Source organism: Streptomyces sp. NPDC048584 (assembly GCF_043199595.1).
Taxonomy (GTDB): Bacteria; Actinomycetota; Actinomycetes; order Streptomycetales; family Streptomycetaceae; genus Streptomyces; species Streptomyces edwardsiae.
This window is the reverse complement of sequence record NZ_JBICWF010000016.1, coordinates 3,388-118,730: the sequence shown is the minus strand read 5'-3', so window position 1 is coordinate 118,730 and position 115,343 is coordinate 3,388. Positions and strand designations below refer to the sequence as shown.

The 115,343-nt window shown below is 71.4% G+C and carries 94 protein-coding genes and 1 pseudogene (1 of these 95 running past the window's edge); 56 read left to right on the top strand and 39 right to left on the bottom strand.

Annotated features, from left to right (window positions below):
* Positions 1–1,395: the 3' portion of an ABC transporter ATP-binding protein gene (locus ACGFR9_RS29935; RefSeq protein ID WP_393214702.1), read on the top strand. 483 nt of this gene lie to the left of the window's left edge; 1,395 of the gene's 1,878 nt are visible here — the last part of the coding sequence; the start codon falls outside the window, past its left edge; it ends in the stop codon at positions 1,393–1,395.
* A 69-nt stretch (positions 1,396–1,464) separates the two neighbouring features.
* Here ACGFR9_RS29935 and secD read toward each other — a convergent pair whose 3' ends face one another.
* The 4 genes from secD to ACGFR9_RS29915 are packed head-to-tail and all read right to left on the bottom strand — an operon-like array spanning position 1,465 to position 5,884.
* Positions 1,465–3,777, bottom strand: a complete 2,313-nt coding sequence (gene secD / locus ACGFR9_RS29930; protein ID WP_393214528.1) for a protein translocase subunit SecD — start codon at positions 3,775–3,777, stop codon at positions 1,465–1,467.
* 42 nt (positions 3,778–3,819) lie between these two features.
* The gene (locus ACGFR9_RS29925; RefSeq protein ID WP_393214525.1) at positions 3,820–4,215 is read right to left on the bottom strand and encodes a hypothetical protein; all 396 of its coding nucleotides are present in this window, start codon (positions 4,213–4,215) and stop codon (positions 3,820–3,822) included.
* Positions 4,212–4,898, bottom strand: coding sequence for a response regulator (locus ACGFR9_RS29920; RefSeq protein WP_393214522.1), 687 nt, complete (start codon positions 4,896–4,898; stop codon positions 4,212–4,214). Before ACGFR9_RS29920 ends, ACGFR9_RS29925 begins: the two co-directional genes overlap by 4 nt.
* On the bottom strand, positions 4,895–5,884 hold the full coding sequence (locus ACGFR9_RS29915; protein WP_393214519.1) for a HAMP domain-containing sensor histidine kinase: 990 nt from the start codon (positions 5,882–5,884) through the stop codon (positions 4,895–4,897). The genes ACGFR9_RS29920 and ACGFR9_RS29915 overlap by 4 nt, the downstream gene beginning before the upstream one ends.
* 273 nt (positions 5,885–6,157) lie before the next feature.
* Here ACGFR9_RS29915 and ACGFR9_RS29910 point away from each other — a divergent pair, with 273 nt between their 5' ends.
* The 6 genes from ACGFR9_RS29910 to ACGFR9_RS29885 all read left to right on the top strand — a co-directional run bounded on the left by ACGFR9_RS29910 (position 6,158) and on the right by ACGFR9_RS29885 (position 10,689).
* Entirely contained in the window at positions 6,158–6,481 is a 324-nt protein-coding gene (locus ACGFR9_RS29910) for a TraR/DksA family transcriptional regulator (RefSeq protein WP_393214517.1), read from the top strand.
* A gap of 51 nt (positions 6,482–6,532) precedes the next feature.
* On the top strand, positions 6,533–6,904 hold the full coding sequence (locus ACGFR9_RS29905) for a TraR/DksA C4-type zinc finger protein (protein WP_030226045.1): 372 nt from the start codon (positions 6,533–6,535) through the stop codon (positions 6,902–6,904).
* Entirely contained in the window at positions 6,901–7,704 is an 804-nt protein-coding gene (locus tag ACGFR9_RS29900; RefSeq protein ID WP_393214514.1) for a hypothetical protein, read from the top strand. Before ACGFR9_RS29905 ends, ACGFR9_RS29900 begins: the two co-directional genes overlap by 4 nt.
* 87 nt (positions 7,705–7,791) lie before the next feature.
* Complete coding sequence (locus tag ACGFR9_RS29895; protein ID WP_393214511.1) at positions 7,792–8,415, top strand: hypothetical protein; 624 nt, start codon at positions 7,792–7,794, stop codon at positions 8,413–8,415.
* A gap of 248 nt (positions 8,416–8,663) precedes the next feature.
* Complete coding sequence (locus tag ACGFR9_RS29890; protein WP_393214508.1) at positions 8,664–9,668, top strand: glycoside hydrolase family 11 protein; 1,005 nt, start codon at positions 8,664–8,666, stop codon at positions 9,666–9,668.
* A 25-nt stretch (positions 9,669–9,693) separates the two neighbouring features.
* Positions 9,694–10,689 carry a polysaccharide deacetylase family protein gene (locus ACGFR9_RS29885; RefSeq protein ID WP_393214505.1) on the top strand — a complete coding sequence of 332 codons (996 nt, stop codon included), beginning with the start codon at positions 9,694–9,696 and terminating at the stop codon, positions 10,687–10,689.
* Positions 10,690–10,729: 40 nt separating this feature from the next.
* Here the strand turns inward: ACGFR9_RS29885 and ACGFR9_RS29880 are convergent, their stop codons facing one another.
* The 3 genes from ACGFR9_RS29880 to ACGFR9_RS29870 form a co-directional block, all read right to left on the bottom strand.
* Entirely contained in the window at positions 10,730–11,371 is a 642-nt protein-coding gene (locus ACGFR9_RS29880; RefSeq protein ID WP_393214502.1) for a dienelactone hydrolase family protein, read from the bottom strand.
* A complete protein-coding gene (locus ACGFR9_RS29875) occupies positions 11,353–11,772 on the bottom strand; it encodes a DUF2267 domain-containing protein (RefSeq protein ID WP_393214499.1) in 420 nt (139 codons plus the stop codon). The genes ACGFR9_RS29880 and ACGFR9_RS29875 overlap by 19 nt, the downstream gene beginning before the upstream one ends.
* A 306-nt stretch (positions 11,773–12,078) precedes the next feature.
* The gene (locus tag ACGFR9_RS29870) at positions 12,079–13,092 is read right to left on the bottom strand and encodes a LacI family DNA-binding transcriptional regulator (protein WP_311640502.1); all 1,014 of its coding nucleotides are present in this window, start codon (positions 13,090–13,092) and stop codon (positions 12,079–12,081) included.
* Between the two features lie 302 nt (positions 13,093–13,394).
* Here ACGFR9_RS29870 and ACGFR9_RS29865 point away from each other — a divergent pair, with 302 nt between their 5' ends.
* The 4 genes from ACGFR9_RS29865 (at position 13,395) to ACGFR9_RS29850 (ending at position 18,263) form a co-directional block, all read left to right on the top strand.
* A complete protein-coding gene (locus ACGFR9_RS29865) occupies positions 13,395–14,702 on the top strand; it encodes an ABC transporter substrate-binding protein (RefSeq protein ID WP_393214496.1) in 1,308 nt (435 codons plus the stop codon).
* A gap of 143 nt (positions 14,703–14,845) precedes the next feature.
* Positions 14,846–15,832 carry a carbohydrate ABC transporter permease gene (locus tag ACGFR9_RS29860; protein WP_393214493.1) on the top strand — a complete coding sequence of 329 codons (987 nt, stop codon included), beginning with the start codon at positions 14,846–14,848 and terminating at the stop codon, positions 15,830–15,832.
* Between the two features lie 12 nt (positions 15,833–15,844).
* A complete protein-coding gene (locus tag ACGFR9_RS29855; RefSeq protein WP_393214490.1) occupies positions 15,845–16,765 on the top strand; it encodes a carbohydrate ABC transporter permease in 921 nt (306 codons plus the stop codon).
* Positions 16,766–16,826: 61 nt separating this feature from the next.
* Entirely contained in the window at positions 16,827–18,263 is a 1,437-nt protein-coding gene (locus tag ACGFR9_RS29850) for a GH1 family beta-glucosidase (protein WP_393214487.1), read from the top strand.
* 187 nt (positions 18,264–18,450) lie between these two features.
* Here ACGFR9_RS29850 and ACGFR9_RS29845 read toward each other — a convergent pair whose 3' ends face one another.
* The gene (locus ACGFR9_RS29845) at positions 18,451–19,473 is read right to left on the bottom strand and encodes a LacI family DNA-binding transcriptional regulator (RefSeq protein ID WP_393214484.1); all 1,023 of its coding nucleotides are present in this window, start codon (positions 19,471–19,473) and stop codon (positions 18,451–18,453) included.
* Between the two features lie 138 nt (positions 19,474–19,611).
* Here ACGFR9_RS29845 and ACGFR9_RS29840 point away from each other — a divergent pair, with 138 nt between their 5' ends.
* The 4 genes from ACGFR9_RS29840 to ACGFR9_RS29825 are packed head-to-tail and all read left to right on the top strand — an operon-like array spanning position 19,612 to position 25,076.
* Complete coding sequence (locus ACGFR9_RS29840; RefSeq protein ID WP_393214481.1) at positions 19,612–20,916, top strand: ABC transporter substrate-binding protein; 1,305 nt, start codon at positions 19,612–19,614, stop codon at positions 20,914–20,916.
* A 10-nt stretch (positions 20,917–20,926) separates the two neighbouring features.
* Positions 20,927–21,883, top strand: coding sequence for a carbohydrate ABC transporter permease (locus tag ACGFR9_RS29835; RefSeq protein ID WP_393214478.1), 957 nt, complete (start codon positions 20,927–20,929; stop codon positions 21,881–21,883).
* Entirely contained in the window at positions 21,880–22,698 is an 819-nt protein-coding gene (locus ACGFR9_RS29830; protein WP_030226087.1) for a carbohydrate ABC transporter permease, read from the top strand. Before ACGFR9_RS29835 ends, ACGFR9_RS29830 begins: the two co-directional genes overlap by 4 nt.
* Positions 22,695–25,076 carry a glycoside hydrolase family 3 N-terminal domain-containing protein gene (locus ACGFR9_RS29825; RefSeq protein ID WP_393214474.1) on the top strand — a complete coding sequence of 794 codons (2,382 nt, stop codon included), beginning with the start codon at positions 22,695–22,697 and terminating at the stop codon, positions 25,074–25,076. The genes ACGFR9_RS29830 and ACGFR9_RS29825 overlap by 4 nt, the downstream gene beginning before the upstream one ends.
* 63 nt (positions 25,077–25,139) lie before the next feature.
* On the opposite strand, the gene ACGFR9_RS29820 is transcribed toward ACGFR9_RS29825, so the two are convergent.
* Complete coding sequence (locus ACGFR9_RS29820) at positions 25,140–28,121, bottom strand: carbohydrate binding domain-containing protein (RefSeq protein WP_393214471.1); 2,982 nt, start codon at positions 28,119–28,121, stop codon at positions 25,140–25,142.
* A gap of 385 nt (positions 28,122–28,506) precedes the next feature.
* On the opposite strand from ACGFR9_RS29820, the gene ACGFR9_RS29815 reads away from it, so the two are divergent.
* Positions 28,507–29,856 carry an erythromycin esterase family protein gene (locus ACGFR9_RS29815; RefSeq protein ID WP_393214468.1) on the top strand — a complete coding sequence of 450 codons (1,350 nt, stop codon included), beginning with the start codon at positions 28,507–28,509 and terminating at the stop codon, positions 29,854–29,856.
* 2 nt (positions 29,857–29,858) lie between these two features.
* Here the strand turns inward: ACGFR9_RS29815 and ACGFR9_RS29810 are convergent, their stop codons facing one another.
* From ACGFR9_RS29810 to ACGFR9_RS29795, 4 genes are all read right to left on the bottom strand, one after another.
* Positions 29,859–30,524: a maleylpyruvate isomerase family mycothiol-dependent enzyme gene (locus tag ACGFR9_RS29810; RefSeq protein ID WP_393214465.1), complete on the bottom strand. Its 666-nt coding sequence runs from the start codon at positions 30,522–30,524 to the stop codon at positions 29,859–29,861.
* 197 nt (positions 30,525–30,721) lie between these two features.
* Positions 30,722–32,719: an N-6 DNA methylase gene (locus tag ACGFR9_RS29805; protein WP_393214462.1), complete on the bottom strand. Its 1,998-nt coding sequence runs from the start codon at positions 32,717–32,719 to the stop codon at positions 30,722–30,724.
* Positions 32,720–33,021: 302 nt separating this feature from the next.
* On the bottom strand, positions 33,022–33,549 hold the full coding sequence (locus ACGFR9_RS29800; protein ID WP_393214459.1) for a hypothetical protein: 528 nt from the start codon (positions 33,547–33,549) through the stop codon (positions 33,022–33,024).
* Positions 33,550–33,659: 110 nt separating this feature from the next.
* The gene (locus ACGFR9_RS29795; protein ID WP_393214456.1) at positions 33,660–34,493 is read right to left on the bottom strand and encodes an SDR family oxidoreductase; all 834 of its coding nucleotides are present in this window, start codon (positions 34,491–34,493) and stop codon (positions 33,660–33,662) included.
* Between the two features lie 202 nt (positions 34,494–34,695).
* Between ACGFR9_RS29795 and ACGFR9_RS29790 the strand changes: the two genes are divergently transcribed.
* Entirely contained in the window at positions 34,696–35,022 is a 327-nt protein-coding gene (locus tag ACGFR9_RS29790) for a hypothetical protein (RefSeq protein WP_393214454.1), read from the top strand.
* A 210-nt stretch (positions 35,023–35,232) separates the two neighbouring features.
* Here ACGFR9_RS29790 and ACGFR9_RS29785 read toward each other — a convergent pair whose 3' ends face one another.
* Positions 35,233–37,782, bottom strand: coding sequence for a DUF262 domain-containing protein (locus ACGFR9_RS29785; RefSeq protein WP_393214451.1), 2,550 nt, complete (start codon positions 37,780–37,782; stop codon positions 35,233–35,235).
* A gap of 703 nt (positions 37,783–38,485) precedes the next feature.
* On the opposite strand from ACGFR9_RS29785, the gene ACGFR9_RS29780 reads away from it, so the two are divergent.
* Positions 38,486–44,305, top strand: coding sequence for an AAA domain-containing protein (locus ACGFR9_RS29780; protein WP_393214449.1), 5,820 nt, complete (start codon positions 38,486–38,488; stop codon positions 44,303–44,305).
* A gap of 85 nt (positions 44,306–44,390) precedes the next feature.
* Here the strand turns inward: ACGFR9_RS29780 and ACGFR9_RS29775 are convergent, their stop codons facing one another.
* Both ACGFR9_RS29775 and ACGFR9_RS29770 read right to left on the bottom strand, forming a co-directional pair.
* Positions 44,391–46,562 (bottom strand): UvrD-helicase domain-containing protein, encoded by a 2,172-nt coding sequence (locus ACGFR9_RS29775; protein ID WP_393214446.1) that lies wholly within the window; start codon positions 46,560–46,562, stop codon positions 44,391–44,393.
* 81 nt (positions 46,563–46,643) lie between these two features.
* A complete protein-coding gene (locus ACGFR9_RS29770) occupies positions 46,644–48,332 on the bottom strand; it encodes an IclR family transcriptional regulator C-terminal domain-containing protein (RefSeq protein WP_393214444.1) in 1,689 nt (562 codons plus the stop codon).
* A 203-nt stretch (positions 48,333–48,535) separates the two neighbouring features.
* On the opposite strand from ACGFR9_RS29770, the gene ACGFR9_RS29765 reads away from it, so the two are divergent.
* From ACGFR9_RS29765 to ACGFR9_RS29750, 4 genes are all read left to right on the top strand, one after another.
* The gene (locus ACGFR9_RS29765) at positions 48,536–48,799 is read left to right on the top strand and encodes a hypothetical protein (RefSeq protein WP_393214442.1); all 264 of its coding nucleotides are present in this window, start codon (positions 48,536–48,538) and stop codon (positions 48,797–48,799) included.
* A gap of 35 nt (positions 48,800–48,834) precedes the next feature.
* Entirely contained in the window at positions 48,835–50,304 is a 1,470-nt protein-coding gene (locus ACGFR9_RS29760; RefSeq protein ID WP_393214439.1) for an aldehyde dehydrogenase family protein, read from the top strand.
* Between the two features lie 166 nt (positions 50,305–50,470).
* Positions 50,471–50,803 carry a deoxyxylulose-5-phosphate synthase gene (locus ACGFR9_RS29755; RefSeq protein ID WP_393214436.1) on the top strand — a complete coding sequence of 111 codons (333 nt, stop codon included), beginning with the start codon at positions 50,471–50,473 and terminating at the stop codon, positions 50,801–50,803.
* Positions 50,804–50,911: 108 nt separating this feature from the next.
* Positions 50,912–51,379, top strand: coding sequence for a hypothetical protein (locus tag ACGFR9_RS29750; protein WP_393214433.1), 468 nt, complete (start codon positions 50,912–50,914; stop codon positions 51,377–51,379).
* Positions 51,380–51,422: 43 nt separating this feature from the next.
* Here the strand turns inward: ACGFR9_RS29750 and ACGFR9_RS29745 are convergent, their stop codons facing one another.
* Entirely contained in the window at positions 51,423–51,911 is a 489-nt protein-coding gene (locus tag ACGFR9_RS29745; protein ID WP_393214430.1) for a carboxymuconolactone decarboxylase family protein, read from the bottom strand.
* A gap of 175 nt (positions 51,912–52,086) precedes the next feature.
* Here ACGFR9_RS29745 and ACGFR9_RS29740 point away from each other — a divergent pair, with 175 nt between their 5' ends.
* The 3 genes from ACGFR9_RS29740 to ACGFR9_RS29730 all read left to right on the top strand — a co-directional run bounded on the left by ACGFR9_RS29740 (position 52,087) and on the right by ACGFR9_RS29730 (position 55,856).
* Entirely contained in the window at positions 52,087–52,989 is a 903-nt protein-coding gene (locus tag ACGFR9_RS29740) for an RNA polymerase sigma-70 factor (RefSeq protein WP_393214427.1), read from the top strand.
* A 265-nt stretch (positions 52,990–53,254) separates the two neighbouring features.
* On the top strand, positions 53,255–54,625 hold the full coding sequence (locus ACGFR9_RS29735; protein WP_393214425.1) for a cellulase family glycosylhydrolase: 1,371 nt from the start codon (positions 53,255–53,257) through the stop codon (positions 54,623–54,625).
* A gap of 73 nt (positions 54,626–54,698) precedes the next feature.
* Positions 54,699–55,856 carry a cellulose-binding domain-containing protein gene (locus ACGFR9_RS29730; RefSeq protein WP_393214422.1) on the top strand — a complete coding sequence of 386 codons (1,158 nt, stop codon included), beginning with the start codon at positions 54,699–54,701 and terminating at the stop codon, positions 55,854–55,856.
* 100 nt (positions 55,857–55,956) lie between these two features.
* Here the strand turns inward: ACGFR9_RS29730 and nhaA are convergent, their stop codons facing one another.
* From nhaA to ACGFR9_RS29715, 3 genes and pseudogenes are all read right to left on the bottom strand, one after another.
* Entirely contained in the window at positions 55,957–57,834 is a 1,878-nt protein-coding gene (nhaA, locus tag ACGFR9_RS29725; protein ID WP_393214419.1) for a Na+/H+ antiporter NhaA, read from the bottom strand.
* Positions 57,835–58,118: 284 nt separating this feature from the next.
* Positions 58,119–58,373: pseudogene (locus tag ACGFR9_RS29720) on the bottom strand (amidohydrolase); the annotation flags it as partial.
* Positions 58,374–58,463: 90 nt separating this feature from the next.
* Positions 58,464–58,958 (bottom strand): VOC family protein, encoded by a 495-nt coding sequence (locus ACGFR9_RS29715; RefSeq protein WP_393214416.1) that lies wholly within the window; start codon positions 58,956–58,958, stop codon positions 58,464–58,466.
* 285 nt (positions 58,959–59,243) lie between these two features.
* On the opposite strand from ACGFR9_RS29715, the gene ACGFR9_RS29710 reads away from it, so the two are divergent.
* Positions 59,244–61,055 (top strand): ABC transporter ATP-binding protein, encoded by a 1,812-nt coding sequence (locus tag ACGFR9_RS29710; RefSeq protein WP_393214413.1) that lies wholly within the window; start codon positions 59,244–59,246, stop codon positions 61,053–61,055.
* 293 nt (positions 61,056–61,348) lie between these two features.
* On the top strand, positions 61,349–61,612 hold the full coding sequence (locus ACGFR9_RS29705; RefSeq protein ID WP_393214410.1) for a GNAT family N-acetyltransferase: 264 nt from the start codon (positions 61,349–61,351) through the stop codon (positions 61,610–61,612).
* A gap of 263 nt (positions 61,613–61,875) precedes the next feature.
* On the opposite strand, the gene ACGFR9_RS29700 is transcribed toward ACGFR9_RS29705, so the two are convergent.
* The 3 genes from ACGFR9_RS29700 to ACGFR9_RS29690 all read right to left on the bottom strand — a co-directional run bounded on the left by ACGFR9_RS29700 (position 61,876) and on the right by ACGFR9_RS29690 (position 64,632).
* Positions 61,876–63,339, bottom strand: coding sequence for an endo-1,4-beta-xylanase (locus tag ACGFR9_RS29700; protein ID WP_393214409.1), 1,464 nt, complete (start codon positions 63,337–63,339; stop codon positions 61,876–61,878).
* Positions 63,340–63,895: 556 nt separating this feature from the next.
* Complete coding sequence (locus tag ACGFR9_RS29695) at positions 63,896–64,165, bottom strand: hypothetical protein (protein ID WP_393214406.1); 270 nt, start codon at positions 64,163–64,165, stop codon at positions 63,896–63,898.
* A 56-nt stretch (positions 64,166–64,221) separates the two neighbouring features.
* A complete protein-coding gene (locus tag ACGFR9_RS29690; protein WP_393214403.1) occupies positions 64,222–64,632 on the bottom strand; it encodes an FKBP-type peptidyl-prolyl cis-trans isomerase in 411 nt (136 codons plus the stop codon).
* A 480-nt stretch (positions 64,633–65,112) separates the two neighbouring features.
* Between ACGFR9_RS29690 and panD the strand changes: the two genes are divergently transcribed.
* Genes panD through ACGFR9_RS29675 form a run of 3 tightly spaced genes read left to right on the top strand, consistent with a single transcriptional unit; the run spans position 65,113 to position 66,571 of the window.
* Positions 65,113–65,535 (top strand): aspartate 1-decarboxylase, encoded by a 423-nt coding sequence (panD, locus tag ACGFR9_RS29685; RefSeq protein ID WP_393214401.1) that lies wholly within the window; start codon positions 65,113–65,115, stop codon positions 65,533–65,535.
* Between the two features lie 34 nt (positions 65,536–65,569).
* Complete coding sequence (locus ACGFR9_RS29680; protein ID WP_393214699.1) at positions 65,570–65,914, top strand: GNAT family N-acetyltransferase; 345 nt, start codon at positions 65,570–65,572, stop codon at positions 65,912–65,914.
* Positions 65,915–65,920: 6 nt separating this feature from the next.
* Positions 65,921–66,571, top strand: coding sequence for an aspartate/glutamate racemase family protein (locus ACGFR9_RS29675; RefSeq protein ID WP_393214398.1), 651 nt, complete (start codon positions 65,921–65,923; stop codon positions 66,569–66,571).
* Positions 66,572–67,244: 673 nt separating this feature from the next.
* Here ACGFR9_RS29675 and gndA read toward each other — a convergent pair.
* On the bottom strand, positions 67,245–68,684 hold the full coding sequence (gndA, locus tag ACGFR9_RS29670) for an NADP-dependent phosphogluconate dehydrogenase (protein ID WP_393214395.1): 1,440 nt from the start codon (positions 68,682–68,684) through the stop codon (positions 67,245–67,247).
* Between the two features lie 366 nt (positions 68,685–69,050).
* Between gndA and ACGFR9_RS29665 the strand changes: the two genes are divergently transcribed.
* A complete protein-coding gene (locus ACGFR9_RS29665) occupies positions 69,051–70,247 on the top strand; it encodes a transglycosylase family protein (protein ID WP_393214392.1) in 1,197 nt (398 codons plus the stop codon).
* Here the strand turns inward: ACGFR9_RS29665 and ACGFR9_RS29660 are convergent.
* On the bottom strand, positions 70,237–71,379 hold the full coding sequence (locus tag ACGFR9_RS29660) for a DMT family transporter (RefSeq protein WP_393214389.1): 1,143 nt from the start codon (positions 71,377–71,379) through the stop codon (positions 70,237–70,239). The genes ACGFR9_RS29665 and ACGFR9_RS29660 overlap by 11 nt on opposite strands.
* Positions 71,380–71,607: 228 nt before the next feature.
* On the opposite strand from ACGFR9_RS29660, the gene ACGFR9_RS29655 reads away from it, so the two are divergent.
* From ACGFR9_RS29655 to ACGFR9_RS29630, 6 genes are all read left to right on the top strand, one after another.
* The gene (locus ACGFR9_RS29655) at positions 71,608–72,345 is read left to right on the top strand and encodes a (2Fe-2S)-binding protein (RefSeq protein ID WP_393214386.1); all 738 of its coding nucleotides are present in this window, start codon (positions 71,608–71,610) and stop codon (positions 72,343–72,345) included.
* A 38-nt stretch (positions 72,346–72,383) separates the two neighbouring features.
* Complete coding sequence (gene glgA / locus ACGFR9_RS29650; RefSeq protein WP_393214383.1) at positions 72,384–73,535, top strand: glycogen synthase; 1,152 nt, start codon at positions 72,384–72,386, stop codon at positions 73,533–73,535.
* Positions 73,536–73,586: 51 nt separating this feature from the next.
* Complete coding sequence (gene glgC / locus ACGFR9_RS29645; RefSeq protein WP_393214380.1) at positions 73,587–74,807, top strand: glucose-1-phosphate adenylyltransferase; 1,221 nt, start codon at positions 73,587–73,589, stop codon at positions 74,805–74,807.
* Between the two features lie 205 nt (positions 74,808–75,012).
* A complete protein-coding gene (locus tag ACGFR9_RS29640) occupies positions 75,013–77,643 on the top strand; it encodes a PA14 domain-containing protein (RefSeq protein ID WP_393214377.1) in 2,631 nt (876 codons plus the stop codon).
* Positions 77,644–77,854: 211 nt separating this feature from the next.
* Positions 77,855–79,264: a wax ester/triacylglycerol synthase family O-acyltransferase gene (locus ACGFR9_RS29635; RefSeq protein ID WP_393214374.1), complete on the top strand. Its 1,410-nt coding sequence runs from the start codon at positions 77,855–77,857 to the stop codon at positions 79,262–79,264.
* A 105-nt stretch (positions 79,265–79,369) separates the two neighbouring features.
* Entirely contained in the window at positions 79,370–80,863 is a 1,494-nt protein-coding gene (locus tag ACGFR9_RS29630; protein WP_393214372.1) for an SDR family NAD(P)-dependent oxidoreductase, read from the top strand.
* 7 nt (positions 80,864–80,870) lie between these two features.
* Here ACGFR9_RS29630 and ACGFR9_RS29625 read toward each other — a convergent pair whose 3' ends face one another.
* A complete protein-coding gene (locus ACGFR9_RS29625; RefSeq protein WP_393214697.1) occupies positions 80,871–81,320 on the bottom strand; it encodes a hypothetical protein in 450 nt (149 codons plus the stop codon).
* Between the two features lie 471 nt (positions 81,321–81,791).
* Here ACGFR9_RS29625 and ACGFR9_RS29620 point away from each other — a divergent pair, with 471 nt between their 5' ends.
* Entirely contained in the window at positions 81,792–81,965 is a 174-nt protein-coding gene (locus ACGFR9_RS29620; RefSeq protein WP_106982162.1) for a hypothetical protein, read from the top strand.
* A 121-nt stretch (positions 81,966–82,086) separates the two neighbouring features.
* Here ACGFR9_RS29620 and ACGFR9_RS29615 read toward each other — a convergent pair whose 3' ends face one another.
* Together ACGFR9_RS29615 and ACGFR9_RS29610 are read right to left on the bottom strand one after the other, a co-directional pair.
* Complete coding sequence (locus tag ACGFR9_RS29615) at positions 82,087–82,482, bottom strand: VOC family protein (protein WP_393214369.1); 396 nt, start codon at positions 82,480–82,482, stop codon at positions 82,087–82,089.
* Between the two features lie 170 nt (positions 82,483–82,652).
* Positions 82,653–83,201: a transcriptional regulator gene (locus ACGFR9_RS29610; protein ID WP_393214366.1), complete on the bottom strand. Its 549-nt coding sequence runs from the start codon at positions 83,199–83,201 to the stop codon at positions 82,653–82,655.
* 9 nt (positions 83,202–83,210) lie between these two features.
* Between ACGFR9_RS29610 and ACGFR9_RS29605 the strand changes: the two genes are divergently transcribed.
* Positions 83,211–83,363, top strand: coding sequence for a hypothetical protein (locus tag ACGFR9_RS29605; RefSeq protein ID WP_393214363.1), 153 nt, complete (start codon positions 83,211–83,213; stop codon positions 83,361–83,363).
* An 82-nt stretch (positions 83,364–83,445) separates the two neighbouring features.
* Entirely contained in the window at positions 83,446–86,466 is a 3,021-nt protein-coding gene (locus tag ACGFR9_RS29600; protein ID WP_393214360.1) for an alpha-mannosidase, read from the top strand.
* A gap of 54 nt (positions 86,467–86,520) precedes the next feature.
* Here ACGFR9_RS29600 and ACGFR9_RS29595 read toward each other — a convergent pair whose 3' ends face one another.
* On the bottom strand, positions 86,521–87,219 hold the full coding sequence (locus ACGFR9_RS29595; protein WP_393214357.1) for a FadR/GntR family transcriptional regulator: 699 nt from the start codon (positions 87,217–87,219) through the stop codon (positions 86,521–86,523).
* A 171-nt stretch (positions 87,220–87,390) separates the two neighbouring features.
* Between ACGFR9_RS29595 and ACGFR9_RS29590 the strand changes: the two genes are divergently transcribed.
* From ACGFR9_RS29590 to ACGFR9_RS29580, 3 genes are read left to right on the top strand one after another with little or no spacing between them, the layout of a single operon-like run.
* The gene (locus tag ACGFR9_RS29590) at positions 87,391–88,737 is read left to right on the top strand and encodes an enolase C-terminal domain-like protein (protein ID WP_393214354.1); all 1,347 of its coding nucleotides are present in this window, start codon (positions 87,391–87,393) and stop codon (positions 88,735–88,737) included.
* Positions 88,734–89,489, top strand: coding sequence for an SDR family NAD(P)-dependent oxidoreductase (locus ACGFR9_RS29585; protein WP_393214351.1), 756 nt, complete (start codon positions 88,734–88,736; stop codon positions 89,487–89,489). The genes ACGFR9_RS29590 and ACGFR9_RS29585 overlap by 4 nt, the downstream gene beginning before the upstream one ends.
* Positions 89,486–90,463, top strand: a complete 978-nt coding sequence (locus tag ACGFR9_RS29580; protein WP_393214348.1) for an aldo/keto reductase — start codon at positions 89,486–89,488, stop codon at positions 90,461–90,463. Before ACGFR9_RS29585 ends, ACGFR9_RS29580 begins: the two co-directional genes overlap by 4 nt.
* A 27-nt stretch (positions 90,464–90,490) precedes the next feature.
* On the opposite strand, the gene ACGFR9_RS29575 is transcribed toward ACGFR9_RS29580, so the two are convergent.
* Entirely contained in the window at positions 90,491–91,894 is a 1,404-nt protein-coding gene (locus ACGFR9_RS29575; protein WP_393214345.1) for a lipase maturation factor family protein, read from the bottom strand.
* Positions 91,895–92,019: 125 nt separating this feature from the next.
* On the opposite strand from ACGFR9_RS29575, the gene ACGFR9_RS29570 reads away from it, so the two are divergent.
* Positions 92,020–94,110, top strand: coding sequence for a SpoIIE family protein phosphatase (locus ACGFR9_RS29570; protein WP_393214342.1), 2,091 nt, complete (start codon positions 92,020–92,022; stop codon positions 94,108–94,110).
* A 116-nt stretch (positions 94,111–94,226) separates the two neighbouring features.
* Positions 94,227–95,090 (top strand): Fpg/Nei family DNA glycosylase, encoded by an 864-nt coding sequence (locus ACGFR9_RS29565; RefSeq protein WP_393214340.1) that lies wholly within the window; start codon positions 94,227–94,229, stop codon positions 95,088–95,090.
* A gap of 1 nt (position 95,091) precedes the next feature.
* Here the strand turns inward: ACGFR9_RS29565 and ACGFR9_RS29560 are convergent, their stop codons facing one another.
* From ACGFR9_RS29560 to ACGFR9_RS29550, 3 genes are all read right to left on the bottom strand, one after another.
* Positions 95,092–95,748, bottom strand: coding sequence for a zf-HC2 domain-containing protein (locus ACGFR9_RS29560; protein WP_393214337.1), 657 nt, complete (start codon positions 95,746–95,748; stop codon positions 95,092–95,094).
* Between the two features lie 169 nt (positions 95,749–95,917).
* On the bottom strand, positions 95,918–96,427 hold the full coding sequence (locus tag ACGFR9_RS29555; RefSeq protein WP_393214334.1) for a hypothetical protein: 510 nt from the start codon (positions 96,425–96,427) through the stop codon (positions 95,918–95,920).
* Positions 96,428–96,563: 136 nt separating this feature from the next.
* The gene (locus tag ACGFR9_RS29550) at positions 96,564–97,109 is read right to left on the bottom strand and encodes a sigma-70 family RNA polymerase sigma factor (RefSeq protein WP_030226361.1); all 546 of its coding nucleotides are present in this window, start codon (positions 97,107–97,109) and stop codon (positions 96,564–96,566) included.
* Between the two features lie 211 nt (positions 97,110–97,320).
* Here ACGFR9_RS29550 and ACGFR9_RS29545 point away from each other — a divergent pair, with 211 nt between their 5' ends.
* Positions 97,321–98,475: a CapA family protein gene (locus ACGFR9_RS29545; protein ID WP_393214331.1), complete on the top strand. Its 1,155-nt coding sequence runs from the start codon at positions 97,321–97,323 to the stop codon at positions 98,473–98,475.
* A gap of 209 nt (positions 98,476–98,684) precedes the next feature.
* On the opposite strand, the gene ACGFR9_RS29540 is transcribed toward ACGFR9_RS29545, so the two are convergent.
* From ACGFR9_RS29540 to ACGFR9_RS29530, 3 genes are all read right to left on the bottom strand, one after another.
* Complete coding sequence (locus ACGFR9_RS29540; RefSeq protein WP_393214328.1) at positions 98,685–100,823, bottom strand: putative bifunctional diguanylate cyclase/phosphodiesterase; 2,139 nt, start codon at positions 100,821–100,823, stop codon at positions 98,685–98,687.
* Positions 100,820–101,632 (bottom strand): SAM-dependent methyltransferase, encoded by an 813-nt coding sequence (locus tag ACGFR9_RS29535; protein WP_393214325.1) that lies wholly within the window; start codon positions 101,630–101,632, stop codon positions 100,820–100,822. Before ACGFR9_RS29535 ends, ACGFR9_RS29540 begins: the two co-directional genes overlap by 4 nt.
* Before the next feature lie 324 nt (positions 101,633–101,956).
* Positions 101,957–102,886 (bottom strand): SCO0930 family lipoprotein, encoded by a 930-nt coding sequence (locus tag ACGFR9_RS29530; protein ID WP_393214694.1) that lies wholly within the window; start codon positions 102,884–102,886, stop codon positions 101,957–101,959.
* A 181-nt stretch (positions 102,887–103,067) separates the two neighbouring features.
* On the opposite strand from ACGFR9_RS29530, the gene ACGFR9_RS29525 reads away from it, so the two are divergent.
* Entirely contained in the window at positions 103,068–103,670 is a 603-nt protein-coding gene (locus tag ACGFR9_RS29525) for a hypothetical protein (RefSeq protein ID WP_393214323.1), read from the top strand.
* A gap of 35 nt (positions 103,671–103,705) precedes the next feature.
* A complete protein-coding gene (locus ACGFR9_RS29520; protein WP_393214321.1) occupies positions 103,706–104,470 on the top strand; it encodes a hypothetical protein in 765 nt (254 codons plus the stop codon).
* Positions 104,471–104,571: 101 nt separating this feature from the next.
* Here ACGFR9_RS29520 and ACGFR9_RS29515 read toward each other — a convergent pair whose 3' ends face one another.
* Positions 104,572–105,069 carry a hypothetical protein gene (locus tag ACGFR9_RS29515; protein WP_393214318.1) on the bottom strand — a complete coding sequence of 166 codons (498 nt, stop codon included), beginning with the start codon at positions 105,067–105,069 and terminating at the stop codon, positions 104,572–104,574.
* Positions 105,070–105,402: 333 nt separating this feature from the next.
* On the opposite strand from ACGFR9_RS29515, the gene ACGFR9_RS29510 reads away from it, so the two are divergent.
* Positions 105,403–106,074: a class F sortase gene (locus tag ACGFR9_RS29510; RefSeq protein WP_311649173.1), complete on the top strand. Its 672-nt coding sequence runs from the start codon at positions 105,403–105,405 to the stop codon at positions 106,072–106,074.
* Positions 106,075–106,107: 33 nt separating this feature from the next.
* On the opposite strand, the gene ACGFR9_RS29505 is transcribed toward ACGFR9_RS29510, so the two are convergent.
* Positions 106,108–106,953, bottom strand: a complete 846-nt coding sequence (locus ACGFR9_RS29505; RefSeq protein ID WP_393214315.1) for a polysaccharide deacetylase family protein — start codon at positions 106,951–106,953, stop codon at positions 106,108–106,110.
* Positions 106,954–107,097: 144 nt separating this feature from the next.
* On the opposite strand from ACGFR9_RS29505, the gene ACGFR9_RS29500 reads away from it, so the two are divergent.
* The gene (locus ACGFR9_RS29500; protein WP_311649176.1) at positions 107,098–107,559 is read left to right on the top strand and encodes a universal stress protein; all 462 of its coding nucleotides are present in this window, start codon (positions 107,098–107,100) and stop codon (positions 107,557–107,559) included.
* Positions 107,560–107,853: 294 nt separating this feature from the next.
* On the opposite strand, the gene ACGFR9_RS29495 is transcribed toward ACGFR9_RS29500, so the two are convergent.
* The gene (locus ACGFR9_RS29495) at positions 107,854–108,738 is read right to left on the bottom strand and encodes a LysR family transcriptional regulator (protein WP_030226405.1); all 885 of its coding nucleotides are present in this window, start codon (positions 108,736–108,738) and stop codon (positions 107,854–107,856) included.
* Positions 108,739–108,858: 120 nt separating this feature from the next.
* Between ACGFR9_RS29495 and ACGFR9_RS29490 the strand changes: the two genes are divergently transcribed.
* From ACGFR9_RS29490 to ACGFR9_RS29465, 6 genes are all read left to right on the top strand, one after another.
* Positions 108,859–109,530, top strand: coding sequence for a succinate dehydrogenase (locus ACGFR9_RS29490; protein WP_393214691.1), 672 nt, complete (start codon positions 108,859–108,861; stop codon positions 109,528–109,530).
* A gap of 2 nt (positions 109,531–109,532) precedes the next feature.
* Complete coding sequence (locus tag ACGFR9_RS29485; protein WP_393214311.1) at positions 109,533–111,482, top strand: fumarate reductase/succinate dehydrogenase flavoprotein subunit; 1,950 nt, start codon at positions 109,533–109,535, stop codon at positions 111,480–111,482.
* Positions 111,479–112,228, top strand: coding sequence for a succinate dehydrogenase/fumarate reductase iron-sulfur subunit (locus ACGFR9_RS29480; protein WP_393214308.1), 750 nt, complete (start codon positions 111,479–111,481; stop codon positions 112,226–112,228). The genes ACGFR9_RS29485 and ACGFR9_RS29480 overlap by 4 nt, the downstream gene beginning before the upstream one ends.
* A gap of 293 nt (positions 112,229–112,521) precedes the next feature.
* Complete coding sequence (locus ACGFR9_RS29475) at positions 112,522–113,295, top strand: GNAT family N-acetyltransferase (protein WP_393214305.1); 774 nt, start codon at positions 112,522–112,524, stop codon at positions 113,293–113,295.
* Entirely contained in the window at positions 113,295–114,080 is a 786-nt protein-coding gene (locus ACGFR9_RS29470; RefSeq protein WP_393214302.1) for a lysophospholipid acyltransferase family protein, read from the top strand. The genes ACGFR9_RS29475 and ACGFR9_RS29470 overlap by 1 nt, the downstream gene beginning before the upstream one ends.
* A 118-nt stretch (positions 114,081–114,198) precedes the next feature.
* Positions 114,199–115,215, top strand: a complete 1,017-nt coding sequence (locus ACGFR9_RS29465) for a DUF2382 domain-containing protein (RefSeq protein ID WP_393214300.1) — start codon at positions 114,199–114,201, stop codon at positions 115,213–115,215.
* The last annotated feature ends 128 nt before the right edge of the window (positions 115,216–115,343 follow it).

Genomic DNA, 115,343 nt, shown 5'->3' with positions numbered 1-115,343 from the left:
GGCAACCTCGTCACCCTCGTGCTCACCCTCGCCGTCATGCTCACCCTCTCCTGGCAGATCACCCTGCTCGCGCTGGCCCTGCTGCCGGTGTTCGTGATCCCGGCCCGCCGCATGGGCCGGCGGATGGCCGGGATGCAGCGTGAGGCCGCCGCCCTGAACGCCGCCATGGGCACCCGGATGACCGAGCGGTTCTCCGCCCCCGGCGCCACCCTGGTCAAACTGTTCGGACGCCCCGAGGAGGAGTCGGAGCAGTTCGCCGTCCGCGCCCGCCGCGTACGGGACATCGGCGTCCGTACGGCCACGGCGCAGACGGTGTTCATCACCGCCCTGACCCTCGTCTCCGCCCTCGCGCTCGCCCTCGTCTACGGCGTCGGCGGCCGGCTCGCCCTCGACGGCACCCTGGAACCCGGCGCCGTGGTGGCCCTTGCCCTGCTGCTCACCCGGCTCTACGCCCCGCTCACCTCCCTCGCCGGGGCACGGGTCGAGGTGATGAGCGCGCTGGTCAGCTTCGAGCGGGTCTTCGAGGTCCTCGACCTGGAGCCCCTCATCCAGGAGAAGCCGGACGCCCGCGAACTGCCCGAGGGCCCGGTCTCCGTCGAGTTCGACGACGTCCGCTTCGGCTACCCGTCCGCCGACAAGGTCTCCCTGGCCTCCCTGGAGGAGGTGGCCACCCTCGACACACGCGGCGGTGACGTGGTTCTGCACGGCATCTCCTTCCGCGCCGAACCCGGGCAGACCGTCGCCCTGGTCGGCTCCTCCGGCGCGGGCAAGTCGACCATCGCCGGGCTCCTGCCGCGGCTGTACGACGTCGACTCGGGCGCCGTACGCGTAGGCGGCGTCGACGTCCGCGAGCTGACCGCCGCCTCGCTGCGTGCCACTCTCGGGATGGTTACCCAGGACGGTCATCTCTTCCACGACACCGTGCGCGCCAACCTGCTCCTGGCCCGTCCGGAGGCGGCCGAGTCCGAACTGTGGGACGCCCTTCGCCGCGCCCGCCTCGACACCCTCGTACGCGCCCTGCCCGACGGTCTGGACACGGTCGTGGGGGAGCGGGGCTACCGGCTCTCGGGCGGTGAACGCCAGCGCATGACCATCGCCCGGCTGCTGCTGGCCCGTCAGCGGGTCGTCATCCTCGACGAGGCCACCGCACACCTGGACAACACCTCCGAGGCGGCCGTGCAGGAGGCGCTCACGGAGGCACTGGAGGGCAGGACGGCGGTCGTCATCGCCCACCGGCTGTCCACCGTCCGGGCCGCCGACCTGATCCTGGTGGTCGAGGCCGGCCGGATCGTGGAACGCGGCACGCACGAGGAACTGCTGGCCGCCGGCGGACGCTACGCCGAGCTGTACCGCACCCAGTTCGAACGGCAGCCGGGGGAGACGGTGGTGGTCTAGGCCGGACATGCGGAAGGGGAGGGACACCTGTGGGCGTCCCTCCCCTTCCGCATGGTGTTCCGGCTGCCGCTACCGGGTCCGCGCGGCGGTCCTCGTCCGCTCCGGGCGGTCCTCGGCGCCGGACTTCACCCGCCCGGAGCCGCCCCGGCCCCGGCCGCGGCCGCCCTTGCGGCCACTGCCGTACGCGTCGAGCCGGATGGCGAGCGGCGACGCGGTCAGGACCGACGAGTACGTGCCCACCAGCATGCCGATCAGCAGGGCGAGCGCGAAGTCGGTCAGCGAGTCGCCGCCCAGCAGGGCCAGCGCGGCCAGGATGAAGATCACGCCGATACCGGTGTTGACGGTACGCGGCACCGTCTGCAGGATCGCCCGGTTGGTGACCTGCGCCAACGGTGCCTTGCTGTCCTTCCGCCACAGCTCGCGGATGCGGTCGAAGACCACGACGGAGTCGTTCACCGAGTAACCGATGACGGTGAGCAGCGCCGCCAGGAACACCCCGTCGATCGGCTTGCCCAGCCACGCGAAGATTCCGGTCAGGATGACCACGTCGTGGGCGAGCGCGCTGACCGCGCCGGTGCCGAACATCCAGCGGAACCGGAAGGCGAGGTACAGCAGCTGGGCGCCGAGGGCCAGCCCGAGCGCGATCAGCGCGTTGCGGCGCAGCTCGTCACCGAGGCTCGGGCCGATCAGCTCGTCGCGGACCTTCTCCGCCCCGCCGCCGGCCCCGTCGATCGCCTCGGCCACCGCGACGGCCTGCGCGTTGGTCAGCTCCTCGGTGCGCACCGTCAGCCGGTTGTCGCCGGAGGACTGCACGACGGCCTGCGGGAAACCGGCGTCGGAGAGCGCCTCACGGGCGTGGTCCGGGTCGACGGTGTTCGTGGTGGAGTACTCGATCAGCCGGCCGCCGGTGAACTCCACACCGAAGTTCAGCCCGCGCACCGCGATGCCCGAGCCGGCGACGACCAGCACCACGGCGGAGACCGCCAGCCAGCGGCGCGGGTGCCGCATCAGCTGGGGGTCGCGCCGAGTGAGGTAGGTACGGACCCGGCCGATGGACGCCAGACCGGTCATCTTCGGACGGCGGTGCACCCAGCGGCGGGCCACGGCGAACTCGGCCAGCACCCGGGTGATCACCAGGGCGCTGATCATGGACGCGAGGACACCGATCCCCAGCGTCACACCGAAGCCCTTCACCGGCCCGGAGGCGAGCACGAACAGCAGCGCGGCCGCGATCAGGGTGGTGACGTTGGAGTCCGCGATGGCGCTGAACGCGCCCTTGAAGCCGGCGGTCAGAGCCGAGCGGCTGCTCGGCCGGTTACGGGCGCCGTACTCCTCCCGGGCCCGTTCGAAGACCAGCACGTTGGCGTCCACGGCCATGCCGATGGCCAGCACGAAACCGGCCAGACCGGGCAGCGTCAGGGTCGCGCCGAGGGCCGCCAGACCGGCGTAGGAGATCAGGCCGTAGCAGAGCAGCGCCAGGGTGGCGAGGACACCCATGAGGCGGTAGACGACGATGATGAAGAGCGCGGTCAGCGCGGTGCCGACGACGGCCGCCCAGGCGCTGGCCTCGATGGCCTCGGCGCCCAGCGTCGGGCCGACCGTCCGCTGCTCCACCGTCTCGACCGGCACCGGCAGCGCGCCGCCCTTGACCAGCAGGGCGAGCTCCTTGGCCTCGTCGCTGGTGAACGAACCGGTGATCTGGGTGGACCCGCCGGTGATGCCCGCGCCGCAGGCGACGGACGGGTCGACCTGGGGCGAGGAGATGATCTTGTTGTCGAGGACGATCGCGACCCTGCGCTGTGGATCGCCCGCCGGGTGGCAGGCGGCCTCGCCGGTCAGCTTCGCCCAGCCCTTGTCGTCCTCGAAGTCCACGGTGACATGCCAGCCGGCGCCGCTCTGCTGGTCGAAGAGGGCCTCGGCGTCCTTCACGTCCTGGCCGGTCAGCGCCGCGTCGGCCAGCCGGAGCTGTTCACCGGTCTGCTCGTCGGGCAGGAGACGCTCGCCCTCCTTCGCCTTGTCGGTCGCGGCGGCGGCGCCGAGCACCGAGTGCACGGACAGCTGCGCGGTGCGTCCGAGGACGTCCGCGGCCTTGCGCGGATCCTGGACGCCGGGCAGCTCGACGATGATGCGGTTGTCCCCGGAGCGGACGATGCTCGGTTCGGCGACGCCGAGCGCGTCGACCCGGCCGCGCAGCACCTCCAGGGTGCGGTCGGTGGCCGCCCCGTCGGCCTTCACGGTCTCGGTGGAACGGGTCTCCAGCACGATCTGGGTGCCGCCCCGCAGATCCAGGCCCAGACGGACCGGGACGGTGACGGCGATGAACACGGATACGGCGATCACGGCGAGCGCGAACAACGCCCTGACGCGGGCGGGACGTTTCACAGATGCCTCCAGCAGGCACGCGGAAAAGGGAAGGAGGAAGTCTCAGGTGCTGGAGGCGGCGGGCGGCGCGCGCCCGAGGTCGGAGGGCATGTGCGCGGCGGCGGGCGCCGCGTGACCGGCCGCCGGCGCGGGCCGGGCCGGGCGGGGCGGGATCCGCGGCGTGTCCGCCGCGGTGAAGAGCGGATGACCGGCGGGCACCGCCCGCTCACCGGCGTCCCGCTCCGGCCTGGTGTGCGGGGTGCGGGAGCCGACATAGGCGTCGTCGCCGTACGGACGGGTGTCCGACTCGTGGGCCGAGGGGCCGTACGGTGCCGGGACGAGTTCCGTGCCGCCGCCGCTGAACCCGAGGGTCAGCAGTACGGCCGCGAACGCGGCGAGGACCGCCGCGGCGGCCCGGAACGGAAGGCGGGTGCGCTGTCCCCGCGGGGCGGCGGTCAAGGTTCGACGAGCCCGGCGCGGATGGCGTAACGGGTCAGTTCGAGGCGGTCCCGCAGACCCAGCTTGTGCAGCAGGTTCTCGCGGTGCCGCTGCACCGTCTTGATGCTGATGAACAGCATCTCGGCGATCTCCTTCGACGAGTGCCCCTCGGCGACGAGCTTCAGCACCTCCTCCTCGCGCGGGGTCAGCAGCTGCTCGGGCGCCTCCTCGCCGTGCCGCACCCGGTCGAGGTAATTACGGATCAGGGCGGTCACCGCCCCCGGGTACAGGAACGGCTCGTCCCGCATCGCCGCCCGGCAGGCCGCGACCAGATCGCGGTCCGCGACGGACTTCAGGACGTAACCCCCGGCGCCGGCCTTCAACGCCTGGAACAGGTACTGCTCGTTGTCGTGCATCGTCAGCATCAGGATGCGCAGCCCCGGCTTGAGCGCCGTCAGCTCACGGGCGGCCTGCAGGCCGGTCAGCCGCGGCATGGCGATGTCCAGGACGGCCAGGTCGACGTCGTGGGTACGGGCCATGGCGATGGCCTCCGCGCCGTCACCGGCCTCGGCGACCACCCGCAGATCCGGCTCCCGGTCGAGGATGAGCCGGACACCGCGCCGCACCAGCGCGTGGTCGTCGGCGAGCAGGATCCGGATCGGGGCGTCCGTCCGGGGGACCTCGTGGGTGTCCTCGTGGTTCATGACTGCTTCCTGACAACGGGCACGGTGAGCCGGATCCGGGTACCGGCGGGCGGAGCGGAGGGGGCGACGGGATGGTCGTCGAGGCTGGAGATGCCCAGGTCGGCCCCGATCAGCAGGGCCCGTTCCCGCATTCCGCGGAGCCCGGCGCCCTCGCGTGCGGCACCGATGCCCCGGCCGTCGTCGCTCACCTCGAGGACGACGCAGCCGTCGACGGTGCGCAGGCTCACCTCCACACTCCGCGCCTCGGCGTGCCGGGCGGCGTTGGTCAGACCCTCCTGCGCCACACGGTAGATGACCAGCTCCTGCTCGTGGTCGAGAGCGGGCAGATCGGAGTCGAACCGGCGCAGCACACGCAGCCCGGTGTGCGTGGCGAACTCGGTGGCCAACGAGGTGACGGCGCTGACCAGACCGAGATCGTCCAGCACGCCCGGACGCAGCCGGCGCACCAGCCTGCGCACCTCGTCCAGGCTCTCCCGGGTGATCTCCTGTGCCTGCTGGAGCTCCCCGCGCAGCGGCTCCTCCGCCTCGTCGGCCGCCCGCTTCAGCGCCAGCAGCACGGCCGTCATGCTCTGCCCGACCTCGTCGTGCAGCTCCTGGGCGATACGGCGGCGCTCGCCCTCCTGGGCGAGGATCGCGCGGGCGCTGCTCGCGACGCGTTCCCCCTCCAGCCGCTCCAGCATCGAATTGAACGTGCTGACCAGCTCGGACACCTCACCGCCGCCGCGTACGGGCAGACGCTGGCCGGGGCGCAGCAGGTCGACCGTGGTCATCAGCCGGGTCACCCGGTCCAGCGGGGCGAGACCGATGCGCAACAGCGCCGCGTTGGCGACGAGCATGACGGCGAGGCCGCCGACGAGGATCACCGCCTCGGTGAGCAGCACCGGGACGGACACGGTCACCGGAGCCCACAGCAGCAGCGCGGTGGCGCTGCCCAGCACCACCGCGTTCAGCCCGAAGATCCGCCAGTACAGGGACACGGAGGTCACGCCTTCCTCTTTCTCGTCTGCCTCTACTGTCGGTCACCGCGCCCGCGAACGCGGCAGCGGCCTCATGGTCCCGGCGGACAACACCGGCCAGCATGCACCAGGGACCGGCCCCGGTCGATGGGCCCCGCGACCCATTTCCGCCCGTCCACCGGGCCCATCCCGGACGGGGTGGGTCCTCGGACCCCGCACAGATGGGTACCGCGCCCAATGGGCGCCGGCCCGGAAACGGGCCAGGGTTGAGTCATCACCCGTACGTCATGAGGAGGACCGTCCATGTCGCTCGACCTGCCCCGCACCGAACCCCGTACCGCCCATCCCGCCCCCGACGAGGTCCGGCAGCGCCTCGAGCACGCCCGCTCGACCCGCCTGGCACAGCTCAAGGCGCTCGACGAAACGGGGCAGAGTCCCGGCGACCACCTGATGTCCAACCAGCGGGAGGCCATCCAGCGCGTCCTCACGGAGATCGACGAGGCCTTCGCACGCGTCGAGGACGGCACCTACGGCACCTGCCTGGGCTGCTCCAAGGCCGTACCGCCGGAGCGCCTGGAGATCCTCCCCCACACCCGGTACTGCGTCGCCTGCCAGCGCGGCGCCTAGGCGCGACCGGGCCCCGTCCGTCCTTCTCTCCCGCTCTGCCCAAGGGGTGCAGTGGTGACCCACCAGACCATCGGCGAGCGCGACACGGTCCTCGACGCCGAGGACCTCGCCGCGCTGCGCGAGAACCTGCACGAGCAGCGGCTGTTCCGGCAGGAGCAGCTCCGGCAGTTCGCGACCCACTCCTCGAACCGTGCCGAGGAACGCCGTCAGTCGGACGCCGCCCAGGTAGAGGTCGGCGTCCGGCTCGCGGCGTCCGCGCGCATGGTGCTCGCCGACGTCGAGGCGGCGCTCGCCCGGATGGACTCCGGGCAGTACGGCACGTGCCATCTGTGCCGTCGCGCCGTCGAACGCCACCGCCTGCTGATCGTCCCCCAGGCCCGCTACTGCGGGCGCTGCCAGCAGGTGAGGGAGGCCGGCCGGTGACCGTGATCCGGCGCGTCCTTCCGGCTCCGGTACGGCACCGGCACTGGCCGCTGTGCCGGCGCTGCTCAGGTATCGCTCTCGACCTGGGCAGCGCCCGCACGCGCGCGTGGATCGCCGGACGGGGCATGGTCCTCGACGTGCCCACCGTCACCTTCCCGGGCACGGGCGCCATCCACCCCATCCAGCGCGGCACCATCGTCGACACCCCGGGTACGGCCCGGATGCTGGAACGGCTGCTCGGGCACCGGCTGCCCAGGATCGGCCGCCCGCTCGTCGTCGTCACTGCGCCGGTCCTGGACGGCCTCGCCTTCCGGACCGAGGCCCGCACCGCCGTCGAGATCCTCCGCCCGCGCGCCGTCATGACCGTCCCGGGCGCCCGCGCGGTGGCCCTGGCGGCGGGCGCCGACCACATCCGGCCGCTGCTGGTGGTGGACATAGGGGCCCACCTCACCGAGGTGGTGCTGCTCGTGGACGGCGCGGTCACCGACGCCCGCCGCACCGCGCTCGGCACCGCCGACCTGACCGACGGCACACCGCCCGGCGACATCACCGCGGCGGTGACCGACATGGTGACCGCGATGCTGCGGCAGGACCGCACCTCGCTCACCCGTACCGCCCTGCGCCGGGGAATCCTCCTGGCCGGCGGGGGCGCGCTGCGCCCCGACATCACCCGCGACCTGCCCGGCAGCCTCGGCTGCCCGGTCACGCAGGTCCCGTCGCCGCACACCGCCGCCGTGCGGGGGGCCGCCGGCCTGCTCGCGTCGGCCCACCACCACCCGTCGGACAGCGGCACCCTCTGACCGGCGCCGCGGGTCCGCGGCCACCGGCACCCTCCCACCAGCCCGTTTCACGTACCCAGAAGTCATGTACCCGGAAGGAGCTTTGACGTGGCCGGCGAAATACCTCCGGCACAGCCACCCCCCGGCCCGCCCGCGCGCCCCCTGCTGTGGCGCTGGCGGCACAACCCCCTGCGCCGGCGCACCGACAGCTTCCACGCCTGGCTGGGTCTCGGGGTGCTGATCGCCGTACTTGCCCTGGCACCCGTGGCCGCACTCGTCGCGGCCAAGACCGCCCGCGCCCACTACGAGGACACCGCCCGTCACCAGAAGCTGACCCGGCATGTGACGACCGCGACCCTCACCCACGACGCGCCCCGCCACCCGGAGCCGGGCTCGGACGAGGAGAAGCACACCCGCTATCCGGCCGAGGTCCGCGTCGTCACCCGGGACGGGCTGGAACGCCGTACCCGCGCGGAGGTGGAGCCCGGACTGGCCGCCGGCAGCACCGTCCGTATCTGGATCACGGCCGAGGGCGAGACGACGGATCCGCCGCTGACTCCGAAGGAGATCCGCAGCCGCACCATGGGCTGGGCGCTCCTCGCGGCCATGGGCGTCGCCCTCGCCGGCGCCGCCGCCCACGCCGCGACCGGCCTCGCCGTGCGCCGCCGCAACCTCGACGACTGGGACACGGCCTGGGCGAGGACGGCTCCGCGCTGGACGACACCAACCTGATCCGATAGGGCATCCGAAAGTTTCGGAGACCTCTCATTGGACTTCGGCAACTGCCAGCACATCGGTGGAGTCTTCTGCAGCTCAACCGGTTCAGTACTCACTTTGAACTGCGAAGACTCCACTTCCACCCACTCCTTCGATCGAGCGAAGATTTCGAAACATTCACCGAAACTGTTGACGGTTGACGCGTGCAGGCCAACACTGTCCCGCATCGAACCCCCCACCGAGCCGTCACAGGAGGCACACCCATGCATGTGCTCGCGCGACCGAAGGACCGCAGACGCGGCCGCCTGCTGCCGAGTGTCAGAAGCGTCTGGACCATCGCACTGGCCGCCGTCAGCGCGCTGCTCCTGACCGCCACCACCGCCACGGCCGCCGTCACCACCAACCAGACCGGCACCAACAACGGCTGGTGGTACTCGTTCTGGACCGACTCCCAGGGCACCGTCTCCATGGACCTGGGCTCCGGCGGCAACTACTCCACCCGTTGGAGCAACACGGGCAACTTCGTGGCCGGCAAGGGCTGGAGCACCGGCGGGCGCAAGACCGTCAGCTACTCGGGCAGCTTCAACCCGTCCGGCAACGCGTACCTGACGCTCTACGGCTGGACCACCGGCCCGCTCATCGAGTACTACATCGTCGACAACTGGGGCACCTTCCGGCCCACCGGCGAGTACAAGGGCACCGTCACCAGTGACGGCGGCACATACGACATCTACAAGACGACCCGGTACAACGCCCCCTCCATCGAGGGCACCAGGACCTTCGACCAGTACTGGAGCGTCCGGCAGTCCAAGCGCACGGGCGGCACCATCACCAGCGGCAACCACTTCGACGCCTGGGCGAGCAAGGGTATGAACCTGGGCAGCCACAACTACATGATCATGGCCACCGAGGGCTACCAGAGCAGCGGCAGCTCCAACATCACGGTGAGCGAAGGAAGTTCCGGTGGCGGCGGTGGTGGCGGCGGTGGCGGTGGCGGCAACGGCGGCTGCAACGCGACCCTGTCCGCCGGCGAGAAGTGGGGCGACCGCTACAACCTCAACGTCTCGGTGAGCGGCTCCAGCAACTGGACGGTGACCATGAACGTGCCGTCCCCGGCGAAGGTCTCCTCGACCTGGAACGTCAGCACGTCCTACCCCGACAGCCAGACCCTCGTCGCCAAGTCCAACGGCAACGGCAACAACTTCGGCGCGACGATCATGGCGAACGGCAACTGGAACTGGCCGACGGTCTCCTGCAGCGCAGGCTGACCCCCCACGAGGAGGACCACCGCAGATGAGCACCGGAAGAGTCCCCCGGTCCCTGCTGTCGGGACTGGCCGTCGCCGCGCTGACCCTGGCCGGTACGGCCACCGCCACCCTGGACGCCGCACCGGCACAGGCGGCCGCCTGCAACGGCTACGTCGGACTCACCTTCGACGACGGCCCGTCCACCGGCACCACCATGAGCCTGCTCAACGCGCTGAAGCAGAACGGGCTGCGGGCCACGATGTTCAACCAGGGCCAGTACGCCGCCGCCAACCCCTCCCTGGTCAGGGCCCAGGTCGACGCGGGCATGTGGGTCGCCAACCACAGCTACACCCACCCCCACATGACCCAGCTGAGCCAGTCCCAGATGGACTCCGAGATCGCCCGCACCCAGCAGGCGATCGCCAACGCCGGCGGCGGCACACCGAAGTTGTTCCGTCCGCCGTACGGCGAGACCAACTCGACGCTGCGCGCGGTCGAGGCGAAGTACGGCCTGACCGAGATCATCTGGGACGTCGACTCGCAGGACTGGAACAACGCGAGCACCGACGCCATCGTGCAGGCCGCCTCCCGGCTCACAAGCGGCCAGGTGATCCTGATGCACGACTGGCCGGCCAACACCATCGCCGCGATCCCGCGCATCGCGCAGAACCTGGCCTCCCGGGGCCTGTGCGCGGGCATGATCTCCCCGCAGACCGGCCGCGCCGTCGCCCCCGACGGCTCCGGCGGCGGGGGAGGGGGCGGGGGCGGCGACACCGGAAGCTGCACCGCGACGCTGTCCGCCGGCAACCGCTGGGGCGACCGTTACAACCTCAACGTCTCCGTCAGCGGGGACGCCGACTGGACGGTGACCATGAACGTGCCGTCCCCGGCGAAGGTCTCCTCGACCTGGAACGTCAGCACCTCGTACCCCAACAGCCAGACCCTCGTCGCCAAGCCCAACGGCAGCGGCGACAACTGGGGGGTGACGATCATGGCCAACGGCAACTGGAACTGGCCGACCGTCTCCTGCGGTACCGGCTGAACCCGTGGCGGGCCGCGGCGCGTTGTGCGCCGCGGCCCGTTCACAGATGCTCGCGGAACCAGTCGGCGGCGAGCTCGGCGACCTGCTCCAGCGCACCGGGCTCGGAGAAGAGATGGGTCGCGCCGGGCACCACACGGACCTCGTGCGCCGTGGACAGCCGGCCGGCGGCCTCCCGGTTGAGGCCGAGCACCGTCTCGTCGGCACCGCCCACGACGAGCAGCACCGGACAGGACACCAGGGCGAGCGCGTCGCCCGCCAGGTCGGGGCGTCCGCCCCGCGACACGACCGCCGACACCCGCTCCGGCCGCTCGGTGGCCGCCACCAGCGCCGCCGCCGCACCCGTACTGGCCCCGAACAGTCCCACCGGCAGACCCACACCGTCCGGCTGCCGCTCCAGCCAGTCGACGGCATGCGCCAGCCGCCGGGCGAGCAGCCCGATGTCGAAGCGATGCCGTCCCGTCGCGTCGTCCTCCCGCTCCTCCTCCGCCGTCAGCAGATCCAGCAGCAGCGTGCCGAACCCCGCGTCCCGCAACGCGGCGGCGACCGCCCGGTTACGGGGGCTGAGCCGTGAGCTGCCGCTGCCGTGCGCGAACAGCACGGTTCCGCGCGCCCCGGCCGGGATGACGAGATCGCCCGACAGCCCCGCCGCATCCGAGGGGACCGTCACGGATGCGGAGACCACGCGGTGTCCTCGACGGCACGGGCGGCGGGCAGCAGACCGCCGATGTCCTTGGGAAGCGCCGCCACCACCTTCTCCGTCAGCTCCGGAGCGAGCGCCGCGTCGAGCACCTCCAGTACGGCGGCGGCCTCGCGTACGGCACCATCCTCGTCCGTCCGCGCGCGCCCGGCGATCCGTCCTGCGAACGTGGTCAGGCCGAAGCGCTCGCCCGAGGAGGAGTCCTTGGCCTCCCGCATGGGCGCGGCCAGCGTGGGCGGCAACTGGGCCGCCACATGCTCCGCCAGTCCGCCCGGCAGCCGCTCGGCCAGCGTGCTCAGCACCGCCCGGGTCGCCTGCTCGGACGTCCCGCGATCCGGAAGCCGCGTAAGAGCCTGCACTTTCCCGATGAACTCGTCATGATGCATGAGGCCCCGTCCTCCCTCACGATGCGATCACGTCCCCACCGAGTACCCCACCGAACCCACCTTCAGCCCACCCACCGCTCCAGTCCGAGGCCCGAAGGGCGGACAGGGGCCGGAGGGGAAGCCCCTGGGGCGCCGCGGGCCGAGAGGGGCCCGGCGGTACAGCCCCGGGACGGGGCGGGTCGGCGGGGGTTCGGGGGCGGAGCCCCCGAGGACGGGAACGGGAAGGGGCGGCGGGGGCGAAAACCGACAGTGCCCCCGACGTACCGGCACCGCCCACAGCGGACGACCCGACCGTCCCACCTCCCGCTACGAGGACTCCCGCACCACCAACTCCGTAGGCAACGTCCGCTGCTGCCGCGGCCCACCTTCCTGGGTGATCCCGGTGAGGATCCGGGCCATGGTCCGCCCGATCTCCTCCACCGGCTGCCGCACGGTCGTCAGCGGCGGCGCCGTATGCCGCGCGAGGATGGAATCCTCGTACCCCACGACGGCGACATCCTCCGGCACCCGCAACCGCCGCCGACGCAATTCGGCCAGCGCCCCCACCGCCATGAGGTCGGACGCGGCGAACACCGCGTCCAGATCCGGCGCGCGTTCAAGTAGCGAACGCATCGCCCGACACGCACCCTCCTCCGTGAAGTCCCCCTCTTCGACCAGCAGTTCGTCCGCCGCCACCCCCGCTTCCCGGTGCGCGGTGCGCCACCCGGCGAGCCGGCTGCGGCCGACGTCCATGTCCAGCGGACCGGTGATCGTGGCGATCCGGGTCCGGCCGCGGTGCAGCAGGTGCCGTACCGCGGCGGTGGCACCGCCCGCGTTGTCGGAGTTCACGTAGCTCAGCCGCTCGCCCGCGTCGCGGCGGCCGGCCAGCACGGTCGGCAGGCCCATCTCCTCCAGCATGCCCGGCAGCCGGTCGTCGGCGTGCACGGAGACCAGCAGCACACCGTCCACCCGGTGCGTCGCCACCGTCTCCGTGAGCTGGTCCCGTTCCGCCTGGTCACGGACGAGCATCAGCTGCAACTGGGTCCGGCTCTCCGCGAGCGCGCCGGAGACACCGCGGATCAGCGCGGCGAAGAACGGTTCAGAACCGAGCCGGCTCTCCGACTCCGGGATCACCAGGGCCACCGCGTTGGTGCGGTTGGTCACCAGACCGCGGGCGACCGAGTTGGGAACGTAGTTCAACTCCTTGATCGCGGCCAGCACCCGCTCACGGGCGTCGTCGCTGACGAGATCCGAGCCGTTGACGACGCGGGAGACCGTGGTGCGGCCCACGCCGGCGCGGGCGGCGACCGTTTTGATGGTCGGACGGCGGTTGCCGCTCATGTGCTCCCCCCTGTGCGGCCGCGGCGACGATGTCCACCGCGGAGTTGACCTGCGGCAATTCTTGCAGACGCGGCCGCGGGCACAGCACCCCCCGGGGGCGGGACGAGGCACACGGAGCCGGATTCGAGGCGACGAGTTGGTTTCAAGTTATTGACAGACCTATCCGCTAGCCATGAGTCTTCGTTGCGCGGTGGGAACGTGCCCACCCCAAATTGGGCACGTTCCCATCCCTATCAGAGCCGCTGTAGTCATCGCAGAACTCGTCACTCCGGTGTGTCAGCGCCGTCGCTAGGAGGAGATCCATGGGCACTTACGGTTCGTTGCGCAGGAAGGCGGTCGCGACAGTCGCGACCGCCGGCGCGCTGGCACTGGTCGTCGGTTGTAGTGGCGGTGACGACTCGGCCACCGGCGGTGGCAAGAAGGACGGCAAGGTCACCATCACCATGGGCCTGTACGGCGTCATGGGCCTCAAGGAGACGGGCCTTCTGGAGCAGTACGAGAAGGAGAACCCGAATGTCGAGATCAAGGCCGACATCGCCGGTGACGAGCAGACGTACTACACCGCGCTGCAGACCCACCTCGCCGCCGGCAACGGTCTGAAGGACATCCAGGGCATAGAGATCGGCCGGGCCAAGGAGATCACCGAGACCCAGGCGGACAAGTTCGCCGACTTCTCCGGCATGGCCGGCACCGACCACTTCCTGCCCTGGAAGGAGTCCCAGATCAGCACCGCCGACGGCAAGGTGCTCGGCCTGGGCACCGACATCGGCCCCATGGCGGTCTGTTACCGCAAGGACTACTTCGAGCAGGCAGGCCTGCCCACCGACCGTGAGGAGGTGGGCAAGCTCTGGGAGGGCGACTGGAGCAAGTACGTCGAGGTCGGCCGCACCTTCAAGAAGGACTTCAAGGGCGACAAGGTCGCGTTCACCGACTCGGCCAGCGGTCTGTTCAACGCCATGGTCTACGGCTACCCCGAGCAGTACTACGACGAGAAGGGGGAGCTGATCTACGACAAGAACCCGGCCGTGAAGGAGGCCTGGGGCCTTGCCTCGGACGCCGCCGAGGACGGGCTGACCGCCAAGCTCCGCCAGTTCCAGCCGGGTTGGGACCCCGGTCTGGCCAACGGCACGTTCGCGACCGCCGTCTGCCCGGCCTGGATGCTCAGCCACATCAGCGAGAAGGCCGGTGACGCCAACAAGGGCAAGTGGGACGTGGCCCGGGCCCCCAAGGGCGCCAACTGGGGCGGCTCCTTCCTCGGTGTCGTCGAGCAGAGCCCGGTGAAGGAGGAGGCCAAGAAGCTCGTCGCCTGGCTGACCGCGCCGGAGCAGCAGGCCCACATCTTCAAGGAGATCGGCAACATCCCGTCCTCCAAGGAGGCGTTGGAGAACCCGGATGTGAAGAACGCCAAGTCGGAGTACTTCGACAACGCCCCGATCGGCCAGATCTTCGGTGCCGCCGCGCAGGAGATCCCGGACAAGCAGGTCCTCGGCCGCAAGGACGGCACGATCAAGGACACCTTCTCCCAGGGCCTGGCCCTGGTCGAGCAGGGCACCGCGCGTGACAAGGCGTGGAAGACCACCACGGAGCGCATCGAGAAGGCCGTCGGCTGACCCGACGCCTCTCCCGCGGCCACCCCGGCCCGCCGGGCCCTGTCACCGGACTCCCGCCTGCCACGTGAGTCCGGTGACGGGGCAGCACGCCGACGGGCCCCGGGGCCCGGCTCACACATCCGTATCCAGGAAGGAAAAGTCCGGTGGCCACCTCCACCACCAAGGCCCTGACCGGCGAGGAGCCGCCGGGCACCACGGGCGACGGGAACACCCCCCGCCGGCGCGGCGCCCTGCTGCACCGGCTGGACGTCAAGGGCGCCCCGTACGCGTTCGTCGCGCCATTCTTCGTCGTCTTCGCCGCGTTCAGCTTCTACCCCCTCGTCTACACGTCGTGGATCTCCCTGCACGACGTGGAACTGGCCACCCTCGACGTCATGGAGTGGGTGGCGTTCGACAACTACGTCGAACTCTGGGGCGATTCACAGTTCTGGAACGCGCTGCAGAACACCATCACCATCGGCGTCATCTCCACGGTGCCGCAGCTGATGATGGCGCTCGGTCTGGCACACCTGCTCAACTACCGCATGCGCGCCTCGCTGTTCTTCCGCGTGGCCTCGCTGGTCCCCTACGCCACCTCGGTCGCCGCCGCCGCGCTCGTCTTCACCATGATCTTCGAGCGTGACTTCGGCATGATCAACTGGGCGCTCGGCTCGGTCGGCATCGACCCGGTGGACTGGGAGGCCGACAAGTGGCCCGCCCAGGCGGCCATCTCCACCATCGTCATCTGGCGCTGGACCGGCTACAACGCGCTGCTCTACCTGGCCGCCATGCAGGCCATTCCCGCCGAGCGGTACGAGGCCGCCTCCCTCGACGGGGCGTCCCGGTGGAAGCAGTTCACCCACGTCACCGTGCCCGGTATCCGCTCCACCATCGTCTTCACCATCGTGCTCTCCACGATCGGCGCCACCCAGCTGTTCGGCGAGCCGCTGATCTTCGGCCAGGGCCCCAACGGTGTCACCGGCGGCGCCGACAACCAGTACCAGACGCTGGGCCTGCTGCTGTACGAGGAGGGCTGGAAGAACTACCAGATGGGCCGCTCGGCCACCGTCGCCTGGGCGATGTTCATGCTGCTCGTCGTCGCCTTCGCGGCGCATCACCTGATCAAGCGCCTGCGTTCCCGTACGTCCTGACCTGGAGCCATCATGACCACTCACAGCCTCCCGGTCCGGACGGAGACACCGGCCCGGACCCCTGTCGAGAAGCCGGCCCGCGGCGGCCGGCGGCTGCTGCGCCAGGGCGCCGGCCGTCAGCACCACGCCGGCCCGCTCGCCTACGTCCTGCTCGTCGTCATGGCGGTGCTGTCGATCTTCCCGCTGTACTGGACGATGGTCGCCGCCTCCACCGACAACACCCGGGTCAGCCAGACCCCGCCGCCGTTCCTGCCGGGACCGAACCTGTTCAGCAACCTCGCCCGCGCCTGGGACGAGGCCGCGATGGGCAAGGCCATGGTCAACAGCCTGATCGTGGCCGGCGTGATCGCCCTGTCCACGGTGATGTTCGCGACGCTGGCCGGTTTCGCCTTCGCCAAACTGCGGTTCAAGGGACGCAACGTCCTGCTGATGCTGGTGATCGGCACCATGATGGTGCCGCCGCAGCTCGGCGTCGTACCGCTGTTCATGATGATGTCCGAGCTCGGCTGGTCGCAGCAGTTGCCGGCCGTCATCTTCCCCACCCTGGTGAGCGCCGTCGGCGTGTTCTTCATGCGGCAGTACCTGTCCGAGGCGCTGCCCGACGAACTGGTCGAGGCCGGCCGCGTGGACGGGGCGCACTCGCTGCGGATCTTCTGGAGCATCGTGCTGCCCATCGCACGGCCCGCGATGGCCGTGCTGTTCATGATCACGTTCGTGCACGCGTGGAACGACTTCTTCTGGCCGTTCGTGGTGCTCGACATGACCAACCCGACGGTCCCCGTCGCCCTCACCCAGCTCAGCGCGGGCTATGTCCGCGACCAGTCGCTGATCATGGCGGGCGCGCTGCTCGGCACGCTGCCGCTGCTGGCGATGTTCATCGTCTTCGGCCGCCAGATCGTCAGCGGCATCATGGCGGGCGCCGTCAAGGGCTGACCCGCACCCCCTCCGCCAGGCCCCGCCGCCTGCGAACTCCCCTCACCCCGAAAGGATCTACGTGGTCACCGCACAGCAGACCGCGTCCGCCCCGGACGCCGCCCGCCCCTTCCCCAAGGGCTTCCTCTGGGGCTCCGCGACCGCCTCCTACCAGATCGAGGGGGCCGCCGCCGAGGACGGCCGTACACCGTCCATCTGGGACACCTACGCCCGCACGCCGGGCCGCGTACGCAACGGCGACACGGGCGACATCGCCACCGACCACTACCACCGCTGGCGCGAGGACGTCGCCCTGATGGCCGAACTCGGCCTGGGCGCCTACCGGTTCTCCCTCGCCTGGCCCCGGATCCAGCCCACCGGCCGCGGCCCCGCCGTGCAGAAGGGCCTGGACTTCTACCGCCGTCTCGTCGACGACCTGCTGGAGAAGGGCATCCAGCCCGTCGCCACCCTCTACCACTGGGACCTGCCGCAGGAACTGGAGGACGCCGGCGGCTGGCCCGAGCGCGCCACGGCCGAGCGGTTCGCCGAGTACGCCGCCCTCGCCGCGGACGCCCTCGGTGACCGGGTGAAGACCTGGACCACCCTGAACGAGCCCTGGTGCAGCGCCTTCCTCGGGTACGGCTCCGGTGTGCACGCCCCCGGCCGTACCGACCCGGTCGCCGCGCTGCGTGCCGCCCACCACCTCAACCTGGGTCACGGCCTCGCGGTCCAGGCGCTGCGGGACCGTATCCGCGCCGACGCCCAGTGCTCGGTGACGCTCAACATCCACCATGTCCGCCCGCTCACCGGCAGCGACGCCGACGCCGACGCGGTCCGCCGGATCGACGCGCTCGCCAACCGGGTCTACACCGGCCCGATGCTGCAGGGCGCCTATCCGGAGGACCTGTTCAAGGACACCGCCGGGCTGACCGACTGGTCCTTCGTGCGCGACGGCGACCTCGCGCGGATCCACCAGCCGCTGGACTTCCTCGGCGTCAACTACTACTCGCCCACCGTCGTCTCCGAGGCCGACGGCAGCGGCACGCACAACTCGGACGGCCACGGCAACAGCACCCACAGCCCCTGGCCGGGCGCCGACAAGGTCGCCTTCCACCAGCCGCCCGGCGAGACCACCGCCATGGGCTGGGCCGTCGACCCCACCGGCCTGTACGACCTGCTGCGCCGGCTGTCGTCGGACTTCCCGAAGCTGCCGCTGGTCATCACCGAGAACGGCGCGGCCTTCGACGACTACGCCGACCCGTCGGGGAACGTCAACGACACCGCCCGGATCGCCTATGTGCGCGGTCACCTGGCCGCCGTGCACCGGGCCATCGTCGACGGCTCGGACGTGCGCGGCTACTTCCTGTGGTCGCTGCTGGACAACTTCGAGTGGGCCCACGGCTACGGCAAGCGCTTCGGCGCCGTCTACGTGGACTACCCGACCGGCACCCGCATCCCCAAGGCCAGTGCCCGCTGGTACTCCGAGGTGGCCCGCACCGGAATCCTTCCCGGCGCCTGACGGGACGCGCGCGGTGACGCACCCCGGGTGAGCCACCGCGCACAGGACGGCATGAAGCACGGCCGATACGGCGACGCGACGCGATGTCGTGGTCGCCCGAAACATTCGGGTACCGCGCGCGCCCGGCCTCCCCGCCGACGCGGTGCCGTACGCCGGGCCGGCCGCACTCGCGCGGCCGGCCCGGCGTTCACGTATTCCGGGGAGCGGCCGTGCTCTGCCGTACCACCAGTCGGGTCGCCAGTTCGATGCGCTGGGCCGCAGTACCGGGATCGTCCGGGCGCAGCAGCATCCGGGCGGCCTCCTCGGCCATGCTGCGCAGCGGCTGGTGGACCGTGGTGAGCGGCGGACTCGACCACTGCGCCAGCGGTACGTCGTCGTAGCCCACCACCGACAGGTCCTCCGGCACCCGCAGCCCCTTGACGCGGGCCGCCTCCAGTACGCCGAGCGCCTGGAGGTCGCTGCCGGCGAAGACCGCGGTGGGCCGGTCCGGCCCGTCCAGCAGGTCCATGGCGTGCTCGAAGCCGCCCTGTACATGGAAGTCGCCGTAGCGTGTCAGCCGCGGGTCGGCCTCCAGCCCCGCCATCGCCATGGCCGAGCGGTAGCCGTCGAGGCGCGCCAGCGAGCACAGCATGTCCTCGGGCCCGGTGATGATGGCGACCCGCTCGTGCCCCTGGTCGGTGAGATGGCGGGTGGCGGCCAGACCGCCGGCCCAGTTCGCGGAGCCGACCGAGGGGACGTCCGGGTCGGGGTCCCCCGCCGGGTCGATGACGACGAACGGGATGGCCGCCGCCCGCAGTCGGCGCTTGACGTCCTCCGGCAGCGTGGAGAAGACCAGCACGACACCCAGCGGGCGGCGCTGCAGCACGCCCGGGAGCCAGTCCGCCGCGGGCGCGTGCCGGGTGCCGCTCTCGGTGAGCACCACCGTCGCACGGTTCTCCTTCGCGACGTTCTCCACGCCCCTGATCAGCTCCATCGCCCAGATGCTCTCCAGTTCGTGGAACACGAGCTCGATGAGCGGGGAGCGGGACGCCGGCTGGCTGCGCCGGCGATAGCCGTGGACCTCAAGGAGCCGCTCCACCTTGGCCCGGGTCGCGCGGGAGACATCCGAACGGCCGTTGAGGACCTTCGAAACTGTCGGCATCGAAACACCGGCCTCTTTCGCGACCGCGGCCAGGGTCACTCTGCCGCTCGCCTCGTTGTCTTCGTGCATACCCGCAGGATAGGGCACCGCGCATCGATAACAGTTTGGGCGAGTACCGCTCCGACCGTTGACCGAAACACGGGTCTGACCTACTGTCCCACGGCATGGACTTTCGGTGATGATGCCGAAACTTTCGAAAGGCGAACGATGAAGACACGTGCGCGCTTGCCCAGACTGGTCGCCACCGGTGCGACGCTCGCCCTGGCACTGAGCCTCTCGGCCTGCGGTGACGGAAACGGCGGGGCGTCGGGGGACGACGGCAAGATCCATGTCCTGGTCTACGGGGACGCCACCAACAAGGTGGAGAAGAAGATCGTCGACACGTTCAACAAGACGTCCGACGTCAAGGTCGTCCTCGACACCATTCCCGGTGCCGACTACCAGCAGAAGCTGCAGACGATCATCAACACCCCGCAGGCCCCGGACGTCTTCTTCAACTGGGGCGGCGGCAGCATCAAGCCGTTCGTCAAGGCCGACCTGCTGCTGCCGCTCGACGACCTCATCAAGAAGAACCCGGAGCTGGAGAACAAGTTCCTGCCGTCCGTCTTCAACAACGCCGTGGTCGACGGCAAGCCGTACGGCATACCGATGCGCGGCACCCAGCCGGTCCTGCTCTTCCACAACAAGAAGGTCCTCAAGGACGCCGGCGTGCAGCCGCCGAAGACCTGGGACGAACTGCTCGACGCGGTCGGCAAGCTGAAGGACAAGGGTGTCACGCCGATCGCGCTCGGCGGCGGCGACGTCTGGCCGACGCAGATGTGGTTCCAGTACCTCTACGACCGTATCGCGGGACCGGGCCTGTTCGAGAAGGCCGTCGGCGGCGACAAGAGCGCCTGGGAGAGCGCCGACAGCAAGAAGGCCCTCGGCATGATCAGGGACCTCGTCGACAGCGGTGCCTTCGGCAAGAACTACGACTCCGTCAAGTACACCAACGGCGGCTCGGTCCAGCTGGTGGCCGCGGGCAAGGCCGGCTTCGAGCTGATGGGCTCCTGGTACTACTCCCAGCAGCTCACGGACCACCCGGAGTTCGCCGAGACGGGCCTCGGCTACACCGCCTTCCCCGCCGTCGAGGGCGGCAAGGGGGACGCGGCGAACGTCGCGGGCAACACCAACAACTACTACTCGGTGATGAAGAAGACCAAGCACCCCGAGGCCGTCGCCGAGTTCCTGAAGCTCATGTACTCGGACGACTTCGTCAAGTCGCAGCTGGACATCGGCAACCTGACGACCACGACCAACACCGACCAGTTCATCGACGGCTCGGCCACCCCCGAGTACTCGCGCTTCCAGTACGACCTCGTCGCCGACGCCCCCTCGTTCCAGCTGTCGTGGGACCAGGCGTACCCGCAGAAGGCGAGCTCGGACATGCACAAGGCCATCCAGCAGTTCTTCAACGGACAGCTCGACACGGACGGCTTCATCAAGGCCATGCAGGCCCTCCCCACCGAGTGACGAACGGCTCATGACCACACAGATCACGAGCGCCCGGCCCGCCGCCGGCCCCCGCAAGGGGTCCCGGCGGCGGCCGGCCGCCCCGTCCGCAACGACGGTCGGCCGCCCCGGCTTCGCCTGGGCGCTGCCCGCCGCAGTGTTCTTCGCCCTGTTCGCGATCGTGCCGCTGATCATGGTGGCGGTGCTGTCCTTCATGACCTGGGACGGGCTCAGCTCGCCGCAGTTCGTCGGCATGGACAACTGGTCGCGCCTGGCGGACGACCCGGTGATGCTCAAGAGCATCTGGCTGACCCTGCTCCTGACCGTGCTCGGCGTGGTCATCCAGACCCCGCTGAGCATCCTGCTCGGCGTCTGGGCGGCCGGCCACCAGCGCAACCGGGCCGTCCTCTCCGTCATCTACTTCATCCCGCTGCTGCTGTCCGCCACGGCCGTCTCCGTGCTCTGGCGGGCGCTGCTCGACCCGAACTTCGGCATCCCGGCCGAGGCCACCTGGCTCTTCGGTGACGGCAACCTGTTCGGCGAACAGGCCACCGCCATCGGCGTCCTGGCGTTCGTCAGCACCTGGCAGTTCACCCCGTTCCACACCCTGATCTACCAGGGCGCCGCCCGCGCGGTCCCCCAAGTGCTCTACCAAGCCGCGGAGATCGACGGGGCGGGCCGCTACCGCCAGTTCTTCCACATCACCCTGCCGCAGCTGCGCAACGCGATGATCACCTCGATGATCCTGATGATCGTCGGCGGTCTGACCACCTTCGAGACGGTCCTCATCCTGACCCAGGGCGGCCCCGGCACCGACACCACCATCAGCGCCTACTACATGTACGACAAGGCGTTCAAGGGCTTCGACTACGGCACCGGCTCCGCGATCGCCCTGGCCCTGGTGGTCGCGTCCACGATCATCTCGCTGATCGTCGTCCGGGTCTCCGGCTACGACAAGATGCGCAGCTCCATGGAGGGTGTGTCATGAGGCGCCGACCGAACTACGTGGCCGGCGCCGGCTCGCTCGTCTGGCTCTTCCTCGTCGGCCTGCCGCTGTACGTGATGCTCGCCGCGACGCTGCGCACCCGCCAGGACTACGCCGAGAACGGCCCGGTCTCCCTACCGGACACCTTCACCCTGGACAACTACAGCCGCGCCTTCGACTCCGGCTTCGGCCAGTACTTCTTCAACACCCTCGTCGTCACCGCCTGCGTGATCGGCATCGTGCTGCTGCTGGTCCCGCCGCTCGCCTACGCGATCGTCCGCAGCCGCGGCCGCACCACCTCGGCGATCTTCCGGCTGTTCCTGCTCGGACTCGCCATCCCCGCCCAGGCCGTCATCGTGCCGATGTTCTACCTGATCAGCGAGGCCGGCCTGTACGACAACCTGCTGGGCGTCATCCTGCCCACGGCCGCGTTCTGCCTGCCCATGTCGGCGCTGATCCTCAGCGGCGCCATGCGCGACATCTCCCCGGAGCTGTACGAGGCCATGGCCATGGACGGCGCGTCCCCGCGCCGGATGTTCTTCCAGCTCGTACTGCCGCTGTCCCGCGGCGGAGTGTCCACCATCGTGGTCTTCTCCGCGCTCCAGGCGTGGAACGGCTTCCTGTTCCCGCTGGTCCTGACCCAGTCCGACTCCACCAAGGTGGTCACCCTGGGTCTGTACAACTTCCAGACCGCGCACGGCATCGACATTCCCGGTCTGCTGGGAGCCGTGGTGCTGTCCATGGTGCCCATCCTGCTCGTCTACCTGTTCGCCCGTCGCGCCCTGGTCCAGGGTCTGATGGGCGTCGGAGGAAAGTGACTGCCGACGTGGCCGTAGAGACCACCCCCGAAATCCCCCTCTGGAACGATCCCGCCCACCCCGTCTCCGCCCGGGTCGACGCGCTCATCGGCGCGATGACCCTCCAGGAGAAGATCGCCCAGCTGTACGGCGTATGGGTCGGCGCCTCCGACAAGGGCGGCGAAGTCGCCCCGCACCAGCACGACATGGAGGAGGCCGTCGACCTCGACGCGCTGCTGCCCAGCGGACTGGGCCAACTCACCCGCCCCTTCGGCACCGTTCCCGTCGACCCCGCCCTCGGCGCGCTCTCCCTCATGCGCACCCAGGCCCGCATCACCTCCGCGAACCGCTTCGGCATCCCCGCCGTCGCCCACGAGGAGTGCCTGGCCGGCTTCGCCGCCTGGGGCGCCACCGCCTATCCCGTCCCGCTGTCCTGGGGCGCCACCTTCGATCCCGACACGGTGCGGCGCATGGCCGCCGCCATCGGCCGCGACATGCGCTCCGTCGGCGTCCACCAGGGCCTCGCACCCGTCCTCGACGTGGTCCGCGACGCCCGCTGGGGCCGGGTCGAGGAGACCATCGGCGAGGACCCGTACCTCGTCGGCACCATCGGCACCGCCTACGTCCAGGGCCTGGAGTCCGCCGGGATCGTCGCCACGCTCAAGCACTTCGCCGGCTACTCCGCCTCCCGGGCAGGACGCAACCTCGCCCCCTCCTCCATGGGGCCCCGCGAGCGCGCCGACGTCCTGCTGCCCCCCTTCGAGATGGCGATCCGCGAGGGCGGCGCCCGCTCGGTGATGCACGCCTACACCGACACCGACGGCATGCCCTCCGCGGCCGACGAGACCCTGCTCACCGAACTCCTGCGGGACACCTGGGACTTCGACGGCACCGTCGTCGCCGACTACTTCGGCATCGCCTTCCTCAAGACGCTGCACGGCGTCGCCGCCGACTGGGCCGACGCCGCCGGCGCGGCGCTCCGGGCGGGCGTCGACGTCGAACTGCCCACCGTCAAGACCTTCGGCGCACCCCTCGTCGACGCCGTCACCGACGGCCGGGTGGCGGAAGGGCTCATCGACCGCGCTCTGCGCCGCGTCCTCGGCCAGAAGGCGCAGCTCGGCCTCCTCGACCCGGACTGGAGCCCGGTCCCGCCCGCACTCGACGGCGTCGACCTCGACGACCCCGAGGCACTGCGCGGCCGCGTCGACCTGGACCGGCCCGAGAACCGTGCACTCGCCCGCGAGATCGCCGAGAAGGCGGTCGTCCTGCTCACCAACGACGGCACCCTGCCGCTCGCCGCGCCGCGCCGCATCGCCCTGGTCGGCCCCAACGCCGCCGAGGCGACGGCCGTACTGGGCTGCTACTCCTTCCCGCTGCACGTCGGCGTGCAGCACCCGGAGGTCCCGGTCGGTATCGACCTGCCCACCCTGCGCGACACCCTGACCGCCGAGTTCCCCGACGCGGACATCACGGTCGCCCGCGGGACCGGCGTCGACGACGGCGACCTCACCGGCCTCGGCGAGGCCGTCGACGCCGCCCGCGAGTCGGACATCGTTATCGCCGTACTCGGCGACCGCGCGGGCCTGTTCGGTCGCGGCACCAGCGGCGAGGGCTGCGACGCCGACTCCCTGGCCCTGCCCGGTGCCCAGCAGCAGCTCCTCGACGCGCTGCTCGACTCCGGGACACCCGTGGTCACCGTCCTGCTCGCCGGACGGCCGTACGCGCTCGGCCGCGCCGTCTCCGAGTCGGCCGCGATCGTGCAGTCCTTCTTCCCCGGCACCGAGGGCACCCACGCCATCGCGGGCGTCCTCAGCGGTCGCACGAACCCCTCCGGACGGCTCCCGGTCAGCGTGCCGCGCGCTCCGGGCTCCCAGCCGACCACCTACCTCGGCGCCCGCCTCGCCCAGCTCAGCGACGTGTCCAACATCGACCCCACCCCGGCGTTCGGCTTCGGCCACGGCCTGACGTACACGAGCTTCGCGTGGAGCGACCTCGCGGTGGACGCCCAGGAAGCGGGCACGGACGGCGAGTTCACGCTCGCCCTGACCGTCCGCAACACCGGAGAACGGTCCGGCGCCGAAGTCGTCCAGCTGTACCTCCACGACCCGGTCGCCTCCGTCGTCCAGCCGGTGCAGCGGCTCGTCGGCTACACCCGGGTGGAGCTGGAGCCGGGCGAGTCCCGCCGCGTCCGGGTCACCGTCCCGGCCGACGTGGCCTCCTTCACCGGCCGCGACGGCCGCCGGGTCGTCGAACCCGGTGAACTGGAACTCCGCCTCGCCGCGTCCAGCACCGACGCCCGACTGACGGCGACGGTCACCCTGACCGGCCCCGAGCGCCATGTCGACCACACCCGCCGCCTGCACGCGGACTTCACCCAGGAGCCCGCCACGCGGGACTGAGCCGGACCCACGAGGCAGCCCCCGGCCGGTACGCACCGGCCGGGGGCTGCCTCGTGGGCGGGGCTACTTGAGATAGGGGCCGTCCGTCCCGATCTTCCCGGGTCCGTCGAGGACGTACACCCGGAGATTGCCCTTGCCCGGCGCGGCGACGGCCAGCGTCCCGCCGGACACCGTCCGTACGTCCCCGGTGACCGCGTCCCGGTACGTGCCGTCGGGTACGCCGGTGAAGGTGGCACCGCCCGAGACGGTCACCAGGGCGAAGCTGTCCGTACCCCCGCCGGTGTAGCGCCGTTTGAAGGCCATGTCACCGGAGATCCCGGCGGTCGAGTACTGCCCCAGCTGCAGCGCGGGGACCGCCCGCCGGATCTGATTGAGCCGCTGGACGTGCTTGACCAGGGGCTTGCCCAACGTCGTCGCCACCGCACCGGAGGCGGAGTCGACCCGGGAGAAGTCCGACACGCTGAGACTTCCGGCGAGATGGTCGCCGTAGTACGCGCGCCCGGTCGTGGCCAGCGGACAACTCGGGCCGCAGTCGATCTTCTTGCCCTTCTGGAACTCGATCTCCGAGCCGTAGTAGAGGGTGGGGATGCCGCGGAACGTCCACATCAGGGACATGTTCTCGGCCCAGGCGTCGGTGCCGCCCGTGTAGCGCTCACTGCTCTTGTTGGGCCCGTAGTCGTGACTGTCGACGTAGACGACGTTGTAGGTGGCGTCGTTGTAACTGTCGTCGCTGTCCTTGCCGTTGTGGAAGGCGTTGCTCGCGTCACCGAAGTTCATGTGCATCCGCATGTCGATGACGTTCATGCCGGAGAAGCGGCTGTGATCCGGGACGTGGTAGGCGTTGCCGTCGAGGAACGCGTTGGTGGCGACCGGCTGGCTGCCGGTGCCCTGCTGCTGCTCGTAGTCGTACATCTCCAGGGCCGCCGTCGCGTCGTCGGCGCTGTACTCCCTGCGCTCCTTCCAGGTGTAGAACTGCGCGGAGTGGTTGACGGATCCCCGGTTCCACTTGTCGTTGACGAAGGCGGCGACCTCGCCGAAGACGAAGAAGTTCTTCGCCGCCCCGGCACCGTGCCGCTGGGTGACGCGCTCCTGGATCGCGGGCAGGAAGCGGCGGTTCCAGGTGGTGCGCGGGATGTGGACGGCCGTGTCGACACGGAAGCCGTCGACGCCCATGTCGATGTACTTGTCGTAGGCGCCGATCAGATAGTTCTGCACCTGCGCGTTCTCGGTGTTGAAGTCGGCGAGGTCCTCGTGCAGCCAGCAGGAACGGGAGTCCTCGCCCTCCCAGTTACCGATCCAGCAGTTGTGGTAGAGCGCCTTGGGGAACATGCCGGACGTCGGGTTCGGCCACTGGCAGTTGTAGATGGTGTAGCCCTCGGGGCTCCTGGCGCCGGTGGGCGCCCCCCAGTTGACACAGGTGTTGCCGGACGGTTCGGCGGTGGACCAGAGGTCGCCGTTGTAGAAGGACTTGCCGCTCTTCGGTTCGACGGTCAGGCCGTCGTACTCGAAACCGGGCTGCCTCTCGTCGTAGTACCAGCTCCACTGGGAGTCGCGTACCCCGTACACGGTCGGGGTGAACAGGCCCTTGGCGCCCCAGCGGGAGGAGTGGTTGTAGACGACGTCCTGGTAGATCTTCATGCCCTTGGCGTGGGCGGCGTCGATGAGGTCCTGGTAGGAGGCGCCGGCCGATTCGAGCCGTGGGTCGACCGTGTAGAAGTCGTAGCCGTGGTACCCGTGGTAGTCGTAGTCGGAGCGGTTGAGCACGACCGGGGTGATCCAGACGGCGGAGAAGCCCAGGCCCTTGATGTAGTCGAGCTTGTCGACCAGTCCCTTGAAGTCGCCCTGGAACATGGGGTCGTCGTTGGCCGCGTTGCCGGACTTGACGTGCTGGCTGCCGCCGCGGTTGTTCGAGCTGTCGCCGTCGTTGAAGCGGGCGGTGAGCACGAAGTAGATGGGGTCCTTGCGCGGGTCGGTGCCCAGGGGAGTGCCGGTGGCGGGACCGCCCGGCGCACTGCCGGTGGTGGCCTTCGCCTGTGCCGAGGCGGTGGAGAGGTTCCCGGCGGCGTCCACGGCGCGCACCGTGTAGGTGTACTGGGTCTCCTCCTCCAGCCCGGTGTCGGAGAACACGGTGGAGGAGACGTCGGTGACCATCGCCCCCTTGGTGCCACCGGTCCGGGTGACCTGGTAGCCCGTCACACCGGTGTCGTCGGAGGCGGGTTCCCACGACAGCACGACGGAGGTGCCGCTGACGGCGGCCCGCACACCCTCGGGACTGCTGGGCGCCTGTGTGTCGGGATCCTGCGCGGCGCAGGGGTCGTCGGCGTCCGCGGTCACGGTGTTGTTCTCCACCGTGCTGGTACCGGCCGGGATCGTGTAGTCGGCGCCGTTGTTGTTGTCCCAGACGCCGTTGCCGTTGTTGAAGGCGGCCTTGAGGGAGGTGGCGGATCCGAGGTCGACGGTCCGGCTCCACCAGCCGGCGCAGGCCTCGGCCATGCCGACCCCGGGGACCGTGGTCCAGGAGCCGCCGGCCGGCTGGTAGTGGAGGTTCACGGTGGTCCAGCCGAGCGACCGGGCCGAGTAGTAGACGGTGGCGGAGTGCGGGGTCTCCGGCTCGGACCCGGCACAGGGATCGCTGTGGGCCACGACACCGTCCTTGACGGTGATGCTGCCCGTGCCCAGGTCGTAGTCGCTGCCCGCGTTGTTGTCCCAGGTGCCCGAGCCGTTGTTGAAGGTGGCCTGCAGCCCCGCGGCGGAACCCAGATCGACGGTGGCCTTCACCCAGTCCGTGCAGGCCGACTCCATACGGGTGCCGGGCACGGTCGTCCAGGAGCCGCCGTCCGGGGCGTAATGGAGGTACGTGGAGGACCAGTTGCGGGTCTTGGTGTAGTAGAAGACGGTCGCTTCGTTCGCCGCTGCCGCCGTCGCCGCTGCCGGTTCCGTCTCGGGGGCCGGGGGCCCGGTGACGGCGGCGACGGCGACGAGCCCGGCCAAGAGGGCTCCCGCGGTCCAGCCGCGGCCGGGAGGCCGTCGATGAGGTCGTCTCATGTGCGTCTCCAGTGGGGTGAGGGGAGCCTGACGACTCCTCGTGGACGCACACCGCGGATCCGACGCGCCTCGGGATCCCGATGCAATCCGCTGCCGGACTTTCTGGAAGTTCCAGAAAACCTTTGCAGGCGCTGGGAGATTACCTGTGCATGACACCCTCGTAAAGGGTTCGGCGTCGGTAACGGACAACCGGCCCGGCAGGCCGAGCGCGTGAGAGTGGGGAGGTGTCCCGCCCTCCGGCCCGCCGGGCCGGAAGCAGGCCTGAACGTAACACCGTTGCAAGAGTTGCGAAAGAACTTGCACGCCCCCGGTAGTGCCTGTGCTACCGGAAACCGGGCAGCGTGGGGGTTGGTGCGACCCTCCGCGCACGCGAAAACCTGAAGACATGACACGACGCAAGGCAGCGGTACTCGCCTCGGCCCTCCTGCTCTCCCTGGGGGCGGGCGCGCAGGCCGCCCCGGCCACCGCCGACACGCCCAGGTACTCCACCGGGCATCGGACGTCGGACGTGATCGACGCGATCGAGCACAGCGCCCACACCCTGAGAAGCACCGAACCCGAGGGCAGCCTGCGGGACTTGCGCGCACTCGGCCGCATGGTGGGGGACGCCGACATCGTGGGCCTGGGCGAGGCCACCCACGGCTCCCGGGACTTCTTCCGTATGAAGCACCGGGTCTTCCGCTACCTGGTCGAGGAGAAGGGCTTTCGCACCTTCTCCCTGGAACTGCCCTGGAGCAGCGGCCTCCGCGTCAACGAGTACGTGCTGTACGGCAGGGGCGACCTCGACCGCATCGCACGCGAGGAATTCCAGGGCTCGTACCGCATCTGGAACAACGCGGACTACCTGAACCTCATCCGGTGGATGCGCACGTACAACCGCCACCACCCCGCCGACCCGGTGCACTTCGCGGGCAACGACATGGGCTACGCCGGACCGGAGCTGTACCGACGGGTGACGGACGACGTCGCCCGCACCCACCCGCACCTCATGTCCCGCATCACCGCCCTCTACGCCGGCCTGGCCCCGGCCACCGACGCCGCCACGTACATGGAGCGGTACCTCGAACTCCCACTGGCGGAACGCAAGGAGCGCGCGCAGCGCACCCGAGAGGCGTACGAACTCCTACGCGACGCGAGCGGCCGGGAACACCCCTGGACGGTCCAGCACGCGAAGGCCATCCACCAGATGGCCCAGGGCTACGCGTACGACATTACCGACGACGCCCAGGTCACGGAGATGATGAGACACCGCGACCAGGTGATGGCCGAGAACGTCGCCTGGTGGCACCAGCACACCGCCGACCGGATCCTTCTCTCGGCGCACAACACCCACGTCTCCTACGACTCCTTCGACGTCCGCTACCCGAAGACGCAAGGAGCCTTCCTGCACGACACGCTGGGCGACGACTACGTCAGCATCGGCTTCAGCTTCCACAGCGGCGCCTTCAAGGCGTTCGGCACCGACGACAACGTGATGCGCACCTACCGTGTCGGCGCCGCACCCCCGGACTCCAACGAGCACACCCTGGACCAGCCCCGCCGACGCGACTACATCCTGGACCTGCGCACGGCTCCCCGGGCGGTACGCGCATGGCTGTCCGACCCCCGCTCCACCTGGAACATCGGCGCGGGCTGGCCGGACCCCACGGAGTACCGGATCGCCCTCGGCAAGGCCCACGACATCCTGATCCACCTCAACGAGGTGGAGGCGACGAGGTACTTGGGCAAGCCCTGAGATCATCCCACCCCGCAGCGACTGCGGAGCACCTCCGCCCCCGCCCCGTCGAGCTCGTCACAGAACGCCGCTCGCCCGGTCATCGCCATGATCAGTGCCAAGGTGGGACCGGACACGAGTGGCCCCGTACCGGTCGTGAAAGGACCGTCGTCCGCGACGAGCTTCAGCCCGCCGATGCGCCCCTTGGCGACGACCACGAGGTCCGTGCCCCGGTAGTACTCGGCCACCTGGGTGACGACCTCGTTCGGGTAGTCGCGGCGAAAGCCCAGCGGACGGCGGATGTCCTCGCCGTGCACGATCGTCTCGCCCAGCATGGCGATGACGGGCAAGGGCGGCTTGGTGGTGCTCGGGACGACGCTCCGGAACCGCTCCAGAGTCTCGACCGGTGTCGTGCCCAACTGCTCGGCCAGCCGCATGGCCACCTGCTTGTCGAAGTCGAACCGGCAACGGATCACCCCCGCCAGCCAGCGCACGGTGTCGAGACTCGCGCCCGCCGTGAGATGCGCCAGCACCTCACGCACCGTCAGGCCATCGCACAACGAGGACGTCTGCCACTGCTCGTCGGTCATGTCCGCCAGATCGGCCGCCAACGCGGCCCGCTCGGCGTGGACCAGGGGCCAGACCCCGGTCCCACGGCCACAGGCCGTTGCCACTGCGGGATCATTCATACGGGAGGTCTCCTGTCAGGGGTCGGGCACCCACGACGGGTGCACGTGGGGAGACCGGAACCGCGCGGGAAACTCATCGCGACGACCACCCTTTTGACGGCGCCGGACGCCACGGGAACCAGGCGCATCACCAGGAACCGGGCCCATCAAGAAGGGAGGCGGCGTTTGAACCTGCCGCCGGGGAACCTCGGCCGGGGTCAGACGCCGAGTCCGCCCGCCGCGAGCAGGTCCGAGACATCACTGACCAGTCTCCTGCTCAGGCCCTCGGCGGTAGCGATTCCTGCCTCGAAGCCCCGGAGGCTTCGGAAGACCTCGGCATACGCCTCCTGCTCCGGCAGGGGAAGGTGGAGGACCTGCAGGCGCCGTATGTCGACCCGTGACGAACTGGAGGCGTGGGTGCCCGCCTGACGTCCGTTGGAGGGCGCGCGCAGACAGCCGGCGAGGAAATGCGCGTTCAGTTTGGCCGAGTCCACCCGAAGGGCGTACAGCTGCGACCCCAGAGCCGTCGGAGGTCCTTCGTGCACCCACGCCCGGTACGCGCGGACGACACCGGCGACCACGACGTCGCCCTCCTCGACGACCACGGGCGCCGATCCGGCGGCGACGAGCCCGCCGGGAGTGCCGCCCGCCAGCAGGTCGGCGACAGTGAGCAGAGGCATGGAGTCCCTGCCGGTCGCCGTCGTGCCGTCGGACGGCTGCTGTCCGGAACGCAGCGACAGCGCACCGGCTTTGACGAGGTCGCCCACGCTGGTCGTGGTCTGCGGCAGACCGGTCGACAACCTGAGTTCGGACAGCCGTTCGGCCTGACGGGCCAGGTCGGTCAGTACCGTCCCCGCCTCCCGCCAGGCCGTCGCGAGTTCGAGGCCGGACGGTTCGGCGGTGACCGACGCGTAGCGTCCCGGGGTGACGTCCACCTCGTCGTCCAGGAGTTCGATGAGGGGAACGCGGACGGCTCCGTCCGGCAGGCCGGCCTCCGGCCGGTCGAGGGTTTCCAGCGCGGAGAGTGTGAAGGCCCGCAACTGCCCCCAGTGGGGACCGGATTCACGTGTGCCGGTTCTGACGAAGCGTGTCGCGTCGATCAGGAGCACGTCCTGCCCAGGCGGGACCGCGGCGGTGCTGTCAGGCGCCGCTCTGAGAACCCACAGCTGGAGCGAGACGCTGTGCGGCTGGGCACTGCCCGGCGGGAGGGCCACCACGGCACGGAGCACGCCGGTCCGCAGCAGGGAGCCCCGGATGCGTCGGCCCGCCTTGCGCGAGGCGACCGCCGGAGGCAGGACGACGACGGCCGCTCCGCCCGGCTTGAGGTGGGCGAGCAGATGCTGCACCCAGGCCAGTTCCGGCTCGGTCCGCGGTGGCAGGCCGTGCGTCCAGCGTTGATCGGTGGCGAGTTCCGCGTAGCCCCAATCGCGTTCGTTGAACGGCGGGTTGCAGAGCGCGATGTCCACCCGGGCCCGGTTGAACGGATCCTCGCGCAGGGCGTCCGCCGTGGCGATCTCCGTACGGATGTCATGGTCGTCCGTGAGGAACGCCAGCCGTGCGGACGCCAGCGCGGCGAGGGCGGGATCCCGCTCACACGCCAGCACCGACAGACTCGAACCCGCGCCCTCCTGCACGGCCGCGGCCGCCAAGTGCCCCGTACCGCACGCCGGATCGAGGACGGTGAGCTTCTCGCCGGCCTCTTGGCCGCTCCCGTCGACGCGGACGTCGAGCGCGATCCGTGCCATCAGTGCGGCGAGCGGCGGAGGTGTCGTGCTCAGCTGACGTACATGCGTCTCGAGCCACCGCTGCAGCAGGAACTCGAACGTCTCGCGTGCGCCCTCCTTCCGCCCCAGCTTCGCCGCCTCGGCCACCAACTCCTCGGCCTCCGAGGTGAGTTCCGCGTGCGAAGTACGTGACCGGGGGGAGTGTGTACGGCGGGCCGCCTCGGCGATGGCCAGACCCGACTCGTCCCTGCTGCCCAGCGCCTCGAATCGGGGCCACAGCAGCTCGCGCCCCCCGATGGAGTCGAGCTTCCCGTTGTCCCTCAGCCACTGCTCGACCTCGGCCAGGGAGAACTGGGGGCTGACGTCCGTACCACCGATGCGGGTGGGGAAGGAGTCGTGGCGCCGCCGCCAGTTGCTCACCGCGGCGCGCCCCACGCCGGCGATCCGGGCGATCTCGGCGAGGCTGACGGGCACGGAGTCGGTTGTACTCATCGTCGGTCTCCGAGGTGCTGGGGCGCTGGTGTGCGGACCGGCGGCGGACGGGTCTCCGGATGGCTCTCTACGAGAGGCTACTACGCTCATTGACTTTGTTCACAGTGCATATGTCCGGTTCGCTGTGCGGGAAGTGTGGAGGGCGGGAGGAATGCGGGAATTCACGCGGGGAACGGTGTTCCTGGACCGTCACCAGCTCACCTCGGTCCTCGGACGGATCGCAGCCGAAGAGCGATCGCCGCGTCGTGTGCCAGTGGTGGGGACCTTCCGCGGAGCGTCGCCGCCGTCGGGGTCCGGGTGGTTCACACGTCGATGGTGTTCCGAGCGTGCTCGACGAACTGGCGTCGCTTCGCGACCGCATGGTTCAGGAAACGGTTGACCCGTCGGGCCTCGGCCTCCGGCACGGCGGCGTGTGCGCCGGGGCCCTGGCCGAGGGTGATCACATGGACGGTGGTGGCACAGGCCGCGAGTGATCGGGAAAGCTCTCCCGCCATGCGCGCCAGTTTCTCGGGGCCTTCGATCTCCACCGTCGCCTGAGCGTCGGCGAGCTCGCTGCGGAGCGCCGCGCGCGCTTGGGCGACACGGTCGCGCACCAGGTCGAAGTCCACAGTTGATTTGATCAGCTCGGTGTGGGTCTCCTTCAGGAGTCTGGACACCTCGTCCGCCTTGGCGGTGAACGCCGAATAGGCGTCACGACGGAGCTGTCTGCGCCAGTGCCGGTGTTCTGCCCTGACGTGCCGTTGCGCCGACATACCGGCGACCGCGGCCGCAAGTGTCGTACCCACAACACCCACGGCTGCGCCCACGATTCCTGCGATGCCCGCGTCCACACAGGGATTCTGAGGGACGAGATACGCGCGTGACAGCCGTCTTTCCTGTCACTGTCGACCAATGAGGGACGGATGTGGGGCCGCCGCCCCTCGCCTCGTTCCGAGGGCAGTCAGCGGAACGCGGCGACGTTCTCCGCGGCCCACCGCGGGAAGGGCCTGGCAGGGGAGCCGGTGACCCGCGCAACCGTGTCGTGCACCGTGAGCAATTCCGCATTGACGTCCCCACCCATCAGATCGAGCACCGCGTGAGCGGTCTGCTCTCCCATGGAGGGGGCCAGTTGCCGGTGCGCCTCTTCCCTGTCGATCTCCACGACGGACACGTCGTCGGCCAGGACCGCCCCGATCGCTCGCGCCTGTTGTCGGGGTGTGATCCGTGCCGGCCCGGTCAGCGGGTACGTCCGCCCGCGGTGATCCGACTCGGTCAGTGCCACCCGCGCCACCGCCGCGATGTCGGCGGGGTGGACGGAGGGAAGCCCGATGTCCGCATAGGGCACCCGGATCGACCGGTGCTCACGGATCGACTGCGCCCACCACAGGGTGTTGGACGCGAACTGCGTCGGCCGCAGAATCGTCCAGCTCATCCCGCTGTCCTGCAGCAGCCGCTCGACGGCCGCGTTCCCGGCGGCGGCGGGCAGATGCGGATGGGTCCGCACCGTGATGGAGGACACCAGCACCACGTGTTCCACACCCGCCCGCCGGGCGGCCGTGAGGACCGCCGCGTCCGCGCCCATGCCCGGCACGAGGAACAGGGAACGCACGCCGTCCAGCGCCGGCTTCAGCGAGGCGGGCCGGGCGAGGTCGCCCTCGAAGGCCTCGACTCCGGCGGGTAGCGGGGCGCGGGCGGCGTCACGGGTCAGGCCCCGCACGGGCGAGGCGTCGGAGCCGTGCAACTGCCGTACCAGAGCGCTTCCGATGTTTCCGGTGGCACCCGTCACGAGGATCATCGTCGTCCACTTCCTGCCGTCGCTCGGTGATCACGTCTGCCGCACGCTAGAACCTCGACCGAAGTTGAGGTCAAGTGGAGACCGGTCGGCGGCGCCGGCAGGGTGTGGCTCTTCGGGCGGCGTAGGCCCCCGGAGTCCCAGAGGTGACCGTTCCTGATGAGACGTCAGCGGCTGAGCGCGCACTCCGACATCGCGGCACGCGGTGGGGCTGGTCTGGTACACCCACAGCCGGTCGGGCACCTTCCTGACCCGCGTCACCCCGTCCACCGGCGAAGTGACCAGCCACCCCAGCCCCGTTCACCAACCGGACGGCTTCGCCGTCCGCGGCAACCGGGCCGTGCCGACCCGCCGCGACCACAACCGGCGGACCGTCGAACTCACCCGCGCCGAGTTCGACGGCACCACCTGGACGGCGACCGACCGCCGCACGCTCCACGTACCCGGCCGGGTCGTCGGGCGGTGCGGCCAGGGCCGCGACGGAGTCCTCTGGCTCCGCGCGGGCGATACGTGGCTGTGCATCGAGGCATGAGCCACCGGCTCGGGTAGGCCCGCCCGAGGATCCGGTGGGCCTACCCGGTTGCGAACGTTACGAAGACGGCCCACGAGAAGAGCGCGAGCGTACGCCTCCGTGAGGCGAAGTCCTGGGAGAACGAAGGGACTTCACTCGCCCCACGCGTGCCGAAGCACTCGCGGTGCCCCAGACCGGGGTGTCGACCAGCAGATGTCGGACATCCTCACCTCACACCCTCCGCGCCAGATCCAGCGCCGCCGTGTGCACGAACCAGTCCAGCACCCCGCAGATCTCCTCCGCGTGCTCCGCGAACACCCGCACAGGGAAGGACGGACGCAGTTCCAGCTTCGCCTCGGACAGGTCGACTCCCTCGATCTTGTTGAGGCGGTTCAGCAGCTCACGGCGCTGTTCCGTGTCGTCGAAGGGACTGCGGTCCTTGAGGTACTGGAAGACGACTTCGACCGTTCCGCTCACCGGGTAGATCGCCATGGGCCAGATCAGATGGGGGCGGCGAGTGGTGCCGGCGTCGAGAATCGGGAAGCAGCTGGTCTCCTCGTGGCGGCCGTAGTCGACGTAACCACCCTGGAGGCGCCAGAAGTCGAGTGTGCTCAGGACGCCGGCGGACGCGTCCGGCCAGTGTTCCCGCAACTGTGCGCGGAAGCGCTCGGCTGCCGTGGTGTCTTCTCCGTCCGGAAGCGGGTCGTGCGAGGCGGGTTGTACGACGTCCTTGCCGAGCAGGGTGGCCAGCTCGGCCGCGGTCAGGCGCTGCGAGCCGTGGGCACGGGCCGACGGGTCGAACCTCACGCCTTCGCTCATCAGCAGTTCCTGCGGTGGCTGCCGGTCAATGCCATCCGTCCAGCGGAACGCAGGGGAGACCTTCCCGTCCGCGGTCAGGACACGGTAGGCCCCGATCACGGTGGGGTTGGAGCCCAGGTAGGTGCCGACCGGCACCGGGTGGCTGCCGATCAGCTCGGCGACATCACCGTATGTCGTCCACGTTCCGCTCGGCATCGCCACCAGGACCGCCCGCAGTTCCGCCCATCCGGGCCATTCCTCGCCGGTCGGTTTGACGCCGCCGATGGGGCCGGGCCACAGCTCCACCGCCCGTTCTGTCAGACGGTCGGCACGGGCCAGGATCTCGTTCCTGCCCCAGCGTCGCTCCGCGGCGATCTCCTGATTCATGCGCAGGGCGCTCGAGTCGAGGATCTGCTGCTTGCGCTCGAACGGGCTGTTGGACAACTTCGCGTTGTCCCCGGTGAGGGTCAGATTGCCCAGGGTGTGCACCAGCAGGTCGTGCAGCTCCTGGGGGGTCTGGTCCGGCTCGGTATCGTCGGCGAGCAGGTCGAACCAGGCGGGGGCCGGGCGCTGTGGAAGCACGTGCTCGACGCTGAGGGCCGCTTTGACGAAGTCGACGGGCTCGCTGGAACCGTAGCTCTCCTCAAGCCTGCGCAGGATGTAACTCCGTTGCGGGGGCCGGCCGCTCCAGTAGAACGGCTTGCCGCGGATCGCCTGGTGCAGTTCCTCGTCGCTCGGCCACCGGCGGCGTCGCCCGGACAGGAACCGCCGGACCGCCTCGGCGGCGGGACGGTCGGTCTCCAGTTCCTTCGGAGCCTCCATGAAGATGCGGTTGAGATTGGTGGTCGGTGTCTGGCAGATGAGTCGCCGCACCAGATAGGCCTCGACGTATCTCAGGGCCTCCGCCGCGTCCTCGGATGTGGTGGTTCCGCCGTCGACGAGGTCCAGCAAGTGGAGGGCCAGCGGGTAGTGGGTCTGGCCACCCCAGGCGGCCAGACGCTCCAGCACGGTGCGCAGGGCGGGGGACTGCTCACGCCGGGGTTCGATGATGCGGAGGAACCGTTCTCCCCGCTCGGCCAGTTGCGCGATCTCACGCTGCAGCGAGTCCTCGTCGCCGGCCAGCGGCTGAAGCCGCTTCTGCTGCTCCCGGTAGATCTCGCTCTGCTTGGTCTTGTGGTGGCCCCGTACGACCAGGTCCAGCCAGACGAGGAGTTCGAGGTTCTTGGGACCGAGGCTCTGTTGCATGGGCAGCCACAGCTCGTGGTAGACACGCTCGCCCTTTTTGGGCAGGAGCATGAACACGTAGTTGCGCAGCAGGTCGCTCTGGCTGAGCCCGACGCCCGTGTTGTTGATCGACTCGAAGATCCGGTACACGTTGTCACCGGACTCCGCGGTGATCTCCACGATCGACAGCAGATCCTTGAGGACGGTCCCGACCGTCGCGACCCACCGATCGTGTCCGGCGGCTTCCTGCCCCTCGGCGAGCGCGCCGAGGAAGAAGCGGTAGGCGGCGCCGATGTTGTCGCTTCCGCCGGCCTCCGCCCGGGACTGGACGCAGGCCGTGTACGCCTCGCGGTCGGCCTGCGTCGGCAGCAACCGGTAGTGGTCGAGGCCCTCGTGGTATTCGTTCACCAGGAGCTGATGGTGGATCCTGGTGACATCGCGTGCATCACCCGCCTTCTTGAGGTGGTCGCGCAGCGCGGCGAACGCCAGCATCAGGGTGGTCAACCGCTGCTGGCCGTCCACGACCAGCCATCGCTGTACGCCGCCGGCCTGGAACTGGCCGGGCGCGAGGACCACAGAGCCGAGGAAGTGCGGAGCGGCGGTTTCGCCCGACATCTGCTGGTCGACGAGTTCGCTGACATCTTCCCAGAGGCGCGTCAGCTGCTCCCGTCCCCAGCTGTACGTCCGCTGGTAGAGGGGGACTTGGAACTGCTTCTCCCCCTGGATCAGTTTGAGGAAGGTGATTTCCTGCGCGCGCATACGCTTCCTTTCCCGGCCAGGCAGGCACGCCTGACGCTCATCCAACAGGCCCAGGCCCGCGGCGGTCACTCAACCTAGGGTGTACTCAGTCAACAGCGAGGAGTTTCAGGCCATCCGCGGTTGAGCAGCACCCTTGTGAGCCGGAATGGTGGCCGTCTGCTCGGAGATCCGGGGCATCGTCTCGTTGGGTGTTGCGCAAGGTCAGGCGGGGGTCACCCGGCTCCAGACGTGCGCCTGTCACGATTCTCTCCTTCACCGGCAACCCGTTGCTCCATCACGAGTTGGGGCGCGCTCAGTCAGAGGCGCAGGGCGCGCAGGGCCGCCGCCAGGTGGGTCGAGTACGTCCTCCGCGTCGAAGGTGATGCCCTCCGATCCGCCGCGAGCTCTGGACTGACGTGGAGCACTTCCATACGCATGGCGCGTGGCCCTTCCGCGGCGTCGGCCTGGAGCTGTGCGAGTGATGCCGGGCCATAGTGACGCACGACTGTGAACAGAGTCAACGCGTGCACAGGGTTGCTTCGATGTCTGGAGTGCTCTTCCATGACTCAAAGTGAGGCTCGGCGGTCTGCTGCTACGCTCGCAGCGTGTGCTCAGTTCACACTTGAGGGCGGCGCGCTGGAGGCGTAAGCGTGTTCGGGTGGGTCGGGCCGGGATCGCATCAAGCGGCCACGTGGGTGGCTCGGAACAGCAGTGGGGGTGGCGCATGAGCCGGCGTGAGTACGGTCCGGGCGACGAGATGCAGCCGGTCGGATTCGACTACCAGTACGGCGACGGGCTGCACGTACGTGTGGACGACGTGCTGCCGTACGAGCTCGTCGACCCCGAGGACTCCGACGGGTACCGTCAGGGCGACGACCTCGTCCGGTGCACGTTGTATCTCAGCAACGGCACGGACCGCCCCGTGGACATGGACGGCATCACCCTGCTGGTGCGGAGCGGGCCGTACGGCAAGACGGGACGCCAGGTGCGGGACTACCGGACCGAGCTGCTCGACGACGGGCTGGACGGAACCCTCCGCAAGGGCCGCCGCGCGTCCGCGACCTGGGCCTACAGCATCCCGGCGGGAACCGCCACGGAGCTGGACATCGAGGTGCGGTTCCCGTACGACCACAGGCGCGAGAGCGTCACCTTCACCACGGCGAAGGACATGACGCCCGTACAGGCGGGACAACTCCCGGACCCGGCACCCTTGTTCGGCGAACGGCGGCCGGCCCTGTCCGTCGACGCCGATGACGAAGGCCGGGGAGCCGCACGTACCGTGCTCGGAGCCGTACCGTCACAGCCCACAGCGCCGGACCCGCGCCTGACCACGCCCCTCGTGACGCCGCCGACCGGGTCCGTCCCCCGCGCCCAGGACCCGTCCTCCCACGAGCTCGACGCCACCCGCGTCCGTCAGATCTTCCGGTTCCTCGCCGAGGCGGAGGAGTCGAAGACCCGCCCCGTCCGCACCCTCGACGGCGCCGCCGGCACCGTCTGGTTCGAGGAACTGCCGGACGCCCCCGAGGTCGCCGTGATGCTCGACGCCGCACTCGACACCGACGAGCCGGCCTGGCTGACCCTCGCTCGCCCCGAGCGCGAGGACGTCCCGTACCCGAAGCCCCCGCTCACACCCTGGATCGACGAGACCCGTATACGCGACTTCAAGCAGACCCGTGCCCCGCATCTGCGCCGCCGGATCGAGCCGGAGTTCCCGGACTGGTCCCGGGGCATCCCCCTCGACAAGACGTACCACGAGCTCGACGACCACCCGAAGCGGGAGAAGATCGAGAAGCTGTACGCCGCCTGGGAACAGAAGTGGCTGGCCTGGGCCGAGCGGCGGCGGGCCATCGACCCCGTCGTGCGGCTGTACGACCGCCTGCACAAGATGCACGAGGACGCCGCCAACCTTGGTGAGGCCTACGAGCTCGTCCTCGGGCTCGGCCGGCTCACCTGGCAGACGACCGGCGGACAGCGCGTGGAACGCCACCTCGTCACCCACCGCGCCACCCTCCACCTCGACCCGGCCACCGGCACCCTCACCGCCGCCCCCGACCCGACCGGAACGGGGCTGGAACTGGAAGAGGGCATGCTGGAGGGCGCCCAGCACGTGCCCGGCGCGGTACGCGAGCAGGTCGTCGACACGTTGGACGGCGCCGCCGACGTCACCGACCCCACCCACCTGGACGCCGTACACACCGCCCTGCGCAGCTGGACCAACGCGGCGCACAGCGCCGGAAGTTACTCACCGACCGTGGAACGCGCCCGGCCGCGCACGCTCGACGTGCCCCAGGTGGGACTCACCCCCGCGCTCGTCCTGCGGGAGCGCAACCGCCGTTCGACGATGGACGCCCTCAAGGCCATCGCCCGCCAGATCGACGCCGGCACACCCCCCACCGAACTGCTCGGCTACATCGCCGGCCGCGACGGCGCGCTGACCGCCGCCGACCTGGCGGCGACCGAAGACGACGGTACGCAGGCCGGCACCGGCGAGATGTACTTCGCGCTGCCCGCCAACGAGGAGCAGCGCACCATCGCCGAACGCCTGCGCGCCAACCGGCTCGTCGTGGTCCAGGGCCCGCCCGGCACCGGCAAGACGCACACCATCGCCAACCTGGTCACGGACCTGCTCGCCCAGGGCAAGCGGGTCCTTATCACCAGCCACACCCCGCGCGCCCTGCGCGTCCTGCGGGACAAGCTGCCCGAGAGCATCCGCGATCTGTGCGTGAGCCGCACCGAGGACGGCGCCGCAGCGCAGCGGGAGCTCGAGGCGTCCGTCCAGCGGATCCTCGGCGAGTACGCCGGCTACGACCCCAAGGCCTCGGAGAAGGACATCCGTACGCTCCAGGCACGGCTCGCCGCGGCCCGGGCGGCCCAGCAGGCCATGCTGCGCGACCTCGCCGTACTGCGCGAGCAGGAGACCCACCGCTTCGAGGCGGAGATCGGCGACTACACCGGCAGCCTCCAGGAGATCGCCGAGCGCCTCACCGCCGAGACGGAACTCCACGACTGGCTCGGGCATGTCCCCGGCGAGCAGTCCTCCGTCACCGCCGACGACGCGCTGAGGCTGCTGCACACCACACGCGCCTACACCCCGCACCACCAGGCCCTGGCGGCCGAGGTGCCCGGCCCCTCCGAACTGCCCGCACCCGGCGACTTCGAGGAAGCCGTGCGGGTCGTGCACTCCGCCGAGGAGGCGCACGAGGCGGCACGGCAGGACCCCCTGTGCCTGAGGTACGACTCCGCCGTGCGAGGCCTTCACGAGGCCGAACAACGGCGTCTGACCGAGGCCCTGGACGCGTTCTCCGCCGTTCGGGCCCGGGCCGCATCCCTCGCCGCCGCAGCCGGCGGGTGGGCCGTGACCCTCCTGGAGGAGGTGACCGCCGGCCAGGACTGGCAGGCCCGCAGCCGGCACGCCGCCGTCCACGACGCCCTCGCGGCGCTCGACGCGTCGCTCGCCACGCTGGGCACCACGATGGTCAGCGGCCTGGAACAGTACGACCCGGCCATCGCGCTCGGCCAGGCCACCGCCCTGTACGACGGGCTGACGCAAGGACAGAAGCTGCGCGGACCGCTCGGCACCCGCACGAAGCTGGCCAAGGCCGTCGGCGCGTTCGTGCAGACCGTCCGCGTCGACGGTCGGACCCCCGAGGACGCCGCCACGGCGGCCGTGGTCGTCGCGCGTGTCCAGCTCGAACTCCGCCTGGCGCAGGTGGAGACGGAGTGGGGTGTCCCTGCCGGAGCCTGGCAGGGGCACGGTCCTCGCCTGGCCCGCCTGCGGCAGGACGCCGCCGTGCTCGAAACCATGCTCGCCGTCGCCGCCGCCCGCACCGACGTGCTCACCGGAGCCGCCACCTCACCCGAACTCTCCGTCGCCACCTGGCACGACACCTCGGTCGAGAACGCCGTACGCGCCCTGCTGCGCGCGGCGACCACGCTGCGCGCAGCCGAGCGGTCGCGCAGGACCGTCACGGACACCGAGGAACTGCTGCGCTCCTGGAACGACAGGCCCGCCGTGGCACCCGCCGTCGCCCGCGCGCTCGACGCCGTACGCGCCCAGGACCCACAGGGATACCGGGAGTTCAGCGACGAGATGGCCGAAGTGCGGGAGGCCGCCCGGCTGCGGGCCGAGCAGCACGCCGCGCTCACCCGCGTGCGGGAGGCGTTCCCCTCGCTCGCCGAGCGGATCACCGGCTCCCCGGACGACACCGCCTGGGACGACCGGCTGCCCCGACTCGCCGACGCCTGGGCCTGGTCGGCGTGGTACGAGCGGATGGAGCGGCTCACCGACCCCGAGGCCGAACGCACCCTGCGGCGTCGGCTGACGGAGGCCGACGACGAGGCACGGATCATGCTCAAGCGGCTCGCCGCAGCCCGCGCCTGGCACCGCTGCCTCGGGCTGCTCACCGGAGACCAGTCCCGGGCCCTCAGCGCGTACCAGCAGGCAGCCCGCCGGATCAAGGGCAAGTACCAGCACCGCTACCGGCGCGACGCCCAGGCCGCGCTGCGCAAGGCGCAGACGGCGGTGCCCGCCTGGATCATGCCGCTGCACCAGGTGGCGGAGACCGTGCCGATGGACCGGCCCGGCCTGTTCGACGTCGTCATCGTCGACGAGGCCAGCCAGTCCGGCCTCGAGGCCATGCTGCTGAGCTGGCTCGCCGACCGGATGGTGGTCGTCGGCGACAGCAAGCAGGTCAGCCCGTCCAACGTCGGCCTCAAGCAGGACGAGTACTTCCATCTGCGGGACCGGCTGCTGACCGCGCTGGAACCGGACGTGCGCAGTCTCTTCGGCCCGGACTCCAGCTTCTTCGACCTCACCGAGGCGCTCTCCGCCGGCCGCGGCACACTCATGCTCAAGGAGCACTTCCGGTGCATGCCGGAGATCATCTCCTTCTCCAACGACCTCTGTTACAACGGCAGGCTCCAGCCGCTGCGGCAGTACGGCGCCGACCGGCTGCCCCCTGTACGGACCGTGCATGTGGAGGACGGGGAGGCCGTGGGCGGCAACGACCGGCTGGTCAACAGCGCCGAGGCCGAAGCCCTCGTCGACGCGGTCGTGCGCTGCTGCGCCGACCCCGCGTACGACGGGAAGACCATGGGCGTGGTCAGCCTCCGTGGCGCCAAGGGACATCTGACGGAGCTGGAGAACCTGCTCGCCGAACGCCTCGACTACGAGCAGCGCGAGGAGCGGCGGATCCGGGTCGGCGACGCCGAGGACTTCCAGGGCGACGAGCGGCACGTCATGTTCGTCTCCTGCGTCAACTCGGCCACCACCGCCGCCGGGACCGTGCCGGGCGGCTTCAACGGCAAGACGTACGAGCAGCGGCTCAACGTGGCCGCCTCCCGCGCCAAGGACCAGGTGTGGGTGTTCCACAGCGCCCGGCCCGAGCAGTTCCACGAGAACGACCTGCGCCGACGCTGGCTCGACCACCTCACCCGGCCGGCGGAGGAGGACTCCGTCGCGGTCGAGGGCGAAGTGCTGCCCGACGTACGCCATGAGGCGTTCGACAGCCTCTTCCAGCAGCAGGTGTACCTGGAGCTGACGGCCCGCGGCCACCGTGTGCGGCCCGGTTACCGGGTGGGCCGCCACACCATCGACCTGGTCGTCGAGGGCGGCACCCGCAGGCTCGCGGTCGCCTGCGACGGCGACGCCTTCGCCGACGGCGAGGACGCGTCCACCGCCGCCGCCCGCCAGCGGGACCTGGAACGCGTCGACTGGACCTTCGTCCGGATCCGGGGCAGCCGTTTCCACCTCGACCGCGAGCAGGCGCTCGCCCCGCTCTGGGCGGAGCTGGAACGGCTGGGGATCGAACCGCTTCGCGCAGAGCCGGAGGAACCCCTTTCTCCCGTCGGGGCGGAAGACGCCCGGGGCCTGCCCGCCGAAGGGCCGGACGACGACGGAGCGGGGGAGCCGCGGGAGGGTGATCACGCGCACGGCCGGAGCCCGAAGCCCGACGTGGTGACGGAAGCAGAGGCGACGTTCACCGCTGAGGAGCCGAGCGCGCCCCGGCCGGCCCCGGAGTCCGTGCCCGCGGCGGAAGCGGTCACGGAACCCGCGCCCGGTCCGGTGGGCTCCGTCCCCCAGGGTTCCCTCCCCGTTCGGGAGATCCCCGCCGCCACCTTCCACCGGCTGTTGCGCGAGATGCAGGGGCTGCAGGCCGCCATCGACGCTCCTGACGAGACACCCGTGGACGTGGACCCGGCGAATCTCGCCTTCCTCAGGAAGACGCAGGCCGATCAGCGGGAGCGCCGCACGATGCGCCTCGGCTTCCTGCGGTCCTTCCTCGACGCCGTACGGGTCGGTGAGGAGCGGGGGACAGCGACGGCGGTGCACCCCGGCGCGCTGCTCGTCCTCGAGTTCGACGGACAGGTCGACGACACGGCTCTGTACACCGTCGCCGAACTGCCCACCGACGACGCGGAGATCATCTCCCCTTCGTCGCCGCTGGGCCACGCGCTGATGTGGCAGCCGACGGGACGGAAGCTCTCGTACGACGCCTCAGCGGGCAGGAGCCACACGGTCGTCGTCCGGGAGATCAGAGTCTGACGAGGGGGAGCCGGAGCTCCCGCGGCCGGGGGCCCTGGTGTCCCGGACCCCACTCAGGGGCCGGGACACCAGGGCCCCGGCCGACTCAGCCGGTCACCGGGTCCAGCAGGCGGCTGCGGTCACCGTTCCACGAGATCGTCAGCGCGTCTCGTGCCCGCGTGGACGCCACGAACAACAGGCAGTGCTCCGCCAGTAGATCCGACTGGTGCTGGACGGGGTCGACCTCGGCGGGTGTCACCTGCGGGGTGAAGGGCAGCACGCTCGACGTCACGCCCACCACGGCCACGCACCGGAACTCCAGGCCCTTCATCGCGTGCATGGTGGCCACGCGGACACCGGAGACGTCCGGCCCCGGATTGTCCTTGATGGCCACCGCCGGGACGCCCTCCCGCCGCAGACGGGTGATGACGGCGTCGACCAGGGTGTTGAACCGGGCGCACACCGCCACCTCCGACGGCTTCACCCCGTCCTGTCCGATCCAGGTGCGCACCTGCTCGACCAGCGCGCGGAGTTCCTCGTCCTGGCTGCCGTATCCGCGTGCCGCCGGGATACGGCCGTGCAGTTGCGAACGGTAGCCGCGCAGGGAGTCCATGCCGCCGTCCTCGTCGTCGTCCTCGCCGAGCCGTCCCACCGGCCGGCCGTCGAGCAGGGACGCCGACCAGCGCAGAATCTCCTCCGTGCTGCGGTAGTTGAGGCGGAGCCGGGAGGTGCGTCCCCGGACGTTGACGCCCAGCGAGCGCAAGGAGACGCGGGAGTCGTAGATGCGCTGATGCGGGTCGCCGACCAGGAACATGTCGTCGGCCCGGTCGGCGACGCAGGCGCGCAGCACCCGCCACTGGGCAGGATGGAGGTCCTGTGCCTCGTCCACGACGACATGGCGGTAGCGCGGCGGACTGTCGGCGAGGACGCGCGCCGCCTGGTCGCAGAGCTGCGTGTACGTCGCCGAGTCGCGTGAGGCGAGGTCCGCCGTGAACCGCTCCATCACCCTCCACAGTCTGGCCCGTTGCACCCGGCCGACCTGGGTGCCGCGTCCGCGCCGTACGCAGCGCAGGTACTCCTCCGGCGTGCGCAGCCCCTGTGCCAGGACGACGTTGCGGAACTCCTGGGACAGGAACTGCTCCGTCCAGGGCAGTTCCTCACGTGCGGCGGCGCGGGTCCAGGCGCTCTTCTCGGCGGCGGCCGACAGGGGCTTCGGCGAACTGCCCCGCGCCTCCCGGACGACCCGGGCGGCGAGGGAGTCGACCGTCGTGACGTCGACGCGGTCCAGCAGGCGGGCGTCGGCGTCCCCGAGCAGGAGCGCCAGACTGTCCCGCAGGGTGGCCGCCATGGCGTTGGTGAAGGTGGTGAGCAGGATCCGCTCGCCCTCGCGGCCGGTGCGCAGCAGGTGCCGTACGCGGTGCAGGGCGACCACCGTCTTGCCGGTGCCGGGGCCGCCGGTGACCTGGGCGGGGCCGTTGAAACCCGGGTGGTAGGCGTGGCGGCGCTGGGCGGGGTGAAGGAAGATCCGCCAGCGGGCGAAATCCTCGCTGAGGATGCGTTCCAGTTCGCCGGGGCCCGTCACCTCCACGATGCGGTCGGGCGTGTTGAGGATCGCCTCGGCGAGCGTGACCGCCGGCCGTTCCTCCGCCGTGCGCACCGTCTGGCCCCGCGGGGCGATCAACTGCTCCCAGACGTCCTCGGCGGATTCGCCCTGCGCCAGGAACCACAGCACCTCGTACTGGTCGGCGGGCATCATCGGCGGCGCCATGACCGTCAGGTCGTCGGCCGTGACACAGACGCGGGCCAGCCTCAGCACCTGGTCGTCGATGCCGAGGTCACGCAGAACGGTGTCGGAGTGCCCCTCGAAGAGACGGGTGGGAGTGGTGTCCGCCTTGGTCTCGAAGTACGTCTCCATCTGCTCGAGGGCCTCGACGTTGCGCACCTCCACGCCGAGGGTCGCGCTGTTGACCGAGTAGGCGCGCTTGCAGGCCCAGTTGATCGCCTCGTCGTGCGGGGCGACCCGCAGCAGCATGAACAGTTCGCTGCCGTCGTCGGGGGCGAGCAGGACACCCCGGTAGAACTTGGTGATGCGTATCGTGCGGATCCGGGGATCGCGTGCCCGCTCGAGCTTCTCCAGGTGCATGCCCTTGCTCGCGTGAAGCTGGGGGACGGTCATGCCGCGGAACATCTGGATCGCGTCGCCGACCTCCTTCTGGACCGGCCGCTGCAGCGAGATGAGGTCCCCGACGAAGTCGTCGGAGAGAGCGAGTCGGGGCATCGGCGTCCTCGGTGACGGGCGGGCGGAGGTCGGGACCAGCCTAGAGACTTCCGGAGCCCGGAGCGACGAAGCAGCCCATGTTCATGATGTGAACTGAGTCAATATATCCGGTCCGCCCGTCTGTACGGCACCGTCCGCGAACGCCACCGCCAGGTCCGACTCGATGCCGGCCGCGCACGCGCGGAGCGCCGGGAGAAGGGTGGTCCTGGTGTGTTCGGGCGGTTCGGGGCCCGCGTGCAGGGCGATGTTCACGGCGCCGACGGCCCGGCCGGTGCGGTCCCTGACCGGTACCGCGAGGGAGCGTAGGCCCGCTTCCAACTCCTGCTCGACCAGGGCGTGTTCCTCGCGGGCGATCCGGTTCAGCTCGGCGTGGAGTGCGGCGGGTGAGGTGAGTGTGCGCGGGGTCAGGGCCCGCGGGTGCGAGGCCGCGATGCGGGTCCGGCGGTCCGGCTCCGGGAGGTCGGCCAGGAGGACCCGGCCCATGGAGGTGGCGTACGCGGGCAGGCGGGTGCCGGGTGTGATGCGGGCGCTGGTGATCTGCTGGGCGGCCGCCCGGGCCACGTAGTGGACCTCGGTGCCGTCGAGGACCGCCAGGGACGCCGACTCCCTCACCCGTCCGGCCAGTTCGGTCAGATGGGGCTGGGCGATGTCGGCGAGGGTGAGGGTGGAGAGCCGTGTGTAGCCGAGTTCCAGGACGTGCGGGGACGGCAGGAAACGGCGGTCCAGCTGGTCCACGTAACCCAGTTCGCGGAGGGTCAGGAGGTTGCGGCGGGTGCTCGGGTACGAGAGTCCGGCGGCCTCGGCCGCCTCCGCGAGGGTGAGTCCGCCGCGCCGGCGGCCGAGTGCGGTCAGGACGGCGAGGCCCCGGGCCAGAGCCTGGAGGAAGGACGGGCCCAGTTCCGGTTTGGCGTCGGCGTAGGCGGGGGTGGTGGGGGATGCGGTCGCCGCCGTCGAGGTGTCGTGCAGAGCGTCCGCGACGCGGGCCGCCTCCTCCGTCATCGTGGCCAGCACGTGGGCGCGCAGTTCCTCGCCGCTGTGGCGGCTGGTGTGCGCGAGCACGCTGATCGCGCAGACGGGGCGGCCGTCGGGGTCGCGTACCGGGACCGCCACCGCGACCAGGCCGGGGGCGACCAGCTGGTCGTCCAGCGCCCAGCCGTCCGCGCCGGCCGCCGACGTCCAGGCGGCGAATGCGGCCTCCGTCCGCTCGGCGAGGGGAGGGGTGCGGCGCGCGGGGACGGCCGGGAAGGTCTCGTCCAGGGGGTCGGCGGCGCGGCGGGCCCGCCAGGCGTCGTACGTGTCCGGACTCCAGCCGGCGGCGAGTACGGCGCCGGCCGCGCAGCGTTCGGCGGGCAGCAGGTCGCCCACCCGGAACCCCAGCGGGATCACCCGGCCGGGCGGAACGGCCTTGCCCACGATGCGCGCGTCGCAGCCGTCGAGGACGATCGCCGAGACCGATTCGTCCAGGGTGCGGGCCAGCCGGTCGAGGCTCGGCCGCAGCGCGCGCGACATGCCGCTCGCGTGCAGATAGGCGTTGCCGAACTCCATCAGGCGCGGTGCCGGTACGAGGTCGCGTCCCGCGGCGCGCAGATGGCCGAGGTGGGTCAGGGTCGCGGTGATCCGGTCGACGGTCGAACGCGCCAGACCGGTCGCGCGGGCAAGGTCGCCCGGGCGTACGGGGTGGGGCGCCTCGGACACGAGCCGCAGCACGGCGAGCCCGCGCTCGAGCGGACCCGCGGCTTCCGTCGACGCCCCCGAATCGCCCGGCGCCATCGCGCTTCCTCCTGTGTGTCGGCTCCCCGGCGCATACGGCCGTACCCGTCTCCGGAAGAACGCTACCGGCCATTGACAGCGTCCCGGCGATCGCACACACTCGGCGCACTCGGTCAATGAAAGTAAGTTCACTCAGCGAAAAATGGTAGCCCGGTGCGGTACGGGACGCCTCCCGCCGGCCGTCCCTTCCGATGAGGACTCGTATGAGCAGTTCCGCCCAGAGCCGCTGGGATCTCACGGTGCCGTGCACCCGGCTCCCGGCACCGGTACGGTCGAAACTGTTCCTCATCGAGGGCGTCGCGCTCGCGGTGGTGCTCGTCGCGGTCGCCCCGGTGACGACCTGGCCCGCGCTCGGCGCGCTGAGCCCGGTGGCCATCGGCGTGGGCGCGGTCATCGCGATCCTGGGCACCGTGACCGGGGCGAGCACCGACCCGGCCAGCCCCACGCCCCTGCCCGCCGAGGCCTGAGCCCGCACCCGCACCCCTCTCTCCAGGAGCACCCCGTGTCCCTCTCCCGAGGACTGATCATCAACGGCCAGGAGGTCCCCGCCTCCTCGGGCCGCACCGCGACCGACATCAACCCCTGGACCGGCGCCGTCTGCGCGGAGGTCGCCGCGGGCACCCCCGACGACGTACGCCGTGCCGTGGACGCCGCCGACGCCGCGTTCGAGACGTGGGCCGCGACCAGGCCGGCCGAGCGCCGCCGGATCTTCCTGCGCGCCGCGCGGCTGATGGCCGACCGCGCCGACGAGGTCGTACGGTTGATGGCCGCGGAGGTGGGCGGCGTCGCCCCCTGGGCCGGATTCAACGCCCACCTGGCCGCCGACATCCTGCTGGAGGCGGCGGCCGAGGTCAGCCGCCCGACCGGCCAGGTCCTCGCCACCGACGCCGACGGCGTCCACTCCACGCAGGTGCGCGTGCCCAAGGGGGTGATCGCCGCGATCTCGCCGTGGAACGCGCCCGTCATCCTCGGCGTCCGCGCGGTGGCCCTGCCGATCGCCATGGGCAACACCGTGGTCATGAAGCCCAGCGAGGACGCGCCGATCGCCTGCGGTCTGCTCATCTCGGACGTCCTGCACGAGGCCGGACTGCCCGCGGGCGTGCTCAACGTCGTCACCAACGACCGCGCCGACGCGGCCGACGTGGTCTCCGCGCTGATCGCCGACCCCCGGGTGCGGATGGTCAACTTCACCGGCTCCACGGAGACCGGCCGCACCATCGGCGTCCAGGCGGCCCAGCACCTCAAGCCCGCCGTTCTCGAACTCGGCGGCAAGAACCCCCTGCTGGTACTCGAGGACGCGGACGTCGACTACGCGGTGGACGCCGCGGTCTTCGGCTCCTTTATGAACGCGGGCCAGATCTGCATGTGCGTGGACCGGGTCGTCGTCCACCGGTCGCTCGCCGACGAGTTCACCGCCAAGTTCGCCGCCCGCGTGCGCGCACTGCCCTGCGGGGACCCGAGCGACCCGGGCACGGCGATGGGCCCGGTCGTGAACGAGGCCGCCGCCCGCAGGGTCGCCGCCCTCATCACGGACGCGGTCGCCCAGGGCGCAGAACTCGTCGCGGGCACCGGCGAGATCGAGGAACCGGGCACCCTGATCCGCCCGGTCGTCCTCACCGGGGTCACCAAGGACATGAAGATCTATTACGACGAGGTCTTCGGCCCCGCCACCGTCGTCCACGTCGTCGACAGCACCGACGAGGCCGTCGCGCTCGCCAACGACACCCCGTACGGGCTCACCGCGGGCGTCATCACCGAGAACCTGGCCCACGGCCTGGAGGCCGCCGGCCGGCTGCGCACCGGCATCGTCCATGTCAACGACCAGTCCATCGCCGACGAACCCCAAGCCCCCTTCGGCGGCGTGAAGAGCTCCGGCTACGGCCGCTTCGGCGGACAGTCCGGCGCCGAGGCCTTCACCGACATCCGCTGGGTCACGGCCCAGGCCAGGGGACACGCCCGCTTCCCGATCTGACGGCGGGCACCCGGCCGTGGAAGCCGGGCCGAGTCGTTTCGTGACGCGCCCCGCGACCTCGAGGACGGGCCGCGACACGATCACCCGGAGAGCGTGCGGCATGGCACGCTCGTTCGGCACCAACAAATGCGTCGAGCTTCGAACACGTGACGCCTACCCTTGCCGCATGGGCCACGCCAAGACCTCCTTCGTCTGCCTGCCCTGTCGGGCTTCGTACAAGCAGCCCTACGACAGGGACCGGCCGCACAGGGTGTGTCCGCGTTGCGCGGAACCGCTGATCCACGTGGGGTCGGCGTTCGCACCGCCTTCGCGGCGGGACACCGAGGGGTGGAGGGTGCTGTCCGTGCTGCTGCACGCGGGCGTCCGCTTCCACAAGAGCTGTTGCGGCGGGCCCGGACACCGGCCGCGCACGCTGAGGGAGGTGCGAGAGCGGATGGCGTACGCCCGTCGTACCGGCGAGCCCTTCGCCAGGGCGCTCGTTCGCTACGAAGTGCCGTGACGGCAATGCTGAGTTAACTCCGGTCGGCTGGCAGTCGCGTTCAGGGCGCGGCAGTCACCGCCGGTCGCCGCGGTCCGATCGGCGCGCCCCACAGGTAACTTGATCGACATGGCCACTCAGATCATCACGCTGATCGGCGTTCTCGTCGGTGCCCTGACCTCCTTCCTCGCCACGGCGGCCGCCGAACGGGCCAAGTTCCGGCGGGAGATGACCACGCGCTGGGACGAGCGGAAGCTCGACACGTACATCGAGTACGTGTCCTGCATCAAGGAGATCCAGCGGGCCGCCATGGAGGCCGGGCGGGCACGGGACCAGGACAAAGCCGCTTCCGGCGCGCTCGCGGAGATGGAGAGCAGCGAGAACCGGAGGTCGATCCTCTTCGAGGCGTTCGTCCTGCTGAGCGACGAACGGGCGGCCACCGCCGCGCACGCCGTCAACCAGCGCACCTGGGACCTGCTCAGGGCGGCGCGTGACGAGTCGAGTGGCGTCGACGCCCTCCGCGCCGTCCCTCTGGTGGAGACGCTGAACGTCCTGCACGAGGCGGCGCGGTCGGATCTGGCGATAGCCCGCGGATAGCCGCGTGCGGGCGGGTCCGGACCGGCCCGCACGCGGCCTGCGGTCAGCTCTTGAGCGCCGTCGCGAACATGCCCGCCTCGTACGAGCCGCCCTTGCGCCGGGTGATCACCGCGAGGCGGTTCGCCGCGTTGATGAGGGCGACCAGGGTGACCAGTGCCGCGGTCTGGTCGTCGTCGTAGTGCTTGCGGACCAGGGCCCAGGTCTCGTCGGAGACACCGTGCGAGGCGTCGGCGAGGCGGGTGCCCTCCTCGGTGAGGGCCAGGGCCGCCTGCTCGGCCTCCGTGAACACGGTCGACTCGCGCCACGCGGCGACCAGGTGCAGCCGGACCGCGCTCTCACCGGCCGCCGCGGCCTCCTTGACGTGCATGTCGATGCAGTGGCCGCAGCCGTTGATCTGGCTGGCGCGCAGTGAGACCAGCTCCTGGGTCGCCTTCGGCAGCGGCGAGTCCTGGATCACCAGGGCCGCTCCGGCGAACCGCTTGGCGAACCGGGTGGCGAGCTCGTTCTCGAACAGGTCGAATCGGATGTCCATCGCTGTGTCCTCGCTCGTGTCGGTGCGTGGGGTCGGCCATGAGATGCCGGCGGCCCGCCGCCTGTGACGGGGGAGGAATGTGACGTGTGCCACCGTTCACGGGTGTCACAGCTGCGGGCGGCCCGGCGTCTTGTGCGCGGGGGACCGACCGACGTACGAGCGACGGGAGCAGCCGGTGAACAGCGAGCGCGCAGAGCGGACGGACACGGCGACCGAGGTGTTCGTCACCCACCGGAACCTGCTGTTCACCGTCGCCTACGAGATGCTCGGCTCGGCCGCCGACGCCGAGGACGTCCTCCAGGAGACCTGGCTGCGGTGGGCCGGCGTCGACCTCGACGCGGTGCGCGACCGGCGCGCCTACCTCGTGCGGATCACCACGCGGCAGGCGCTGACCCGGCTGCGTACGCTCGGCCGCCGCAAGGAGTCCTACGTCGGCTCCTGGCTCCCCGAGCCGCTGCTCACCGCACCCGACGTCGCCGAGGACGTCGAGCTGGCCGACAGCGTCTCGATGGCGATGCTGCTGGTGATGGAGACGCTCGCCCCCACCGAACGGGCCGTGTTCGTCCTGCGCGAGGTGTTCGACGTCGGGTACGACGAGATCGCCGAGGCCGTCGACAAGAGCCCGGCCGCGGTCCGCCAGATAGCCCACCGGGCGCGGGCCCATGTCGCCGCGCGCAGGCCGCGCGGGGCCGTCTCGTCCGCCGAGACACGGGACGCCCTCGACGCCTTCCGGCGGGCGGTCGAGACGGGTGATGTCCAGGGCCTGCTCGACGTCCTCGCACCGGATGTCGTCCTCCTCGGCGACGGCGGCGGCATCAAGCAGGCCGTCCTGAACCCCGTCGTCGGGGCCGACAAGGTGGCCCGCCTGATGTACGGAGGCCTGGGCAAGCTCACCGCCGAGGTGTCGCTGCGGCCGGCGGAGGTCAACGGCCACCCCGCGCTGATCATCCGGCTCGACGGAGCGCTCGACACCGTCCTCGCGGTGCGCTTCGACGACGGCCTCATCAGCGGCCTGTACGCCGTCCGCAACCCCGAGAAGCTGTCCCACATGGCGGACGAGACCGCGCTGCGGCGCTGAGCGCTCCCGCTCCGCGGCGTATCGGCGCACCCGTCTCAACTGCGGTCATCCGCGACGCCGTATCACTTGACCGTCGCACACCTACCGCACATCGACGCACCGGTGTACGGTCTCGGGCCGACGGGCTTTGGGAGCGCTCCCATCGCGACTCGGGTACGGCTCCCACCGCGCACGGACCCCTCCCCACCGTGCTCCCGTCGCACCGTTCCACCCGCCTCGCACCAGTTCGCACCGAACATGTCCGCATCGCACGAGGAGGAACGCTTTGAAACGCCTCTTGGCCCTACTGGCGACCTGCGCGACGGTCCTGGGCCTCACCGCACTGACCGCTCCCCAGGCGGTGGCGGCAGTCGGCTGCAGAGTCGACTACACGGTCACCAGCCAATGGCAGGGCGGCTTCCAGGGCGGGGTCAAGGTCACCAACCTGGGTGCCCCCGTCACCGGGTGGACGCTCGAGTTCGCCCTCCCGGACGCCGGACAGCGGATCGTCCAGGGCTGGAACGCCACCTGGTCGCAGTCCGGGTCCACGGTCACCGCCGCCGACGCCGGCTGGAACCGCACGCTGGCCACCGGCGCGACCGTCGACCTGGGCTTCACCGGCACCTTCACCGGCGCCAACCCGCAGCCCGCCGCGTTCACGCTCAACGGCGTCGCCTGTACCGGGTCCACCGAGGAACCCCCGCCCACCTCGGACGACGACACCCCCGTCGACATCAACGGACAGCTGCACGTCTGCGGCGTCAACCTCTGCAACCAGCACGACCGTCCCATCCAGCTGCGCGGTATGAGCACCCACGGCATCCAGTGGTTCAGCCAGTGCTACAACACCGCCTCCCTGGACGCGCTCGCGAACGACTGGCGGTCGGATCTGCTGCGCATCTCCATGTACGTGCAGGAGGACGGCTACGAGACCGATCCCGCGGGCTTCACCAGCCGCGTGAACGGCCTCGTCGACATGGCCGAGGCCCGCGGCATGTACGCCGTGATCGACTTCCACACCCTCACGCCGGGCGACCCCAACTTCAACCTCGCCCGCGCGAAGACCTTCTTCGCGTCCGTCGCCGCCCGCAACGCCGGCAGGAACAACGTGATCTACGAGATCGCCAACGAGCCCAACGGGGTGAGCTGGGCGGGCATCAAGAGCTACGCCGAGCAGGTCATCCCGGTGATCCGGGCCGCCGACCCGGACGCCGTCGTCATCGTCGGCACCCGAGGCTGGTCCTCGCTCGGAGTCTCGGACGGCTCCAACGAGAACGAGGTCGTCGACAACCCCGTCAACGCCTCCAACATCATGTACGCCTTCCACTTCTACGCGGCGAGCCACAAGGACACCTACCGCGCCACGCTCAGCCGGGCCGCCTCCCGACTTCCGCTGTTCGTCTCCGAGTTCGGCACGGTGAGCGCCACCGGCGGGGGAGCGGTGGACCGGGCGAGCAGCATCGCCTGGCTGGATCTGCTGGACCAGTTGAAGATCAGCTACGCCAACTGGACCTTCTCCGACGCCGACGAGGGCAGCGCCGCGTTCCGGCCCGGCACCTGCGAGGGCTCCGACTACAGCGGCAGCGGTGTGCTGACCGAGTCCGGCGCGCTGCTCAAGAGCCGGATCAGCACGTCCGACAACTTCCCCACGAGCTGACCCTCGTCCCGTCTCGACTGGGAGCGCTCCCAACCCCGTACGCCGGAGCGCTCCCCCTACCCCGGAGGCACAAGTGCGCGCTCTCCTCGCACGATTACCGCGTCGCCCCTGGACGGCGGCCCTCACGGCGGCCGTGCTGTCCGCGTCCGCTCTCTTCGCCCTCCCCGCCGGCGGTGCGGAGGCCGGCTGCCGGGTCGACTACACCGTGAACAAGTGGTCCGGCGGCTACACCGCGCAGATCAAGGTCACCAATCTCGGTCCCGCACTCGACAGTTGGCGGCTGGCCTGGACGTACGCCGGTGACCAGCAGGTGACTTCGGCGTGGAACGCGACCGTCACCCAGACCGGCCGGTCCGTCGTCGCCGCCGGTCTCGGCTGGAACGGAGCGCTGGCCACGGGAGGTTCGGCCGAGTTCGGTCTGCAGGGGACCTGGCGTTCGGCCGACCCCGACCCGAGCGACTTCGCCGTCAACGGCGTGTCCTGCGGGGGTGACGGCACCACACCCCCGACCACCCCGCCGCCCACCACCCCGCCACCCGGCGCGGACTGCGGCAGCGCCGCCCTCTGCTCGGACTTCGAGGACCAGACCGGTACCACCCCGTCCGGCGACTGGAGTTTCACCGCGCCCGACTGCCAGGGCACCGGCACGGCCGCCGTGGACACCGTCGTGGCGCACAGCGGCAGCCGGTCGCTGCGCGTCGACGGCCGGGCCGGCTACTGCAACCACGCCTTCGTCGCCGCCACCGCCGACCTCTCCTCGGTCGGCCCGGTGATGTACGTACGTATGTGGGTACGGCACACCACGGGACTCCCCGCCGCTCACGTCACCTTCGTGTCCTTCCCCGACTCCTCGCAGAGCGGGCGGAGCCTGCGCGTGGGCGGCCAGAACGGCGCGCTGCAGTGGAACAGGGAGAGCGACGACGCCACCCTGCCGGCGCAGAGCCCGGCCGGCGTGGCGCTCAGCAGACCGCTGCCGACGGACAGCTGGCAGTGCCTGCGGTTCGCGATCGACACGACGGCCCCCGGGCTCGACACCTGGCTCGACGACGAGTTGATACCGGGGCTGCACGCCGACGGTGTGCCGACGCAGGACGTCGACCAGCAGTGGCTCGTCCGCACCACCCCGCCCCGCCCCACCGCCCTGCGCTTCGGCTGGGAGAGCTACGGCACCGGCGACGACACCCTGTGGTTCGACGACGTGGCCGTGGGCTCCGGTCCCATCGGCTGCTGACAGCCCGCCGGCCGGGACCCCGGCCGGCTCCCGTCCCGGCGTCCCGCCCGGAACACGGCCGGACGCCGGGACGGGCGGCCGTGTTCCGGGCGAGCCCCGTTCAGGACGAGCCGTGAGGGGCGGATCTCTCGAGCTCGCCGGCGAGCGTCTCCGCGTCGTACGGCCCGGTGTGCCGCCGGTCGCCGACGAAGAAGGTCGGTGTGCCGCGGGCGCCACTGGCCTCGGCGCCGGCCGCGTCGGCCCGTACCCGCTCGGCGGTCTCCTCGGCGTCGATGTCCTCGAGGAAGCGCTCCACGTCGAGTCCGATCTCGATGGCGTACGCGGCGATGTCCTCGAACTCCAGCCGGTCCTGGTGCTCGTACAGCAGGTCGTGCATCTGCCAGAAGCGCCCCTGCGCGCCGGCGGCCACGGCCGCCCGTGCGGTGAGCACGGCATGCGGGTGGACATCGGGGAGCGGCAGATGCCGGAAGACGTAACGGAACCGGTCGCCGAAGCGCTCCCGCAGTTCCTTGGTGACCCCGGTGGCGCGGGCGCAGTAGGGGCATTCGAAGTCGCCGTACTCGACCAGGGTGAGGGGCGCGTCCACGGGGCCGGCGATGTGGTCCGTGGCCGGGTCGACCGGACGGGCGAGGGTACGGGGCAGATCGGCGTCCGTCTCGCCGCGCAGGACGGCGGCGAGGTGGAACGCGAGCCACCCCAGGGCGGTGGCGAGCACGGCGGCCAGCAGGACACCGACGACCGCCTGGTCGCGCAGGACCGGGTCGTCGAAGGCGAGACCGGCGATCAGCAGGGAGACGGTGAAGCCGATGCCGGACAGCACGGCACCGCCCACCACGTGTCCCGGGCCCACCCCCTGGGGGAGCTTTCCGAGGCGGAGGCGGGTACCGAGCAGGGCTCCGCCCCACACGCCCAGGAGTTTTCCGGCCACGAGCCCGGCGACGACGGCCCAGGTGAGCCGGGAGGACAGGGCGTTTCCCAGGATGCCCCCGCGCAGGTCGATACCGGCGTTGGCCAGAGCGAACAGCGGAACGACCACATAGCTCGCCCAGGGGTGCAGCATCAGCTGCAGCCGCTCGTTGACCGAGACCGCCCGTTGCAGCCCCACGCGTGCCGACAGCCCCACATCGGCGCGGGGCGACTGGCGGAAGGCGCGGGCGAGCCGGGTGGCGCGGTCCACCGCCTCGGGCGCGGGGGGATGGGCGGGGATGAGGAGACCGCCGAGCATGCCGGCGATGGAGGCGTGGGCACCGGACGCGAGGGTGGCGAGCCACAGCGCGAGAACGACGAGGAGGTACGGTGCCGCGCGCCAGGCACCCAGCGGGCTCAGCCCGGCGAGGACCGCACCGAGGGCGAGTGCCATCAGCAGGGGCGGCAGGCGGACCGTGTCCGAGTAGACCAGGCCGATCACGCTGACCGCCACGATGTCGTCGATGACGGTCACGGCCAGCAGGAAGACCCGCAGCTGGGTGACGAACCGGGGCCCCACCACGGCGAGCGCCCCGAGCATGAAGGCCGTGTCGGTGCCGATGACCGTGCCCCAGCCGCCGCCCGCCTCGCCCCAGGGAGCGATTGCCAGGTAGAGCAGCACCGGAACGACCATGCCGCCGATACCGGCCGCGGCCGGGAGCAGCACGCGGCGGCGGCCGGCCAGCGAGCCGACCGAGGACTCGTAGCGGACCTCCAGGCCGACAACGAAGAAGAAGAGGGCCATCAGGCCGTCGCTCACCCAGTGCCCCAGGTCCATGGAGAGTCCCGCGTCGCCGAGCGACACGGACGCCTCGGTCGCCCAGAGTGACTCGTACCCCCCGGACCAGGGTGAGTTCGCCCACCCCAGGGCCACCACGACAGCCGCCAGGAGCAGCCCGGCGCTGCCCGCTTCGGTGGTCAGATAGGTGCGTACCGGATCGGCGAGCTGAGCCGCCAGCGAACGCCGCCGGGCCCGGGTCTGGGAGGGCGGGGCGCTCTCCGCGCGTGTCACGGGTGTCCCCCTTCCTGGCCGCCTGTTCCGCCCGGGCCGGGGCTTCTCAGCGGGAGAACGCGCCGGAGGCGGGTCGCGCGGTCCCGCCGGGGAGCGACGCGCCGGGGGCCGGGGAGATCACGGCGGTCAGGGACCCGCGCGGTGTGCGGTGCATGGATGCCCTTCCCGTCTCTCCTCACCCGATCGTCGCGTTCCGACGGCCGCCAGGCATCCGGAGTGACCGGCTGTTGCGCCGTTCGGCTCACGGGGGACCGGACGCGGCCCGTGCGGGGACGGAGCGCGGCTCAGCCGCCGGGCCAGGCCAGGGCGGCCACCGTCAGCGCGGCGATTCCGGTGTCCAGGGTCGGCTGGACGACGGGCGCGAAGCCGGCGCTGTGGTTGACCGGGATGTCCTCGGAGACGGTCCCGTTCCTCACGGCCTCGGCGTAGCGCTCCGGGTCGGTGCCGCCGATCGCCCAGTAGGTGAACGCCGCCCCGAAGGCCCGGGGGATCTCGCTCATGTCCTCGCTGGCGGTCTGTGGTTCGACGGTGTGCGCGTTCGCACGGCCAGGAAGGCGGCGGACGCCCTGCGGGACCGCGGCCACGAGGTGACGGAGGGCATCGGCGGCACGCCTGAGCCGGGGGAGCGGTCACCAGGCGGCGGCCAGGCGCCGCCGCAGCTCCTCCTCCGAGACGTCCTCCAGGTGGGTCAGAAAGACCCATATGTGGCCCGAGGGATCCTTGAGGACGACGGTGCGGTCGCCGTGGAACATGTCGGTCGGCGGCTGGAGGATCTCGGCGCCGGCCGCCTCCGCGCGCTGCGCCAGGCCGTCGACGTCCGGCACGAAGACGTGCAGGGTGACGGAGGTGCCCCCGCCGAGCGTGGCCGGGGCGGCGAAGGAGCCGGTCTCCGCCTCGTCCGTGCTCGCGTCGCCCAGCATCAGCACCGACCGCCCGACGGTGATCTCGGCGTGCAGGATCCCGCCGTTCGGGGCGTCGACCCTGAAGTCCTCACGGGCGCCGAAGGCCCGACGGTAGAAGTCGATCGCCGCGGCGGCGTCGTCGACCATGATGTGCGGGACGACGGCGTAGCGGTAACGGTCGGGGATCTCCACGCCGTCCGTGCCGGATGTGCGCTCGGCCATGACGAACCTCCTCGAAGAACGCCGCAGGCCGGTTCCCGCGGCTGCGAGCGAACGTAGAAGCTCAAGTCCGGTTCAGGTCAAGCGCGTGGCCCACGCGGTCCACCTCGGATCCGACCCGCGCAGCACCGAGTTCGGCCCAGGTGGGCCGTCCGGTCGTCCGGAATCAACGCGTACGGGCGCCGAGGGCCGGCGCACGATGTCCGGTTCTCGCCCTTACACGTTAAATGTGTGGACCGGCACCCTTGTCCGACGGGACACTTCCGAGTTCCGACCTCGGGGAGTGCGATGGCGACCACAGATGAACAGCGGCCGGTGCCCGGCGGGGGCGCGGTCGCCCTCGCGCTGCGGCTCTACGGCCGTGAACTGATCCGCTTACGGCTGCTGGCCCTGCCCGCGCTGCTGCTCCCGGCCGTGGGCAACATCGGCATCCGCTACGTCGCCCCGCTGCTCGTCGCCAAACTGGCAGGGCAGGCCGCCGCCGACGGCGGCCTCACCCTCGCCCCCGCACTGCCGTACGTCCTCGGCTTCGGCGCGGTGCTGCTGCTCGCCGAGGTCGTCTGGCGGATCGGACAGCACTGTCTGAACCGGGTGGGCGCCCTCGGAACCGAGCACCTGTACGTGCTCGGCATGGACGAACTCCTCGCCAAGGACGCCTCGTTCTTCCACGACAACTTCGCCGGCTCCCTCACCAAACGGGTGCTCAGCTTCGGCCGGCGCTTCGAGGACTTCGTCGACACGGTGACGTACCGGATCGTGGGCAGCCTCGTGCCACTGGTGTTCGGTGCCGTCGTGCTCTGGCACTACGAACCCCTGCTCGTCGCCGGCCTCCTGCTGATGATCGTACTGACGGCGGCGGGGGCCACGCCCCTGATCCGCCGCCGTCAGGCGCTCGTCCACGCCCGGGAGGCCGCGGTCGCCCGGGTCTCCGGCCATGTCGCCGACAGCCTCGTGAACATGGAGACCATCCGGGCGTTCGCGGCCGAGCGGCGGGAGGCCGGCGAACACCGCAGCCGGGTCGCCGAGTCCCGCCGCCTGACGCTGAAATCGTGGGACTACGGCAATCTGCGCGTCGACACCCTGGTCGCCCCCATGTCCGTACTGACCAACGTACTGGGCCTGTTGGTCGCCATCGCCTTCGGCGGGCCCGGCCAGGGAGTGGAGGAGATCGTCGTCGCCTTCACCTACTACTCCAACGCCACTCAGATCATGTTCGAGTTCAACCAGATCTACCGGCGTCTGGAGAGCTCGACGACCGAGGCCGCACAGTTCACCGAACTGCTGCGGGACCCGCCCACCGTCCTGGACCCGGCCGAACCCGAACCGCTCGCTCCGCGCGACACCGGCATCCGCTTCGAGGCCGTCACCTTCGCCCACGAGGGCGCGAAACCGATCTTCGAGGGCCTCGACCTGGACGTCCCCGGCGGCGCCCGGATCGGCCTGGTCGGCAGGTCCGGCGGCGGCAAGACCACCCTCACCCGGCTCCTGCTGCGGATGTCCGACATCGACGACGGCCGCCTGCTGATCGGCGGCCAGGACATCCGCCGGCTGCGCCAGACCGATCTGCGCTCACTGATCGCCTACGTGCCCCAGGACCCGGCGATGTTCCACCGCAGCCTGCGGGACAACATCGCCTTCGCCCGCCCCGGCGCCACCGATGCGGAGATCCACGCGGCGGCCGCGGCAGCCCATGTCACGGAGTTCGCCGACCAGCTCCCCGAAGGCTTCGACACCCTGGTGGGGGAGCGGGGCGTGAAACTCTCCGGCGGCCAGCGCCAACGCGTCGCCCTGGCCCGCGCGGTCCTGCGCGACGCCCCGATCCTGCTCCTCGACGAGGCGACCAGCGCACTCGACTCCGAGAGCGAGATCCTCGTCCAGGACGCCCTGTGGCGGCTGATGGACGGCCGCACCGCCGTGGTCGTCGCCCACCGTCTGAGCACCGTCGCCGGCATGGACCGCCTCGTCGTCCTCGACCGCGGCAGCATCGTCGAGCAGGGCACCCACACCGAACTCCTCGAAGCGAACGGCGCCTACGCCAAACTCTGGCACCACCAGTCCGGCGGCTTCCTCACGGACCCCGCCGCACCCCCGGACGCGTGAGCGCGCGGGGGAGGCATGCCGCCACCCCGCGTTCCGGGCAGGGCCCCTGAGCGAGCCGACGGCCACGCACGCCAGTACGCTCCTGCCGCGCTCGCAGGGCTGACGGCCCCGTGGGGTGCCCCGCCCTGGTCGGCCGCAGCCACGAGGACATGGTGAAAGCCCGCGAGGACCGGGAGGCATCCTCCGGCCGTTTCGGCGTCATCAGGGACTTTCCCGGCGGCCCCCTGCCCGCACCGGCCCTGCCGAACGCCGTCATCGCACCGCGCCGGAACCCACCGACCCGTTGCCCCTCCTTGCGAAAAGCACACCATGAGCGAGCGCCCTCCACCACCACGGTCGTCGAGCGTACGGACGCCGGTAGCCGGTACGAGATCCTGGTCGACGGCCGGCGCGCCGGTCTGACCGCCTACCGTGACCTGGGCGTGCAGCGAGTCTTCTTCCATACGGAGATCGACGACGCCTTCGCCGGCCAGGGGCTGGCGCACGATGAGTTCGCGGACATCACGGACCCGGTCACACCCGATGTCCTGCGGTGGCTGAAGACGCAGCTCGGCTGAGTGGTCCTGCCGGCGGACGGCTGCCGGGCGGTTGGTGGACTGCGGACCCGGCGGCTTCGGATCGCGCCGGGACGGCCTGGTCGGTCCGGGGTGCTATGGGCGGTCAACTGCCGCCTGTGACATAAGAGTCGCGGTACGCCGCCCGTCACTGGGCCCGCGGGCCCTCCGTATGGGGATGCCGATCCAGTTCGTGACGTGGTGCCGGCCGATACGGCGTGGTGATGGGCCGGATCGGCCTCAGGTCGTTCGCGGTGTTCGCCCACCTATCCAGTACCTGAGCGGCGAGCGTCGTCCAGGACGTCACGCAGTGCCCAGTAGGCGGGTTTCGCCTCGTACGTCGCGTCCCAGGGAAGAGCGTTTCCCGGACTCGGGGGATAGTCGCGCAGGTCAGCCGTGGAGCCGTACTTGTCGGTGAAACCCCAGGTCGAGAACGAGGTGCAGTTGGGTTCTTCGCCGCAGACTGCGAGCTTCCCCGCCAACTGGCGGGCCTGGATGTCCTCTTCGTCCTCGTCGACCAGGACGTCCGCCTCCGAGACCCGGGCCTTCAGGCCGAGCCCGGCCAAAGCCCGGACCTTGCGTCGGAAGACCTCGGGGTCGGTACGGTCGCCGACGGCGTATTCGTGGTCCTGGAAACCGACGCCATCGATCGGAACGCCCCGCTCCTTCAACCGGATCAGCAGCGCGTAGAGGGCATCCCAGCGAGGACCGTCCTCCTCCACCCCGTACTCGTTGAGGTACAGCACCGCGTGCGGGTCGGCCTCGCGGGCAGCATGGAAGGCGATGTCGATGTACTGCTCACCCATCGCTTCGAACCACAACTGCGGCCGCACGCCCCGGTTGCCGTTGGAGTAGTCCTCGTCCTCGTCGGACATGGGCTCGTTCACCACGTCCCACTCCGCCACCTTCCCCCGGAAGTGGCCCGCTACCGCGCGTATGTGCTCCACCATGACGCGCCTGCGTTGCCCGTGCGTCATCTCGGCGCGCATCCATGCGGGCAGGGCTTCGAACCAGACGAGGGTGTGGGCGTGCACCTTCATCCTGTTGGCCTCGGCGAAGTCCACCAGGACGTCGCCTTCCGCGAACGCGAACACGCCGCGTCGAGGCTGGACGAACTGCGGCTTGAAGTCGTTCTCCGGCGTAAGCATGGAGAACTCCTCACCCGCCGTCCGGCGGTAGGCGCTGTCAGTCAGCAAGGGGCCCGCGGCCAGGGCGGTTCCCATACGGATCGGGCGTGGGAGAACCGCCGCCAGATCACGCATTGCATCGCTGGACCGGGGCACTCGCAGGCCGGGCGCGTCCACGACGGACATCCGGCCCCGTCCCAGTGAACGCGCGTGGAGATCGCTGAGGGTCCAGCCCTTCCCGCGGACTCCCGCATCCGCGCCGAACCAGATGCGGCCACTGCCGAAGACGTCCCGCGCGGGCACGGTTCCCACGACCCTGCCGTCGGCCTCCAGCACAAGCCTGTTCGCGCGGACTTCGACGGCGAGGCGGACTTCGAGCCCCAGGCCGCTCCCGAAGGTCCGGGTCATCGCAGGTCTGTCGGAGTCCCCGTCCCAGCGGTCGATCCGGAGCCTCCCGCCGACCACGCCGATGCGCACGCCGCGCCGTTCGTAGCGCCACTCGTCGTAGATGACCGGTGTCTCACCGTACAGATGCAGGTAGGCATCAGCGTCATCCGTGCGCCGCAGGCCGGCTTCGATCCGGACATCCCCTCGGAACACCATGTGGGGACCGCGCAGGTTCACCGGGGGGTTCGGCTGTCCGCCGGTACCGTCCTGGTGTGTGATGCGCCGGTCGAGGGGTGTGACCCGCACCCCTGCGTGCGTGGGCTTCCCGCCGGCGAAGTGAGCCCAGTCCCTGCCGTTCAGGAGGTCCTCCACAGGTCCCCCCGCGGGCGTGGAGGTGCCGGCACGGTCCCCCGAGACACCAGCGACAAAGGCACACACGACCACGATGACAGCGCTCTTTCGAAACCGCATGGACAGCAGCACTCCGTATCCTCAGCCCGTCTTCCGACGGCATCGCCGCCCTCAGCCACGCCGTTGTCGAGCACCGTCCTCCCCAGCCGCGGCAGGAACGGTGCGCAACCGATCGCGCCGCCCCGCTGTGACTGATCGCCATTGTTCCAGGCGCGAGTGAGGGGCCGTCGGCCGAGGACCGTTCGGAAACGACGGCCGGAAAGCGGTCGGTACGGTCGGCGCCTACGGGCCGGTCGAACACTTCAGCCGTGAGCTCGACCTCGCCACCGAGAACCCCGCTCCGGTGCGGGAGGCCGTCGCCTCACTCACCCCAGGCTCCAGCGTGCGCGGAGGGCGGACCACGCACGTCCGGGCCGATCCGCTCAGCGGCCGTTTCCTCGTCACCGATCCGGACACCGGCGAGGAGTGCGAGGCCGACGTCCTCAAGGTGGCGTTCAGGGCTCCGCCCGCTCAGCCCTCCTACGGCCCCGTTCCTCGACGACGTGACCGGCACCAGGGTCTCCGTGCCCTCGCCGACCGCGGCACCGTTCGCGACCTCATCGACGTCCAGGCCGCATCCCGCATCCCGCATCCCGCATCCCGCCTCCAACGCCTGGGGCGAGGGCGCGGAAACAGGAACGGTCCGGGTCAGCGGGAGTTGCTCCAGCCGCCTGCGCTGGCGGAGTACGAGTCGAGCAGGTCCACCACGAAGACCAGGGTCGAGCCCGCCGGGATCAACGGCGAGGGCGACTGGTTGCCGTAGCCGAGACGCGGGGGAACGACGATCTCACGCCGACCGCCGACCCTCATCCCCCTCAACCCCCGGTCCCAGCCCTTGATGACCCTGCCGCCGCCCAGGGCGAACTTGAAGGGCTGGTCACGGTCCCAGGAGGAGTCGAACTCCTTCCCGGTCTCGAAGGTCACCCCGACGTAGTGGACCCTGACCACCGTGCCCGGCTTCACCTCGGCCCCGTCCCCGACGACCAGGTCCCGGACGGTCAGTTCGGCAGGCGCAGCACCCTCCGGGACGTCGACCTCGGGCTTCGTCAGTTCACTCATCGCAGTTCCGTCACTCTCCGTCGCAGACCCTCGTGCGGGCCGACCCGGCCCATGGGCACTCCATGCGGCAGAGGATCACGCTAACGCGCATGCCGGTCTCCGGAGCGCCGTGGATCAGTGGCCGCGCACGGCGGTCCGCAGTCGACCGCAGGTCCCTGAACGACGAGATGACCTCGGCCAAGCCGTGCCGCAGGGGCATCTCCGGCTGCCCGCCGAGCCAGGGTCCCTGAGAGGTGATCGGGCCTTGCCCCCGGGGAGTGGACACCTGTTCGTAGGCGATCGGTACCTGGTGTCCGTTCGCTGAGTGTTGTCGGCGGGTGTCACCACAGCCTGCCGCGCACAACAGCCCAGGCGGGAAGCCTGCTCGGTACGGTGCACGAAGTTCTGCGAGGTCTTCGACCGGGAGGCGTGCCCGTGTACAGTGGACGACGCCCTTGACCTGCACAAAGCGGGCAGGGAGCCGTTCTTCAGGAGTCCGACATGCTGCGCACCATGTTCAAGTCCAAGATCCACCGTGCCACCGTCACCCAGGCCGACCTGCACTACGTGGGATCCGTGACGATCGACGCCGAGCTGCTCGACGCCGCCGATCTGCTGCCCGGGGAGCTCGTGCACATCGTCGACATCACCAACGGGGCGCGGCTCGAGACGTACGTCATCGAGGGGGAGCGCGGGTCCGGAGTGATCGGGATCAACGGGGCCGCCGCGCATCTCGTCCAGCCCGGTGATCTGGTGATCATCATCAGTTACGCTCAGGTGACCGACGCCGAGGCGCGGGCGCTGGAACCCCGGGTCGTGCATGTGGACGGCGACAACCGCATCGTGGCGCTGGGGGCCGACCCGTCCGAGCCGGTGCCGGGGTCGGACCAGGAGCGCAGCCCGGGGGCCGTCGTCACGGCCTGACCGGTACCTACCGAGGCAGGAGCGTGACGTGGCCATGGGTGACATCGAGATCCGTGACGACCGGGCGGCCGGACGGCTCGAGGCGGTGGCGGACGGCGAGGTCGTCGGGCGGATCGAGTACTTCCCGCTCGACACCCCCGGGCGCGCGCTCGTGCCGGTGCACACCATCGTGGAGCCCGCGCACGAGGGCAAGGGCATCGCCGGCTCCCTGGCCCGCGAGCTGTACGCCGTCGCCGCCCGCGAGGACAGTGTCGTAGCCCCGCTCTGCCCGTACGTCGTCAGGTGGGCCGAGCGCCACCCCGACGAGGCTCCGGCGGCCGGGCCGGAGCTGATCCGGGCGGCCGAGGAGTGGCTGGCGGCCCACCCCGAGCGGTTCTGACGTCCCGTGCTCGCACTGCTGCACACCTCGCCCGTGCACGTGCCCGTCTTCGACGCGCTGCGCGACGAGCTCCGTCCCGGACTGGAGCTGCGGCACTTCGTCGACGCGGAGTTGCTGGAGCGCGCCCGCGCCGACGGGCCCGCGGCGGTGGCCGACGACGTAGGGGCGAGAGTGACCGAGGCCGTCGGCGGAGGTGCCGGCGCCGTGCTGTGCACCTGCTCGACCATCGGCGGGGTGGCGGAGGCCGCGGCCGCCCGGTCCGGTGTTCCGGTGCTGCGTGTCGACCGGCCGATGGCCGCCGAGGCGGTGGCGGCCGGGTCGCGGGTCGTCGTCCTCGCCGCCCTGGAGAGCACGCTCGCACCCACGGTGGCCTTGCTCGAGGAGGAGGCGGATCGTGCCGGACGGCCCGTCGATGTGCGGACCGTGCTGGTCGAGGGCGCGTGGGCCCGCTTCGAGGCGGACGACCCGGCGGGGTACGTACGCCGGGTCGCGGACGCCGCCGACGCGGTCACCGGCGCCGATGTGATCGTCCTCGCCCAGGCATCCATGGCCCCGGCCGAGCGGCTCACCACCGCCCGCGTACCCGTCCTGTCCAGTCCCCGCCCGGGACTCCTGGCGGCGGCCCGCCTGTGCGGGGAGGCTCTCGGCGAGGAGTAGGGCGGCCGGGACGTCTCCTCGGCATCAAGCCGGGCAGCGCTGGCACCAGCGAGTGAGGTGGGGAACGCGTTGGCGAGGGCGTTCGAGTGTGCCCGGGTTGTGTGCGACGACGTGATCCGTGCTCGTGAAGACGCCCACCAGGCCGGGCACCAGGTGCGGCCGCGGAACGGCGGACGCCCCATTGCCCGGTGGTCGCGCACCGGGGCGGGCCGCCCCGACACCCTCACCCGGGCCCCTGATCCACCGGCCGGGTGACTGGAGAGGCGGCCGTCGGGTAGGCGGGGGAGAAGTCCAGAGCCGACGTCGACCGACAGGCCGGAGGACACGCGCATGACGAACCCGTACCCGGACCCCGTCCCGCCGGGCCCCACCCCGGGACCCACGCCGGGCCCGGACCCCACCCACCCCGACCCGGAGCCCGCCCCTCCGCCGCCGGGGCCCGGCCCCGAGCCCACCCCGCAGCCCCCGGGGCCGGGACCGCGGCCACCCCAGCCAGGACCGCCCGACCCGTCACCCTCCCCGATCCCGCCCGGCCCCGACCCGGTGCCCAACCCGGAACCCGGCCCGCCCCTCAGCTGACCCCGAGGCAGACCCGAGGCAGACCCGAGCGCAGAGAGAAAGGGGCGGTGGAGGACCGTCAGGCCCGTCCACCGCCCCTTCCCTCATGCGGCCGCTACGCCGTCACCTCCGAGCGGTCCCCGCCCCACAGCGTGTGGAACGAGCCCTCGCGGTCCGTACGGCGGTACGTGTGCGCGCCGAAGAAGTCCCGCTGTCCCTGGGTGAGCGCGGCCGGCAGACGCTCCGCGCGCAGGGCGTCGTAGTAGGCGAGGGCCGCGGCGAAGCCGGGAGTCGGCACACCCTGGCGGGTCGCCGCGATCAGCACCTCGCGCCAGTCGTCCTGGGCGTCGGCGATCTCCTGCGCGAACGTGTCGTCCGACAGCAGGCTCGGCAGATCGGCGCGGGCGTCGTACGCGGCGCGGATCCGGTCCAGGAAGGCCGCGCGGATGATGCAGCCGCCCCGCCAGATCGCGGAGACCGCACCGAGGTCGATGTCCCAGCCGTACTCCTCGCTGCCGGCCGCGACCTCGTGGAAGCCCTGTGTGTACGACACGATCTTCGACGCGTACAGCGCCTGCTCCACCCGGTCGGCGAACGCGGCCGCCTCCGCCTCGCCCATCGGGGCCGCCTTCGGACCGGCCAGCCCGCGCGACGCCTCCCGCAGCGCCGCGTGACCCGACAGGGAGCGGGCGAAGACGGCCTCGGCGATCCCGGACACCGGCACACCCAGGTCGAGCGCGATCTGCACGGTCCAGCGGCCCGTGCCCTTCTGCTCCGCCTGGTCCACCACCACGTCCACGAACGGCTTGCCCGTGGCCGCGTCCACGTGCGACAGCACCTCGGCCGTGATCTCGATCAGATACGAGTCCAGCCGGCCCGTGTTCCAGGTGCGGAAGATCTCCGCGATCTGCGCGGGGGAGTACCCGGCGACATCGCGCAGCAGCTGGTACGCCTCACCGATCAGCTGCATGTCGGCGTACTCGATGCCGTTGTGCACCATCTTCACGAAGTGACCGGCGCCGTCCGGACCCACGTGCGTGACGCACGGGGAGCCGTCCTTCGCCTTCGCGGAGATCTTCTCCAGCATCGGACCCAGCGAGTCGTACGACTCCTTCGGGCCGCCCGGCATGATGCTCGGCCCGTTCAGCGCGCCCTCCTCGCCGCCGGAGACGCCCATGCCCACGAAGTGGATGCCCTGCTCGCGCAGCGCCTTCTCCCGGCGCCGGGTGTCCGCGAAGTGCGCGTTGCCACCGTCGATGATCATGTCGCCGGGCTCGAGCAACGGCGCGAACTCCTCGATCACGGCGTCCGTGGGCTCGCCCGCCTTCACCATGACGACCAGCCGCCGCGGCCGCTCCAGCGCCGCGACGAACTCCTTGGCCGTCTCGGCCGGCACGAAGCTGCCCTCGCCGCCGAACTCCTCCACCAGCGCGTGCGTGCGGGCCGCGGTCCGGTTGTGCACCGCGACCGTGTAGCCGTTGCGGGCGAAGTTACGGGCGAGGTTGCGGCCCATGACCGCGAGCCCCGTGACGCCGATCTGCGCTGAACTGCTCATTGAGGTGGCTCCTAGTGACCTTGGTATCGGTACCGCCGGGTGCCGGTTCTGCCGGTCGACACCCGACGGTCCTGCCATCGACCATCCTGACGTGCCGCACTTGCGCGCGCACGCGCGGGTCATCACGACCCCGCGCAGGCACATACGCGCGGACACCTCCACTCCACTCACCGGGCGCGCACACGAGCGTGCCCCGGCGCCCGGGCACACCCGCCCGCGCACGCGGCGCCCGGTGCGCCTATGGGGGCGCAACGGGCGAAAAGTCCCGGCCAGTTGGCGCATCCGTGCGGCCGATAGCCGTCTTGTCACGGCCAGTTCGCAACGCTTACTTTTGCCCCTCCTGACGCGTTGTCGAGGGGGATTTCCATGGCCGTACGCGGCCGGCACCGCCGGTATCAGCCGAACAGGATCAACCGTGCCTCGCTGACCGTCACGGCGGGCGGGGCCGGCATGGCGCTCCCGCTGCTGGGCACCGGTGTCGCCCAGGCGGCCGACGTGGGCACCTGGGACAAGGTCGCCGCCTGCGAGTCGACGAACGACTGGGACATCAACACCGGCAACGGCTTCTACGGCGGGCTCCAGTTCACCCAGTCGACGTGGGAGGCGTACGGCGGCGCCCGGTACGCGCCACGCGCGGATCTGGCCACCAAGGACCAGCAGATCGCCGTGGCCGAGAAGGTACTCGACGGACAGGGCCCCGGCGCCTGGCCGGTGTGCTCGGTACGGGCCGGACTGACCCGGGGCGGCGACACCCCCGATATCCGGCCGGCCGCCGACAGATCCGGCGGGGACAAGAAGACCTCCGTCGAGGACGTCAAGCCGCAGACGACACCCCAGTCCCGCGCGGGCCGCGCCGAGATGTACACCGTCGTGCACGGCGACACCCTCTCCGGTATCGCGTCGGACGAACGGGTGCGCGGCGGCTGGCAGAAGCTGTACGACTCCAACCGCGCCACCATCGGCGGCGATCCCGACCTGATCCTGCCGGGCCAGCGCCTCAGCCTGTCCGGCGGGACGACGAAGACCGGAAAGGCCGAGAAGGCCACAAAGCCCGAGAAGGCCGACAAGGCGGGCAGCGAACAGGCCGGGAAGAAGACCGAGAAGAAGGCCGCCGAGGAGAAGAAGACCCAGGACCGCGCCGACCGTTCCACCAAGGCCGGCGGCCTCGTCGCCCCGGTCAGCGCCGCGCTCGGCACGCCGTACCACAAGGCGGGGTCCTCCTGGTCGAAGGGCTACCACACGGGCGTCGACTTCCCCGTGCCCACCGGCACCTCCGTGAAGTCGGTCGGGGCCGGCACCGTCGTCAGCGCGGGCTGGGAAGGCTCGTTCGGCTACCAGGTGGTGGTCCGGCACGCCGACGGCCGCTACAGCCAGTACGCCCATCTGTCCGCCATCTCCGTGAAGAGCGGACAGTCGGTCGGCACCGGCCAGCGCATCGGCCGTTCCGGGTCCACCGGCAACAGCTCGGGCCCGCATCTGCACTTCGAGGTGCGGACGGGGCCCGGTTTCGGATCGGACGTCGACCCGGTCGCCTACCTGAGGGCGGGCGGCGTCAGGATGTGACCCGCGTCCGGTGCCGGTTCACCACCGCCACCGGGACGTACGGACCGTAGAAGGGCACGTACGACACCAGCGGCACGGCGAGGGGATCCGTCTCCTCGGCCGGGCCGTCCGGTGACGGCGCGGGCGCCGAGGGCAGCCGTACGTCCTCGGGCACCGTGAGCCCGGCCAGCAGCCGCTCCGCCGGGTCGACCGCCGGCGCCTCGTCCCCTACGGCGGACTCCACGGCGGACCGCGCGGCCGGGACCGTCTCGGACGCGGGCTCCGGCACGGAGACCTCCGCCGCCCCGGCCTCCTGGTGCTCGCGGGCGAGCCGCTCCGTCGTGAGCAGGATCAGACCGCCGGCGGCCACCACACCACAGCTCAGCGCGAGCGCCGTGCCCGTCGTGCCGTAGCGGAAGGTCTCGCCGAACATCGTGATGCCGACCGCCGCCGCCACCACCGGGTTCACCACCGTCAGCGTCGCCAGCGGGGCCGCGAGTCCGGCGCCGCGGTAGGAGGCCTGGGAGAGCAGCATGCCGGCCGTGGCCAGGACGCCGATCACCGCGAGGGACGGCAGGTCCGCCGCCGTGACCCCGCCGGTCCAGTCGACCGCGACGGTCTTCGTGAACACGGAGGACATACCGAACGCGACACCGGACGCGATCGCCAGCAGGATGCTGCGCACCGCCGGATGCCGGTGCACGGCCCGCGCCGCGACCATCAGCGCCACGACCGCACCGGCCGTCCCCAGCGCCGCCGCCACCCGCTGCGTGGTGTCCAGCGACTGCGCGTCGGACGCGCCGACCAGGGAGAGCAGACCCGCGAGGCCCACCGTCGCCATGATGGCGCCGCGCCACGCGGTGGCCCCGGCCCTGCGGCCGACGAACAGCGCCGCCATCGGCAGCGCGAAGACGATGGTGAGCGCGCCGAGGGGCTGCACCAGGCTCAGCGGACCGTACGCCAGCGCCACCACATGCAGCAGACCGCCGAGGCCGTTGAGCGCGACCGCCGCCCACCAGCCAGGACGGCGCAGCGGCGCGTACTGCTGTGCGCCGGGTGAGGACACCGCCACCTGCTCCTGCACGATCGCCCCGCCGGCGTACGCCACGGCAGAGACGAACGACAGCAGCACGGACAACGCGAGGGCGCTCATCGGCTGCTCCTCTGCGTAAGGCCGGGGCGGTGTCCTCGGCGCGGCGAACGGTCGGCTCTCATAACCAACACGATGCCTTGCCGAAGTGTTCCCGTCGTCGTCCCTGAGCACTCAATGAGTCCTACTGCCGATGGAGTACGACGACGACCCCGTCATCCCCAGGGTGGGTGTCCCCTGGCGAGACTCCCCGATGACCACCCCCTAGGGGCCCTGGTACTACTGCACCTCGTGGACCTCGACCCGTCGCTCACCGCCCTTCACCGTCTCGGTGGATTCTTCGTACTGCGTACGGCGGCAGGCGCCGACCGTTGCCTGCCCACGCTCGCCCGGACATACGGGCCCGGGCGCCCGGATGTTCACGGAGATCCCCTGACCACCCGGGTCCGCCGGGTCGCCGGGGCGCTGGGCACCCCGGAGGAGCGGGTCGCCGCGTCGGTGGCCCAGCAGGGGCTCGCCGCCCGCCTGTGGTCCGTCGCCCTCGGCAGCGCCGCCCTCCACGGCGCCGTCCCCGACCTCGCCCCACCGCTGCTGCGCTGGGACCCCGAGGGCAGTGCCCCCGACGACCTCTGGCTGACCGAGGTGCGACCGCTGCCCGGTGACGCCGGGACGATCGCCCGGCTGGTGCTGCACGGCCACCTCGAACCCCTCGCCGGGGCCCTGCGCGCCCGCCACCGTCTCGCCCCCGGCCTGCTGCGCGGCAACGCCGCCTCGGCGCTCGCCGGCGCCGCCCGGGAACTGGACCGCTGGGGGCGCCGCCACGGCCGTACGGACGTCTGTGCCCGAGCCTCGTCCCTCGCGGCCGAACTCCTCTCACACCCCCTCCTCGCCGGAACCGGAACCCTCGGGGGGACCGCCTTCCGGCGGCGCAGCTGCTGCCTCTACTACCGTGTCCCCGGCGGAGGAGTCTGCGGCGACTGCTGCTTCGGCCGGCCGCCCCGCTCTTCCCCACGCGCCCCGTCTGGGTGACCATGAGAACAACGTCCGCTCAGACAGGGGGTTCACGGGTGCGAGTGGGACTGCTGACCCGGGAGTACCCCCCGGACGTGTACGGCGGCGCCGGAGTCCATGTGGAGTTCCTCGCCCGGGAGCTGCGGCCCCTGGTGGACCTGGAGGTCCACTGCTGGGGCGAGGGCGGCACGGACGGCGTGCTGCGCCACCGCCCCTGGTCCGCGCTCGACGGTGCCAACGACGCGCTGCGCACCTTCTCCGTGGACCTCGCCATGGCCGCCGCCCTCCAGGGCCGCGAACTGGTCCACTCCCACACCTGGTACACCAACCTCGGCGGCCACCTCGCCAAGACGCTGCACGGCATCCCGCACGTGATGACCGCCCACTCCCTGGAGCCCCTGCGCCCCTGGAAGGCCGAGCAGCTCGGCGGCGGCTACGCCCTGTCCGGCTGGGCCGAGCGCACCGCCGTCGAGGCCGCCGACGGTGTGATCGCGGTCTCCGCCGCCATGCGCGACGACATCCTCGCCGCCTACCCGGCCCTCGACCCCGCCCGGGTGCACGTCGTGCGCAACGGCATCGACACGAACCTCTACCGCCCCGACCCCGGCACCGACGCCCTGGACCGGATCGGCCTCGACCGCTCCCGCCCGTACGTCCTGTTCGTCGGCCGGATCACCCGGCAGAAGGGTGTGCCCCAGCTGCTGCGCGCGGTGCGCGGCATCGACCCCGCCGCCCAGGTCGTGCTGTGCGCGGGCGCCCCGGACACGCCCGAGATCGACCGGGAGTTCCGTGAGCTGTACGAGGAGCTGAGCCGGGCCCGGGAGGGAGTGCACTGGATTCCCCGGATGCTGCCGCGGCCCGAGGTGATCCAGCTGCTGACGCACGCCGCCGCGTTCGTCTGCCCCTCGGTGTACGAGCCGCTCGGCATCGTCAACCTGGAGGCCATGGCGTGCGGCACCGCCGTGGTCGCCTCCCGGGTCGGCGGGATCCCCGAGGTCGTGGCGGACGGCTCGACCGGGGTACTCGTGGAGGCGGACGACGGCTTCGAGGCGGGTCTCGCGCGGGCACTCGACTCCGTCCTCGGCGATCCGGCGGCGGCACGGCGGATGGGCGAGGCGGGCCGTGAGCGCGCGGTCTCGGAGTTCGGCTGGGGCGCGGTGGCCCGCCGTACGGCCGCGCTCTACACGGAGATCCTCGAACAGGCTTAGTCCGGTCCCTCCGGGGCAGTCTTGGGAAAATTCGGCGTGAGGGGAGCGGCCATGCGTCGTGGTGGTCCTTCGGTCCTGGGAATCGTGCTCGCGGGCGGTGAGGGCAAGCGCCTGATGCCCCTCACGGCGGACCGCGCCAAACCGGCGGTCACCTTCGGCGGGACGTACCGCCTGGTCGACTTCGTGCTGTCCAACCTGGTGAACGGCGACATCCTGCGCATCTGTGTGCTCACCCAGTACAAGTCGCACTCGCTGGACCGGCACATCACCACCACCTGGCGGATGTCCAGCCTGCTCGGCAACTACGTCACCCCGGTCCCCGCCCAGCAGCGCCTCGGCCCGCGCTGGTACCTGGGCAGCGCCGACGCCATCCTGCAGTCGCTGAACCTGATCTACGACGAACGGCCCGAGTACGTGGCGGTGTTCGGCGCCGACCACGTGTACCGCATGGACCCGCGCCAGATGCTCGCCCAGCACATCGACAGCGGCGCCGGGGTCACGGTCGCGGGGATACGGGTGCCGCGCTCGGAGTCCGCCTCCTTCGGTGTGATCACGCCGGGCTCGGACGGACAGTCCGTGACGGGCTTCCTGGAGAAGCCCGCCGATCCGCCCGGCCTCGCGGACGACCCCGAGCGGGTCTTCGCCTCGATGGGCAACTACGTCTTCACCACCAAGGCGCTCATCGAGGCCCTGCACCGGGACGCCGAGGACGAGAACTCGGTGCACGACATGGGCGGCTCGATCCTGCCCCAGCTCACCGAGCGGGGCGAGGCCGCGCTGTACGACTTCAGCACCAACCACGTGCCCGGCGAGACCAGCCGCGACCAGGGCTACTGGCGGGACGTGGGCACCCTGGACGCGTACTACGACGCGCACATGGACCTGATCGCCGAGCGCCCCGCGTTCAACCTGTACAACCGGCAGTGGCCGGTCTACACCCACTCCGGCCAGCTCTCCCCGGCCCGTTTCAACGCGGGCGGCATGGCGAGCGAGTCGATCATCAGCGCCGGCTGTCTGATCCGCGGCCAGGTCACCCGGTCCGTGCTGTCGCCGGGCGTGGTGGTCGACCCGGGCGCGGTCGTGCAGGGGTCGGTGCTGCACGACAACGTGCACATCGGGCGGGGCGCGGTGGTGCGCGGCGCCGTGCTCGACAAGAACGTGGAGGTGCCGCCGGGGGCCACCATCGGCGTCAACCCCGAGCGGGACACCGAGCTGTACACGGTGTCCAAGAACGGGGTGATCGCGCTCGGCAAGGGACAGCTCGTGCCGTAGTGACACGAGGGACGGGCCCCGGTCGGAGTGACCACCGGGGCCTTTGTCATGTCCCTGGACGGATGAAGGGAATCCGTGCTGTTATGCCAAGTACTGTTCTTTGACAACGTTGTACTGACAAGTGCGGCGCACAGAACAGAACACGCAGAGCCAGAACAACGTGCTGAGCAGCGAGCCGTCACCTTTCCTCACCGACGGAGGTTCCGTGCGCACCAGACGACTCAGAAACCGATTCGCGCTTCTGCTGGCCGCCGCGCTGGGAGTCACCGGACTCACCGCCATCGGCCCGGCCGCGACCGCCGCGGAGGACGACCCGGCGGAGATCCACGGCCTCAAGGGCGAGTACTACACCCAGTCCGCCCCCGGTGCCTTCGACTTCCACGAGCTCAAGGCCACCGCCTTCGACGCCGACCTCGACTTCGACAACCTGGAGCCGAGGCTGAGCCTCACCACCGGCCGGTCGGACGACGTCAGCGTCCGCTGGACCGGCAAGATCGTGCCGGAGCGGACCGGCGCCCACACCTTCTCGGTCAGCGCCGACAACGGCTTCCGCCTGTGGATCGACGGCGAGATCGCCATCGACCACTGGATCGACGACTGGGACCGCGAACAGACCGCCCAGCCCGTCGAACTGACCGCCGGCCGGGCCCACGACATCAAGGTCGAGTACTTCGAGCACTACGGCGGCTCCAACTTCCACCTCCGCTGGACCGAGCCCGGCGGCGCCAAGGAGCCCGTACCGCAGTCCGCCTTCCGCCTCCCCGACGGCTTCGACTACGACGGCGCCCTCGCCGCCACCGTCCTCGCCTCCGGCCGCACCCTCAAGCTGGACTTCCCCCAGCCGCTCGCCGCGCCCCCGGCCGGCTTCACCGACCACTTCGACGCGGTGATCGGAGGCGCCGACTGGCCCGTGAAGTCGGCGGACCCCGACCCGGCCGACCCCAGGGCGCTGCTCGTCACGCTCGCCGAGCCGGTCGTCGGCAACAGGACCGGCACCGCCCGCGGCAGCGCCGACATCCGCTACGACGGCCAGGGCGGACTCACCGCCGCCGACGGTGACCCCGTGGACGCCTTCCTCAGCAGCGGCCCCAACCACTCCACCCACGAACTGAGCACCCGGTGGGCCGACGAGGTGGGCCCGGACAACGCCCTGCCCGAGTACCCGCGCCCGCAGCTCACCCGTGAGCAGTGGCGCAATCTCAACGGCCGCTGGCAGTTCGCCGCCGCCGAGGAGGGCGAGCGGCCGCCCGTCGGGAAGACGCTGGGGGAGCGCATCCTCGTCCCGTACCCGGTGGAGTCCCAGCTCTCCGGCCTCCAGCGGCACGAGGACCGCATGTGGTACCGCCGCACCTTCACCGTGCCCCGCGACTGGCACATCGGCACCGCCAAGCGGCTGCGGCTCAACTTCGGCGCCGTCGACTGGCGCTCCGAGGTGTACGTCAACGGCGTCAAGGTCGCCGACCACGAGGGCGGCTACGACAAGTTCGCCGCCGACGTCACCGACGCGCTGAAGCCCGGCCGCACCCAGGAACTGATCGTCGGCGTGTACGACCCGACCGACGCCGCCGACGGGGAGAACCCGCCGCTCGGCAAGCAGCGGCTGGACCCCAGCGGCATCTGGTACACGCCCAGCTCGGGTATCTGGCAGACCGTCTGGATGGAGCCGGTCGCCCGCGACCACGTCGACTCGCTCAAGCTGATCCCGGACGTGCCCGGCGAGCGGCTCACCGTGGAGGCGAAGGGTGTCCGCGACGGCGTACCGGTCAGGGCGACCGCGTACGAGGGACGGCGCAAGGTCGCCACGGCGAGCGGCCGCACCGGCGGGCCGCTCACCCTGAGGATCCACGACCCGCGTCTGTGGTCGCCGGACGACCCCTTCCTGTACCGGCTGGAGCTCACGGTCGGCGCCGACCGCGTCGGCAGCTACTTCGGCATGCGCTCCATCGCGGTCGAGAACGTCGACGGGGTGCCGCGCACGGTCCTCAACGGGGAACCCGTCTTCCTGATGGCCACCCTCGACCAGGGCTTCTGGCCCGACGGCCTGCACACCGCGCCCACCGACGAGGCCCTCGCCTACGACCTGAAGGCGCACAAGCAGCTCGGCTTCAACTCGGTGCGCAAGCACATCAAGGTCGAACCGGACCGCTGGTTCTACTGGGCCGACCGGCTCGGACTGCTGGTGTGGCAGGACATGCCCGCCATGACGGCCGGGAAGAACCCGGGCACCGAGGCCCGCGCCCGCTACGAGCGCGAGATGAAGCAGATGATCGACGAGCACATCAGCAGCCCGTCGATCGTGATGTGGGTCACCTTCAACGAGGGATGGGGCCAGTACGACATCGGCCGTATCGCCGAACAGGCCAAGGCCTGGGACCCCAGCCGGCTGGTCAACAACCAGTCCGGGCTCAACCTGGGCGCCGACGGCAACGCCGGCGACCTCATGGACGAGCACGGCTACCCCAGCCCCGCGCTCCCGCCCCGCCCGGACGGGAAACGTGCCCTGGTCAGCGGCGAGTACGGCGGCCTCGGCCTCGCGGTGCCCGGCCACGCCTGGCCGGTGCAGCAGTCGTACGTCGACGTCGACCCGGCGACGTACACCGACGACTACCTCACCAAGCTCGACGAGGTGCGCGCACTGGTGTGCCGGGGGAGCAACGGTGCCGTCTACACCCAGATCACGGACGTCGAGGGCGAGCTCAACGGTCTGCTCACCTACGACCGGCGGGTGCTGAAGCCGGACGTGGCCCAGGTGAAGGCCGCCCACGAGGCCCTGATCCGGGACGCCTCCCGGCCGCAGCCGGCCGGCTGCCCCGAGGGGGAGGGCGCCACGCGATGAACCGTTCCTCCGGCGGGCCGCGCCCGTCCGGGTGGTGTCCGGCGCGCTAGCCCGGCGGATCACTGACGTCTCTGCCCCTTCCGCCGGTACGGCGGAAGGGGCAGAGACGTCACATGATGTTAACTGGGTGTAGCTGGATCGTACTTGACCGTAATCGGTCGGGAGCGATTGACTGCTGATCCGTTCCCGTCGTCGACGCGAGGCCCCGCCCATGACCGCAGACCCGCTCGCCCCTCTCGACCTGGCGTTCTGGAACATCGAGTCCGCCGGTCATCCCATGCACCTCGCGGCCCTCGGCGTCTTCTCCGCAGGGTCGCCCTCCGCGGCGGCCCACGCGGCCGATCTGCTCTCCGCGCGCGCCGCCGCCGTACCGGGACTGCGCATGCGGATCCGCGACACCTGGCAGCCGCTCTCGGCACTGCGCCGCACCTGGCCGGCCCCCGGCGCCCCGCTGACGGCCGTGCTGCGGAGGCCGCTCGCCGCGGCCGTGCGCGGATCGCTCGCCTTCGGCGGCGCCACCCGCGAGCCCGACCCCGGCTTCGACCCCCTCGACCACGTACGGCTGCACCCTCCGGCCGCCGACTTCCACATCGCCGCCGGACGGCTGATGGGACGTCCGCTGCGGCGCACCCGGCCGCCCTGGGAGGCCCATGTGCTGCCGGGGGAGGACGGTACCTCCTTCGCCGTCCTGTTCAAGTTCCACCACGCCCTCGCCGACGGGCTGCGCGCCCTCACCCTCGCCGCCGCCCTGATGGACCCGATGGACCTCCCCACGCCCCGGCCCCGTCCCGCCGAGCCCCCGCGCGGGCTGTTGCCCGACATGCGCGCGGTGCCCGGCCTGGTGCGCGACGCCCTGTCCGACGCCGGCCGGGCGCTGGACATCGGCGCCGCCGTCGCCCGCTCCACCCTCGACATGCGCTCCTCGCCCGCGCTGGCCTGCGCCCCCAGCGGCACCCGCCGCACCGCGGGCGTGGTCGTCGACCTCGACGACGTGCACCGCATCCGCAAGAGCGCCGGCGGCACCGTGAACGACGTACTCATCGCGGTCGTCGCCGGCGCGCTGCGCCGCTGGCTCGACGAGCGCGGCGACGGCAGCGAGGGCGTCGCGCCCCGCGCCCTCGTCCCCGTCTCCCGGCGCCGCCCGCGCACCGCCCACCCACAGGGCAACCGGCTCTCCGGGTACCTGATACAGCTCCCCGTCGACGAGCGGGACCCGCTGGCCCGCCTCGCCCAGGTGCGTACCGCCATGGACCGCAACAAGGACGCCGGTCCGCACCGGGGCGCGGGCGCCGTCGCGCTGCTCGCCGACCATGTGCCGCCGCTCGGCCACCGGCTCGGCGGACCGCTGCTCGGCCAGGCGGCCCGGCTCTGGTTCGACGTCCTGGTCACCAGCGTCCCGCTGCCCGGCTTCGGGCTGCGGCTCGGCGGTGACCCGCTCGGCGCCGTCTTCCCGCTCGCGCCGCTCGCCCCCGGGCACTCCCTCGCGGTCGCGGTCTCCACCTACCGGGGGAGCGTCCACTACGGGCTTGTCGCCGACGGCGCGGCCGTCCCCGACCTCGACCTGCTGGCCCGCGCGGTGACCGAGGAGGTGACGACACTCACCGCCGCCTGCGATCACTGACCTATCCGGTTTGGTGCCGGGGCCCCACGCTCAAGTAAAATCCGCCGTTCGAACAGCGTGCGCGAACGGAGCGCCGCGAGAAGCAGAGCGGGAACGGCAGCGGCGATGACGGTGACACAGGACGGCCCCGGGGCCATGGACGCGGTGGCGTACGGGCCCGGCATCGACCCGGAGCGGCTCGCCGTCTGCCTGGACGTGCTGCGGGAACTCGACGAACTCGACGTCGACCACCCCGACGCGATCCTGGTCCGCCGGGCCACCTCGCACATCTACCGCACGGTCAAGCAGCGCCGCCGCCAGGAGCGGCGGGCCGCCAAGACCGCCCACGACAAGGCCGTCACCGAGGCCACCGCCACCGGCTCCGCCGAGCGCATCGACGACGAGACCGAGGGCATCCTGCCCTCCTCCCAGGTCGAGACCGGAAAGATCGCGGGGATACTCCAGCGCCCCCGCTCCTGCTACACCTGCAAGACCCGCTACACCGAGGTCGACTACTTCTACCACCAGCTCTGCCAGAACTGCGCCGCCGAGAACCACGCCCGGCGCGACGCCCGCGCGGACCTCACCGGCAAGCGCGCGCTGCTGACCGGCGGACGCGCCAAGATCGGCATGTACATCGCGCTGCGGCTGCTGCGCGACGGCGCCCACACCACGATCACCACCCGCTTCCCCAAGGACGCCATCCGCCGCTTCAAGGCCATGGACGACTCCGCGGAGTGGATGCACCACCTGGAGGTCGTCGGTATCGACCTGCGCGACCCCGCCCAGGCCGTCGCGCTGGCCGACCGGGTCGCCGAGCAGGGCCCGCTCGACATCCTGATCAACAACGCCACGCAGACCGTACGCCGGCTGCCGTCCGCGTACGCGGCCCTCGTGGACGGCGAGGGCGCGCCCCTGCCGGCCGGTGAGCTGCCCGCCCACCACATCATCGGCGCCTTCAACTCCGGCGCGGTCGACGCACTGGCCGCGCTGCCCGTCGGCGTCAGCGGACTCGAGGCACAGAAGGTGGCCGACCTCGCCCTGGTCGCGGGCAACGCCAGCGTGGTCCGGCACCGTGAGGGCACCGCCATCGACGCGGGCGGTCTGCTGCCCGACGTCGTCGACTCCAACACCTGGGTCCAGACCATCGAGCAGATCTCCCCGGTGGAGCTGCTGGAGACCCAGCTGTGCAACTACACGGCGCCGTTCATCCTGATCAGCAAGCTGCGTCCGGCGATGGCCGAGGCCGCGCGCCGGGCGACGGCCGGGCGCGCCTACGTCGTCAACGTCTCCGCGATGGAAGGGGTGTTCGACCGCGGCTACAAGGGCGCCGGGCACCCCAACACCAACGCGGCCAAGGCGGCGATGAACATGGTGACGCGGACCAGCGCGCAGGAGATGTTCGACGCCGACCGCATCCTGATGACCTCGGTCGACACCGGCTGGATCACCGACGAGCGGCCGCACTTCGACAAGCTGCGCCTCGCCGACGCCGGTTTCCACGCCCCGCTCGACCTGGTCGACGGCGCGGCCCGTGTCTACGACCCCATCGTGCGCGGCGAGGCGGGCGAGGACCTGTACGGCCTCTTCATGAAGGACTACGCGCCCGGACGCTGGTGACCGGGGCTCAGTCGACCATGCCCAGCCGGGAGTTGCGTGCCGCCAGCAGTTCCAGGACCGTCCGCCAGTCCTCCAGGACACCGGCGTCGAACCAGGCGGCGCACGCCTCCTCGTCCGCCGCGCGCAGGGCGAGGAGGCCGTCGTCGGACGGTGCGCCGGGCCCGGGGTGGCAGCGGACCAGGCCGGCCACCCGCTCGCCGAGCAGTACCCGTATCGCGTCCGCCGCGCGGTCGGCGCGCAGCGCGGGTTCGCCCGGCCACAGCAGCCGGCCGACGGGCCGTACCAGGCCCGCCACCTGAAGCTCCTTGTCCGCGGGCCGTCCGCGGCGCAGCAGCGCGGCGGTGCGCAGGGCGTGGTCGTGCGCGTCGACCGGGACGCCGCCACGGCCCCGGACGTCCCGCGTGCCCCGGCACGCGTACAGCAGGTCCATCAGCTCCTCGACGGTGCGCAGTTCCATGCGCCGGTCCTCCCGGGAGACGGCTGTTGCCGTGCGGCAGCAGACCATGACGAGCTTGCGGGCCGGCCAACGGGACCTGAACGGGGCCATGACCACACCGCGCCGTCGAAAGCGTCGACACCCAGGTAGTCCGAACGAGTGATGCGAGCAGGTGGCGCGGAGGCTGAGATAAGCCCATATTCACGTTGATTGCATACCGCCCGACGTGTGATTGTTACCGTCTGTTTCGAGCCCCATCGAGCGGTGGCCCGCTCATTTGGTTACTCTGATCCGGACGGACAGCACGAAGGGTTCCATCCGCACCCACAGTCCGTCATGGGACCAGCCGGTTCACCACGGCCTGCTCTCCCGCGAGTTGCAGGCGCCACCGCGTCCGAACGGTTTTTCCCACAGACCCGAGCGGACGTCGGACGCCAGGCGCACGGCCGACGCAGTACGTCCCGAGGGTGACCGACACATAAGGAGTGCGCGGTGACACCGGAGCAGACGAAAAGCGATGAGGGCCCCAAGGAACGTCCGGAGCGGGCCGGCCGCCGGCCGGGGGAACTCGGCAGCCTCGATGTGTGGGCCCGTTCGGCCCCGATCCGGCTCGCCGGCTACGAGGACGACCTCGCCGAGCCCCACATCCTGCCCAGCGTCGACTGACACGGGTCACGCTGATCGTCGTACGCCGGGGAAGTGCCCCCGTCCCGCACCCGCACCATTGACCGGTACGGGGCGGGGACGGGAAGGAGATGCCCGGCCGGACCGGCCGTGCGCCCCGTGACTACGGCCGCGCGTACGGCCGGGTCATGATCTCCATGTTGTGGCCGTCGGGGTCGTCGAAGTACGCCCCGCGGCCGCCGAACAGGTCGTTGACCCTGCCCGGCTCCCGATGGCTCGGGTCCGCGTAATAGGTGATCCCGGCCGCCTCCAGGCGCGCGATCATGTCGTCGAACCGCTCCTCGGGCACGAGGAACGCGTAGTGCTGGCCCTGGACCGGTTCGTCCCGCTTCTCGTAGTAGTCGAGGGTCACGCCGTTGCCCAGGTCGACCGGCAGGAACGGGCCGAACGGGGCACCGACCCGCAGTCCGAGGATCCCGGCGAGGAACTCGGCCGAGAACCGGCGGTCGCTCGCGTAGACGGCGGTGTGGTTCAACTGGACGTGCTGTGCTGCGGACATGGCTGGAATCAACTCCGGTGTCTGGTTTCCACGAAGGGACACGGACAACTCGGAGAGGAACGGCGGGGCACGCGCCCGCCCCGCGCTCAAGCGGAGGCCGGAAGCGCCTCACATGAATGGCCCACGGCCGACCCGGCAGTCACCCGACCGACCCTAGGGGCTCCGGCCGATCATGGCAATGTGCCGGTCTCCGGCCGGGCGGGGGCGTCGTCCTCCCCGACGTGGCGGGCGGTCGACTCGTTCTCCTGCGCGAGCCGGCGCAGGGTCATCAGCGCCGGCTCCGGGAGGAAGGTCAGGAACACCGCGTGCTCGGCCTTCTCCAGGGGGCCGGTGACCCTCGCCAGGCGGTCGAGATCGTGCCGGGCCGTCCGCTGCGCGAGTTCCGCGTAGGGCAGGAGCGCCTCCCCGTCGTACTCGATGTCCAGCGAACGCAGGGTCCGCAGGGTCTGGTCGATCATCTGCCGGGCCGGGTTCTGTTCGGAGACCGACCAGCCCATCGCGTCGACCAGGGCGGCGGCCTCGGGACTCTCCTCGACCGCTTCCGCCCGGCCGGTTTCGTGCGGCCAGATGCCGAAGGCGATGCCGAGCAGCCGGTGCGTGTCGGACCGGTGCGCGTCGATGGCGTCCAGGACGTGCTTGGCCGAGGCGACGGACAGGCCCCGCACCCCCGTCAGCGCGCGGATCGGGCGCAGCCTTCGTCCCGCCGGACCGACCCCCACAAGAGCGTCGTGACCGGCCTGCGCGAGACGACGCGCGACTCGACGTTCACCTTCTGGGAGGTGCCCGTCGAGGCACTGCCGCTCGACCGGGACGACGCCGAGCGCCGTCTCGAGGACCGGACCCGGACCGGCACCCCGGAAGGGCACGGCACCGGCCACTGAACCGGGGCCGGGTTCGAAGGGGTCCGCGGTGGGGGAGTTGTACCCCTGGTGACCACCCGCCCTCGACCCTGGAGCGCCCCGCATGCATGACGACCGCACCCTGGTCGAAGCCCGCCTCAGGCGCGTCCTCGACGAGCGCGTCCGTCCCGCCGTGTACCCCGAGTCCGTACCGCTCGACGTCGCGGTGTGGCACGCTCCCGGAGAGCCCGTCCCCGTCGCCGAGGGCCTCGCGGCCGAACCCGAACCCGTCCGGGTCGGCGCGCGCTGGGGCGCCCCCTGGGGCACCAGCTGGTTCCGGGTCACCGGGACCGTCCCCGAGGAGTGGGCCGGACGGACCGTGGAGGCGATCCTCGACCTCGGCTTCGACGAGAACATGCCCGGCTTCCAGTGCGAAGGACTGGTCTACCGGCCCGACGGCACCCCCGTGAAAGGCCTCAACCCGCGCAACCAGTGGGTCCGTGTCGGCGCGCCCGCCGAGGGCGGGGAGGAGGTGCGCCTGCACATCGAGGCCGCCTCCAATCCGGTCATCCTGGACTACCGCCCGTTCCGGCCGACACGGCTCGGCGACAAAGAGACCGCGGGCAGCGCACCGCAGTACACCCTCGCCCGCATGGACCTCGCCGTCCTCGACGAGACGGTGTGGGAGCTGGTGATCGACCTCGAGGTGCTCGGGGAGCTGATGGCCGAACTCCCCACTGACGCGCCCCGCCGCTGGGACATCCTGCGGGCGGTGGAGCGGGCGCTGGACGCCCTCGATCTCCAGGACGTGGGCGGCACGGCGGAGCAGGCCCGTTCACACCTCACCGGGGTGCTGTCCGCTCCCGCCGTCCCCTCCGCCCACCGCGTCAGCGCCGTCGGCCACGCGCACATCGACTCGGCATGGCTGTGGCCGCTGCGCGAGACCGTGCGCAAGGTCGCCCGTACGGCGGCCAATATGACGGCCCTGCTGGACGACGAACCCGAGTTCGTCTTCGCCATGTCGCAGGCCCAGCAGTGGGCGTGGGTGAAGGAGCACCGGCCCGAGGTGTGGGCACGGGTGAGGAAGGCGGTGGCCGACGGACGGTTCGTGCCGGCCGGCGGCATGTGGGTGGAGTCGGACACCAACATGCCCGGATCGGAGGCGATGGCACGGCAGTTCGTGCACGGCAGGCGGTTCTTCCTCGACGAGTTCGGCATCGAGAACGACGAGGCGTGGCTGCCGGACACCTTCGGCTTCGCCGCCGGACTGCCCCAGATCATCAAGGCCGCCGGCGCCAGGTACCTGCTGACGCAGAAGATCTCCTGGTCACGGACGAACAAGTTCCCCCACCATACCTTCCGCTGGGAGGGCGTCGACGGCACTCGGATCTTCACCCACTTCCCGCCCGTCGACACCTACAACTGCTCGATGAAGGGCGCCGAGATCGCCCACGCGGTCCGCAACTTCAAGGACAAGGGGGCGGCCCGGCACTCCCTCGCGCCCACCGGCTGGGGTGACGGCGGCGGTGGCACCACCCGCGAGATGGTCGCCAAGGCGGCCCGGCTGCGGGACCTGGAGGGTTCGGCGACGGTGACCTGGGAGACGCCGTCCGCCTTCTTCGCGAAGGCCGAGGCCGACTACCCCGAACCGCCCGTCTGGGTCGGCGAGCTCTACCTCGAACTGCACCGAGCGACCCTCACCAGCCAGGCCGGCACCAAACAGGGCAACCGGCGCAGCGAACACCTGCTGCGCGAGGCCGAACTGTGGGCGGCCACGGCCGCCGTACGCACTGGATACCCCTACCCCTACGAGGAGTTGGACCGGATCTGGAAGACGGTGCTGCTGCACCAGTTCCACGACATCCTGCCCGGCTCCTCCATCGCCTGGGTGCACCGCGAGGCACGCGCCACCTACGCGCGGATCGCCGGGGAACTGACCGGCGTCATCGACTCCGCCCAGCGCGCCCTGGCCGGTGAGGGCACGCTCCCGCTGGTCTTCAACGCCGCCCCGCACACCCGCGCGGGCGTCGCGGCGGGCGGCGCGGGACCGGCGTCCCCCGAGGGACGAACGACCCTCACCGCGCGCCCCGGCGGCGGTCACGTCCTCGACAACGGCCTGCTCCGGATCGAGATCGATGCCCGGGGCCTGCTCGTCTCCGCCCTCGACCTCGAGGCCGGCCGCGAGACCCTCGCCCCCGGCCGGGCCGGCAACCTGCTGCAACTCCACCCGGACCTGCCGAACATGTGGGACGCCTGGGACGTCGACGAGTTCTACCGCAACACGGTCACCGACCTCACCGACACGGACGAGGTGACGCCCGGCCACGACGGCGCCTCGGTGCGGGTCGTGCGCTCCTTCGGCGGTTCCCGGGTCACCCAGCTGCTGACACTGCCCCCGGGGGAGCGGCGGCTGGTGGTGGACACCGAGGTCGACTGGCACGAGACGGAGAAGTTCCTCAAGCTCGCCTTCCCGCTCGACCTGCACGCCGAACGGTACGCCTCCGAAACGCAGTTCGGGCACTTCTTCCGGCCCACCCACACCAACACCTCGTGGGAGGCAGCCAAGTTCGAGGCGTGCAACCACCGCTTCGTCCACCTTCAGGAACCCGACTGGGGCGTCGCCGTCGTCAACGACTCGACGTACGGCCACGATGTGAGCCGTACGGTCCGCACCGACGGCGACGGCGGTACGACCACCACGGTCCGGGCCTCCCTGCTGCGCGCCCCGCGCTTCCCCGACCCGGAGACCGATCAGGGCGTGCACCGCTTCCGGCACGCGCTGGTGCCCGGCGCGTCCATCGCCGACGCGGTGCGCGAGGGGTGGCGGATCAATCTGCCCGAGCGGCGGCTCACCGGCGCCGCCGAGGTCGCCCCGCTGGTGACGGCCGACCGGGACGCCGTCGTCGTCACGGCGGTCAAACTGGCCGACGACGGCAGCGGTGACGTCGTCGTCCGCTTCCACGAGGCCCACGGCGGCCGGGTCCGCGCCACCCTCACCACCGGTTTCCCCGCCACCGGCGTGGAGGTGACCGACCTGCTGGAACGCCCGCTCGCGGACACGGAGGCACCGCCGCTCGACGGTGACCGGATCACCCTACGGCTGCGTCCCTTCCAGCTGATGACGCTGCGGCTGAAGCGGGCCTGACCGCTCGGTCCCGGGTCCTGTCGTCGCGCTGCAGACGGGAGTTCGAGACAGGTCCTAGAGCTGCGTGCGCAGCCACTCCTCCACCGCGCCCACATGCGCGGCCGCCGCCGCCCGCGCCGCCTCCGGGTCGCGGGCGGCCAGGGCACGGTGGATCTCGGCGTGCTCGCGCCGGGTGCGGGCGAACGCGCCCTCCTCCTGGTAGCCGCGCCAGACCCGGGCGCGGAAGGTGCGCGAGGACAGGCCCTCCAGGATCGCGGCCATCGTGTCGTTGCCGGCGGCCGCCGCGATCTCGCGGTGGAAGGCCAGATCGTGGGCGAGGATGTGCTCCGGGTCGTCGGTGGCGTTCATCGCCGCGAGATGCCGCTCGACCTCGGCCAGCCGCTCCGGGGTGATCCGGGCCGCGGCCAGCGCGGTCGCCGTCGACTCCAGGACGCGGCGCACCTCGAGGAGTTCGACCAGGCTCCGTCCCCGGGACAGATCCGCCACCACCCCGAACGTCTCCAGCAGGTCCCCGGCCTCCAGCCGGGTCACATAGATGCCCGAACCGTGCCGGGCCTCCACCACGCCCAGCACCGTGAGCGCGCGGATGGCCTCCCGCATCGAACTGCGGGAGATGCCCAGCCGGGCGGCGAGATCCCGTTCGGTGGGCAGCCGCTCGCCGGGCTCCAGCTCGCCCTCCCGGATCATCGCCGTGATCCGCTCGATGGCGCGCTGTGTCACCGTGCCCTTCTGCGGGGCCGCCGTCTCCTTCACGCCACTTCTCCCCTCGCCAGGTCCGCCGCAGTCTAGCCACGGGAGTGGTCCGACCACTACGGACCAGAAGTCACTTCATGTGTGCTCGGGGCTGTTCCGCCGCCCAAGTGGTCTGATAAGTATCCGGGGACTGCCGCCGTACCGTGTCCGCCGCCCACCGAAAGGCCGTCCGTGCCCCCGCAGCCCGCCCGCATCACCGCCGTCGACACCTACGACGTCCGGTTCCCCACCTCACGCGAACTCGACGGCTCCGACGCGATGAACCCCGACCCCGACTACTCGGCTGCCTATGTCGTCCTGCGCACCGACGCCGCCGACGGACACCAGGGGCACGGGTTCGCGTTCACCATCGGTCGGGGCAACGACGTGCAGGTCGCCGCGATCCGGGCGCTGCGCGGCCATCTCCTCGGCCGGTCCGCCGACGAGCTCTGCGCCGACCCCTCCCTCCTGAACCGCGACCTGATCGGCGACAGCCAGCTGCGCTGGCTCGGACCCGAGAAGGGCGTGATGCACATGGCCATCGGCGCCGTCGTCAACGCCCTGTGGGACCTGGCCGCCAGACGCGCCGGCAAACCGCTGTGGCGGCTGCTCACCGAGGCCGACCCGGACTGGCTGGTCCGCCAGATCGACTTCCGCTACCTCACCGACGCCCTCACCCCCGAGGAGGCCCTGACCCTCCTGCGGCGCGGCCGGGAGGGCGCCGAGGAACGCACCGCCCTGCTCCTTGCCCGCGGCTACCCCGCCTACACCACCTCGCCCGGCTGGCTCGGCTACGACGACGGCAAACTCACCCGGCTCGCCGCGCAAGCGGTCGCCGACGGCTTCCGCCAGATCAAACTGAAGGTCGGCGCCGACCTCGACGACGACCTGCGGCGCTGCCGCGTCGCCCGCGCGGCCGTCGGACCTGACGTACGCATCGCCGTCGACGCCAACCAGCGCTGGGACGTGGACGAGGCGATCCGCTGGACCAAGGCCCTCGCCGGCTTCGACCCGTACTGGATCGAGGAGCCCACCAGCCCCGACGACATCCTCGGCCACGCCGCCGTCCGCCGGGCCGTCGCCCCGGTCAAGGTGGCCACCGGCGAACATGTGCAGAACAGGGTCGTCTTCAAGCAGCTCCTCCAGGCCGGCGCCCTCGACATCGTCCAGATCGACGCCGCCCGGGTCGGCGGCGTCCCCGAGAACCTGGCGGTGCTGCTGCTCGCCGCCAAGTACGGCGTCCCCGTCTGCCCGCACGCCGGCGGGGTCGGCCTGTGCGAACTCGTCCAGCACCTGTCGATGTTCGACTACGTGGCTCTGACCGGCACCACCGAGGACCGCGTCATCGAGTACGTCGACCATCTGCACGACCACTTCACCGACCCGGTGGTGATCCGCGACGGCCACTACACGGCACCGATCGCACCGGGTTTCTCCGCCGCGCTGCGGCCGGAGTCCCTGGCGCGCTACACCTATCCCGACGGCGGCTTCTGGGCCGCCGACCCGGAGACCCAGAAGGACAAGGAGCAGACCGCATGAGCGAATTCGAGGGCCTGACGGCCCTGGTGACCGGCGGCGCCTCCGGCATCGGCCGGGCCACCGCCGACCTGCTCGCGGACCGTGGCGCCATGGTGGCCGTCCTCGACCTCGACCCGTCGACGGTCGACAAGCCGCTCACCGGACACCGCGCCGACGTCACCGACGACGCCTCCGTGCGCGCGGCGGTGACCGCGGCCGTCCACGACCTGGGCGGCCTCGACATCCTGGTCAACAACGCCGGCATCGGGGCCCGGGGCACCGTGGAGACCAACTCCGACGAGGAATGGCGCCACGTCTTCGACGTCAACGTCCTCGGCATGGTCCGCACCGCCCGCGCCTGCCTGCCCCATCTGCGGGCCTCCGCGCACGCCGCGATCGTCAACACCTGCTCGATCGCCGCCACCGCCGGCCTGCCGCAGCGTGCCCTCTACAGCGCCACCAAGGGCGCCGTGTACTCCCTCACCCTCGCCATGGCCGCCGACCACGTCCGCGAGGGCATCCGCGTCAACTGCGTCAATCCCGGCACCGTCGACACCCCCTGGATCGGCCGGCTGCTGGCCGCCGCCGACGACCCCGCCGCCGAACGCACCGCGCTGGAGGCCCGCCAGCCCGTGGGCCGGCTGGTCTCGGCCACCGAAGTCGCGGCCGCGATCGCCCACTTGGCGAGTCCGCTGTCCGGCGCCACCACCGGCACCGCCCTCGCCGTCGACGGCGGCATGCAGGGGCTGCGACCGCGCCCCGCCAACCGGTGAACCGGCGCCGGCTCGGCCGCAGCCGCGTGGAGGTCACCGCCCTGGCCTTCGGCACCTCCGGCATCGGCAACCTCTACACCGAGGTCGACGAGGAGACGGCGTACGACGCGGTGCGGGCCGCCTGGCAGCGCGGCATCCGTACCTTCGACACCGCACCGCACTACGGCCTCGGCCTCGCCGAACGCCGCCTCGGCGCAGCCCTGCGCGAGCACCCGCGCGACCGGTACACGGTGTCCACCAAGGTGGGCCGCCGCCTCGAACCGGACGGCAGCGGCGGCGACGACCTCGCCAACGGCTTCGCCGTCCCCGCCACCCACCGCCGCGTCTGGGACTTCAGCGCCGACGGCGTACGCCGCACCCTGGAGGCGAGCCTGGACCGCCTCGGCCTGGACCGTGTCGACGTCGTCTACCTCCACGATCCCGACGACCACGCCGAACAGGCCTTCCGCGAGGGCTATCCGGCCCTGGAGCGGCTGCGCGCGGAGGGCGTCGTCGGGGCGATCGGCGCCGGCATGAACCAGACCGCGATGCTCACCCGCTTCATCCGCGACACGGATGTGGACGTCGTCCTGTGCGCGGGCCGCCACACCCTCCTCGACGGGAGCGCCCGCACCGAGCTGCTGCCCGCCGCCCTCGACCACGGCACGTCCGTCGTCGTCGGCGGCGCCTTCAACTCCGGTCTGCTCGCCGACCCGAGACCCGGATCGACGTACAACTACGTTCACGCCCCTGCCGCGTTGCTGGAGCGTGCCCTGCGGCTGAAGGAGGCCGCCGAGCGCCACGGCACCACCCTGCGCGCCGCCGCCCTGGCCCACTGCGCCGCCCACCCGGCGGTCGCGAGCGTCCTGATCGGCGCCCGCTCGGCAACCGAAGTCCACGACTGCGCCGACCAGTTCACGGCAGACGTCCCCGACTCCCTCTGGCGGGAACTACGTACCACCGGACTGCTGCCACCCGACGAGAACCGGCCATGACCGTCGACCGGCACCACGCCGCCGGGCCTACGGCTTCCGGGTCGGCGGCAGGAACTCCCGTACGTACGTCCGCTCCCAGCAGGCGCCCGTCTCGCGCAGCTCCCGCCACGTCGTGTAGCGGTAGCGGAAGAGACGGGCGCGGATGTACCGGGGCGGCGCGTCCGCCGGGAACGGGGAACCGCGCAGCAGTCCCAGGGTGTCCCGGTCGCCCTCCAGCAGCCGCTCCACCAGCGCCCCGAACCACGGCCCCGCGTAGCCCGGCGACAGCGCGGCGAACCACATCATCCAGTCGAGCCGCAGATGGTACGGAGCGAACTGCCGGGGCCAGCGCCGCGGATCGCCCGGTTTGCCCTTGAACTCGTACTCCCGCCAGCCGGATTCCCTCCGGGGCACCTCGTCGGCCGTCCCCTCCACGACCACCTCGTACCGGATCCGGCTGACGCTGCCGAACGCGCCGTAGGTGTTGACCAGATGCAACGGGTCGAAGGAGCGGTTCATCACCTGACGGCGGGAGAGCATGTTGCGCACCGGCCGGTGACTCAGCGCGAGCAGCAGTGCGGACACCGCGAGCACGACCACCACGTACCACAGCGGCGGACCCGGCACCGCCGGCGGATCGGCGGGGAACGCCACCGCCGACAGGGCCAGTACGATCGTGATCCAGTTCAGCCAGGCGAAGTTGCCGGACAGCACCAGCCACAGCTGGGTGACGATCATCAGCGAGGCCGCGGCCGTGGCGACCGGCTGCGGGGCGAACAGCAGGAACGGCACGACGAGCTGGGTGACATGGTTCGCCGCCACCTCCGCCCGGTGCAGCGGCTTCGGCAGACGGTGGAAGAACCAGCTCAGCGGCCCCGGCATCGGCTGCGTCTCGTGATGGTGGTCCAGACAGGTGAGCCTGCGCCAGCACTCGTCTCCGCGCATCTTGATCAGCCCCGCGCCGAACTCCACCCGGAACAGGATCCAGCGCAGCAGGAACAGCACCACCACCGGCGGCGCCACCTCGTCGTTGCCGAGGAACACGGCCAGGAAACCGGCCTCGAGGAGCAGCGACTCCCAGCCGAACGCGTACCAGGTCTGCCCCACGTTGACGATCGACAGATACAGCGCCCACGGCACCAGCCACAGCAGCATCCCGCCCCACAGCGGCAGCAGTGAGTCCGCCCCCGCCAGCAGCGCCACCGCGACCGCGCAGCCCGACCAGGCGCACACCGCGAAGAACCGGTCCGAGTAGTACCGGTGGAACAGGCTCGGCGACCGGCGAAACGGCACCCGCCGCACGAACTCCGGCACCGGCAGCATGCCGCGCTCCCCGATCAGCGCACGGAACTGCAGCGCCGCCGTCAGGAACGCGACCAGATACAGCGCCGCCAGTCCGCGCTGGAACACCAGCCGGCTCAGCCAGTAGCCGGACGCGCTGAACCACTCCACGGCCGTATGCTCCCTCCCGCCCGAACCTCTGTGACTCTCCGTATACCACCGGGCGGGCCCCGCGACCCGTGCGCGGACGCCACCCAGCGGTCGAAGAATCGCCCGAATCCTGACAAGGTGGCCCCATGGCTGATCGGGGAGCGAGCCCCCTGTCTCTCCCGGACGACTGGCCGGACCACCCGGATCCGTTCCTCGCGCTCAACCACATGGGCGGTTTCGACTGGGACCTGGACGCCGGGGTGATGCAGATGGACGCCCAGGCGCACGAGATCTTCGACGTGCGCCCCGACGAGTACGACGACCGCCCAAGAACCCTGGGCACCCGCCTGCCGCCCGGTGAGGCCCGGCGCCTGGACACGATGGTGTCGGAGGCGCTGAAGGACGGCAGCGAGAACTACGGCGCCTACTTCCGCGTCCACCGCCGCGACGGCTCCCTGCGCTGGACCCACACCCAGGGCTGCATCCGCCGGGACGAGACCGGCCGGCCCCGCCGCGTCATCGGGATCGTCCGGGACGCCACCCAGGAACTCCGCGACGGCGAGGCCCGGCGTGAGCAGGCCGAAGAGGAGGACCTCCGCCGTCGGCAGACCAACGTCGTCCAGCTCACCACCGCCGCCCTCGCCCACGCCCGCACCGTGCAGGACGTCATCGACGTCCTCAAGGACACCCACGGCCTCACCCATCTGGGCGCGACCAGCCTCGTCATGGGCCAGCTCGAGGCGGGCCGCATCCGGCTCATCGCGGAGGGCCCCGTCGGCAGCTTCGTACCGGGGACCGAGGTCACCCGGATCGACGAGCCGTACCCGATGAGCGAGGCGGTGCGCACGCTCAGCCCGTGCTTCATCGAGTCCCCGGAGGAGTTCGCCACCCGCTTCCCCGGGCTGTGGCAGGGCATCACCGGCCTGAGGATCACCTCGGCGGCCTACCTTCCGCTGATCGTCCAGGCCCGCCCCATCGGCGCGATGGGCCTGCTCTACAGCGACCGGCGCGGCTTCTCCACCGACGAGCGCAACATCCTCGTCGCCCTGGGCAGCAGCATCGCCCAGAGCCTGCAGCGTGCCATGTTCTACGAGCAGGAGATGGACCTCGCCCAGGGGCTGCAGCAGGCCATGCTGCCGCGCACCATCCCCAGCGTGCCAGGCGCCGACCTCGCCGTGCGCTACCGCGCGGCCACCCTCGGCGGCTCCCTGGGCCGCGACATCGGCGGCGACTGGTACGACCTGATCCCGCTGCCCGGGGGCCGGGTCGGAGCCGTCATCGGCGACGTCCAGGGCCATGACACACACGCGGCCGCCGTCATGGGCCAGCTGCGCATCGTGCTGCGCGCGTACGCCGCCGAGGGGCATCCGCCGGCCACCGTGATGGCCCGCGCCTCCGTCTTCCTCGACGAGCTGGACACCGACCGCTCCGCGACCTGCCTCTACGCCGAAGTGGACCTGTCGACCGGTGTCATCCAGGTGGTCCGGGCGGGTCACCTCGACCCGCTGGTGCGCGGCCCCGACGGCACCTGCCGCCGGGTCGGCGTGCCCGGCGGGCTGCCGCTCGGCCTGTCCGCGGAGTTCGGGCGGCTCGACTACCCGGTGGGGACGGTGGAGATCGACCCCGGCGACACCCTGTTGCTGTGCACCGACGGGCTGGTCGAGCAGCCCGGTGCCGACCTGGACGACGGGATGGACACCCTCTGCGCGCTGATCGCCACCGGCCCCGACGACGTACGCGAGCTCGCCGACCGGCTCATCGACGTGGCGGAGGAACGGCGGGGCGACGACGACGTCGCGCTGCTTCTGCTGCGGCGGCGGGTCCCGGACGGGGCGCGGACCGGGGGGCGGCTGAAGCGGCGGGTGATGCCCGGGGATCCCGGGGCGCTCGCCGAGGTCCGGCGCATGATCCGTACGGCGGTGGAGGGGTGGGGGGCGGGGGAGCTGGCCGACGAGATCGAGCTGGTCGCCGACGAGATGATCACGAATGTGCTGATGCATACGGAGGGGGCGGCGGTGGTGAATGTGCGGGTGCTGGACGGGGGCGGGGGGCGGCGGGTGCGGGTGGAGGTGGAGGACTCGTCCAGTGCGTTGCCGAGGCGGCGGGAGGCGGGGGAGTCGGGGGTCTCCGGGCGGGGACTGTTGCTGATCGAGACGCTTACGGATGTGTGGGGGGTGGAGGCCCGGGGCGGGGGGAAGTGTGTGTGGAGCGAGTTCGTGGTGGGAGGCGCCGCGTGAGCGGGGCCTGTCTTTTCTCGCCCCCGCGGCCCCTTCCCCTCCCGTCCCTGGGGGCCGCGCCCCCAGACCCCCGTTTTGCGCAGTTCCCCGCGCCTCTTTTGGGGGACCCTGGTGGCATGCCGGAACTTCCTGAGGTCGAGGCTCTGCGGGGGTTTCTCTCGGAGCAGGTCGTGGGGCTCGAGGTCGTGCGGGTGCTGCCCGTGGCGGTCAGTGTGCTGAAGACGTTCGAGCCGCCCCTGTCGGCTGTGGAGGGCCGGGTCGTCGTGGGGGTGCGGCGGTACGGGAAGTTCCTGGGGCTCGAGATGGAGGGCGGGCCCTTTCTCGTCACCCATCTGGCTCGTGCGGGGTGGGTCCAGTGGAGGGACACGCTGCCCAGCGGGGTGCCCCGGCCGGGGAAGGGGCCGCTCGCCCTGCGGGTGGCGCTGGAGAACGGGGCGGGGTTCGATCTGACCGAGGCCGGGACGCAGAAGCGCCTCGCCGTGTACACCGTGGGCGGTCCGGCGGACGTGCCGGGGATCGCCCGGCTCGGGCCGGATCCGCTCGCCGACGACTTCGACGAGCGGCGCCTGGCCGGACTGCTCTCCGGCGAGCGCCGCCGGCTCAAGGGCGCGCTGCGGGACCAGAGCCTGATCGCGGGCGTCGGCAACGCCTACAGCGACGAGATCCTGCATGCGGCCCGCATGTCCCCCTTCAAGATCGCCGGCTCCCTCACCCCGGAGGAGACCACCCGGCTCCACGAGGCTTTGCGCAGCACGCTCACCGAGGCGGTGGAACGTTCCCGCGGGGTCGCGGCCGGACGGCTGAAGGCGGAGAAGAAGAGCGGGCTCCGGGTCCACGGCCGTACCGGCGAGGCCTGTCCGGTGTGCGGGGACACCGTCCGCGAGGTCTCCTTCAGCGACTCCTCGCTCCAGTACTGCCCCACCTGCCAGACCGGCGGCAAACCACTGGCCGACCGGAGGCTCTCCCGGCTGCTGAAATGAGTCAGCTCGGCTCCAGCGTCACCAGGTGCTCGCCGTCCGCCGAACGCACCTCGTAGCGGGCGATCTCCTCGGGGTGCATCGCGGAGCCACCCGGCACCGTGTTGGGCCGGGCGTCGTGACGGGGCACGCTCCAGCTGGTCACCGTCTCCTCGGAGCCGTCCCGGCCGACCACCACCAGACGGCAGGCGCGCGGGCCCGCACCGTCCTTGACCCTCAGCTCCAGCAGACTGCCCCAGGCCATGTCCTCGGTGGTCACCTCCGCCCACACCCCGGAGCGTTCGTCGGTGGCCGCGACGCTCTCGGATCCGGAGCCGCCGTCGTCCCGCGCCAGCAGGGTGAGCGCCGGCGCGGACACCGCGAACACCACCGACGCGGCCAGCGCCAGCAGCAGCCGGCGCCGCCCCGCCCGGTTGCGGGTGGCGACCTGCGACAGCAGCTGGTCCAGCATCCGCGGGCCGGGCTTGGCCAGCGGATGCACCAGCCGCGGGGTGGAGCTCCGGTACAGCATCAACTGGCGTGCCGCAGGCCCGAATTCGGTCACCTGAAGAGCGCACTGGGGGCACTCCATGAGGTGGTCCTCGAAGCGGAAGGCCTCCGCCTCGTCCAGCACACCGAGCGCGTAGGCGCCGACGTCGCGATGCCTCTCCAGGGACCTCATGCCGAATCCTCGTGCCGTTGGGTGCGGGTGGGGTTACTCCTTGCTCCCACCGGTACGCACCAGGCAGCCGAATCACTCAGACACGTGCCGAATCGTGACCAGAGGATTCGGAGCCGACCGGCCCGCGGATTGGTCGGCCGGCGAGAAACCTCGGAAACCGGCGAGAAACCTAGAAGAGATGGATGGCGAGGTGTCCGAGGGGCAACCCGAGCTGCCACGCCGGCGTCCACACCTTGGGTCCCTCGTCCTCACCGGCCACCGCGCCACCGCCCGGCACCGCGTTGAGATCGGGCGCCAGCAGTTCCGTCTCCCGCAGCCAGCGCCACGCTTCCCCGGCCAGTTCCAGATCCGGATCCCGCGCGTCCCGGCCGTCCCCGGCCAGGTCCCGCAGCCGCCCCTGCACCCACTCCTGCCACGGCTGGTCGTACGCGGTCAGCGACAGCCAGGTCTCCAGCTGGGTGACCACCCGGATGCCGGACAGCTCGCCGTCGGTGTCGGACAGGAAGACGGTGAGCGCCAGCGCGTCCCGGCCCGCGCGGAACTCGAAGGACGTCGGCGGCATCAGATCGCCGCTGCGCAGCAGTTCGTCGGCGATGTACTCGGCGTACAACCACGCCATGGGGACGGTCAGTTCACCGTCGCCGGTGCCGTCCGTGTTCTCTCGACCTCTGTGCAGCATCCCTTCCTGCCTTCCTCCGGTGCGTGCGCGTCGCCCGAACCCGGGCTCCCGGTCCGGAACACGGATGAGGACAGCCGATTACTCAACAGGGGTCGACGGCAAGGCGCTTTACGAAGGCTTGACTCTGCCTTCGGTTTCACCGCATGTCGGAGGCGTATCCGGGAAGCACCCGGCGCAGGGCGCGCAGCGCGTAGTACGCGCGGGACTTCACGGTACCGGGCGGAATCCCGAGGGCCGTCGCGGCTTCCGCCACACTCGCCCCCTGGAAGTACACGAGCACCAGGACTTCACGGTGCTCGGGAGTGAGAGTCTTCACAGCCTCACGGACGTCGAGCGCCGCCGCGGCCCGCTCGGCGTGGTCGGAGATCACCCGGGCGTTCTCCAGTACGGCGTCCCCGACCTCGGCCGGGCGGGCCTGCCGGGCCCGTCGCGCGTCGATGGCGAGCCGCCGTCCCACGGTGAGCAGCCAGGGCCGTACGGAGTCGAAGTTCTCGGCGCGCAGGGCCTCGGGGTGCTGCCAGGCGCGTACCAGCGTCTCCTGGACCAGGTCCTCGGCGCGCTGCCGGTCCCCGTCGCAGAGCCGGAGCAGCAGCCCGAAGAGAGGCCGGCCGTGCTCGCGCTGCAGTGCGGCGAGCTCGTGCTCGGCGGTCGTCTCGTTCGTGAGTGTGATTCCGGCCGTCATGGCCGTATGGCAGCGCACGGCGCCACTCGGGGACAGGGCGTGCGCAGGGGCGTGCGGCGGACGGTCGATCGCGTCGACGAACGGTTCGACGAACGGTCGGGACGGCCGTTCGCGCACGCCGGACGGCCTAAAGCGCGTGTCGGTACGACACCGGGAGAGATGCGGCTTCTTACCTGTTTATCCATAAATACGACTACGGCAGGATGAAGTGATGATCACACGCAGTCGGAAGGTGGCCCTCATCCTGACCGTCGTCCTCGCCGCGGGCGCCGCCTGCCAGGCCCGTGACCACCGGCCGCCGGAACCGGGGCATCCGGCCCCCACCGCGACGGGGTCCCGCGGTTTCACCCTGGTCGCCTCCGGCGACGTACTGCCCCACGACTCGGTCATCGAGCGTGCCCGCTTCGACGCGGGCGGCACGGGATACGACTTCCGGCCGATGCTCGCCGGCATCCGTTCCGTCACCGACCCCGCCGATGTGGCGCTGTGCCACATGGAAACCGTGTACGGAGCGGGCCCCGACTACACCGGCTACCCGCTCTTCCGGTCCCCGCCCGAGGTGGCCGGCGGTCTCGCCGCCACCGGCTACGACGGCTGCTCCACCGCCTCCAACCACTCCATGGACGACGGCGTCGAGGGCATCCGCCGCACCCTGGACGCCCTCGACCGGGCGGGCGTACGCCATGCGGGCACCGCGCGCACCGAACGGGAGGCCCGCACCGCGACCGTGCTGCGCGCCGGCGCGGCGCGGATCGCCCACCTCGCCTACACCTACGACACCAACGGCCTTCCGCTGCCGCCGGACCAGCCCTGGGCCGTCGGCCTGATCGACGAGGCGCGGATCGCCGAGGACGCGCGGGCCGCCCGGAAGGCCGGGGCCGATGTCGTCGTGGTCTCCCTGCACTGGGGCACCGAATGGCAGGACGCCCCCGACGAACGGCAGCTCGCCCTCGCCCGCTCGCTCACCGCCTCCGCCACCGGCGGCCGCCCCGACATCGACCTGATCCTCGGCACCCACGCTCATGTCCCCCAGGCCTACGAGAAGGTCAACGGCACCTGGGTGATCTACGGCATGGGCGACCAGATCGCCGGCGAGATGACCAACCACGAGGGCGTGCGCGACCCGCGCGGCAATCAGTCCACCCTGGGCCGCTTCACCTTCGCCCCGCCGGGGCGTCCCGGCGGACGCTGGGAGGTGACCCGCGCGGAGTTCGTCCCGCAGCTCTTCGACGTGGACGCCGGACGGGTCGTCAACCTCGACCGGGCGCTCGCCAGGGGCGCCGAGGTGCAGTCCGTGCGCGACCGGATCCGGGACGTGGTGCTGAGCCGGGGCGCCGCGCAGGACGGGCTCGTGATGGGGGAGTGAGGCAGCAGCAGATGCTCACGCTCCGGTACGCCGGCGACCACCCCGGTGCAGGGGGCGCTCCCCCGGACCCCGTTCGCGCCCACGCGGCGGAGCCGCACATCGGCACGGCCCCGCGCCCGTAGGGCGCGGGGAACCGCGCGACAGGCCACAGCGGGCCCGCAGCCGTCCGACTGCCCGCACCACCCGGGCGCGGTCGCCCCTGGAAGGGGCTAACCCGTCGCGTCCACCAGGGCCAGGTCGTGGAGGCGGTCCGGGGGACCCGGGCGGGCGTAGTACCAGCCCTGCGCCGTGTCGCAGCCGAGGACGCGGAGCTGTTCGGCCTGGGCGCCCGTCTCGACGCCCTCCACCGTGACCGCGAGGTCCAGGCTGTGGGCCAGGGAGACGATCCCCTCGACGATCTTCAGATCGACGGGGTCGGCCGGGAACCGCTGCATGCTCTGGGTGAACGAGCGGTCCAGCTTCAGTACGCTCACCGGCAGCCGGCGCAGGTTGGCCAGGTTGGAGTAGCCCGTGCCGAAGTCGTCCAGCGCGATGTCGACGCCCATCTCCGCCAGCCGGCGCAGCGGCTTCAGCAGATCGTCGTCCGCGCCGATGAGCGCCGACTCGGTGACCTCCAGGCACAGCGCGTCCGGCGACATCCCCGTCCGCTCCAGGATCTCCACCGTGTCCTGGACCAGCCCGGGGTGCGTGAGCTGGCACGGCGACAGGTTCACGTTGATGCGCAGCGGACCCAGCGCGCCCCCGTGCAGATCCCGCCACGCGCGCGCCTGCAGCACCGACTGCTCCAGCACCCAGCGGCCCAGCGGAACGATCAGCCCCGTGTGCTCGGCGAGCGGGATGAACCGGTCCGGGGACAGCACCCCGTGCTGCGGGTGCAGCCAGCGCACCAGCGCCTCCGCGCCCCGCACACTGCCGTCGCCGAGGTGCACCAGCGGCTGGTACTCGATGAAGAACTCGCCCCGGTCCAGGGCCGTCGGCAGCGCCGTGGTGAGCCCGTGCCGGGTGATGGCGCGGGCGTCGGACTCCGGGTCGGCGAGCTCGAACCGGTTGCCGCCCGCCGACTTGGCCCGGTACATGGTGATGTCGGCGCTGCGCAGCACCTCCGCCGCGCTGCGCTCCCCGGCCGGGCCCTCGACGATGCCGATGCTGCCGCGCACGGTCAGCTCCCGGCCGTCCACGCTGATCGGCGCGAGCAGCGCGTTCATGATGCGGGCGGCGAGCTCGTCGACCGTCCGCTCCGTCTCGGGGCCGGTGGTCAGCGCCACGAACTCGTCACCGCCGAGCCGGGCCACCATCTCTCCGGAGGCGGTGGCGCAGGCCTGCAGCCGGTCGGCGACCTCGACCAGCAGCCGGTCGCCGGCCGCGTGCCCGAGACTGTCGTTGACGGTCTTGAAGCCGTCCAGGTCCAGGTAGCACAGCCCGAACCGCTGGCCCTCCCCGGCGCCGAGCGCCTTCTCCAGCCGCTCGAAGAAGAACGTCCGGTTGGGCAGCCCGGTGAGTGCGTCGTGGGTGGCCTCGTAGCGCAGCCGCAGATTGAGCAGCCGCCGCTCGGTGGTGTCCTCCATGAGCGCGAGCTGGTACTGCGGGTCGCCGTCGGCGTCACGCAGCAGGGACACCGTCAGATTGGTCCACAGAACGGTCCCGTCCGGACGGTAGAACGCCTTTTCGACGTGGTAATGCTCGCGCTCGCCCCGCACCAGCTCGTCGTAGAGCCGCCAGGTCTGCGGGGCGTCGTCGGGGTGCACCCACTCCTTGACGTTACGGCCGCGCATGCTCTGCTCGGACAGCCCGAACATCCGGTGCAGCGCGCCGTTGACCTGGAGGACGTTGCCCTCCAGGTCGGCGATGCCGATCCCTATCGCCGCGCCCTCGAACACCGCCCGGAACCGGGCCTCGGTGGCGTGCAGCGCCTGCGCCACCACGCCCTGGGCCTCCAGCGCGGCCCGTGCGACGGTCTCCTGCTCGGCCAGCGTCCGCTCCCGCAGTGCCTGCGCGAACCCGGCGGCCATGGCGTGCTGGAGCCTGCCGGAGCGCGCCCGCAGATCCTCCCGGTCGCCGTCCTCACCGCAGTACAGGACGAGATAGGCGTCCACGCAGTCCAGGGTCCGGCTGAGCGCCTCCGGATCGGTGCAGTGCGCCTCCACCAGCGCCGCCCCGACCGTCCGGCCCGCGTCCGCGTCGAACGACCGGGCGCGCAGCGCCCCGCTCAGCCGCCGGGCCAGCGGCAGCAGCAGCTTCTCGAACTCCGGGCGGGTCGACGACGTCGAGGTCACCGGGAAGACCGCCCGGCTCCAGATCGTCGCGAACCGGCGGAGTCTGTCCTCCGGCCCGTCCGGCTCCGCGCTCACGCGGTACGCCCCACGCCCGCGAAACCGGAGGACGCGTACGGATCCTCGTCCTCCGGTGCGGTGTCCGGCCGCCACCGCGGCATCGGCACCAGTCCGGGTTCCACCATGTCGTACCCCTCGAAGAACCGCGCGATCTCGTCGCGCGTGCGCATGATCAGCGGGTTGCGAATCTTCCGGTACACGTCCACCGCCCCCTCGGCCCGCTCCGCCGGCAGCGGGATTCCCTCGTACGCGGCATGGGTGAGTACGAGCATGCTGCCGGGCGCGAGGGCCTGGCGCAGTTCCGCCACCGCCGCGTACGGGTCGTCCGCGTCTTCCACGAAGTGCAGTATGGCAACGAGAAGCAGCCCCACTGGCCGATTCAGGTCGATCAGCCGCCGTACCTCGGGGCTCTCGAGGATCTCCCGCGGCTTGCGCAGGTCCGCGGCGAGGACGTCCGCGCCCTCGTTGCCCTCCAGCACGGCCTGGCTGTGCGCCACCGCCACCGGGTCGTGGTCCACGTACATCACGCGTGCGTCCGGTACGGCGGCCTGCGCCACCTCGTGGACGCTGCCGAACGTGGGGATGCCGGACCCGATGTCCAGGAACTGGGTGATGCCCTCCCCGGCCGCGAACCGCACCGCCCGGCGCATGAAGGCACGGTTCGCCTGCATGACCTTGGGCAGTCCCGGCATGAACTCCATGGCCCTGCGGGCGGCTTCCCGGTCGACCTCGAAGTTGTGCGAACCGCCCAGGTAGTAGTCGTACATCCGGGAGACGCTGGGCACCGAGATGTCGATGCTGCGCGGGGCCCAGGCGGGACGCTCCATCTCACTCTCCAAGGCGTAGGCGATCCGGTGTTCGACCCGAAGGCTACTGATCGTCCGCCAAAGGAGCGACCCCAAACGGAAATTGACCATCCGTTCCCGGTCACTGCCAGTGGCACATGCCCTATTTGCGTCCCGTGAACGCGTGACGAAATGCGTCCACGGCATTCCGGAGATTTCCGACACGCAGCGAACTACGGGGCGAATGCCGACGATTGTTCCCTGAATGCCGGTGTATCACGGCAAAACGGTCCGCCCCTCCACGAGTCGCGGAGGGGCGGACACGGGGCCGGCGGCGTCCGGAGCGGACGACACCCTGGGAGGTTGTTATTTCTCCGGAGCGCCGACCGGCTTTCCGTCGGGCCGTACGGCGTACCACGTACCGCCGACGCCCTGACCGTTGGTGTCGCCGGGAGCCTTGTCACCGGCGAAGGTGTAGATGGGCCAGCAGTTGATCGTCTGCTGCGCCGCGCCGTCCGGGCGCGTGAAGGTCATGTAGTTCTTCTTCTGGATGCCCTTGGTGTCGTTGATGTCGACCGGCGCGACCACCGGCCACTTCTCCAGGCAGGCACCGGTGCAGGCGGAGACCGGCTTCGGCCACGCCTCGTCCTTGGTGAAGCGGTAGACCGTCATGCCGTTCTTGTCGACGACGATCTCGCCCAGCTTCGGGTCCTGGCGCGTGGACAGACCGGGCAGCGCGGCCGACTGCGCCTTCTTGCCCTGAGGGTTCAGCGCGAACCACTTGCCGCCCACGCCCTGGCCCTTGACGTCACCGGCGTTGACGTCCTTGACGTAGCGGTAGGCAGGCCAGCCGGCCACGGTGAGCTGCTTGGTGCCGTCGGCCCGGGTGACCGATCCGAGCAGCGCCTTGTCGATGCCCTCGCCGGCCGAGGCGTCGTCCGCGGGCACCGGAGGCCAGGTCTTGGCGCAGTCGTCCTCACAGTTGGACGCGGGCGGCTCGGCGGTGTCCTGGTCGAACCGGTACAGGGTCAGACCGAGGCTGTCGGTCACCACCTTGCCCAGCTCGCCGTTGGTGGAGACGTTCAGCTCACCGGCCGTGTCCGAGGGAGCCGGGGACTCCTTCGCGCCGGTACCCGCCTGACCGGTGCCGACGTTGCCGTAGTCCCCTGCCGCGGCCGTCGCACCCACGTTCTGACTGGAGGCGGCCGGCGGGGTCTCCTGCCCGCACGCCGTGGTCAGGGAGAGCACCGCCGCGGCGCTCGCCACCAGCGAGGCGGTTCGCCAGGAGGTCTTCATCGTCAACTCCAGATCATCGCACGGGTGTTGCAGCGCCCTGCTGTGCCGCCGCTCGACGAGGAGTACGCATGAAGGCACGGGTTGTGTTCAACGGGGGCCCGGATTTCTTTTCTTAACTCCTTCGGGGCAATCCCGCCGCTCCCGGGAGTGACCCGGTGGTTCGCGACTCATGATCCTCTTCGTGCAAGCACTCGTATCGAGCCAATCCCGCGTCACCGCACGTGCGTTGGCGGTGACGGCGCTGATCTGGGCGCTCGTCGGCGCACCCGGCACGGCCACGGCCGACGCCTGCGCGTACGCCTCGACGGGGCCGGACGGCACGGAGGCGGTGGCGATCGCGGGCCATGTCACCTGGACGGACCCCCCGTTCTGCTCACCCCCACCGACCCCGACGCCCGTCCCCACCCCCACTCCGACGCCTCCGCCCGAGCCCACACCGACCCCGACGCCTCCGCCCCCGACGCCCGCACCCCGGCCCACCCCGACACCCGAGCCGCCACCACCGCCCCCACCCCCGCCGGCCGCCCGTCCGGCGCCGCCCGCCCCGCCCGCGCCGACGCCCACCCCGCCGCCGCCGCGCCCCCGACCCGTGCCGCCCCCGCCGCAGGCCCCGAAACCGTCGGCCACCCCGAAGCCGCGTCCGTCCGTGACGCCGGTGCGCTACCCGCGCTACCGCGCGGCTCCGGTCCGGCACCCTTCCGGCGGCGCCACGAAACCGCTCACCTTCGTCCTGCTCATCACGATGCCCGCGGTGGTCGCGATCGCCGCTCTGCGGCCGCGCTGACGCCCGTACCGACCCGACCTCTCTGGAGGCACCTCTTGCCGGAATGGCTTGTTCTCACCCTCGCGATGCTCGCCGCCTGTGTCGTGGTGGTGGTCATCACCCTCGTACGGCACCGCAGGGCGGCCGACGACGAGGATCCCAGCGAGACCCCGGACGTCATCGAGTACATGACGATGTGGATCGGCGTGGTGTACGCCATCGTCCTGGGCCTCGCCATCGCGGGCGTCTGGGAGGGACGCAGCGCCGCCCAGGAGACCGTCCAGGCGGAGGCGGTGGCACTGCACGAGGTCTCGGAACGGGTCCGTGTGTACCCCGTCGAGGTCCGTGACCGTATCCGGGACGATGTCAACGCCTATGTCGGACACGTCGTCACCACCGAGTGGCGGGCCATGGCCGACGACGGGCAGGTCACCGAACGCGGCACCGAACTCCTCGACCGCGTCCGCCGGGACGTCACCGACTACGAGCCGCGCACGGACTTCGAGGCGCAGGCCTACCAGCCGCTCGTGGACCAGGTGGCCGCCGCCGACCAGGCGCGCAGCGCCCGCGCCGAGTCGACCGGGGAGACGATGCCGGGCGTGGTGTGGTTCGGGCTGCTCTCAGGGGCCGTCATCACCATCGGGATGATCTTCGCGCTGCAGATCCGGCGCACCACCCGGGAGATGGTCCTCGCCGGGATGTTCTCCGCGCTGATCGCCTTCCTGCTCTTCCTCATCTGGGACTTCGACGCCCCCTACAGCCGGGGTCTCGCCGCCTCCGCGGACCCGTTCCTGCGGCTCTTCCCGCACATCGGGGGCTGAGCGCCGTCCGCGACGGGCAGAGCCGCGCCCCGGATCCCGGGGGATCCGGGGCGAGCGGCTCACGAACGGGTGCGGAACGGCGGCCCGGAGGGGACAGCGGTTCAGATCCTCTTCTCGGCGCGGCGGCGCATCCAGAAGACACCGCTGCCGACGACCGCGGCGGTCACCAGCGCCCCGCCGATGGCCATGTCGGTCGGGGTCGCCCCGCTGGTGCTGCTGCCGCCGATACCGCCGCGCACACCGCCGATGACGGTGAAGGCGGCCGGCCGGGTCAGGCTCCGGCCGGAGCAGTGGACCGTGATGTCGTAGGGACCGGGACGGGCCTCCGCGTCGACCGTCGCGGTGCCCCTCGAGGTGTCGTTGGCGCCGCTGATCGGCGTCAGGTTCGTCCGGGGGAAGGCGTTGGAGGTGGCGGTGCCACCGTTGGGGCAGCCGTCGACCGTGATGGTCAGCTGGCCGCCGCGGGCGATGACGCTGGGCAGGGCGACGATGTTGGACGGGTTGGGAACCCGGCCGCCGTCCGCGACCGCCACCGGGGCGGCGATCCCGAGGACGGCGACCGCGGCGCCGGCGGCCGCCAGGGCACGTGACTTGCGCATGTGATCCTCCGCGGAAGGCGCCCCGGGTCCCGTTCCCGGTAGATCGGCGAGAAAGCGCCTCCCGGAAAGACCCTCAGATGCCGTGCCCCGACCCGCATTTCGGCAATGGTCCGTACCGGTGAGCGGCACGCCGGGCGGAAAACCGTACGAAGGGATATCGCCGCAGGTCACGGACCGTCAGAAAATCTTCGTCCGGTGGCGCCCCGGATGGCGCACCCGCGGGCCGGGGGCCACCCGTTCGCCGCCGCCCCGTCGCCGGTTGCGCGAGGGGCCTTTAGCGTTTTCGTCATGCGCGAGTGGTACGGCGACGGCCGTGTCGAGAGGGGAAGGCGAATGTCTGCTTTCGAGCCGGACGAAGCCGAATGGGAGGCACGGCGGAAGAAGCGCGCCCCCTGGGGCGTGATAGCGCTGGTCATGCTCACCGGCCTCGCGCTCATCCGCAACGGCTCGGGCGAATTCGACGAGGGCCCGCCGCAGCCGGCCGGCGCGGCCGCCGCCGACACCCGGGTGCCCGGTGGCGGTGTCACGGCCGACGCGGTGCGGCCGCTGCCGTACGCGGTCCCGGACCGGGTGACGATCCCGGCGATCCAGGTGGACGCGCCCGTCATCCCGGTGGGCCTGGACGCGGACGGCTGGGTCGCCGCGCCGCCGCCGCAGGACCCCAACCTGGCCGGCTGGTTCACCGGCGCCGTCTCACCGGGCGAGAAGGGCACGTCGGTCGTCGTCGGTCATGTCGACAACGCGCAGGGACCGGCCGTGTTCTACGGGCTCGGGGCGCTCAAGAAGGGCAACCGCGTCGAGATCCTCCGCAAGGACGGCAGGACCGCCGTGTTCGAGGTCTACGGCATCGAGGTCTTCGCGAAGAACGACTTCCCCGGCGACCGGGTCTACGCCTCCAAGGGGACCGCGGAACTGCGGGTCATCACCTGCGGCGGCGGCTTCTCCCAGCAGAACGGCTACGACGGCAACGTGGTCGCTTTCGCCCGCCTGGCCGAGGTCCGCTGAGCGGACCCGCGCCCGGGCGGGCGGGAGGACAGCTCACACGTACTGCCGGCGGGGCACGGTGACGTGGTAGCCGGAGTCCAGCAGTTCGGGCAGATAGGAGCGCAGGGCCCGCACGCTCTGTGAGCGGTTGCCCCCGGCGTCGTGGGAGAGCACCACCACGCCGGGGGCGGCGCCCTCCGCCACCCGGTCGACGATCGTGCGGGTGCCGGGGGTGGTCCAGTCGAGGGTGTCGACCGTCCAGGCCATGGGCTCCATGCCCAGTTCGGCGCCGAGCTGGAAGGCCGCGCGGTTCCAGGCACCGTAGGGTGCGCGGAACCATTCGGGGCGTTCGCCGTAGGCCCGCTCGACGACGTCGCTGGTGCGTTCCATCTCGGAGCGGATCCGGGAGCGCCGCAGCCGGGTGAGCAGGGGGTGGCTCCAGGTGTGGTTGCCGACCACATGCCCCTCGTCGGCCATCCGGGCCAGCAGGTCCCGGTTGTAGGCCGCCATCTCCCCGCACACGAAGAACATCGCCCGCACCTCGTAGCGGGCCAGGGTGTCGAGGATCTGCGGGGTGTAGCGCGGGTCGGGGCCGTCGTCGAAGGTCAGCACCATGGTGCGGCCGTGCGCCGGGACCCGCAGCAGCGGTTCGTGCCGTACGGGTGTCCCGCCGCGCGGGGCGTGCGGCGGCGGGCCGTAGCCGGTCAGGGGCCGCAGGCGGTACTCGGAGGGCCTGAGCGGGCGGCGGGCCGCCCGGGCGCCGGCGGCCGGCGGGGGCGGGGCCGGCGCGGCACGGTTCCCGGCGCCCGGCGCGAACGCCGCGGCCACACCGGCCGCGCCCAGGGAGACGGCACCGGCGAGGAGCGCCCGGCGCCGGGTGAGGAAGTGATCCTTCTGCATGACTCATCAGTCGCCCGACGAAGGGCCGACGCACCTCAGCGGCACCGGTGCGGCGGCACGATTTCATTCGGTCGGCGCAGTGCGGGCGCGGGACCGCCGCGGGTGGTGAAAGCCGGAGCCCCGTACTCCGATAACCTCACTGCCGTGACGGAACAGCAGTCCCACCGGTTCGAACGGGGCACGGACGGCCCGAAGGTGATCGTGGCCGGCGTGGACGGCTCCGACTCCTCGATGCGCGCGGCCGCGTACGCCGCAGGCCTGGCCCGCCGCCAGGGGGCGCTGCTCGCCCTCGTGTACGTGCAGCCGGTGCTGGCCGCGGGAGCGGCGCTCGGCGCGCCGGTCGCCGATACCACCGAGGAGATAGCCGAGGACCTGGTGGCGCAGGTCAGGGACGCGATGGAGCGGATCAAGGGCGTCTTCGACGTCCGCTGGGAGTTCCACACCTTCCGTGGTGACCCGTACAACGGCCTGGTGAAGGCGGCCGACGACCTCAAGGCGGACGCGGTCGTCGTGGGCGTCTCCGAGCAGGCGGGCCACCGCTTCATCGGCTCGGTGGCGGTCCGCCTGGTGAAGGCGGGCCGCTGGCCGGTCACGGTGGTGCCGTAGGCCTGTCCGGCCGAGCCTCGCCGGCTCGGCCGAGCGGTGGCCGGGACGGGCGGATCCACCGCACCGACGGCGGTCGAGGGTCCAGGGGATCGGGGGAGAGGCTCGTACCCGCGCGTCGGGGGTGCCGGGGACGTCATGAGCGCCCGCGAAGCCCGGCGGGTCCGGGGCCGCCGCGCGGGGCGAGAAGCGAAGAGGCGGAGTCTGCTGCCGGGCCAGTGCCCTTGGGCGTCCGCGTGGTGGGGGCGGGGCACAGGGAGGGCTTAGGGCCGGACCGCCGGCCCGGCGTCCGGCGGCTCACCGCTCCAGCAGCATCCGCTGCAGTTCGCGGGCCGCGCGGGGCGGGGCCACGTCGCTGCGGTGGGCCAGGGCGATGGCGCGGTGCAGACCCGGACGGGACAGCGGGGTGACGCGCAGTCCGTGGGCGGAGCGGGCGGCCACCATCCGCGGCACCACCGCCACCCCGAGCCCGGCCCGTACGAAACCCAGCACCGCGTCCATCTCGCCGCCCTCCACCGCGAATTCGGGCTCGAAACCCTCCGCCCGGCACGCCGCCACCGTCAGCTCGCGCAGGTCGTAGCCGTGCCGGAACATCACCAGGCGTTCGCCCTCCAGGTCGGCGATGCGCACGGTGCGCCGGCCCCGCCCGGGCGTCGGGGCGTCCGGGGAGGACACCACCACCAGGTCCTCGCGCAGCAGCTCCACCGTGGTGAGCGCGGGGGACGGCGTCGGCAGCGGCAGCACCACCAGCGCCAGATCCAGCGCCCCGCGCGCCAGCTCCCGCACCAGATCGTGCGAGCCGCCCTCCTCGATCAGCAGCCGGACACCCGGATACCGGTCGTGGAAGGCGCGCAGCACATCCGGCAGCAGACCGGTGCACAGGCTCGGCGTGGCGCCCAGCCGCACCCGCCCGCCGCGCAGCTGGACGACCTCCTGCACCTCGTGCCGCGCGGTGTCCGCGTCGGCCAGGATCCGTCGGGCCAGCGGCAGCAGCGCCTCGCCCGCGTCGGTCAGCGTGATGTTCCCGCGCGCCCGCCGGAACAGATCGGCTCCCAGGTCCCGCTCCAGCGCCTTGATCTGCTGCGACAGCGACGGCTGGGCGACATGGACGAGTTCCGCGGCGTGGGTGAAGTGCCGGGTCTCGGCGACCGCCACGAAGTACTGGAGCTGCTGGAACTGCACCAACCCATCATAGGCACGCCCTATCGAATCGAGCCGCACCATGTCTTGGACCGATGGGGCCCTTCGGCCCTAGCGTCTGGTGACATGGCTCTGGCAACGCGGACGGACCGACGGCCGTCCCTGGCACGCACCGTGTGGGACTCGACCGTCGGCAAGAAGACGGTGATGGCGGTCAGCGGCATCGTCATGCTGCTGTACCTGGTCGTCCACATGATCGGAAACCTGAAGATCTTCTTCGGGGCCGGCGAGTTCAACCACTACGCGCACTGGCTGCGCACCGTCGGCGAGCCGTTCATGCACTACGAGTGGACGCTGTGGATCATCCGGGTCGTCCTGGTCGCCGCCGTGATCGCCCACGCCGTCTCCGCGTACCAGCTCAGCCGCCGCGACATCAGGGCGCGCCCGAGCAAGTACGTGCACAGGAAGGCGCGGGCGAGCTACGCCACGCGCACCATGCGCTGGGGCGGCATCATCCTCGCCCTGTTCATCGTGTGGCACCTCCTCGACCTGACCACCGGCACCGTGCACTCCGGCGGCTTCGAGAGCGGCAAGCCCTACCAGAACGTCGTGGACACCTTCTCCACCTGGTACGGCAACACCATCTACATCGTCGCGATGCTCGCCGTCGGACTGCACGTCCGGCACGGCTTCTGGAGCGCCGCCCAGACCCTCGGCGTCGGCAGCCGCACCCGCGACCGCGCCCTCAAGACCACCGCCAATGCCCTCGCGCTGCTGCTCACGGCCGGCTTCCTCGCCGTACCCGTGGGCGTCATGACCGGAGTGGTGAGCTGACCATGACTTCCTACACCGAGTACACGGCCGGCGAACCGGTCGCCGACACCAAGGCCCCCGCCGGCCCCGTCAACGAGCGCTGGGACACGCGCCGTTTCGAGGCCAAGCTGGTCAACCCCGCCAACCGGCGCGGCAAGACCGTCATCGTCGTCGGCACCGGCCTGGCGGGCGGCTCCGCCGGCGCCACGCTCGCCGAACAGGGCTACCGCGTCGTCCAGTTCTGCTACCAGGACTCCCCGCGCCGCGCCCACTCCATCGCCGCGCAGGGCGGCATCAACGCGGCGAAGAACTACCGCAACGACGGCGACTCCATCCACCGGCTGTTCTACGACACCGTCAAGGGCGGCGACTTCCGCTCGCGCGAGTCCAATGTGCACCGCCTCGCACAGATCTCCGTCGAGATCATCGACCAGTGCGTGGCACAGGGCGTGCCCTTCGCCCGCGAGTACGGCGGACTGCTCGACACCCGCTCCTTCGGCGGCGTCCAGGTCTCCCGCACCTTCTACGCGCGCGGCCAGACGGGCCAGCAACTCCTGCTCGGCGCCTATCAGGCGCTCAGCCGGCAGATCGCGGCCGGCAACATCGAGATGCACGCGCGCACCGAGATGCTCGACCTGATCGTCGTCGACGGGCGGGCCCGCGGCATCGTCGCCCGGGACCTGATCACCGGGAAGATCGACACCTACTTCGCGGACGCCGTCGTCCTCGCCAGCGGCGGCTACGGCAACGTCTTCTATCTGTCGACGAACGCCATGAACAGCAACGCCACCGCGATCTGGCGGGCACACCGGCGCGGCGCCTACTTCGCCAACCCGTGCTTCACCCAGATCCACCCCACCTGCATCCCGCGCACCGGCGACCACCAGTCCAAGCTGACGCTGATGAGCGAGTCGCTCCGCAACGACGGGCGGATCTGGGTCCCGAAGGCCAAGGGCGACGACCGGCCGGCCGGGAGGATCCCGGAGGACGAGCGCGACTACTACCTGGAGCGCATCTACCCCTCCTTCGGCAACCTGGTGCCCCGCGACATCGCCTCCCGTGCCGCCAAGAACGTCTGCGACGAGGGCAGGGGCGTGGGCCCCGGGGGACAGGGTGTCTACCTCGACTTCGCCGACGCCATCACGCGCATGGGGCGCAAGGCCGTCGAGGCCAGGTACGGCAACCTCTTCGACATGTACCAGCGGATCACCGACGAGGATCCGTACCAGGTGCCGATGCGGATCTATCCCGCCGTGCACTACACGATGGGCGGACTGTGGGTCGACTACGACCTCCAGTCCACGATCCCCGGCCTGTTCGCCATCGGCGAGGCCAACTTCTCCGACCACGGAGCCAACCGGCTCGGCGCCTCCGCCCTGATGCAGGGCCTCGCCGACGGCTACTTCGTCGTCCCGGCTACCGTCAACGACTACCTGGCCCGCAACCCGCACCGGGAGGAGATCACCGACGAACACCCGGTGGTGCAGGAGGTGCTGGCCGAGACCCAGGACCGGCTCAATCTGCTGCTGGCCGTCGACGGCGACCGCACCCCCGACTCCTTCCACCGCGAAGTCGGCGAACTGATGTGGGAGTTCTGCGGCATGGCCCGCACCGACACCGGACTGCGCAAGGCCCTCGAACGCATCCCGCAGATCCGCGAGGAGTTCTGGCGGCGCATCAAGGTTCCCGGCACCGGCGAGGAGTTCAACCAGTCCCTGGAGAAGGCCAACCGCGTCGTCGACTACCTGGAACTCGCCGAGCTGATGTGCCTCGACGCACTGCACCGCGCCGAGTCCTGCGGCGGCCACTTCCGCGAGGAGTCCCAGACCCCCGACGGCGAGGCCGAGCGACGCGACGAGGAGTTCTCCTACGCCGCCGCCTGGGAGTTCACCGGCACCGGCGAGGCGCCGTCCCTGCACAGGGAAGACCTGGTCTTCGAGTACGTCCACCCCACCCAGCGGAGCTACGCATGAAGCTCAACCTGCGCGTCTGGCGGCAGAAGAACGCCGGCGCCGACGGCGCCATGTCCACGTACCAGGTGGACGGCATCTCGCCCGACATGTCCTTCCTGGAGATGCTCGACACCCTCAACGAGGAACTCATCCTCAAGGGCGAGGACCCGGTCGCCTTCGACCACGACTGCCGCGAGGGCATCTGCGGCGCCTGCTCGCTCGTCATCAACGGCGACGCCCACGGCCCCGAGCGCACCACCACCTGCCAACTGCACATGCGGTCCTTCAAGGACGGCGACACCATCGACGTCGAGCCGTGGCGGGCGTCCGCCTTCCCGGTGGTGAAGGACCTGGTGGTCGACCGGTCCGCCTTCGACCGCATCATCCAGGCCGGCGGCTACATCACGGCGCCGACCGGCTCCGCGCCGGAGGCGCACGCGACGCCGGTGCCGAAGCCGGACGCGGATCTCGCGTTCGAGCACGCGGAGTGCATCGGGTGCGGGGCGTGTGTGGCGGCGTGCCCCAACGGGGCGGCGATGCTGTTCACCTCCGCGAAGGTCAACCATCTCAATGTGCTGCCCCAGGGCGCGCCCGAGCGCGAGACCAGGGTGCTGGACATGGTGGCGCAGATGGATGAGGAGGGGTTCGGGGGGTGCACACTCGCCGGCGAGTGTGCGACTGCCTGCCCGAAGGGCATTCCCTTGACCTCCATCACCGGGATGAACAAGGAGTGGCTGCGGGCCACCCGCAAGGTGGGCAAGCGGTAGCACCGCTTCGGTTCGCCAGGTGTACGGGTGCGGCCGCCTTGCGGCCGATCGCGCCCACGTGGCAGAGCCGCGTGGTGTCACGTCCCGCGCCCCTTTGGGGCGCTTCAGTGAGCGTTCGCCGACAGGTGCGGACGGGCGGGGTCGGGGTGGTGCTCCCCGGCCCCGTTTCGCTTGCGTTCCCGGGGTTCAGCTGCTCCACATCCGTACTCCCGGCGCCGGTCACGTACACGCCAACCCCGGTCGGGAGAACAGGGGTGTCCCCACCCGCTCCGGCGCGTGATCAGGAGAGAGCCATGACCGGCGTGCTGACCGTAGACCACCCCCCGAAGCCCACCGCACCCTCCCGCTACACCGTCACCCTCGCCCGCGACGAGGAGGACGTACGGGCCGCGCAGCGGCTGCGGTACGACGTTTTCGCGGGGGAGATGGGCGCCCTGCTGTCCACCCCGCAGCCGGGGCTCGACGCCGACCCCTTCGACGCCTACTGCGACCACCTGCTCGTACGGGAGGAGACGAGCGGACAGGTCGTCGGAACCTACCGGCTGCTGCCGCCCGAGCGCGCCGGGATCGCCGGACGGCTGTACGCGGAGGGGGAGTTCGACCTCTCCGGGCTGGACGCGATACGGCCCTCCCTCGTCGAGGTCGGCCGCAGCTGTGTGCACCCCGACCACCGGGACGGGGCGGTCATCGGGCTCATCTGGGCCGGCATCGCCCGCTACATGACCGACCGCGGCCACGCCTGGCTGGCGGGCTGCTGCTCCATCCCGCTCGCCGACGGCGGCACGCTCGCTTCCGCCACCTGGGACCGGGTACGGGCGAAGCATCTCGCGCCCGAGGAGTACCGGGTACGGCCGTTGCTGCCCTGGCAGCCGAAGGCCTCCGGCCCCGCCGCCGCCCCCGCCGATCTGCCCGCCCTGCTGCGCGGCTACCTCAGGCTCGGCGCCTGGGTGTGCGGGGAGCCCGCGCACGACGCCGACTTCGGCGTCGCCGACCTCTATGTGCTGCTGCCGATGAACCGGGTCGACCCCCGCTATCTGCGGCACTTCCTCTCCCTCGTCCCCTCCTGATGAGTGTCTGGCTGCCGGGCGCGCCCTGCACCCCGCGCGGCTGTGTGGAACCGACGGAGCGCGCGGCCGCCGTACCGCTGGCGGTGCTGCGGCTGACGGCCGTCGGTCTGCTGATGCTCGCCGGGATCGCGTTGCTCCCGCTCGGGCGGCGCGTTCCGGCGGGCATGGTGCGCCGGTGGTGCCGGTGGATCGTACGGGCCGCCGGGGTCCGGGTCCGGATCGCCGGGGCCGCGCCGCCCACGGGCGGACTCCTGCTCGTCGCCAACCACATCTCCTGGCTGGACGTTCCGCTGCTGGCGGCCGTCCGACCGGCCCGGATGCTGGCCAAGGCCGAGGTACGGCGCTGGCCCGTCGCGGGGGCGCTGGCCGCGCGCGGCGGTGTGCTGTTCATCGACCGCGACCGGCTGCGCGCCCTGCCGGAGACGGTCGCGGCGCTCACCACGGTCCTGCGGGACGGCGCGGCGGTCGCGGCGTTCCCGGAGGGCAGCACCTGGTGCGGCAGGGCCCGGGGACACTTCCGCCGGGCGGTGTTCCAGGCGGCGCTGGATGCCGGGGTCCCGGTGCAGCCAATCCGGATCCGCTACCGCGGTGTGCGCGGCAGGCCGGCCACCACGCCGGCCTTCGTCGGCGACGACACGCTGCTCGCCTCGGTGTGGCGCGTGGCCTCGGCGCGGGGTGTGACCGCCGAGGTCGAGGTGCGGGAGCCCATCCCGGCGGGGCGGCACGACGACCGCCGTGCCCTGGCGTGCGCGGCGCAGCCGGAGGTGTCGGCGGGGCACGCGTGACGGTTGCCATGGGTGAGCGCTGTGGAAAATTAAGTACCTTTTGTCGCTTTCATGCCGTTTTCTGCCGAGTTTCCGGAGAACCCGTCAGAGGCGACCTTCGAAAGGAGGGTGATGGAAGATGATCACCCGCGAAGACATCTCGATCCTGCTGGACCACCCGGTGTACGACGGGGACGGTAACAAGGTCGGCGACGCGAAGCACGTCTTCCTCGACGACGCCAGTGGACGCCCCGAGTGGGTGACCGTCAAGACAGGCATGTTCGGCTCGAGCGAGTCGTTCGTTCCCATCCGTGACGCCGCCCTGGTACAGGATCACCTCGAGGTTCCCTATCCCAAGGAAAAGATCAAGGGCGCGCCCAGTGTCGACATCGACGCGGGCGGTCATCTGTCGATGGACGAGGAGCATCGTCTGTACGAGTACTACGGCATCGACTGGGGCTCCGTGCTGAAGGACCCGGGCGACGATGGCCGCTCCCCCGGGGCGGGCACGGGTACGACCACCGGCACGGGTACGGGTACGGCGGGCGCCGCCGGGGCCGCGGGCGCGGCCGGTGCGGCCGGCGCCGCAGGGGCCGCGGGCATGACCGGCCGTCGCGGCGACACCGCCTCCCGGACGGGGGCGCCGGGGACGACGGCGGGCGCCGCGGGCTCCGCCGGTGCCGCCGGCTCCGCGGGCACGGCCGGCCGCCGGAGCGAGGCCAGGGCCGCGAAGCGCGGTGGCGAGGCCATGACGCGCTCCGAGGAGCATCTGCATGTCGGCGTCGAGCGTCACGAGACCGGACGGGCCAGGCTGCGGAAGTACGTGGTCACGGAGGAGGTCCAGCAGACCGTGCCGGTGCGCCACGAGGAAGTACGTGTGGTGCGTGAGCCGATCACCGACGCGAACCGCGGTGACGCGATGTCGGGCCCGGCCTTCAAGGAGGACGAGCACGAGGTCACGCTGCATGCGGAGCGGCCGGTCGTCGAGACGGAGGCGGTGCCGGTCGAGCGGGTGCGGATGACCACGGAGGAGAAGGTCACGGAGGAGACGGTGCGGGGGCGGGTGCGCAAGGAGCGCATCGAGGCGGAGACGGAAATGACCGAGGAGCCCGGCCGCCGCCCCGGCCGCGACATCCCCAAGCGGGGCCGCGAGTAGCCCTTCCCCCGCTCACGGCTCCGGGGCGGGGGGGCCCCCCCCCCCGGGCGGGCGGGCGCCCCCCCCCCCCCGCGCCCCCCGGGGGGGGGCGGGGGGGGGCGCCCCCCGCCCCGCCCCCCCCCCCAACC

Bases quoted from the DNA above. Each gene is read 5' to 3' on its own strand.
- ACGFR9_RS29745 (WP_393214430.1), bottom strand. From the start codon at position 51,911: ATGGACATCCGATTCGACCTGTTCGAGAACGAGCTCGCCACCCGGTTC.
- ACGFR9_RS29810 (WP_393214465.1), bottom strand. From the start codon at position 30,524: ATGAATGATCCCGCAGTGGCAACGGCCTGTGGCCGTGGGACCGGGGTC.
- ACGFR9_RS29530 (WP_393214694.1), bottom strand. From the start codon at position 102,886: ATGAAGACCTCCTGGCGAACCGCCTCGCTGGTGGCGAGCGCCGCGGCG.
- ACGFR9_RS29485 (WP_393214311.1), top strand. From the start codon at position 109,533: ATGACTTCCTACACCGAGTACACGGCCGGCGAACCGGTCGCCGACACC.
- ACGFR9_RS29910 (WP_393214517.1), top strand. From the start codon at position 6,158: ATGTCGCTCGACCTGCCCCGCACCGAACCCCGTACCGCCCATCCCGCC.
- ACGFR9_RS29630 (WP_393214372.1), top strand. From the start codon at position 79,370: ATGACGGTGACACAGGACGGCCCCGGGGCCATGGACGCGGTGGCGTAC.
- ACGFR9_RS29475 (WP_393214305.1), top strand. From the start codon at position 112,522: ATGACCGGCGTGCTGACCGTAGACCACCCCCCGAAGCCCACCGCACCC.
- ACGFR9_RS29555 (WP_393214334.1), bottom strand. From the start codon at position 96,427: ATGCTGCACAGAGGTCGAGAGAACACGGACGGCACCGGCGACGGTGAA.
- ACGFR9_RS29815 (WP_393214468.1), top strand. From the start codon at position 28,507: ATGACACGACGCAAGGCAGCGGTACTCGCCTCGGCCCTCCTGCTCTCC.
- ACGFR9_RS29885 (WP_393214505.1), top strand. From the start codon at position 9,694: ATGAGCACCGGAAGAGTCCCCCGGTCCCTGCTGTCGGGACTGGCCGTC.
- ACGFR9_RS29715 (WP_393214416.1), bottom strand. From the start codon at position 58,958: ATGGCCGAGCGCACATCCGGCACGGACGGCGTGGAGATCCCCGACCGT.
- ACGFR9_RS29480 (WP_393214308.1), top strand. From the start codon at position 111,479: ATGAAGCTCAACCTGCGCGTCTGGCGGCAGAAGAACGCCGGCGCCGAC.
- ACGFR9_RS29470 (WP_393214302.1), top strand. From the start codon at position 113,295: ATGAGTGTCTGGCTGCCGGGCGCGCCCTGCACCCCGCGCGGCTGTGTG.
- ACGFR9_RS29635 (WP_393214374.1), top strand. From the start codon at position 77,855: ATGACCGCAGACCCGCTCGCCCCTCTCGACCTGGCGTTCTGGAACATC.
- ACGFR9_RS29710 (WP_393214413.1), top strand. From the start codon at position 59,244: ATGGCGACCACAGATGAACAGCGGCCGGTGCCCGGCGGGGGCGCGGTC.
- ACGFR9_RS29515 (WP_393214318.1), bottom strand. From the start codon at position 105,069: ATGCGCAAGTCACGTGCCCTGGCGGCCGCCGGCGCCGCGGTCGCCGTC.
- ACGFR9_RS29805 (WP_393214462.1), bottom strand. From the start codon at position 32,719: ATGAGTACAACCGACTCCGTGCCCGTCAGCCTCGCCGAGATCGCCCGG.
- ACGFR9_RS29665 (WP_393214392.1), top strand. From the start codon at position 69,051: ATGGCCGTACGCGGCCGGCACCGCCGGTATCAGCCGAACAGGATCAAC.
- ACGFR9_RS29660 (WP_393214389.1), bottom strand. From the start codon at position 71,379: ATGAGCGCCCTCGCGTTGTCCGTGCTGCTGTCGTTCGTCTCTGCCGTG.
- ACGFR9_RS29700 (WP_393214409.1), bottom strand. From the start codon at position 63,339: ATGGTGTTCCGAGGGGATGTCCGGATCGAAGCCGGCCTGCGGCGCACG.
- ACGFR9_RS29535 (WP_393214325.1), bottom strand. From the start codon at position 101,632: ATGGAGCGTCCCGCCTGGGCCCCGCGCAGCATCGACATCTCGGTGCCC.
- ACGFR9_RS29820 (WP_393214471.1), bottom strand. From the start codon at position 28,121: ATGAGACGACCTCATCGACGGCCTCCCGGCCGCGGCTGGACCGCGGGA.
- ACGFR9_RS29770 (WP_393214444.1), bottom strand. From the start codon at position 48,332: ATGGCGCCGGGCGATTCGGGGGCGTCGACGGAAGCCGCGGGTCCGCTC.
- ACGFR9_RS29750 (WP_393214433.1), top strand. From the start codon at position 50,912: ATGGCCACTCAGATCATCACGCTGATCGGCGTTCTCGTCGGTGCCCTG.
- ACGFR9_RS29565 (WP_393214340.1), top strand. From the start codon at position 94,227: ATGCCGGAACTTCCTGAGGTCGAGGCTCTGCGGGGGTTTCTCTCGGAG.
- panD (WP_393214401.1), top strand. From the start codon at position 65,113: ATGCTGCGCACCATGTTCAAGTCCAAGATCCACCGTGCCACCGTCACC.
- ACGFR9_RS29765 (WP_393214442.1), top strand. From the start codon at position 48,536: ATGAGCAGTTCCGCCCAGAGCCGCTGGGATCTCACGGTGCCGTGCACC.
- gndA (WP_393214395.1), bottom strand. From the start codon at position 68,684: ATGAGCAGTTCAGCGCAGATCGGCGTCACGGGGCTCGCGGTCATGGGC.
- glgC (WP_393214380.1), top strand. From the start codon at position 73,587: ATGCGTCGTGGTGGTCCTTCGGTCCTGGGAATCGTGCTCGCGGGCGGT.
- ACGFR9_RS29680 (WP_393214699.1), top strand. From the start codon at position 65,570: ATGGGTGACATCGAGATCCGTGACGACCGGGCGGCCGGACGGCTCGAG.
- ACGFR9_RS29875 (WP_393214499.1), bottom strand. From the start codon at position 11,772: ATGCATCATGACGAGTTCATCGGGAAAGTGCAGGCTCTTACGCGGCTT.
- ACGFR9_RS29845 (WP_393214484.1), bottom strand. From the start codon at position 19,473: ATGCACGAAGACAACGAGGCGAGCGGCAGAGTGACCCTGGCCGCGGTC.
- ACGFR9_RS29690 (WP_393214403.1), bottom strand. From the start codon at position 64,632: ATGAGTGAACTGACGAAGCCCGAGGTCGACGTCCCGGAGGGTGCTGCG.
- ACGFR9_RS29755 (WP_393214436.1), top strand. From the start codon at position 50,471: ATGGGCCACGCCAAGACCTCCTTCGTCTGCCTGCCCTGTCGGGCTTCG.
- ACGFR9_RS29615 (WP_393214369.1), bottom strand. From the start codon at position 82,482: ATGTCCGCAGCACAGCACGTCCAGTTGAACCACACCGCCGTCTACGCG.
- ACGFR9_RS29855 (WP_393214490.1), top strand. From the start codon at position 15,845: ATGACCACTCACAGCCTCCCGGTCCGGACGGAGACACCGGCCCGGACC.
- ACGFR9_RS29560 (WP_393214337.1), bottom strand. From the start codon at position 95,748: ATGAGGTCCCTGGAGAGGCATCGCGACGTCGGCGCCTACGCGCTCGGT.
- ACGFR9_RS29780 (WP_393214449.1), top strand. From the start codon at position 38,486: ATGAGCCGGCGTGAGTACGGTCCGGGCGACGAGATGCAGCCGGTCGGA.
- ACGFR9_RS29795 (WP_393214456.1), bottom strand. From the start codon at position 34,493: ATGATCCTCGTGACGGGTGCCACCGGAAACATCGGAAGCGCTCTGGTA.
- ACGFR9_RS29840 (WP_393214481.1), top strand. From the start codon at position 19,612: ATGAAGACACGTGCGCGCTTGCCCAGACTGGTCGCCACCGGTGCGACG.
- ACGFR9_RS29585 (WP_393214351.1), top strand. From the start codon at position 88,734: ATGAGCGAATTCGAGGGCCTGACGGCCCTGGTGACCGGCGGCGCCTCC.
- ACGFR9_RS29465 (WP_393214300.1), top strand. From the start codon at position 114,199: ATGATCACCCGCGAAGACATCTCGATCCTGCTGGACCACCCGGTGTAC.
- ACGFR9_RS29890 (WP_393214508.1), top strand. From the start codon at position 8,664: ATGCATGTGCTCGCGCGACCGAAGGACCGCAGACGCGGCCGCCTGCTG.
- ACGFR9_RS29865 (WP_393214496.1), top strand. From the start codon at position 13,395: ATGGGCACTTACGGTTCGTTGCGCAGGAAGGCGGTCGCGACAGTCGCG.
- ACGFR9_RS29835 (WP_393214478.1), top strand. From the start codon at position 20,927: ATGACCACACAGATCACGAGCGCCCGGCCCGCCGCCGGCCCCCGCAAG.
- ACGFR9_RS29510 (WP_311649173.1), top strand. From the start codon at position 105,403: ATGTCTGCTTTCGAGCCGGACGAAGCCGAATGGGAGGCACGGCGGAAG.
- ACGFR9_RS29785 (WP_393214451.1), bottom strand. From the start codon at position 37,782: ATGCGCGCGCAGGAAATCACCTTCCTCAAACTGATCCAGGGGGAGAAG.
- ACGFR9_RS29870 (WP_311640502.1), bottom strand. From the start codon at position 13,092: ATGAGCGGCAACCGCCGTCCGACCATCAAAACGGTCGCCGCCCGCGCC.
- ACGFR9_RS29775 (WP_393214446.1), bottom strand. From the start codon at position 46,562: ATGCCCCGACTCGCTCTCTCCGACGACTTCGTCGGGGACCTCATCTCG.
- ACGFR9_RS29570 (WP_393214342.1), top strand. From the start codon at position 92,020: ATGGCTGATCGGGGAGCGAGCCCCCTGTCTCTCCCGGACGACTGGCCG.
- ACGFR9_RS29625 (WP_393214697.1), bottom strand. From the start codon at position 81,320: ATGGAACTGCGCACCGTCGAGGAGCTGATGGACCTGCTGTACGCGTGC.
- ACGFR9_RS29830 (WP_030226087.1), top strand. From the start codon at position 21,880: ATGAGGCGCCGACCGAACTACGTGGCCGGCGCCGGCTCGCTCGTCTGG.
- ACGFR9_RS29545 (WP_393214331.1), top strand. From the start codon at position 97,321: ATGATCACACGCAGTCGGAAGGTGGCCCTCATCCTGACCGTCGTCCTC.
- ACGFR9_RS29695 (WP_393214406.1), bottom strand. From the start codon at position 64,165: ATGCGGGATGCGGGATGCGGCCTGGACGTCGATGAGGTCGCGAACGGT.
- ACGFR9_RS29550 (WP_030226361.1), bottom strand. From the start codon at position 97,109: ATGACGGCCGGAATCACACTCACGAACGAGACGACCGCCGAGCACGAG.
- ACGFR9_RS29600 (WP_393214360.1), top strand. From the start codon at position 83,446: ATGCATGACGACCGCACCCTGGTCGAAGCCCGCCTCAGGCGCGTCCTC.
- ACGFR9_RS29920 (WP_393214522.1), bottom strand. From the start codon at position 4,898: ATGAACCACGAGGACACCCACGAGGTCCCCCGGACGGACGCCCCGATC.
- ACGFR9_RS29505 (WP_393214315.1), bottom strand. From the start codon at position 106,953: ATGCAGAAGGATCACTTCCTCACCCGGCGCCGGGCGCTCCTCGCCGGT.